We start from the raw sequence: 110,683 nt of genomic DNA, 5'->3' as shown, positions 1-110,683 counted from the left end.
CGAGCGCACCGCGCCGCAGGCCCTCGAGGCGCTGTCCGCCCGCGCCACGGCGCTGCGCGGCCGGCTGCCCGCCGAGGAGGAGCGCTTCGCCGCGCTGCAGCGCCGCTACGCCGCCGCCGCGCTGGCGCCGGTCGCCGACAACCTGGCGCAGGCCCGGGCGCGGCTGGACGCCGCCGAGCAGGAGATCACCGAGGCACGCGACGAGATCGCGGCCGGGCGCTCGGGCGCCGCTGTCGGGGACATCCGGGTCGCCGAGGACGCGCTCGCCCAGACCGGCACGCTGATGGACGCCGTCGCCCGCCTGGGCACCGACCTGCAGGCGGCCGAGGTCCGGGTGGCGCAGGTGCGGGCCGAGACCGAGGAGGACCTCGCCGAGGCCCGCGCGCTGGTCGCGGGGGGCACCGGCAGCGGGCTGCGGCCGCAGGTGGCCCGGGCCGAGGCGGCCCTGACCGCGGCCGACGCCGCGCTGCGCCCGGCCGACGGCGGCCTGCCCGACCCGATGGCGGCCCTCCGCCAGCTGGAGGAGGCCGACATCGCGCTGGAGCAGGCGCTCGCCGTGGCGCGGGACGCCGAGCAGCGGGCGCGGCGGGCCGCGGCGTCGCTGGACCAGGCGCTGCTCACGGCCCGCTCGGGCATCGCGGCGGCCGGCGACTTCATCAGCACCCGCCGCGGTGCCGTCGGCCCCGAGGCCCGCACCCGGCTGGCCGAGGCGCAGCGGCACCTGGACCTCGCGGTCGCGCAGGGCCGCACCGACCCGGTCGGCGCGCTGCGCGAGGCCCAGCTGGCCGACACGCTGGCCCAGGAGGCGCTGCAGCGGGCGCAGTCCGACGTGGCCGGCTGGGGCGGCGGTGGGTACGGGCCCGGCGGCTTCGGCGGTGGGTACGGGCCGGGCGGCTTCGGCGGCGGCTACGGCGGCGGCCGCGGCGGCGTGGACCTCGGCAGCCTGGTGCTCGGCGGGATCCTCTTCGGCGGCGGTCGCGGCGCGGGCGGCTACGGCGGCTCCTACGGAGGTGGCGTCGGCGGGGGCTCCTCCGGCGGGGGCGGGTCCCGCGGCGGCGGGCGCGGCCCGGGCAGCTTCGGCGGCTCGCGCAGCCGCGGCCGCTCCGGCGGCGGCGGGCGGTTCTGACCGGCGTCCCCGCACCCCTGAGAACTGTCGGTCCCCGGTGCCACGGTGTCCTCCCCCACCCGACGAGGAGGAGCGATGCCCACTCGGAACACCCCGTGGCCGGCCGGCACCCCCTGCTGGATCGACTACGGCGCCTCGGAGATCGACGCTGCGAAGGACTTCTACGGCCGCCTGTTCGGCTGGGAGTTCCAGGGCGGTGACCCCGAGTACGGCGGGTACCTCAACGCCACCCGCAACGGCGAGCCGGCCGCCGGTCTCGGCCCGCTGATGGACCCGGGTGACTCCCCGGGCTGGACGACGTACTTCGCGACCGACGACGCCGCGGCCACGGCCGCCCGCATCCGGCAGGCCGGCGGCGCCGTCGTCGTGGAGCCCATGGAGGTCGGGCCGATGGGCACGATGGTCATCGCCGCCGACCCGCAGGGCAACGCGTTCGGCCTGTGGCAGTCCGGCGAGCACACCGGGTACCGCGTCTTCAACGAGCACGGGTCGCTGGTGTGGAGCGAGGCCGCGGTCGACGACCCGGCCGCCGCGCGCGAGTTCTACACGGCGGTCTTCGGCTTCAGCTGGGCCGAGGTGCCCGGCGCGGAGGGCTACCAGACCTTCGCCACCGGGGACCGCATGCTCGGTGGCCTCGGCGGCCACCAGCCGGGCTCCCCGAAGGGCTGGACGGCGTGCTTCGCGGTCGACTCCACCGACGAGGCCGTCGCCACGGTGGAGTCCGGCGGCGGCAAGGTGACGATGGCGCCGATGGACACCGAGTACGGCCGCTTCGCCGTGGTGGAGGACCCGTGGGGTGCCCCGCTGTCGGTGATGCAGGTGCCCCAGGGCAGCTGACGGGTGCAGCCGCGAGCCGGTGCGGTGGACCGACCCCGACCACCCGCCGGCCGCGGCTCAGGGCATCAGCCGCGGACCTGCCCGTAGGTGTGCTCCGGGCGCAGCCGGATGACGAGCCGGCGGTCGGCGACCATGGCCGCGCGGTAGGCGTCCCAGTCCTCGTGCTCGCCGCTGAGCGCGCGGTAGTAGCCGACGAGCTCCTCGACCGTGGCGTCGTGCGGGTCGGCCGCGACCGGGCTGAGCTCGGCGGTGCCCTCGACGGCGACCCACGTCCAGAAGTCCGCCGAGGTCACGTGCAGGGTCGCCCGGGGGTCGGCCTGCAGGTTGCGGGTCTTCGCGCGGTCGGCGGTCACCGAGATGCGGGCCAGTTGCTGCTCGCCGTCCCACGCGTAGAAGAGGTTCGACAGCTGCGGCCGCCCGTCGCGCTTGATGGTGGCCAGCACGCCGGCGTGCTGGGTGGCGACGAAGGCGAGCATGCGGGGGTCCACGGCGGCACTCATGCCGGCAGCAACGCCGTCCCGCGCCGTCCTGTGCCCGCAGGCCGGCGCCGGGCGGGGCCGGGGTCAGCGTCCCGACGGGGCCACGGGCACGGTCCGCGGGCCGTCGAGCGCCGTTGGTGGCACGCAGATCCGGTCCCGGCCACTGTGCTTCGCGTGGTACACGGCCGCATCGGCCGTGGCCTGCAGCCCGACGGGGTCGCTCCACGTGACCGTCGCCGCGCCGACGCTCACGGTGGCCGCGAAGGGGGCGGCGGTGGTGCGCACGTGGGTGACGAGCCGCTCGGCGATCCCGGTCGCCTCCGGCAGGTCGGTGCCCGGCAGCAGGAGGGCGAACTCGTCACCGCCCAGGCGCCCGACGACGTCCTCGCTGCGGGTCAGTTCCTGCATCGACCCGGCGACCAGGCGGAGCACCGCGTCCCCGGCCAGGTGGCCCAGGGTGTCGTTCACGGTCTTGAACTCGTCGACGTCGACCAGGAGCAGGCTCAGCGGCCGGTCGGTCGCGGCGCGGGCCGCCTCGGCGCGGAGTCGCTGGTGGAAGGCGCGGTGGTTGAGCGCACCGGTCAGCCCGTCGCGCTCGGCGAGGAGGGCGAGCTGCTGGGCGTAGGCGGCGGTGCGCTGGTAGGCCCGCTGGTGGTTCGCGGACGCGAAGGCGCAGGTGGCGGTGGCGGCTGCCAGCGCGAGGGCACCCACCAGGACGTGGTCCGCGGGTACACCGCCGACCCCCAGGCCCATGCCCAGGTACCCGACCAGGATGGTGCCGCCGGCCAGCGCGACACCGGCCGGCGGGTAGGCCAGTGCCGCGTGCGCCAGCAGGACGAACAGGAACAGCACGTAGGGGCTGTCGGCCCCCGTGTCGAGCAGGCAGGCCGTGGTGACCAGGGCGATGCCCGCGGCCTCCCAGGCGTCGTAGAAGAGCCGGCCCCGGGGGTGGAGGACCAGCCGGTCGACCGGGACCAGCGCCAGCAGCGGTGCCGCTCCGGCCACTCCCGCGGCCAGGGCGAGGATGGCCCCGGCACGAGGCGGGTCGGTGGCCAGGGTGCGCACGGCGATGACCGCCGGCAGGACCCCGCACAGCACGATCCCGCTGACGGTGTGCCGCCGCCAGAAGGCGACCCGCTCCTCGTCCTGGGCCAGCGCTCTCATGCTCCTGTCATCGCACCGGCCGTCCGGGTTCCACAGAGACCCGGCGGTTCCTCTACCCCCTCGGGGGGAGGCCGCCCCGTCCCCTAGCGTTCCCGGCCGCGGGCCCTGAGCGGGACCGGGGGCAGTGGCGGGGCCTGGAGCCGGTCGCCGTCGTAGCCGACCACGGCGCCGAAGCGCCCGTCCTCGGCGTTCCACCGCTCGGCGTACTCGGCGATCTCCTCACCGGAGCGGCCGACGAAGTTCCACCACATGACGATCCGCTCCTCGAACGGCTCGCCGCCGAGCAGCAGCAGCCGGGTCGGCCCGGCAGCGCGCACCCGCACCGTGCGCCGTCCGGTGCCGAGGTAGAGCATGGCGCCGACCTCCAGCGGCGCCTCCTCCACCTCGGCCGACCCGGACGAGGCCAGCAGGGCGTACTCGAAGTCCGGCTCCAGCGGCAGCTCGACGTCCGTGCCGGCGGTCAGTTCCAGGTCGGCGCCGACCAGCGGGGTGTGCGCGGTGCCCGGCGAGGTGGCCCCGCCGAGGCTGCCCATGAGCACGGTGGCGGTCAGCCCGTCGGAGGTGAAGCCGGGCAGCGCGGTGTGGTGGGCGAAGGCCGGCGCGGTGTCGCGGGCGGTCTCGGGCAGCGCCACCCACAGCTGCGCGCCGTGCAGGTACCGCGGGTGCACCGCCGGGGACTGCTCGGAGTGCGCGATGCCGTGCCCGGCGGTCATCAGGGCCAGCTCGCCGGGGCGGATGCGCGCGTCGCTGCCGAGCGAGTCGCGGTGGTGCACCTCGCCGTCGAGCAGCCAGGACACCGTCTGCAGGCCCGTGTGCGGGTGCGGCGGCACCTGCATGCCGGGGGAGGAGGTGATGTCGTCGGGGCCGTAGTGGTCGACGAACGCCCACGCCCCGACCAGCCGGCGACCCAGGGTCGGCAGCAGGCGGCGCACGCGGGTGCTCTCGCCCAGCAGCACCTCCTTGCCCGGCAGCAGGTCCAGCACCGGGCCGGCGGGGGTGTCCTCGAGCCCGCCGAGCTCGCGGGCGGGCGGACGGCGGTCGAGGTTGCTCATGGCGCGGACCTCCGGGCGGTGGGGACGGTCGTGGTCATCGGGGCTCGGGTGCGGTCGGACAGCGCAGGGCGTCGAGGTCCCAGCCGGCGCGCCGGGCGCCGGCCACGTAGGCGCTCTCCAGGAAGTCCAGGACGACGCCGCGCGGGTCGGCCGTGGTGCGCACGTCCTCGTAGGGCAGCAGCGCCAGGTGCGCGCCGCGGCTGTCGATCCAGCGCGCCGCGGCCGGTCGCAGCGGCTCCTCGACCAGGCCCGGCGGCTCGGGGGCGGTGTAGGAGTAGAAGGCGGGCTCGGGCACCTGGTCGTCGCCGAACCAGAAGCCGGCGCTGATGACCTCGTGCGAGTAGGCCTCGCGGGTGACCGGGTCGACGGTGTCCGGCTGCTCCACCCGGCGGTCGGAGAAGCGGGTGACGGCGAGGTCGAAGGTGTGCCAGAAGTGGTGCACCGGGCTGGTCTTGGCGTAGCTGCGCCCGGCGAACTCCTCGAGCACCTGCGCCACCTGGCCCAGCACCACCCAGTAGCGGGTCACCCGGTCGCGGTCGTAGGAGGCGTGGTGCTCGTCCTCGGCGAACGGGGTGCGGTCGGCCAGGTCGAACGGGACCGGGATCTCCACGGTGGCGGGCAGGCCGAGCGTCGCGAGGGTGTCGAGCAGCTGCCGGTAGAACGCCGCCACGCTCAGCCCGGGCAGCGGGAACGACGCCCGCCGTCCGTCGGCGACGGCCACCTCCAGCCGGTGGTCGACCAGGTCGAGGTCGACGGCGAAGACCGGGTCGAAGCCCATCGGGCGGGTGGTCAGCCCCCGGCCGGTGAGGTGGAAGGGGATGTGCCACCAGTGGTTGCGCCGCGGGGCGTTGGCCAGCCGCAGCTTGCCGACGACCTGCAGGAACCGGTGCAGGGTCTCCTTGGTGTCGGCCCACTCGGCCAGCGGCATGGGTGGGAAGACGGGCACGGGCGGCTCCTCCGTCGCGGGACCGGTCGCGGCCAGCATGACGATCCCGGCGGCCGGGCGGTAGCCGCCGCCCGGGGACGCCGGTTTGGGCGGGGACCGGACGGGTCAGGCCCCGACCGTGGACGACGACCGCCGGCGGCCGGGCTGCCCCAAGCGGATGGTGTTCGGCCCGTGCGGTGGCGTCCGGGACGACGGCCGCTGCGAGGTGGCCGAGCACCGCTGCGTCTTCCTCGACGACCCCGCCCCCGCCTGGGACGCGCCGGCGGCGCCCCCGGTCGCGCCGCCACCGGGCAGCCTGCTCGACCGCGCCCGCACGGGGCCGGTCGTGCTCACCGACCTCACCGTGGCGCCGTTCGACCCGGCCTCCGTGCGCCGGGTGGTGGGCGTGCTGGCCCCGGTGTCCGACGGACTGCTGGTCGGCGAGCACGCCAACCGGCCCGACTTCCCGCCCACGCTGTTCGCCGCCGAGGTCCGGGACGCCGGCGGCCGGCCGTGGACGACGCTGGCCTGCCGTGACCGCAACCGCGTCGTCCTGGAGCAGGAGCTGGCCGGCCTGGCCGCGGTGGGCGTCGACGGCGTGCTGTGCGTGACCGGCGACGCCCGCGGCCCCGGCGTCCGGTCCGGCGCCACCCAGGTGTTCGACCTCGACGGCACCCGGCTGGCGGCGCTCGCCGGAGCGGCGGGGCTGCCGGTCGCCGTCCCCGAGGCGCCCGCGGCCCCGCCGGTCGACCGCCGGCCGGCCCGGGTCGCGGACAAGCAACGGGCCGGGGCGCAGGTGTGCGTCCTCAACCACGTCCGCACCCCGGCGGAGGTGGCGGCCTTCGTCGTCGCCGCGCGGAGCGCCGGGGCGACGTTGCCGTTCGTCGCCGCGGTCGCCGTCTACACCGACGAGCGCTCGGCGCGGGTGCTGCAGCGCTTCCCCGGCCTGCACGTGGACGACACCACGGTCGAGGAGGTGCTCGCCGCGCCGGACCCGCGGTCGGCCGGCATCGCGGCCGCCGTGGCCGAGGCCCGCGCGCTGTTGGGCGTCCCCGGGGTCGTGGGGGTCAACCTGTCCGGTCTGGCCTCGGGCGGCGGGGAGGACGACGGCGCCCGGGTCAAGGCCGAGGTCGCCGCCGCGATCAGGGAGGCAGCATGAGCGAGCTGGAGAGCGAGGCGATGGAGGCCGAGTTCGGCACCGTCGCCGGGTGGACCGAGGAGGCGGTGCGGGCACTGGGCCCCGAGCACGCCGTCCCGGCCGGGTGCCGGGGGAGCGGCAGCGAGGGAGCGCTGCGCTGGCTGGCCGACCGGCTGGAGCTGACGACCGGCAGCCGGGTGCTCGACGACGGCGCCGGCGTCGGCGGGCCGGCCGGGTGGCTGGCGGCCGACCGTGGCGTGCGGGCCGTCTGTGCCGAGCCGATGCTCGAGGCGGCGCGCGCCGCGCACCGGCTGTTCGGGCTGCCGTCGGTGACCGCGCTGGCGCAACGGCTGCCGTTCGCCGACGCCGCCTTCGACGCCGCCTGGTGCCTCGGCGTCCTCTGCACCACCTCCGACAAGGCGCCGGCGCTGGCCGAGCTGCGGCGGGTGCTGGCGGGCGGCGGCCGGCTGGGGCTGCTGGTCTTCGTGGCCGACCGCCCGTTGCCCCCGCCCCTGCCCGAGGGCAACGACTTCCCGACCGAGGGGGAGCTGCGGGGGCTGCTCGACGTGGCGGGTCTCCGACTGGGGGAGACCGCGACCGCGGACCTCGGCGACAGTCCGCCGCAGTGGAGCGAGCGCGCCGACGCGGTCGACGCCGAGGTCTCCCGGAGGCACGGGGACGACCCGCGCTGGCAGCAGGCGCAGGAGCAGTCCGGCCGGGTCGGCCGGCTGCTCGCCGACGGGGCGCTGCGGCCGTGGCTCGGGGTCGCGACCGCCGACTGACGGTCCCGACCGGCCGGGAGGGTGCTCAGGACGCGCGTCCGCGCAGGTCCTCCCCGCTCGCGTGCAGGGTCGTCAGTGCCGTGGCGGCGACCTCGGCGTCGTCCAGGTGGACCGCGTCCCGCGGGTCGGTGGTGTCCAGCAGCCGCGTCTCGTGGCCGCGGCCCACCACCAGGACGACGTCGGCCGGCCCGGCGGCGCCCACCGCGGCGGTGATCGCCGCCCGCCGGTCGGGCACCTCGCGCACCCGCGCCGACGAGCCGAGCAGGCCGACGCGCAGCTCGGCCCGGATCGCCGCCGGGTCCTCGCCGTGGCTGCCCTCGTTGGTCAGCCACACGCAGTCGGCGGCCCGGGCGGACTCACCCAGCCCCTGGCGCTTGTACCGGTCGCGCCGGCCGCGGGCGCCGAGCACCAGGTGCACCCGGCCGCCGCGGCCGGTGAGGTCGCGGGCGGTGCCGAGGGCAGCGGCCAGCGCGCGTGGCGTGTGCGCGTAGTCGACGACGACCAGCGGCCGGCCCGACCCGCCGAGGACGGTGTTGCGCCCCCGCGGCGGGGCCACCGCGGCCAGCCCGGCGGCGATCCGGTCCGGCGCCACGCCGAGCACCCGGCCGGTGGCCCAGGCGGCCGCCAGGTTCGTCACGTGCACCCGCCCGACCAGCGGGCTGTGCACCCGGTGGCCGCCGGTGTCGTCGCCCAGCAGCACCTCGGTGCCACCGCTCCCGGTGCGCCAGCCGAGCACCCGGACGCCGGCGTCCCCGTCGGACCCGACCCGGGTCACCGGCACCGCGGCCTGGTCGGCCAGCCGCCGTCCCCACGGGTCGTCGGTGACGACCACCCCGGCGGCGGTCCGCCCGGCCTCGAACAGCCGCGCCTTGCTGGCCCAGTACTGCTCGAGGGTGCCGTGGTGGTCGAGGTGGTCCTCCTCGAAGCCGGTGAAGACCGAGACCTGGAAGGTCAGCCCGTCCATGCGGCCCATGTCCAGCGCGATGGAGGAGGTCTCCACGACCGCCCGCCGGGCCCCGGCGTCGACCATCCAGCGCAGCAGCTCGTGCAGCTCGGGCGCCTCCGGCGTGGTCAGCGCCGTGCTCCGCGAGCGGCTCCCGACCTCGGCCCCGAGCGTGCCGACGACGCCGGTGCGGTCGCCGTCCGCGTCCAGCACCCCGCGCACGAGGGCGCTGGTCGTCGTCTTGCCGTTGCTGCCGGTCACCCCGACCAGCCGCAGCGCCCGCGCCGGGTCGCCGGCCAGCAGCGCGCCGAGCGGGCCGAGCTGGGCACGCACCGACGGCACGCACAGCGCGGGCAGGGCGGTGTCGACCGGCCGGTCGACCAGCAGGGCGGCGGCACCGCGGGCCGCGGCGGCGGAGGCGTGCCGGTGCCCGTCGCTCGTGGCCCCGCGGACGCAGGCGAACAACGCACCGGGGACGACGAGCCGCGAGTCGGTCACCAGGCCGTGCACGGTCAGGTCGTCGGCGCCGCCGGCCCGCGTGACCGGCCCACCGGACACGGACCGGGCGCGGCGCTCGACCTCCGACCAGGGGACCGGGGGGAGACGCACCGGCCCGACGGTAGGTGCGTCCCCGCGACCACGCAGATCGAGAGTGTAGGCACTCCACCGACCCGGCGCGCCGCTGACCTCACGGAACGGGCGGGACACACGCCGGAGCCGGGGCGGCCGCCGTGACCGACCGGCCGCTGGTCGCCGGCGAGTACGACGTCGCCCTCCCGCCGTCCCGCGCCGCCGAGTACGCCGACCTGTTCCGCGGCGGCCGGCTGGTCGTCCAACCGGGCGCGGGCCACCACCCCTGGCAGGACGACCCGGCGGCGTTCGTGCGCGCGGTGGTCGGCTCCTCGGCCGCTGGCGCCGCCGCGGATACTGGAGGGCGATGAGCGCGCCCCTCAACCTGGTCAACCTCGAGCGGGTGCACAAGGCACACGGCACCACCGTCCTGCTCGACGACGTCTCGCTGGGCATCGCCGCCGGCGAGCGGATCGGCGTGGTCGGGCGCAACGGCAGCGGCAAGTCCACGCTGCTCGGCGTCCTCACCGGGCGCGAGGAGCCCGACTCCGGCCGGGTGACCCGCCGCAGCGACCTCGCCGTCGGCGTCCTCGACCAGTCCGGCACGCTGCCGCCCGGCGCGACCGTGCGCGACGTCGTCCTGCCCGCGAGCCTCTTCGCCGCCGAGCACGAGTGGGCCGCCGACCCGGCCGTGCGCAGCGTGCTCACCGGCCTGGAGCTCGACCGGCTGGGGCTGGACTCCCCGGTCGCGCCGATGTCCGGCGGCGAGCGGCGGCGGGTGGCGCTGGCCGCGCAGCTGGTCCGCCCGCTGGACCTGCTGGTGCTCGACGAGCCGACCAACCACCTCGACGTCGAGGGCGTGGCCTGGCTGGCCGGCTACGTCAGGGACCGGGTCGGCGCGCTGGTGGTCGTCACCCACGACCGGTGGTTCCTCGACGAGGTCTGCAGCCAGACCTGGGAGGTCGCCGACGGCCGGGTGCACGCCTACGAGGGCGGCTACGCGGCCTACACCCTCGCCCGGGCCGAGCGCGCCCGGATCGCGGCGATCACCGAGGAACGCCGGCTCAACCTGGTCCGCAAGGAGCTGGCCTGGCTGCGCCGCGGGCCCCCCGCGCGCACCAGCAAGCCGCGCTTCCGCATCGAGGCGGCCCAGGCGCTGATCGAGGACGAGCCGCCGCCGCGCGACTCGATGGCGCTCAAGGGCTTCGCCAGCCGGCGGCTGGGCAAGACCGTCTACGACGTGGAGGACGTCGACTACGCGGTGCCCTCGGACGACGGCTCGCGGCCCCTCTTCAGGGACCTGACCTGGCACGTCGGCCCCGGTGACCGGATCGGCGTCGTGGGCGTCAACGGGGCGGGCAAGACGACGCTGCTGCGGCTGCTGGTCGGGGAGACCGAGCCCGACCGCGGCCGGGTGGTGCGCGGGCAGACGGTCGCCCCGGCCTACCTGTCCCAGCACGTCACCGAGCTGCCCGGCCGGCTGCGGGTGCTCGAGGCGGTGCAGGAGATCGCCCGGATCGCCCGGATCGGCAACCAGGAGATCTCCGCGTCGTCCCTGGCCGAGCGGTTCGGCTTCCCGGCGTCCCGCCAGTGGACGCCGGTCGGTGACCTCTCCGGTGGCGAGCGGCGCCGCCTGCAGCTGCTGCGGCTGCTCATGGCCGAGCCGAACGTGCTGCTGCTCGACGAGCCGACCAACGACCTCGACATCGACACGCTCACCGCGCTGGAGGACCTGCTCGACGGCTTCCCCGGCACCGTGCTGGTGGTCAGCCACGACCGGTACTTCGTCGACCGGGTCTGCGACTCGGTGGTCGCGCTCATGGGCGACGGCTCGCTGGCCGCCCTGCCCGGCGGGGTCGAGGAGTACCTGCAGCGCAGAGCGGCGGGGGAGGCGGCGCTGCCCTCGGCCGCCGCGGCCGCTCCCGCGCCGGCGATCCCCACCTCCCCGGCTCGCCCGGCAGGGGAGGTGCGGGCCGCCCGCAAGGAGGCCGCGCGGCTGGAGCGGCGCCTGGAGAAGCTCGCCGCCGAGGAGGAACGGCTGCACGGCGAGCTCGCCGCGGCGGCGACCGACCACGCGCGGGTGCTCGAGCTCGACGAGCGGCTGCGCGCCGTCCTCGCCGAGAAGGAGCAGGTCGAGACCGACTGGCTGGAGGCCGCCGAGGTCGCCGAGGGCTGATCGTCCGGTCGGCCGCCGGGGTCCCCTCCGCGACCTCCGCCCCTGCCCACGGTGCGGGGCAGGGGCGGAGGTCACGCGGGGCAGGGGCCCTGTCCGCGGGTCGGGTCCCGTCCCCGCGGGTAGAGCAGCATCGGGCCAGCCGGGCCCGTCCGCCTCCGAGGCGGCTCGATCGGCGCGCCCCGGTAGACTCGGGGTACCGCCGGCCGTCGTCGACCGACGTCTTGGTGTCCCCGAGCCGCCCCACGACTCCCGGAGACACGTGCTCGTACTACTGCTCCTCCACCTGCTCGCCGGCGTGCTGGCGCCCGTCCTCGTGCGGTGGTGGGGGCGGCAGGCCTTCCTCGCCCTGGCGCTCGTGCCCGCCGCCGGCTTCGTCTGGGTGCTGTCGCGCCTGGGCCCGGTGCTCGCCGGCGAGGAGCTGCGCGAGACGGTGCCGTGGATCCCCGCTCTGCAGCTGGACGTCGCGCTGCGGCTGGACGCCCTGGCGCTCGCCTTCGCCGCGCTGGTCACCGGCGTCGGGGCGCTGGTGCTCGTCTACTGCGCCCGCTACTTCGCCCCGGGCGAGGAGGGCACCGGCCGCTTCGCCGGCTGCCTCACCGCCTTCGCCGGCTCCATGCTCGGCCTCGTCGTCGCCGACGACCTCTTCCTGCTGTACGTGTTCTGGGAGCTCACCACCGTCTTCTCCTTCCTCCTGATCGGGGGCTCGGGACGGCGGCTGGCCGCGCGGCGGGCGGCGTCGCAGGCGCTCATCCTGACCACCGCCGGCGGGCTGGCGATGCTGGTCGGGCTGATCCTCATCGGCCAGGCCAGCGGCTCGTCCCTGCTGTCGGAGGTGGTCACCGACCCCGGCAGCGGCCCGGCCATGACCGCCGGCGCGGCGCTGGTGCTGGTCGGTGCGGTCACCAAGTCCGCCCTGGTGCCGTTCCACTTCTGGCTGCCCGCGGCCATGGAGGCGCCGACGCCGGTCAGCGCCTACCTGCACGCCGCGGCGATGGTGAAGGCCGGCGTCTACCTGGTCGCCCGGCTGGCCCCCGGGCTGGCCGACGTCCCCGGCTGGCGGCCGGTCGTGCTCGGCCTGGGCGTGGCCACGATGCTCCTCGGCGGCTACCGCGCGCTGCGCCAGAAGGACCTCAAGCTGCTGCTCGCCTTCGGCACCGTCAGCCAGCTCGGGTTCCTCGTGACGCTGGTCGGCGGCGGCAGCCGCGAGCTGGCCGCCGCAGGCCTGGTGATGACCCTGGCGCACGCGCTGTTCAAGTCCACGCTGTTCCTCACCGTCGGTGTCATCGACCACGCCACCGGCACCCGCGACCTGCGCCGGCTGTCCGGGCTCGGCCGGCGGCTGCCGCTGCTGGCCGCCATCGGCACCGCCGCGGCGGCGTCCATGGCCGGGCTGCCGCCGCTGCTGGGGTTCGTCGGCAAGGAGGCGGCCTTCGCCGCGCTGTGGGACGCTGGCCTGCCCGACCGGACCGCCGCGGCCGTCGTCCTGACCGGGCTGGTGGCGGGCTCGGTGCTCACCGCCGCCTACACCGCGCGCTTCGTGTGGGGAGCCTTCGCCCGCAAGCCCGGTGTCGAGGACACCGCGGTCGAGCACCCGCCGGAGCCGCTGTTCCTCGCCGCCCCCGCCGTCCTGGCGCTGACCGGGCTGGTCCTCGGGCCGGCCAGCCCGCTGCTGGAGCCGCTGGTCGCCGGCTACGCCGACACGCTGCCGCTACTGGCCCCCTACCCCGCGCACCTGGGCCTGTGGCACGGCTGGCAGCCGGCGCTGGCGCTGTCGGCCCTCTCGATCGCCGGCGGTGCCGCGCTGTTCGCCGTCCGCGGGCCGGTCACGCGCCTGCAGCGGCGGGTGGCCGTCGGCGCCTCGGCCGACGAGGGCTACTGGAACGTCGTCCAGGCGGTCGACCGGCTCTCGGTGCTGGTCACCGGCACCACCCAGCGCGGCTCGCTGCCGGCCTACCTCGGCACCATCCTGGTCGTGGTGCTCGCCCTGCCCGGGACGCTGCTGCTCACCCGCGCCCCGTGGCCGGGCGAGTGGCGGGCCTGGGACACCCCGGTGCAGGCGGTGGTCGGCGTCGTGGTCGTGACCGCCGCCGCGCTGACCCTGCGGATCCGCCAGCGGCTCTCGGCCGTGCTCGTCGTCGGCGTCACCGGCTACGGCATCGCCGTCGTCTTCGCCCTGCAGGGCGCCCCCGACCTCGCGCTCACCCAGTTCCTCGTCGAGACGCTCACGCTCGTCGCCTTCGTGCTGGTGCTGCGCAAGCTGCCCAAGGACATCTCCGAGCGGCACCGGCCGCGCGAGCGCGCCGTCCGCGGCGTGATCGCCGTCGCCGTGGGCGCCTTCATGGCCGCTGTGGGCGCGGTGGCGCTGTCGGCCCGCACCGCGACGCCGGTGTCCGAGGCCTGGCCCGGGCCGGCGTACGACTTCGGCGGCGGCAAGAACGTCGTCAACGTGACCCTGGTCGACATCCGCGCCTGGGACACCCTCGGCGAGATCTCGCTGCTGGTCGTCGCCGCCACCGGCGTGGCCAGCCTGGTCTTCCTCCGCGGGCGGACCGGTGGCGTCGACCGCGTGACCCGGGCGGACCTGGCGCAGCGGCGCGAGCGCAGCCGCCGGGCGCCGCGGGACCGCTGGCTGGCCGCGACCGCGACGCTCGACCCGGCGCGGCGCTCGGTCGTGCTGGAGGTGGTCACCCGGATCCTCTTCCACACGATCGTGGTCTTCTCGCTGTACCTGCTGTTCTCCGGGCACAACGAGCCCGGCGGCGGGTTCGCCGGCGGCCTGGTCGCCGGCCTGGCCCTGGTGCTGCGCTACCTGGCCGGCGGGCGCTACGAGCTGGGGGAGGCCGCACCGGTCGCGCCGGGCCTGCTGCTCGGCGGCGGGCTGCTCTTCGCCGGCGGCACCGGCGTGGCCGGCCTCCTGCTGGGCGCCGGGGTGCTGCAGACGGCGATCCTGCAGACCACGCTGCCGGTGCTCGGCGACGTCAAGCTCGTGACCTCGCTCTTCTTCGACATCGGCGTCTACCTGATCGTCGTGGGGCTGGTCCTCGACGTGCTGCGCAGCCTGGGCGCGGAGCTCGACCGCCAGGAGGACCAGGAGGACGAGATCGAACTGTCACCCGGGGAGGTGGTGCTGCGATGACCCCCACGATCGTGTTGCCGGTGATGATCGGCGGGCTCTACGCGGCGGGGGTGTACCTGCTGCTGGACCGCAGCCTCACCCGCGTGCTGCTGGGTTTCCTGCTGCTGGGCAACGCCACCAACCTGTTGGTGCTGTCGACCGGCGGCCCCTCGGGGCTGGCGCCCATCCTCGGCTACTCCGACCCGGAGGCGTTCAACGACCCGCTGCCGCAGGCGCTGATCCTGACCGCGATCGTGATCACCTTCGGCGTCTCGGCGTTCCTGCTGGCGATCATCCACCGCTCCTGGCGGCTGGCGCGCAACGAGGCGGTCGGCACCGACGAGGAGGACCGCCGGGTCGCCGCCCGGAGGGCGCTCGACGCCGACGAGCTCGACCCCGACGAGCTGGCCCCCGACGACCGCGCCGCCGGGCACGCCGACAGCCTGCACGTGGACGTCGAGGAGCTGGCGGACGACGTCGACCTGCCCGCCGGGAGCGGCACCCGGTGATCGAGGTCCTCGCCCCGCTGCCGGTACTGCTCCCGCTGCTGGGGGCGGCCGGTGCGCTGCTGGTCTCCGGGCACCCGACCTTCCAGCGCACCCTCAGCACCACCGTGCTCAGCACGGTGCTCGCCGTCTCCGTGGTGCTGCTGTTCGTGGCCGACGCCGAGGGCGCCAGCTCGGTCTCGGTCGGCGGCTGGCCGGTACCGCTGGGCATCGTGCTCGTCGTCGACCGGCTGTCGGCGCTGATGCTGGTCGTCGCCTCGACCGTGGCGCTCGGCGTCCTCGTGTTCGCCGTCGGCCAGGGCGCGGCCGACGGGTCGGAGGAGACGCCGCTGTCGATCTTCCACCCGACGTTCCTGGTGCTGGTGGCGGGCGTGGGCAACGCCTTCCTCGCCGGCGACCTGTTCAACCTCTACGTCGGCTTCGAGATCCTGCTGATGGCCTCGTACGTCCTGCTCACCCTCGGCGGGACGGCGGCGCGCATCCGCGGCGGCATCACCTACATCATCGTGAGCCTGACCAGCTCGCTGGTGTTCCTCGCCGCGATCGGGCTGGTCTACGCCGCGACCGGCACGGTGAACATGGCGCAGCTGGCGGTGCGGCTCGGCGAGCTGCCCGAGGGCACCCAGGTGCTGCTGCAGTCGATGCTGCTCATCGCGTTCGGCATCAAGGCCGCCGTCTTCCCGCTCTCGGCGTGGCTGCCCGACAGCTACCCGACCGCCCCCGCACCGGTGACCGCGGTCTTCGCCGGCCTGCTCACCAAGGTCGGCGTCTACGCGATCATCCGCACCCAGACGCTGCTGTTCCCCGGTGGCGCGCTCGACGACCTGCTGCTGTGGGCGGCGCTGGCCACGATGCTGGTGGGCATCCTCGGCGCGGTCGCCCAGAGCGACCTGCGCCGGATGCTGTCGTTCACCCTGGTCAGCCACATCGGCTACATGGTGTTCGGCATCGCGCTGGGGACGGCGGCCGGGCTGGCCGGCGCGGTCTTCTACGTGGCCCACCACATCGCCATCCAGACGACGCTGTTCCTGGTCGCGGGGCTGGTCGAGCGCCAGGGCGGCACCACCTCGATCGACAAGCTCGGCGGCCTGGCGCGGCGCTCACCGCTGCTGGCCGTGCTGTTCTTCGTGCCCGCGATGAACCTGGCCGGGATCCCGCCGCTGTCGGGGTTCATCGGCAAGCTCGGCCTGCTGCAGGCCGGGGTCGCCGAGGGCAGCGCCGCGGCGTTGACGCTGGTCGCCGGCGGGGTGGCCACCAGCCTGCTCACCCTGCTCGCGGTCGCCCGCGTCTGGACCCGCGCGTTCTGGCGGTCCCCGAACCAGTCGCCGGCCGAGGACACCGCCGCCGCCGCGGCCGCCGACTCCGTGCAGCGCCACCGGCCGGCGTCCGCCGACGGTGCGGGGGCGTCGGAGGGGACGGCGTCCCCCGACGGCCCGGCGCGGACCGCGCTGCAGGACGCGTGGCGACGGCACACGGCGGTGGCGACGGCGACCGAGCCGGACCTGCCGCCCGCCGCGGGCGCGGTCCGGGCGCTGCGCCCGCTGCCGCGCACGATGGTGGGTGCCACGGCGGCGCTGGTCGCGCTCACCGTGGCCCTCACCGGGCTGGCCGGACCGCTCTACGGGCTGGCCGACCGGGCGTCGGTGGACCTGCTCGAGCGCACGCCCTACACCGCGTCGGTGTTCGGGGAGGGTGAGGTCCCGTGAGCGTCGAGCCCGCGGCCACCCGGCTGCGCCACCAGGGCCCGCTGGTCGTCTGGCTGGTCCTGGTCTGGATGCTGCTGTGGGGCACCTGGTCCTGGGCGAACCTGCTCTCCGGCCTGCTCGTCGCGCTGGCCGTGCTGACGCTGCTGCCGCTCCCGCACGTGGTCGGCGGCACCCGGGTGCGGCCGGTGCCGCTGCTGGCCTTCCTCGGCCACTTCGTCCTCGACCTGTTCTCGTCCGGAGCCGAGGTCGCCTGGCAGGCCCTGCGTCCGGGCGGGGTGCACCGGACGGCGATCGTCCAGGTGCAGCTGCGTGCCGACTCCGACCTGCTCCTGACGATGGTCGCCGAGGCGACCTCGCTCGTGCCCGGCTCCCTGGTGCTCGACCTGGACCGCGAGCAGCGGGTCATGACCCTCCACCTGCTGCCCGTGCGCGACCTCGACGACGTGGAGCGGAAGAAGGCGCACGTCCTGGTGGTGGAGCGGCGTCTGGTGCACGCCTTCGGCTCGCCCGCGGACGTCGCGGCCCTGGACGGGGACCTGAGGAACGAGGTGCCGACGTCGTGACGTTCGTGCAGTTCGCGCTGTACGCGATGATCGGCGGGGGAGCGCTGCTGGCCCTCGTCCGCCTGGCCCGCGGACCCTCGCTGCTGGACCGGGTGGTCGCGACCGACACGCTGCTGGTGATCATCGCGGCCGGCCTGGCGGTGCACGTCGCGCTCACGCAGGACCCGACGGTGGTGCCGGTGCTGGTCGTGGTGGCGCTGCTGGCCTTCGTCGGCTCCGTGTCGGTGGCCCGCTACGTCGGCGGGATGCTGCTGCGCTCGGGTACCGGCGACGGCCGGGACCTGGGACTGCCGGTCGCCGCCGAGGAGCGGGAGGCCGGGTCGTGACGGGCTCGTCCGACGTCGTCGCCTTCGCCTGCCTGCTGGCCGGCGCCGCGCTGTGCCTGACCGCCGGGCTGGGGCTGGTGCGCTTCCCCGACGTGCTGTCCCGGATGCACGCCGGCACCAAGCCCCAGGTGCTCGGCGTGCTGCTGGTCATGGTCGGTGGCGCCATCCGGCTCGACGGCTGGGCCAACGTCTGGATGCTGCTGCTCGTGGCGGCCTTCCAGCTGCTCACCGCCCCGGTCAGCGCCCACCTGATCAGCCGGGTCGCCTACCGCCGCCGGCACGTGCGCCGCGACCTGCTGATGGTCGACGAGTACGGCGGGCCCGGCCGGCAGGACGCGCGGTACCACGGGGACGAGCCCGGCGACGCCCCGCCCGAGGACCCGGCCCCTCAGCCCAGCTGAGCCAGCCAGAAGGGCAGTCCCTGGTCGTCCCGGCACTCCGCCGTCCGGCCGTACGGCTGGTCGGTGACCTCGCCGGCCCGCCCACCCGCCGTCCGGACCGCGGCCACGGCCACCTCGATGTCGTCGACCGCGTACACCGGCACGGTGCCGACCTCGCCGTCCCCGCCGCCGATGCCGACCATCGGCACGGCGCCGTCCACCTGCCAGCCGTCGGGGACCCGCCCGGGCACCGACGTCCAGCCGAGCACCGACTCGTAGAAGTCGCGGGCACGGGCGCCGTCGGGCACGCGCAGCGTCAGGTACACCGCGTCGCCGGGGCGCACCGGGGGGCGCGGCTCCGGGTCGGCCGACGCCGGGGTCTGCAGCATCCAGCGGTGGCCGAAGGGGTCGACGACGACGCCGGTGCGCCCACCCGGCCCGTCGGCCGGCTGCCGCTCCACGGTGGCGCCGGCCGCGGCGGCCCGGTCGACCGCCGCGTCGGCGTCGGGCACCGCGAGGTGCAGCGTCACGCTGACCCGACCGGGGTCCGGCGCGGCCAGCCCCAGCTCGGGGTACTCGTCGGCGAGGTAGAGCCGCGCCCCGCCGAGGTCGAGCTCGGCGTGCCCGATGCGGTCGTCGTCCATCACGTACGGCTCGCCGACGACGTGGGCGCCCAGCGCCTCGGCGTACCAGGCCGCCGCCGACCGGGCGTCCCGCACGGTGAGGTAGGGGGTCAGCTGCGGCATCGCGGAGGGGCCCTCCTGCTACCGCTGAGCCCGGTTCACCGCCGAGACGACCGCGCGCAGCGACGCGGTGACGATGTTCGGGTCGATGCCCACGCCCCACAGCACGCGGTCGCCGACGGCGCACTCGACGTACGCCGCAGCGCGGGCGTCACCGCCGGCGGACATGGCGTGCTCGGCGTAGTCGAGCACCCGGACGTCGACGTCCACCGACCGCAGCGCGTCGACGAACGCGGCGATCGGCCCGTTGCCCCGGCCCTCGATCGTCGTGGGGACGCCGTCGTCGACCAGCTCGACCACCATCTCGTCGAGCTGGTCGCCGTGGGCGCGGTGCCGGTGGCCGGTCAGGGAGAAGCGACCCCACGGGGCGTCGGGGTCGGGCAGGTACTCGTTGGAGAAGGCCGCCCACATCTGCTGGGCGGTCACCTCGCCGCCCTCGTCGTCGGTGTGCCGCTGGATGACCGCGCTGAACTCGATCTGCAGCCGGCGCGGCAGGTCCAGCTGGTTCTCGGTCTTCATGATGTAGGCGACGCCGCCCTTGCCGGACTGGCTGTTCACCCGGATGACGGCCTCGTAGGTGCGGCCGACGTCCTTGGGGTCGATGGGCAGGTACGGCACCGCCCACGGCATCTCCGCGACCGGCCTGCCGGCGGCCTCCGCGTCGACCTCGAGCGCCTTGAGGCCCTTGTTGATCGCGTCCTGGTGGGAGCCGGAGAAGGCGGTGTAGACCAGGTCGCCGCCGTAGGGGTGCCGCTCGTGCACGCCCAGCTGGTTGCAGTACTCGACGGTGCGGCGGATCTCGTCGATGTCGGAGAAGTCGATCTGCGGGTCGATGCCCTGGCTGAACAGGTTCAGCCCCAGGGTGACCAGGTCGACGTTGCCGGTGCGCTCGCCGTTGCCGAACAGGCAGCCCTCGATGCGGTCGGCGCCGGCGCGGTAGCCCAGCTCGGCGGCGGCGACGGCGGTGCCGCGGTCGTTGTGCGGGTGCAGCGACAGGACGACGGCGTCGCGCCGGCCCAGGTTGCGGTGCATCCACTCGATCTGGTCGGCGTAGACGGTCGGCTCGGCCATCTCGACCGTCGCCGGCAGGTTGATGATCGTCGGCCGGTCCGGTGTGGGCTCCCACACGTCGGTGACCGCGTTGCAGACCTCGACGGCGAAGTCGAGCTCGGTGCCGGTGAAGGACTCGGGGGAGTACTCGAACCGCACGTCGGTCTCGGTCATCTGCTCGGCCAGCTTGCGCACCACCTGCGCGCCGTGGACGGCGATGTCGATGATGCCCGCGCGGTCGGAGCCGAACACCACCCGCCGCTGCAGCGTGGAGGTGGAGTTGTACAGGTGGACGATCGCCTGCTTCGCGCCGCGCAGGGACTCGAAGGTGCGCTCGATCAGCTCGTCGCGGGCCTGGGTCAGCACCTGGATGGTGACGTCATCGGGTACCAGGTCGTCCTCGATGAGCTGGCGGACGAAGTCGAAGTCGGTCTGGCTGGCGGCCGGGAACCCGACCTCGATCTCCTTGTAGCCCATCCGGACCAGCAGCTCGAACATCCGCCGCTTGCGATCGGGCGTCATCGGGTCGATCAGTGCCTGGTTGCCGTCGCGCAGGTCGACGGCGCACCAGCGCGGGGCCTCGGTGGTGACCTTCTCCGGCCATGTGCGGTCGGGCAGCACGATCGGCGTGAAGGGGGCGTAGCGGGAGATCGGCATCCCCGAGGGCTGCTGGGGGTGACGGACGTGCGGGTGGTTCTCGCTCAGGTTCCTGCTCACGGGTTCTCGCTCCTCTGGGCGCGGGCTGGACGCAGCTCCGGTGGGGCGGTCAGCGGGCGCCGGGGACGCACTCGGTCACGGCGAGGTCTCCGCGGCGAGGGGGCCGACCTAGGAGAGGGCCTCGCCGCGGCGGGTAAGCAGGAGGCTGCCGCGCACACGGCCACGGTAGCAGCGCGTCAGCCGAGGTCGCAGCGACAGGCGCAGGCCGCGGCGTGCCTCGGCGGGCCCGAGCCGTCGTCGACCTCGTCGCACTCCGGGGGACACGTGCAGGTCAGGCCCTCGTCGGCGGACCACCCGACGGTCGCGCGTCGGCGCTCCCGTTCCTCGGCGGCACGCCGGCGCGCCGCCTCCCGTCGCCGGGCGCGCCGCTCGGCCGGCGAGTCACCCGGCACGGGGACGTCGTGGTCCTCCGGCGTCCCGACCCGTGCCCGCTGACGGTCCCGCGCGGCTCGGTCCAGGCCGAAGGTGAACCACGGCTGCTGGCGGTCCGGGCGGTGCGCCCACCGGTCGGCGACCTCGTCGGTGTGCTGGGTGTCCAGGTGGGCGGGCAGCCGGCGTCGGGTCGAGTCCCGTGGACCGTCGGGGTCCATGCCGCGGACCTCCCGACCCTCCGCATCGAGCAGGACCAGCCGGAGACCGGCGACCTCGGCCAGGAGCGCCAGCCGGGTGACGCCGAGGTCCCGGCTGCCGGCCTCGGCGGCCGCGATCGTGGTCTTGGAGACGCCTGACCGCGCGGCGAGCTCCCGCTGCGACAGATCGGCGGTCCGACGGATGCGGCGGACGAGCCCGGCGAGGTCGGGGGACACGTCGCTCAGCCTGGGCCTGCACCGCGGACGGCCGGGGTGCGGACACCCATCTGTGGACAGTCACCCCCTGCCCACAGTGCGGGGCAGCGTCTGAAGTGCGGCGGGAGGACCGGTGGGCCGACTTCCACCCTTGCCCACGGTGCGGGGCAGCGTCCGAAGTGCGGCGGGAGGACCGGTGTGCCGGGTTTCCGCCCCTGCCCACGGTGCGGGGCAGCGTCTGAAGTGCGGGGGAGGACCGGTGTGCCGGGTTTCCGCCCCTGCCCACGGTGCGGGGCAGGGGTGGACGCGCCGGGAACTCCTGTCGGCAGCGAGACCCCGACAGGCGCAGGGATCAGAACGCCTTGCGCAGCCGCATGCTCAGCGGGCGGCCGTCGGGGTCGTCGACCAGGCGGTAGACCGGCGTCGCCCACAGCCGCGTCGGCAGCGACAGCCGCGGGGGGTGGTGCTCGCGCAACCGACCGCGCGGGCGCGGTCCGCGGCGGCCACCGGCGTGCCAGGCGTCGAGCTCGGCCGCCGAGGTCTCCAGCGTCCGCACGAACGCCTCGGGGTCGAGCAGGTCGTCGTCCTCGCTGCCGTCAGCGGCCCGGTCGAGGTGTTCGCGGGCCAGCTCCAGGCGCAGGTCGCGGGCGAAGGTGCGGGCGCCGTCGCCGGTGCCGGCCGGGTCGCGGGGCTCGCGGGGGTCCCGGGTCGTGTCCAGGACGACGGAGGACAGCTCGCTGTCGTGGGTCCAGGAACGCCGGTTGAAGTTGTCGCTGCCGACGCTGGCCCAGACGTCGTCCACCACGCAGACCTTGGCGTGCACGTAGACCGGCGTTCCCTCGTGGTTCTCCACGTCGAACGCGTGCACCCGCCCGCGCCCGGCCCGCCGGCACATCTCCAGCGCCTGCCAGCGTCCGACGTACTGCGACCGCTCCGCGACCGCGCCGTCCTGGTCGGGCACTCGCGGCACCACGACGACCAGGTGCAGCTCCGGGTTCTCGGCCAGCGCCCGGGCGAAGAGGCGGGCGACGTCGGCCGACCACATGTACTGGTCCTCCAGGTACACCAGCCGGCGGGCCCGCTCGATCGCCTTGGAGTAGCCGCGGGCCACCGACCGCTCGCCGCGCGGCGCGAAGTCGTACGGCGGGCGGATCGCCGGGTAGGTGCGCAGGTTCTGCACCACGTGCGGGCCGCAGGGAGGCGGGGGCGGCAGCTGCGGCGGCAGCGGGTCGGGCTCCAGGCGCGCGCCGCGCAGCCGGTCGAGCACCCAGGCGATCGGGTTGCCCGAGTCGGCGTTGGTCGGGTCGTCCCAGCGCTCGCGGAACACGGTGTCGAGGACGCCGACCGACGGCCCCCGCAGCATCAGCTGGACGTCGTGCCAGGGCGGCCGCTCCCCGTAGGCCGCCGACATCGCCAGCGGCTGCGGGTCGCCCCTGTGCTCGGCGTCGTCCCGACGGCTGTGGCACAGGTCGATCCCGCCGACGAAGGCGACGTCCCGGGTCGGGTCCTGGTCGTGCCGCAGGACGACGAGCTTCTGGTGGTGGCTGCCGCCGCGGCGCACCCGCTGGTCGAGGATCACCTCGCCGCCGCCGTGCTCGACCTCGTCGTCCAGCGCCCGGTTCTCCTCCGCGCTGAACGACATCCAGTCCACGTGGGAGCGCCACACCAGCCCGCGCACGCAGACCCCGCGGCGCACCGCGTCGGTGAACAGCTGGGCGACGGTCGGCCCGCCCGGGCGCAGCTGCTCGTCGGGGTCGCCCCGCCAGTCGGTGAAGAACAGGCGGTCGCCGGCGTCCAGGCGCTCGACGCACTCGACCAGCCGGTCGAAGTAGGTGGCACCGTGCACGAGCGGCTCGACGAGGTTGCCCTCGGTGTAGGCGGGCAGTGACGTCGACGGGTTGCCGCGCTCCTCGGCGGTCAGCAACCAGCGCTCGACGTCGTCCACCGGTTGATCACAGCGCCCTGCCCAGGGGGACGCAAGCACGGCCGTTCCCGCGGACGTCGGTAGCCTCTGGACCCGTGGCCCTCGTCGTCCAGAAGTACGGCGGCTCGTCCGTCGCCTCCGCAGCGCACATCAAGCGCGTCGCCGAGCGGATCGTGGCGGCCAAGGAAGCCGGCAACGACGTCGTCGTCGTGGTCTCCGCGATGGGCGACACCACCGACGAGCTGCTCGACCAGGCCGCGCAGATCACCGACGCCCCGGCCGGTCGTGAGCTGGACATGCTGCTCACCGCGGGCGAGCGCATCTCCATGGCCCTGCTGGCGATCGCGATCAACACCCACGGCTACGAGGCCCGGTCGTTCACCGGCTCGCAGGCCGGGGTGATCACGACCTCCAGCCACGGCAAGGCGCGGATCATCGACGTCACGCCCGGCCGGCTGCGGAACGCCCTCGACGAGGGCTCGATCGTCATCGTCGCCGGCTTCCAGGGCGTCAGCCAGGACACCAAGGACGTCACCACGCTCGGCCGGGGGGGCTCCGACACCACCGCCGTGGCCGTCGCCGCGGCGTTGCAGGCCGACGTCTGCGAGATCTACACCGACGTCGACGGCGTCTTCACCGCCGACCCGCGGATCGTGCCCAACGCCCGGCGGCTGGACACGGTGACGTACGAGGAGATGCTCGAGCTCGCCGCCTCCGGGGCGAAGGTGCTCATGCTCCGCTGCGTCGAGTACGCCCGCCGCTACGGCATCCCGGTGCACGTCCGCAGCTCCTACTCCCAGCTCCCCGGCACCACGGTGACCGGCTCGATGGAGGACCTCACGGTGGAACAGGCCATCATCACCGGCGTCGCGCACGACCGCTCCGAGGGCAAGATCACCGTCTACGGCGTGCCCGACCGCCCGGGCGAGGCCGCGCAGCTGTTCCGCGTGCTCGCCGAGGCCGAGGTCAACATCGACATGATCGTGCAGAACGTGTCGACGGCGGCCAGCAAGCTCGCCGACATCTCCTTCACGCTCCCCAAGAGCGACGGGCCGGCGGCGATCGCGGCGCTGGAGAAGGTCAAGCACACCGTCGGCTACACCGACGTCACCTTCGACCAGCACATCGGCAAGGTGTCGCTGGTCGGGGCGGGCATGCGTTCCCACCCGGGCGTGTCCGCGCGCTTCTTCGGCGCACTGGCCGACGCGGGGGTCAACCTGGAGCTGATCAGCACCTCGGAGATCCGCATCTCCGTGGTGTGCCGGGACACCGACGTGGACCTCGCCGTCCGCGCGGTGCACGACGCCTTCGACCTCGGCACCGACGAGGCGGAGGCGGTCGTCTACGGAGGGACGGGACGATGACGGGATCGACCGACAACGGTCTGCGGGTCGGCGTCGTCGGCGCCACCGGCCAGGTCGGCGGCGTGGTGCGACAGCTGCTCGCCGAGCGGGGCTTCCCCCTCAGCGAGCTGCGCTTCTTCGCCTCCGCGCGATCCGCGGGCAGCACCCTGCCGTGGGGGGACGGCGAGATCACCGTCGAGGACGCCGCGACCGCCGACCCCACCGGCCTGGACATCGCCATCTTCTCGGCCGGTGCCTCGACCTCGCGGGTGCAGGCGCCGCGGTTCGCCGAGGCCGGTGTGACCGTCATCGACAACAGCTCGGCCTGGCGCCGCGACCCCGACGTCCCGCTGGTCGTCAGCGAGGTCAACCCGCACGCCCTCGCCGACGTCCGCAAGGGCATCATCGCCAACCCGAACTGCACCACGATGGCCGCGATGCCGGTGCTCAAGCCGCTGCACGACGAGGCGCAGCTGGTCCGCATCGTGGCCAGCACCTACCAGGCGGTCTCCGGGAGCGGCCTGGCCGGCGTCGAGGAGCTCGACACCCAGGTCAAGGCGGTCGTGGACAAGGCCGCGGAGCTCACCCACGACGGCTCGGCGGTCTCCTTCCCGGAGCCGGCGAAGTACGTGAAGCCGATCGCCTACAACGTGCTGCCGCTGGCCGGGTCGCTGGTCGACGACGGGACGTCCGAGACCGACGAGGAGCAGAAGCTCCGCAACGAGAGCCGCAAGATCCTCGACATCCCCGACCTGCGGGTGTCGGGCACCTGCGTGCGCGTGCCGGTCTTCACCGGGCACTCGCTGTCGCTCAACGTCGAGTTCGCCCGGCCGCTGACTCCTCAGCGGGCCACCGAGCTGCTGTCCTCCGCGCCCGGCGTGGAGCTCACCGCCGTCCCCACGCCGCTGCAGGCGGCCGGCCGCGACCCGAGCTACGTCGGCCGCATCCGGCAGGACCCGGGTGTCGACGGCGACCGCGGGCTGGCGCTGTTCGTCAGCAACGACAACCTGCGCAAGGGCGCGGCGCTCAACACCGTCCAGATCGCCGAGCTGATCGCCGCTTCCCGCTGACCCGCGTTCTGCGGCGATCACGGCGCCGTGACCACTCCCGGACCGGGATGAGCGGTCACGACGCCACGATCGTCAGGGGGCTCAGGGCTTGACGTTCCTCAGCGCGAACGACAGGGCGACCTCGACCTGGCGGATGGTCTCCTCGATCACCAGCGAGCCGTGGCCGGCGTCGAAGCGGTACACCTCGTGCGGCTTGCCGAGCTCCTCCAGGCGCGCCAGGTAGTTGTCGATCTGCCGGATCGGGCAGCGCGGGTCGTTGGCGCCGGCGACGACGAGCACCGGTGCGGCCACGGCCTGCGCGTAGGTGATCGGCGAGGAGCGCACGTAGACGTCGTGCACCTCGTCCGGTGACCCGCCGAACAACGCCCGGTCGTAGGCCCGCAGGCCCTCCATCTCGTCCTCGTAGGCGGCCAGGTAGTCGGCCACCGGCACCTCGGCGATCCCGGCGGCCCAGCGCTCCGGCTGCGTCCCCAGGCCGAGCAGGGTGAGGAACCCGCCCCACGACCCGCCCGAGATCAGCGCCCGCGACGGGTCGAGGAAGTCCTCCTCGACCAGGGCGTCGTAGACGGCAGCGACGTCCTCGAGCTCGGTGAGCCCCGGCCGGCCGGTGAGCGCGTCGCGCCAGGCGCTGCCGTAGCCGGTCGACCCGCGGTAGTTCACGTGCACCACGGCGTACCCCGCGTCCACGTAGGCCGCGCGGCGGGCGCGGTAGGAGTCGTCGTCGGCCGACTCCGGCCCGCCGTGCACCAGGAACGCCGTCGCGTACGGTGCCGGGCCCGCCGGGCGCACCACCAGGGCGTGGATGTCGCCGCCCGGGCCGGTCACCCAGCGGTCCTCCACCGGGTAGGCCGCCGGCGGCTCCTCCCCGGGGGCGGCCAGCACGACCGGCCCGTCGGCCCGCCGGACCACCGGCGGGCGCTCGGAGTTCGACCAGGCCAGCTCCACCGCGCCGTCGGGGCGGGCGGTGGCCCCGCGGACGACGCCGCGCGGCGTGTCCAGCCGCTCCAGCGCGCCGCTGGCCAGGTCGTAGCGGTACAGCTCGCTGCGCGCGGCGTGGTCGTGGCCGACCAGCAGCGCCGAGCCGTCGGGGTACCAGCCGGCGGTCACGTCGCCGGGCAGGTCGAGCACGACCTCGGTCTCGGTGTCGGTGGCGACGTCCCAGACCAGGAGCTCCTCGCGGCCGCGCCGCTCGTGCCCGACCAGCAGCCGCCGGTCGCCGGGCAGGGGAGCGAACTCCAGCGCGTGCAGGCCGCGACCCTCGCCGTCCCACTTCTCGGCGACGACCGAGGGCGCCTCCTCGGTGGTGTCGGTGCGCAGCACCCGCAGCGCCGGGTAGCGCGGGTCGCCGTGCTCGGAGTGCGAGATGACCAGCAGGTCCTCGTCGTGGGTGAGCGCGTCGACCGACGCCGGGTCCTCGTGCCGGTAGACCACCCGCGGCGAGCCCCCGGACGGTGCCAGCCACAGCTCCGAGCCGTCGTCCGTCGAGCGGCCGATCGCCACCACCCGGCGGCCGACCTCCAGGCCCGCGGGGTAGGCCGGCCCCACCTCGGGGACGGCGACGCGGTCCTCCCCACCGGCGAAGGGCTGGGTCATCCAGACGCCGAACTCGTCGCCGTCGGTGTCGGCGAACCACCAGATCGTCTCGCCGTCCGGGCTCAGCGTGCCGATCAGCGTGCCGTTGGCCCGGTCGGTGGCCTGCCGGTGGGCGTCGGTGGTGCGGTCCCACGCGTACTGCTCGACGACACCGCTGACGTCGGAGGCGTACAGGTTGCGGTGCGGAGCCTCCAGCGCCCAGTCGGGCAGGCTCACCCGGGGCGCGCGGAAGCGGGCCTGCCAGCGGGCGGTGACCTCGGGGGAGAGGGCGGTCGGCTCGGAGCTCACCGGCTCATCTTCCCCCGGCTCCGGTCCCGCTCCGGGCGGGGTCCTCGAGCCGGCGGGAGGTCTCCGCGGCCGCGTCGCGGATGTCGCCGATGAGCCGCTCCAGCACGTCCTCCAGCGCGACCAGGCCGAGGGTGCGCCGGCCGTCCACCACCCGGCCCAGGTGCGCGCCGGAGTCCCGCATCGCCGTCAGCACGTCGGGCAGGGCCGCGCCGGGCTGCAGCGGGATGAAGCCGATGACGTGCTCGTCGGCGATCGGCAGGTCGCGGGCCGCGGGGTCCACCCCCAGCACGTCCTTGACGTGCACGAAGCCCAGCAGCGCGCCGTCGTCGTCCCGGACCGGGTAGCGGCTGAAGCCGTGCTCGGCGACGACCGCCTCCAGCTGCCGGGGCGTCGTCGAGCGCGGCACGGTGACCAGCCGGTCGAGGGGGAGCAGCACCGAGTCCAGCTCGTCCCTGTCGAAGGTGAGCGCCCCGGCGGCCAGCTCGCCGACCTCGCTGCCCAGCCGACCCTCCCGCCGCGACTGGTTGATCATCGAGCGGATCTCGGCCTCGTCGAAGCTGGCCCCCACCTCGTCGGTGGGCTGCACCCCGGCCAGCCGGACCAGCCCGTTCGCCGCGGCGTTGAACAGCCGGATCACCGGCCCCAGCAGCCGGACGAACGCCGCCAGCGGCGGGCCGAGCAGCAGCGCGGCACGGTCGGGCCCGGCGATGGTGATGTTCTTGGGCACCATCTCGCCGAGCACCATGTGCAGCACGGTCACCAGCGAGAGGGCGATGACCAGCGCGATCGGGTGCAACAGCCCCTCGGGGACGCCGGCTGCTGCCATCGGCGCCTCGATCAGGTGCGCCACGGCAGGCTCGCCGACCGCGCCGAGGCCCAGCGAGCACAGCGTGATGCCCAGCTGGGCGCCGGCCATCATCGACGACACGTTGCGCATCGCCCGGATGGTCGTGCGCGCCCGCGTCGAGCCGGCGGCCGCCTTCGGCTCCAGCTGGTCGGGCCGGGCGGTGACCAGCGCGAACTCCGCGGCCACGAAGAACGCGTTGCCCAGCAGCAGCGCCACCAGGACGAGCAGGCTGAGGACGTCGCTCACGAGTCCTCCTCGCTGGCGCTCGTCGGCCGCGTTCGCGGCGCTGCCGTGTTCTCGGGTGAGCTCGCGAGCTCGCTCACGCTACGGCCTCCGTCTCGCCCTCGACGAGCCGGACGGCGGTCGCCCCCGACGCGTACCCCTCGCGCATGCGGGCCCGCACGCGGGCCACCCGCCGTCCCTCGAGGGTCTCCACGGTCAGCTCGCCGCTCTCGACGGGCACCGTGTCCCCGACCTCGGGCAGCCGCTGCAGCTGCTCGGCGAGGTAACCGCCGAGCGTCTCGTAGCGGCCCTCGGGCACCGGGACGCCGGTGCGCTCGCGGACCTCGTCGGGGCGCAGCAGGCCCGACAGCAGCCAGGTCTGCCCGTCGACCCGTCGCAGCAGCCGCAGCGGGCGGTCGGTCTCGTCGGCGATCTCGCCGACGACCTCCTCCACGATGTCCTCCAGCGTCACGACGCCGTGCGTGGCGCCCCACTCGTCGACGACCAGGGCCATCTGCAGGCCCTCCTCGCGCAGCAGGTCCAGCAGCCGCTCGACCCGCAGCAGCGAGGGGACCGTGAGGATCGGCACGGCCAGCTCCTCGGCCGGGACGACGTCCCGCCGGTCCTCCGGGACGGCGACGGCGTGCTTGACGTGCACCAGCCCGGTGACCTCGTCGAGGCCGGCGCCGTAGAGCGGGAAGCGGGAGCTGCCCGAGGCGACCGCGGCGGCGATGACGTCGGCCGCGGTGGCGTCGGCGTGCAGCGCCCACATCTGCGTGCGCGGGGTCATCACGTCGGCGGCGACCTTGTCGCGCAGCGCCAGCGAGCGCTCCAGCAGCCGGGCCGCCCGCGGGGAGAGGTCGCCCTCCTCGGCCGACCGGCGGGCCACCGCGGCCAGCTCGTCGGCGCCGCGCGCGGACTCCAGCTCCTCGCGCGGCTCGAAGCCCAGCCGCCGGACGATGGCGTTGGCCAGGGCCTGCAGCGCGTGCACGACGACGCCGGTGACCCGGGTGAAGGCGCGCATCCCGGGGGCCACCGCGGCGGCGACGGGCAGCGGGCGGGCGATGGCCAGGTTCTTGGGCCCCAGCTCGCCGAGCAGCATCTGCAGCGTGGTGGCAAGGGCCAGCGCCAGGCCGTAGGAGACCCCGGTGACCCAGCCGGAGGGCAGGCCGGCCGCCTCCAGCGGGCCGCGCAGCAGCTGGCCCAGCGCGGGCTCGGCGAGGTAGCCGACGACCAGCGTGGTGATCGTGATGCCCAGCTGGGCGGCGGAGAGCTGGGTGGACAGGGTGCGCAGCGCGGCCAGGACGCCACGGGCCCCGCGGTCCCCGGACGCCGCGGCCTGCTCGGCCCGTCCGCGGTCCACGGTGGTGAGCGAGAACTCGGCGGCCACGAAGAAACCGGTCAGTGCCGTGAGCAGCACGGCGGCGAGGAGGAGCAACCACTCGGTCATCGGGGGGCACGGTGCCCGGATGGCGGCCCCGCCAACCCACGGGACCCGGACGCGCCGACCCCTGGGACGACTCAGGGGCCGCCTCGCGGCGGCCCCTGAGCATTGTCGGGGTGACAGGATTTGAACCTGCGACCTCGTCGTCCCGAACGACGCGCGCTACCAAGCTGCGCCACACCCCGAGGTACGTCGACGAGTCTAGCCGACGCCCGGATCAACCCTGGCGGGCGGTCAGGGTGAGCAGCGTCGCCTCCGGCGGGCAGGCGAACCGGGCCGGAGCGTAGGGACTGGTGCCCAGGCCCGCGGAGACGTGCAGCCAGGTGCCGTGCGGGTTGCCCGCCGACGGCTCGGCCCAGCGGTGCAGCCAGCGGACCCGGGCGCGGTCGATGCCGCAGTTGGTCACCAGCGCGCCGTAGAAGGGCACCCGGAGCTGCCCGCCGTGGGTGTGGCCGCACAGCAGCAGGTCGTGGCCGTCGGCGGCGAAGCGGTCGAGGACCCGCGGCTCGGGGGAGTGCGCCAGGCCGATGCGCAGGTCCGCGGTCGGGTCGGCGGGGCCGGCGACGAGGTCGTAGCGGTCCAGCCGGAGGTGCGAGTCGTCGACGCCGGCGAAGGCGATCCGCCGTCCGGCGACCGTGAGCTCGCCGCGGGCGTTGGTGAGGTCGATCCAGCCCCGGGCGGCGAGCGCGTCCCGCAGGTCCCGCCAGGGCAGCTCGTCGCCGTGCACCCGCACGTGGTCCCGCTTGAAGTACTTCAGCGGGTTCTTCGGCCGCGGCGCGTAGTAGTCGTTGCTCGCCATGACGAAGGCGCCGGGCAGGTCCAGCAGCGGCTCGAGCGCGCGCAGCGTCCCGGGCACCGCGTCGTGACCGGCCAGGTTGTCCCCGGTGTCGACCACCAGGTCCGGCCGCAGCTCCGCCAGCGACGCCACCCACTCCTGCTTGGACCGCTGCCCGGCGGTCATGTGCAGGTCGGACAGGTGCAGCACCCGCAGCGGCGCCGAACCGGGCGCCAGGACCGGGACGTCGAAGCGGCGCAGCGTCCAGCGGTTGCGCTCGTAGAGGGAGGCGTAGGCGATCCCCGCGGTCGCGGACCCGAGGACGGCGGCCGGGAGGGCTGTGGTCGCGCGCACGGCTGTCCACGTTACGCAGCGCGCCGTCCGCGAGCGCCGTGCGAGGCTGGGGCCCGTGTCCGATCTCAAGGAGCAGCTGCGCGCCGACCTGACCACCGCGATGAAGTCCCGCGACGAGCTGCGCACCGCCACGCTGCGGATGGTGCTCGCCGCGGTCAGCGCGGAGGAGGTGGCGGGCAAGGAGGCCCGCGAGCTCAGCGACGACGAGGTGCAGGCGGTGCTGCGCCGCGAGGCCAAGAAGCGCCGGGAGGCCGCCGACGCCTTCGCCACCGCCGGCCGCACCGAGCAGGCCGACCGGGAGCGGGCGGAGGGCGACGTGGTCGCCGCCTACCTGCCCGCGCAGCTGGAGGACGCCGACCTCGCCGCGCTGGTCGCCGACGTGGTCACCCGCACCGGCGCCAGCGGCATGAAGGACATGGGCCGGGTCATGGGCGCGGTGCAGGAGGAGGTCGCCGGCCGGGCCGAGGGCGGCCGGGTGGCCGCCGAGGTGCGCCGTCAGCTGGGCTGAACGCCTCCCCGGGGGAGCAGGGGCCGGGCCGGTCGGCGGACCGGGTCAGGGGTCCGCCGGCCGGGGTTCCCACCAGCCGCCCACTGCTGGGCGTACACCGGTGACGACGTCGCCTCCGGGTGCGGATGACGAGCGCTGCCGGACGGCTCCTCTCGGCTGCCGTCCCGGGTGTGCCGCTGCTCGGGCGGGGGTCGCGCGTCCCGGCGCGTCGTCGGAACCTCCCGAGACGACCTCGGGCTCCGCCGTCATGCGGGGGGAGTGGGCGCGTCCGGGCAGCGTGCGGCCCGTTCGGCGCGCCCGGGAGGGGCCCCCGGGCGTACCGTCTCGCGGGTGGCGGCCGTCGAGCCGGTGAGGAGCCGGGGAGGTGACTGCGGGTCCGCGGACGTCGCAGCGCTCATCCCGCTCGTCCGCCGGATCGTGGCGTCCCGCGTCCCCGACCCGGCGACCGCCGATGACCTGGTCCAGGAGACCCTGACCCGGGTCCTCGCCGCCGCCGGCCGGGTGGAGCCGGGGATGCTCGAGCCCTACGCGATCGTGACGGCGCGCAACGTCGTCACCTCGATGTGGCGGGACCAGGACCGGCAGCGGCGGCACCAGCACCGTGTCGTCGACCTGCGGCCGCCCGAGGCGCCCGACGAGGACGTCCTCGCCCGCGAGGACCGCGCCGCCGTCGCGGAGGCCCTGACCCGGCTGTCCGACCGCGAGCGGGCGACGCTGCTCGCCCACGAGGTCTCCGGTCAGGACACCCGGTCCCTGGCCGCCGAGCTGGGGTCCACCGCCGGTGCGGTGGCCGCCCAGCTCAACCGCACCCGTGCCCGGTTGCGGGTGGAGTACCTGCTCGTCTCGGAGCGGGTCGAGCCGCCGACGGAGCGCTGCCGTCCCGTGCTGCTGGCCATCTCCAGCGGCGACCGTCGTCGCCAGCGCGAGGTCGACGCCGCCCGCCACCTGCTGGAGTGCGACCTGTGCGCGCGGCTCTCCGAACCCCTGGTGGGACGGGGACGGTCCCGGGACGACGCCGTGCGGGTCGCCGTGCGCACCGACGCCGACGTCGTCGCCGCCCGGCAGGCCGCTCGCGAGGTCGCCACCCGGCTGGGCTTCTCCACCACCGACGTCACGCTGATCGCGACGGCGGTGTCGGAGATCACCCGCAACATCGTGCGGTTCGCGGACTCCGGCGAGGTCGTCGTGACGGAGCTGCAGGAGCCGCGGAGGGGCATCTCCATCGTCGCCCGCGACGCGGGCCCGGGGATCCCCGACGTCGAGCAGGCGCTGCAGGACGGCTACAGCACCTACCACGGGCTCGGCCTGGGGCTGCCGGGCGCCCGACGGCTGATGGACGAGTTCGCGGTGGTCTCCGAGACCGGCCGCGGCACCACGGTGACGATGACGAAGTGGCGGGGAGACGCATGACCAGGTACGAGGACCCGAGCGTGACCGTGGCCCCGACGGACGCCGCGCGCGACCTCGACCGGGACACCCTCCTCCCGCAGCTCGTGGCGCACCTGCGCGAGCACCGCACCCGCCTGCGTCAGGAGTGGGTCGGCCGCATCCAGGAGGCACACCTCCTGCAGGCGATGACCGCCCAGGAGATGTCCGCGGAGACCACGCTGGTCTACGACAACTACGTCGAGGTCCTGGAGACCGGCAGCGTGGAGGCGCTGCAGCACTACGCCCGTGACCTGTCCGAGCGGATCATCCCGCGCGGCGTGGAGACCCACGAGGTCGTCGGCATCGTGCTCCTGCTGCGCGACGTCCTGGCCAGGTCGCTGTTCGAGAAGTACCAGCGCGACTTCGCGTTGCTCAACCGGGTGCTCGACGCCTACGAGCCGGCCGCCAACCGGATCGCCAACACCGTGGCCGTCAGCTTCGTCGAGGAGCGCGAGCGGGTCATCCGACAGCAGCAGGACTCCATCCGCGAGCTGTCGACGCCGGTGCTGCCGGTCCGCGAGCGGCTGCTGATCCTGCCGATCATCGGGGTGCTCGACCGGGAGCGCGCGCGGCAGCTGACCGTGCAGCTGCTGGGTGGCATCCGCACGCACCGCGCGAAGGTGGTCGTCGTCGACATCACCGGCGTCCCGGACGTCGACGAGTCCGTCGCCAACCACCTGGTGCGGACGGTCGACGCCTCGCGGCTGATGGGCGCCAGCGTGATCATCACCGGGCTGTCCCCGGAGATCGCCCAGACGCTGGTCACCATCGGCGTCGACCTGTCGAAGATGAACACCATCGGCGACCTGCAGGGCGGCCTCGAGGAGGCCGAGCGGCTGCTGGGGTACGCGGTCTCCCGCGAGGACGGGAACGGTGGGCCGTGAACGGTGGCCCGCGGCTGTTCTCGATCCTGCGGCAGGGCCCGTACCTGATCGCGTCGATCCACACCGCCCTGGACGACTCGCAGCTGGTGCGGTTCCAGCAGGACCTGGTGGAACGGATCGGCTCCGACCGTGCGCGGGGGGTCGTCATCGACGTGGCCGCCCTCGACGTCCTGGACTCCTTCGCGTCCCGGACGCTGCGCGACATCGGGGAGATGGCGCGGCTGCGCGGGGCGGTGACCGTGATCGTCGGGATCCAGCCGGACGTCGCGTTCGCCATGGTGGAGCTCGGCATGGACACCGGCCGGGTGGTCACCGCACTCGACCTGGAGGAGGGCCTGGCCGAGCTGGACGGCTACGTCGCGGCACCGCCGGCGCCGCGCGCGTGACGGCACGCGAGACCCTGCTCCGCGACTACCGGGCCGCCTTCCTGCGGTACCTGTCGCGGCGCGAGGAGTCCGCGCTGCACAGCGGCTACCAGCTGGGGCGCGGTGCCCTGGCCGACGGCCGCAGCCTGCTCGAGGTCGTCCAGGTCCACCACGACGTCCTCGCCGAGGTGCTCCGGGACAGCCCGGCCGCCGAGGTGCCGCTCATCGCCCGGTCGGCGTCGGACTTCCTCGTCGAGGTGCTGGCCAGCTACGACATGGCGCGGCGCGGCCCCGGCTCCTGACCGACGCGGGCCCGCGTCATCCCCGGCCCCCGGGTGCGTCTCCTCCAGGACAGGCCATCGCCGATCGTGGGGAGGTGACGACCGTGACCGTGCGCGGCGCCGACGGCAGCAGTCCGTCCCGGGGTCCCGGAGCAGCCGGTGGGGGGTCGCCGCCGTCCCGGCTGCCGTTCGAGTGCCGCCGGGAGATGCTCGACCTGCTGCGCCGGTACGCCCTCCACGTCGAGACCGCCAACGTGCTGGAGGCCCGGGCCGGGCGGTGCACCAGCCCTCACATCGCTGCGGTGCTGCGGGAACGCGCCGACGCCCGCAGGCGGGTGGCAGAGGGGGTCCTGGCCGAGCTCCTCCGGCAGGGCGTCCCCGCCGTCCGGCGCCGTTCCCCGGACACGGGCAGGGAGCGTCGCGGGCGGTGACCCCGCCCGCCGGTGGCGTCCCCTCGTCCGGGCGCCGCCACCGGCGGGCTCGGCTCAGCCGTCGGCGCCGTCGTCCCCGCCGTCGCGGTCCGCGCCGGTGTCGCCGGCTCCGGCCGCCGGGTCGACCGGGGTGGCCGGCTGCGCGGCCGGGTCGGCCGGCGCGACGGCGGCGGCCTCGGCGGGAGGCTCGGCGTCCGGCGCCGTCCGGGTTGCTGCCGGAGCCGCGGGCGCCGGCTCCGGGGCCGGGGCCGGGGCGGTGAACGGCACAGCCGGCTGCCCGGCCAGGATCGGCGCCATCGCGTGGTAGAAGATCGTCGCCGGCATGCCACCGCCGAAGCCGCGGACCTGCTCGCGCTCCTTGGGGTTGTAGACCATCACGCTCGCCGTGTACTGCGGGGTGTAGCCCACGAAGGCCACCGAGAGGTTGTCCTGGCTGGTCCCCGTCTTGCCGGCGATCTGGTGCCCGGGGATGGCGGCGTTGCGACCGGTGCCGAACGGCGACTCGGTGTCCCCGACGAGCACCTGGTTGAGGGTCGTCGCGACCTCGGCCGGGACCGCATCGGGCGTGCACGCGTCGCCGTCGACGACCGGCCGGCCGTCCTCGCCGGTGAGCGGCTCGCCGTTGCGGTCGAGCACCGCCGTCACGGGCGTCGGGTCGCACTGGGTGCCGTTGGCCGCCAGCGTGGAGTAGGCGCTGGCCAGGGCCAGGGGGCTGGTCGACTCGGGCCCGAAGGTGAACGAGCCGCGGTTCTCGTCGATGATCTGCTGCGGCAGGCCGGGGTCGCTGAACTGGAACAGGCCCATCCGCTCGGCCGTGCGCACCGGACCCTCCACGCTGCCCAGCTGGTCCTCGAGTGCCAGGAAGTACGTGTTGGACGAGCGCACCAGGGCCTCGGACATCGACAGCGTCCGCGGGTAGCTGTTGCCGACGTTCTCGACGTCGTAGCGCCCGGCGCCGTCCTTGTACACGCGCGAGACGTAGGGCTCGCTCGCCGTGATGACGTGCGAGACCGGGAAGCCCTGCTCGAGCGCGGCGGCCGCCGTGAAGACCTTGTAGGTCGAGCCGGAGCCCTGCCCGGGGACGACGTTGAGGTTCACCGACTCGCACTCGGGGCCGTCGCAGCCGAAGCGGCGGTTGGCGCTCATCGCCAGCACGTGCCCGGTCCCCGGCTCGACGGCGGTGAACGTGCCGGCCAGCGAGTCACCCATGGCCAGCTCGCCCAGGACCGCCTGGTCACCGGAGCGCTGCAGGTCCGGCCGCAGCGTCGTCTGGATCGTCAGGCCGCCGTTGTCGATGAGCTCCTGGCTCAGGCCCAGCGTGCCGGTGAGGTAGTCGGCCACGTAGGCGCAGAAGAAGCCGCCGACGGTGGCGTCGATGCAGCCGTTGGGCGGGGCGGCGCCCTGGGCCACCTGCACCGGCTGGGCCGAGACCTCGGTGAACTGGGCCTGGTCGATCACACCGAGGTCCAGCATCCGCTGCAGCACCTGGTTGCGGCGGTTGAACGCGTTCTCCGGGTTGGTGACCGGGTCGTCGTTGGACGGGCTCTGCACCAGGCCGGCGAGCATGGCCGCCTGCGGCAGGGTCAGGTCGGCGGCGTCGACGCTGAAGTAGCGCTGCGCCGCGGCCTGCACGCCGTAGGCGCCCTGCCCGAAGTACACGAGGTTGAGGTAGCGGGTGAGGATCTCGTCCTTGGAGTACTCCTCCTCCAGGGCGAGGGCCATCCGCGCCTCCCGCAGCTTGCGGCCCACGCTCTCCTCGGTGGCCGCCTGACGCTCCTCCGCGGTGTCGGCGGTCTGCGCGAGGGTCTGCTTGACCAGCTGCTGGGTGAGCGTCGAGCCGCCCTCCCGCACCGAACCGGCCGCCACGTTGGTGGCCAGCGCCCGCAGCGTGCCCTGCACGTCGAGACCGTTGTGCTCGTCGAAACGGGAGTCCTCGATCGCGACCAGCGCCTGCTTCATCACCGGGGCGATCCGGTCGGAGGGAACCGGCACCCGGTTGTCCCGGTAGAACATCGTGATCAACGACCCGTCGGCCGCCAGCACGCGGGTGTTGCCCGCCGGCGTCTCGTCGGTCAGCTCGACCGGCAGGGCGTCGAGCAGCGAGGCGGAGTTGCGTGCGGCGAGACCTGTGCCGCCCACGAACGGCAGCAGCATCCCGGCGACCAGGGCACCGGCGAGGACGATCGTCGCGGCGAGCTTCGCCAGGACCCGGGCGCGATCGGGGGCGTCGGCAGACATCGGGCGCCAATGTACGTGGCTGCGGGCTCCCGGGCGTCCGCGCTCAGCGACGGCGCGCGGGCAGGATCCGTCGCCGCGGCACGCCCGTCGGCGTGTCGTCGTCCGGGCCGGTCAGCGCGTCGGCCATGCCGCGCAGCCCGTCGAGGTCGTGCACGTCGCCGGCGGCGGCCGGCACGGTGCGGACGGCGACCTCCGGGTGGGCGCTGGTGAAGCGGTCGGCCAGGTGCTGCTCACGGGTGGCCTGCGCCATCCGCTCGGCGTGCACCCGCAGTGCCCCGGCGGCCAGCTCGGCGTCCGCACCGCCGGCCTCGAGGACCTCCTCGGCGGCCCCCTCGGCGCGCGTGGCCGACAGCGTCGTCGTCGTCGGCGGGTGGGTGCGGTTGAGCACCAGCCCGGCCAGCGGCATCTGCTCGGCCGACAGCCGGTCGACGAAGTAGGAGGCCTCCCGCAGCGCGTCGGGCTCCGGCGTCGCGACGACGAGGAACCAGGTGCCGGGCCGGCGCAGCAGCTCGTAGGTGGCGGTCGCCCGTTCCCGGAAGCCGCCGAACATGGTGTCCAGCGCCGCGACGAACGAGGAGATGTCGCGCAGCAGCTGGCCGCCGAGGATCTTGGAGATGATCCGGCTGAAGAACATGAAGCTGGCGCTGGCGATCCGGAAGCCGGTCCGGCTCGGGGCGGTGAGCAGCCGGATCATCGTGCCGTCGAGGAAGCGGCTCATCCGGTTGGGCGCGTCCAGGAAGTCCAGCGCCGACCGCGACGGCGGGGTGTCGACGATGATCAGGTCCCAGTGGTCGCCGGCCCGCAGCTGGCCCAGCTTCTCCATCGCCATGTACTCCTGCGTCCCGGCGAAGGACGAGGACAGCGTCTGGTAGAAGGGGTTCTCGAGGATCTGCTGCGCCCGCTCGGGTGTGGAGTGCGCCACGACGATGTCGTCGAACGTGCGCTTCATGTCCAGCATCATCGCGTGCAGCTCGCCCCGGGCCCCCGGGACGTCGACCTGCCGCGGCTCGTTGTCCAGCTCCACCAGGCCCAGCGACTGGGCCAGCCGGCGCGCCGGGTCGATGGTGAGGACGACGACGGTGCGGCCGGCCTCCGCCGCGGCCAGTGCCAGCGCCGCCGACGTCGTCGTCTTGCCCACGCCGCCGGCGCCGCAGCAGACCACGATCCGGGTGTCGGGGTCGGTGATCAGCTCGGCCAGCTCGAGCGGCAGGGCCTCCGGCGCGGCCGGTGCGGGCGGGCGCGGGTGCCGGCGGGTGCGTTCGGTCGTCTGCGTCATGCCGCCACCTCGGTCCGCAGGTGCTGCTCGAGTCGTCCGGCGAGCTCGAACAGCGCACCGAGGTCGATGGGGCCGGGCAGCAGCGGCAGCTCGACGGTCGGGCGGCCGAGTGCCTCGACCTCGTCGCGCAGCTCGTCCTGGGCGGCCCAGCGCCGGGCGTGCTCGGTGGCCTCCGTGGCCAGCGCGTCGGCCAGCCCCGCGACGTCCTGCAGCCCCGCCGCGGCCAGCCCCGGCGCCAGGTCGGCGCCGGTCAGGCCGCTCCCGGCGGCGCGGGCGAGCGCGGGCTCCGGCAGCGCCGGCTCGGCGGCCATGTTCACCACGACCGAGCCCACGGGCAGGCCGGCGGCGGTGAGCTCGGCGATGGCGTCGGCGGTCTCCTGGACCGGCATGTCCTCGAGCAGCGTCACCAGGTGCACCGCCGTCTGCGGCGACTTGAGCACGGCCATCACGCCGTCGCTCTGCGTCTTGATCGGCCCCGAGCGGGCCAGTCCGGCCATCTCGCCGGTGACGTTGAGGAAACGGGTGATGCGGCCGGTCGGCGGTGCGTCGACGACGACGGCGTCGTAGACGGGGCGGCCGTCGTGGCGGCGGGTCACCGCCTCCTTGACCTTGCCGGTGAGCAGCACGTCGCGCAGGCCCGGGGCGATCGTCGTGGCGAAGTCGACGGCGCCCACCCGGCGCAGGGCCCGGCCCGCCCGGCGCAGGTTGTAGAACATCTCGAGGTACTCGAGGAGGGCCTCCTCGACGTCGATCGCCAGCGCCCTGACCTCGCCGCCGCCGCGGGCGACGGCGACCCGCCGCTCCTCGTAGGGCAGCGGCGGGGTGTCGAACAGCTGCGCGATGCCCTGGCGGCCCTCGGTCTCGACGAGCAGCACCTGGCGGCCGTCGGCCGCCAGGGCCAGCGCGAGGGCCGCGGCGACCGTGGTCTTCCCGGTCCCGCCCTTCCCGGTGACGACGTGGCAGCGCACGGAGGAGGGGACCGGACTCACGGACACGAGCCTAGGAGTCGAAGGACCCTCCTGCCCCCCACCGTCCGCAAGCTCACGCCAGGCCCCGTCCAGAGGCTCGCCGCGAGCTCGCGAGCGGTGAGGAGGACGGGGTCCTCGTACCTGCAGGAGGGCCGCCTCGGAGGCTCGGCAGGAGGACCCCGTCCTCCTCATCCCCCGCACGCTCGGCGTGGGCCTCGGGACAGGGCCGGACGAGGCCGATGGGCTGCGCTAGCGTCGCGCCCATGAGCGAACCGGCCCGCGTGAAGTGGGAGTACGCCACCATCCCGCTGCTGATCCACAACACCAAGGCGATCCTCGACTCGTGGGGCGTCGACGGCTGGGAGCTGGTCACCGTGCTCCCCGGCCCCGGCGGGGCCGACCAGCCCGTGGCCTACCTCAAGCGGCCCGTCGGCTGAGCCGGTCATGACCAGCCCGCAGACGTCCAGCTGGCACGCCCGGCTGGCCGAACTCGGCATCCGGCTGCCCGCGGTCGCCGCACCGGTCGCCGCCTACGTCCCGGCGGTGCGCAGCGGCCAGTTGGTCTTCACCTCCGGTCAGCTGCCGTTCGTGGACGGCGGGCTGCGGCGCACCGGCAAGGTCGGCGGCTCGGTCGACCCCGAGGACGCCGCCCACGACGCCAAGCTGTGCGCCCTCAACGCCCTGGCCGCGGTCGACGACCTGGTGGGGCTGGACGAGGTGGCCCGCGTCGTCCGGGTCGTCGGCTACGTGGCCAGCGCCGAGGGCTTCACCGGCCAGCCCCGGGTGGTCAACGGCGCCAGCGAGCTGCTCGGCCGGGTCTTCGGCGAGGCCGGTCGGCACGCGCGCAGCGCCATCGGTGTGGCCGAGCTCCCGCTGGGCGCGCCCGTCGAGGTCGAGCTCACGGTCGAGCTGAGATCGTGACACCGCTGCCCTTCGGGCAGCACCGCGACCAGGTGCCGTCCCCCCGCTGTGCCGAGCGTGCCCTCGCGATCCCGGCGGGGAGCCTCCGGCCCCCACACCGGGACCACGACCTCGCGGGGCGGCGACCGTGACCTCTGTTCCCCGTCAGGCGGCGACCGTGCTGCTGTTGCGGGACGGCACCCCGGGCCTGGAGGTCTACCTGCTCCGCCGCACCCGCGGCATGCCCTTCGCCGGCGGCATGACCGCCTACCCGGGTGGCGGCGTCGACCCGCGGGACGGCGACGTCGAGACCGCGTGGGCCGGGCCGTCGCCCGCCGAGTGGGCGCACGCCTTCGGCTGCGACGAGCGGACCGCGCGCGAGCTGGTCTGCGCGGCGGTCCGCGAGACGTTCGAGGAGGCCGGCGTCCTGCTCGCGGGCGCGGCCGACGGGGACGTCGTCCCGGACGTGTCGGGCGAGGAGTGGGAGGCGCAGCGCCAGGCCCTGCTGGCCAGGGAGCTGTCGCTGGCCGAGCTGCTCGCCACCCGCGGGCTCGTGCTGCGGTCGGACCTGCTGCGGCCGTTCGCGCACTGGATCACCCCGCCGGCCGAGCCGCGGCGCTACGACACCAAGTTCTTCGCCGCGGCGCTGCCGGTCGGCCAGGAGGCCCGGCACGTCACCGGTGAGGCCGACGAGGTGAGCTGGCTGACGCCGTCCGCGGCGCTGGCGGAGATGAGCGCCGGCACCCGGCCGATGCTGCCCCCGACGATCCACACCCTCGGGCAGCTCGAGCCCTTCGCCGACGTGGCCGCCGCCCTGGCCGGGTCGCCGCCGGAGCCGCTGCACCCGATCTGCCCGTCCTTCGACGACGAACCCGACGGCCGCTGGGCGGTACTGCCCGACGGCACCCGCATCAGGCTCGTGGTGCCACTGCCTTCGTGAAGCAGTGAACGCCGGAGGCCCAGGACCGGTCGGGTCCTGGGCCTCCGGCGTTCAACAGGGTGTCACCGCGCGCGGCGGCGCAGGCGCTCCTCGTCGAGGACGACGACCGACTTGCCCTGCAGCTGGATCCAGCCGCGGTGCACGAAGTCGGCCAGCGCCTTGTTCACGGTCTCGCGGGAGGCGCCGACCAGCTGGGCCAGCTCCTCCTGCGTCAGGTCGTGCTTGACGCGCAGGCCCTCGCCCTCGCGGCTGCCGAACCGGTCGGCCATCTGCAGCAGCGCCTTGGCGACCCGGCCCGGGACGTCGGTGAAGATCAGGTCGGCGACCGAGTCGTTGGTGCGGCGCAGCCGGCGGGCCAGCACGTGCAGCAGCCGCTCGCCGACCTCGGGGTGCGCCTCGATCCACGGGCGCAGCACCGACTGCGGCATGCGGGCCAGCTTGACGTCGGTGACCGCGGTGGCCGTCGCGGTGCGCGGGCCGGGGTCGAAGACCGACAACTCACCGAACTGGTCGGAGGGGCCCATCACGGCCAGCACGTTCTCGCGGCCGTCGGGCGACCGACGGGAGAGCTTGATCTTGCCCGAGATGACGATGTAGAGGCTGTCGCCCGGCTCGCCCTCGTTGAAGACCACGCGGCCGCGGGGGAGCGTCACGGTCTCCAGGCGGCTCACGACCGGGTCCACCGCTTCCTGCGGCAGCCCCTGGAAGAGCCCCGACTGGGCCAGCACCTCGTCCACTACGCGTCCTCTCGCACACACACCTGGGAGCACCGGCACGCGGCCGGCCCGGTCGGAGAGCCGCGTCGTCGCGGCGCCGTCCGGGGTGAGTCTAGGGGTCTGTGCGGATCGTCACCCGATCGGACGCCCACGCGGCCACCCCGAGGGGGGAGCCCGGCCGGCCTCCAGGGCACCGCCCCGGCCCCGTCCCGGGTCCCGCCCTGGGCTCGCGAGGGGTGGGGAGGACGGGGTCCTCCCTCAGACGACGGGCGGCTCGGCCTCGCGGCGCACCCGCGACCGCCGGCGCCGCCGCCAGCGGGCCATGGCGCGGCGGATGCCGGAGTTGGCCAGCGTGTCGACCTCGCCGGCGCTCGCGGTGGAGAGGAACTCGGCCACCTCGCGGGGGCCGGCCGGCCGGCGCAGCGGCTCCTCGACGCGCTCCATCACCAGCAGGAAGGCGATGACCAGGGGTGGGAACAGGATGACGCTGAGGGCGACCACCGGCTCCTCCTCTCTCCTCGTCGGGGACGCGGACCGGACGGGCCGGCCCACGCCGGCACTCCTGTGTACCCCGGCGCGTCGCGGGGGAAGCCCGGCGACGGCGGTCGCGATGATGGCACGGGCCCTGTCAGCCGACCCGCCTACCCTCGACCGCGTGTCCTCGCCCGCCTACGCCCGGCCCGTCCCGCCGCGCGCCCGCCGTGCCGCTGCCCGGGGCGGCTCCCCGTTCGACCCGCAGGAGACGCCGCTGGCGCGCACCCGGCGGGCCCGGCGGATGGCCCGTGAGCTGGCGCTGATCCACCCCGACGCGCACTGCGAGCTCGACTTCACCAACGCCTTCGAGCTGCTGGTGGCCACGGTGCTCTCGGCGCAGACGACCGACAAGACGGTCAACCGGGTCACCCCGGCGCTGTTCGCGGAGTACCCCGACCCCCAGGCGCTGGCCGGTGCCGACCGCGCGGAGCTCGAGGAGATCCTCAAGCCCACCGGCTTCTTCCGGGCCAAGGCCAACTCGGTGCTCGGCCTGGCCCGGGCGCTGCTGGAGCGGTTCGACGGCGAGGTCCCCGGGCGGATGGAGGACCTGGTCACCCTGCCCGGCGTGGGCCGCAAGACCGCCAACGTCGTCCTGGGCAACGCCTTCGACGTCCCCGGGCTGACCGTCGACACGCACTTCGGCCGGCTGGTCCGCCGGTTCGGCTGGACGGAGTCGACGGACCCGGTCGAGGTCGAGGCCGAGGTCGCCGAGCTGATCCCCAAGCGTGACTGGACGATGTTCAGCCACCGGGTGATCTTCCACGGCCGTCGGGTCTGCCACGCCAAGAAGGCGGCCTGCGGCGCGTGCGGCCTCGCCCGGTGGTGCCCGTCGTACGGCATCGGACCGACCGACCCGGAGGTCGCCACGAAGCTGGTCAAGACCCCGGCCGCCTCCGACACCGAATGAGCGCCCGCAGCACCAGGACGGCGGCCGGCGTGCTGGCGTTCGGGCTCGCGCTCGCCGGGTGCACCTCGGACGCCGCGGACGAGCCGGGCGGCACGGTGGCCTCCCCGACGCCCGACCCGCTCGCAGCGCTGGCGCCCTGCCCGGAGCGGCCCGACCGCCCGGCCGAGGGCACCGAGACGTTGCCGGCCCTCGACCTGCCCTGCCCGGGCGGCGGGTCGCTGGACCTCGGCCGCGCCCCCGGCGTCCCCACCGTGGTGAACCTCTGGGCCAGCTGGTGCGGTCCCTGCCGCGAGGAGCTGCCGCTGGTCCAGCAGCTGGCCGACGCAGGCGGCGACCGGCTGTCGGTGGTCGGCGTCATCAGCAGGGACGGCGCTCCGCAGGCCGGGTCCTTCGCCGCCGACGCCGGTGCCGGCTTCCCCAGCGCCTTCGACGGCGACGGCGAGCTGATGGCCGAGCTGGGCCTGGGCGCGCTGCCCTACACCTACCTCCTCGACGCCGACGGCGGGATCGCGCACGTCCAGGTGGGGCCGGTCGCCGACCTCGCCGAGCTGGAGGGCCTGGTCGCCGAGCACCTGGGGGTGACGCTGTGACCGACGCGCCCGCCGCCGACCCCGCGCTGCCGGAGTACCTGCGCCGGCTGCTCGCCGCGGGCGACGACCTGCCGCTGCGCCACCGGATGCCCCGGCCCACGGCGACCGCCCGGCGCTCGGCGGTGCTCATCCTTTTCGGCGAGGGCCCGCGCGGTGCCGACGTCCTGCTGATCGAGAAGTCCGCCCACCTGCGCACCCACGCCGGGCAGCCCGCCTTCCCCGGAGGCGGCGCCGACCCCGACGACGACTACCCGGTGGGCACGGCGTTGCGGGAGGCCGAGGAGGAGGCCGGCATCGACCCCGACGGCGTCCGCGTGCTCGCCACGCTGCCGGAGCTGTTCCTCGGGCCCTCGGACAACCTCGTGGTGCCGGTGGTGGGCTGGTGGGACGACCCGCGCGACGTCACCGTCGGCGACCCCCGCGAGGTGGCCCGGGTGGCCCGGGTGCCGCTGGCCGACCTCGCCGACCCGGCCAACCGCTTCCGCGTCGCCCATCCGTCGGGCTACGTCGGCCCCGCCTTCGGCGTCGCCGGCATGGTCGTCTGGGGCTTCACCGGTGGCCTGCTCGACGCGATCCTCGAGGCCGCCGGGCTGGCCCGGCCCTGGGACACCACCGACGTGCGGCAGCTGCCACCGCTCGGCGCCCGCCGCCCCCAGCTGCCCGGCACCCTGGACCCGGTGGACGACGAGGACGCCGCCGCGCCGACGGTGGCCGACCCCGCACCCGACGGCCCTCCGGCAAGTACCGTTCCCCCGCGATGAAGGGGCTGGGGATGTCGCGACGCAGCCGGGCGCTGCTCGCCGGGGGAGTGCTGGTCGCCGCCGTCCTCACCGGCTGCGGCGGAGGGACGGCGGAGCAGGCCGCCCCGTCCGGCCCGGCACCGGGCACCGTGACGACCGCGCCCGACGGCGTCCAGGAGGTCACCCTGCAGACGCAGGACGACTACGTCTTCACCCCCGACTCCTTCACCGTCGCGCCGGGTGAGGTGCGGCTGACCGTGGTGAACGTCGCCGAGCAGACGACCCACAACCTCCGCTTCACCCCGGGCGACGGGCCCGCGCCCATCCAGCCGGAGATCTCGCTGCTGGCGCCGGGGGAGAGCCGCACCATCGAGTTCGCCGTGACCGCGCCCGGTGACTACGGCTTCGAGTGCAGCTTCCACACCCAGCTGGGGCAGTTCGGCACCATGACGGTCAGCGGCTGAGCACCGCCATGTCGATCGTCGACCTCGTCCTCATCGGCCTGGCCCTGGTCTTCGCCTTCTCCGGATTCCGGCAGGGCGTGATCGTCTCGGCCACGTCGTTCTTCGGCTTCTTCGGCGGCGCGGTCCTCGGCGCGCAGCTGTCCCGCCCGGTGGCCGACCACCTCGACGGGACGGCGACCACGCGGGTGTTCGCGGCGCTGGTCGTCGTCCTCGCCGCGGCGCTGCTGGGGCAGGTGCTCGCCGGCGCGATCGGCCGGGCGGTGCGCCGCCGCGTGACCTGGCAGCCGGCCGAGATCGTCGACTCGGTGGCCGGCGCGCTGCTGTCGGCGGTCGCGGTGCTGCTGGTCGCCTGGATGGTGGCCACCCCGCTGGCCAACGCGCCGTTCCCCCAGGTCTCCAGCCAGGTGAAGCAGTCGGCGCTGGTCCAGGCGGTCGACCGCACCGTCCCGGACGGCGTCCGGGGGGTCTACGACTCGCTGCGGGAGGCGATCGACCGCAACGGGCTGCCCGACGTCCTGGACCCGCTGACCCCGACGCAGGTGCCCGACGTCGCGGCGCCGGACCCGGCCCTGGCCTCCAGCCCCGTCGTCCGGTCGGTGTCGGGCTCGGTGGTGCAGATCAGCGGGGTCGCGCCGTCGTGCTCCCGGCAGATCGACGGCTCCGGCTTCGTCTACGCGCGGGAGCGCGTGATGACCAACGCGCACGTGCTCGCCGGCGTCAGCGACCCGGTCGTCACCGCGGAGGGCGCGGAGTACGACGCCGTCCCGGTGTACGTCGACGAGGAGACCGACGTCGCGGTGCTCGCCGTCCCCGGGCTGCCGCAGATCCCGCTGACCTTCGCGGCGGAGCCGGCCGACACCGGCGACAGCGCGATCATCATGGGCTACCCCGGCGGCGGTGGGCTGTTCGTCGGGCCGGCGCGGGTGCGGGACCACACCGGCATCAGCGGGCCGGACTTCCGCAACGAGCGGACCGTGGTCCGCGACGTCTACGCGCTCTACGGCGAGGTGCGCGCCGGCAACTCCGGCGGCCCGCTGTTCGACCCGGAGGGCCAGGTGCTCGGCGTCGTCTTCGCCTCGGCCATCGACGACCCGCTCACCGGTTACGCGCTCACCCACGAGCAGGTCGAGGAGGCCGCCGTGACCGGCCAGGCCTCGTCCTCCGAGGTGCCCACGGGTGCCTGCGAGTAGCGGCCCCGTCCAGAGGCTCGCCGCGAGCTCGCGAGCGGTGAGGAGGACGGGGTCCTTGCTGTCACCGGGCCCAGGTGGTCAGCGCTGCGTTGACCTCCTCGGGCACCTCCTCGTGGGGGAAGTGCCCGACGCCGGGTAGTTCCCGCCACTCGTAGGCCCCGGCGACGTAGCGGCCCGATCCCCGGGCCGACGACGGCAGCACGCAGGGGTCGAGGACGCCGTGCAGCTGCAGGGTCGGCGCGGTGACCGGTGCGGCCATCCGGCGGGCGTAGCGCAGCCCGTCGGGGCGCAGCTGGGAGCGGCCGGCCCAGCGGAAGTACTCCATCGAGCCGTAGGCGGCCTGCGGGATGCGGGCGGCCGAGCGGTAGCGGGAGACCGCCTCGGCGAACCCGGCGGTCGCGGTCCAGTCGGGGCCGGCCCAGCGGCGCATGAGCTCGGCCACCGGGTCGTCGTCGGCGCGGGTCAGCCGGCGCTCGGGCAGCCGCGGCAGCTGGAAGCCCAGGACGTGGCGCAGCGCCCGCCGCTGCGCGCCGTCCTTCAGCGCCGCCCGCAGCTGCCGCGGGTGTGCCATGGAGAGCACCGCCAGCCGGCGGACGCTGCGCGGGTGCAGCGCGGCCATCGTCCAGGCCACCAGGCCGCCCCAGTCGTGGCCGACGACGACGGCGTCCTGCTCACCCAGCGCGCGGACCAGGGCGGCGACGTCGGCGGCGGCGGTCGGCAGGTCGTAGCCGCGCGGGGGCTTGTCGCTGCCGCCGTAGCCGCGCAGGTCGGGTGCGACCGCGCGGAAGCCGGCCGCGGCGAGTGCCGGCAGCTGCGCCCGCCAGGCCCACCAGAACTCGGGGAAGCCGTGCAGCAGCAGCACCAGCGGGCCCTCGCCGGCCTCGGCGACGTGCAGCCGGACGCCGTTGGCCGACAGATCGCGGTGGGTCCACGGACCGGGCAGCAGGACGCTGGTGGCGTCCGGCCGCTCCTCGTCGGGGGTGCTCACCGGTGCGGGCGCGGCGCGCCCGCTCAGACGGTGTAGTTCTCGCTGCCGCGCAGCTGTACGCGGCCGTTGCTGACGGTCGGGACCTCCCGCCGGCGCTGGCCCGGGGCCTCGCGGCGCACGACCTCGGGCAGGTCGCGCAGCGTCTCGATCGTGCGCTCCGGCTTCTCGATCTTCTTGATCATCCGGCGGCCCACCAGCGCGGCGATGCCGGCGAGGACCACCAGCAGCAGCCACACCAGCAGGTAGGAGACCCACCGGATCAGGCCGAGCCAGGTGAGGAGCTCCGCGATGGTGACGAACAGGAAGATGCCGGAGAAGAAGAGCAGGGCAGCCGCGGCACCGAAGGCGCCGGCCCCGACGCCCGCCTTCTTCGCCGACCTGCCGACCTCGGCCTTGGCCAGCTCGATCTCGCTGCGGATCAGCGTCGAGACGTCCGCCATGGCGCTCTGCACCAGGGCGCCGACGGAGGGCTCCTCCGCGCGGGTGGTGCTCCGTGCCCCGGACGGGCTCGACTGTGCGCTGTGGGCCACGAGGGCACCTCCTGGGGACGACGGGCGGCTTGCGGGCCGCCCGACGCGAGCGGTCCACCGTGGGGAATGGTGCCCCATGATCACCGGTCGCGCGCCCTGGCCTCCCGCGCTCGCGCGCGGGAGGCCGGGGGCGGCGACCCCGGTGACGTACTGGAACGGCCGCCCTTCAGGGCCCGCGCCTGAGCCTGCGAGGCGTGGGGGGAAGGGCGGTCCTCCTTCAGTCGTCGGACGACGAGCTGGCCGGCAGCTTGTCCTTGATCAGGTTCATCACCGACGAGTCGGTGAGCGTCGTGACGTCACCGAGCTCGCGGTTCTCGGCGATGTCCCTCAGCAGCCGGCGCATGATCTTGCCCGAGCGGGTCTTGGGCAGCTCCTGCACGACCATGATCTGGCGCGGCTTGGCGATCGGGCCGATGTCCTTGGCCACGTGGGTGCGCAGCTGCTGGACGAGCTCGTCGCCGGAGTCCTCGGCGTTCCCGCGCAGGATGACGAAGGCGACGATGCCCTGACCGGTGGTCGGGTCGCTGGCGCCGACGACCGCCGCCTCGGCGACGGTGGGGTGCGCGACCAGCGAGGACTCGACCTCGGTGGTGGAGATGCGGTGGCCCGACACGTTCATGACGTCGTCCACCCGGCCGAGCAGCCAGATGTCACCGTCGGCGTCCTTCTTGGCGCCGTCCCCGGCGAAGTAGACGTCCTTGCCGAACCGCGACCAGTACGTGTCGACGTAGCGGTTGTCGTCGCCCCAGATGGTGCGCAGCATCGCCGGCCACGGCTCGGTGAGCACCAGCAGCCCGGTGGTGTCGTCGCCGAGCTCGTTGCCCTCGTCGTCGACGACCTTCGCGGAGATGCCGGGGAACGGCGTCTGCGCCGACCCGGGCTTGAGGCTGGTGACGCCGGGCAGCGGAGTGATCATGTGTGCGCCGGTCTCGGTCTGCCACCAGGTGTCCATGATCGGGCAGCGGCCGCCGCCGATGTGCTCGTGGTACCAGAGCCAGGCCTCGGGGTTGATCGGCTCGCCGACCGAGCCGAGGACCCGCAGCGAGGACAGGTCGAACTTGGCCGGGATGTCCTCGCCCCACTTCATGAAGGTCCGGATCACCGTGGGCGCGGTGTAGAGGATCGTGACCTTGTACTTCTCGATCAGCTCGAACCAGCGGCCGCGGTGCGGGGTCTCCGGCGTCCCCTCGTACATGATCGAGGTGGCCCGGTTGGCCAGCGGCCCGTAGACGATGTAGCTGTGGCCGGTGACCCAGCCGATGTCGGCCGAGGTCCAGAAGACGTCGGTGTCGGGCTTGAGGTCGAAGGTCGCCCAGTGGGAGTAGGCGACCTGGGTGAGGTAGCCGCCGGAGGTGTGCAGGATGCCCTTCGGCGACGCCGTCGTCCCCGACGTGTACATGATGTAGAGGGGGTGCTCGGCGTCGAACGCCTCGGCCGTGTGCTCGGTCGACTGCCGGTCGACGACGTCGTGCCACCACAGGTCGCGGCCCTCGGTCCACTCGACGTCCTGCTCGGTCCGCCGGACGACGAGCACGTTGCGGACGCTCTCGGTGCGGCCGACCGCCTCGTCCACAGCCGGCTTGAGCGCGCTCGGGGCGCCGCGCCGGTAGCCGCCGTCGGCGGTGATCACCAGGACGGCTCCGGAGTCGGTGATCCGGCTGGCCAGCGCGTCGGAGGAGAACCCGCCGAAGACCACCATGTGGACGGCGCCGATGCGGGCGCAGGCCAGCATCGCGACGACCGCCTCCGGGATCATCGGCATGTAGATGGCCACCCGGTCGCCGGTCTGCACGCCCAGCTCCACCAGCGCGTTGGCGGCCTTGCAGACCTCGTCCTTGAGCTGGGCGTAGGTGATCGTGCGGGTGTCGCCCGGCTCGCCCTCCCAGTGGTAGGCGACCTGCTCCCCGTGGCCGGCCTCGACGTGCCGGTCGACGCAGTTGTAGGCGACGTTGAGCTTGCCGCCGACGAACCACTTGGCGAAGGGCGGGTTGCTCCAGTCCAGGACCTCGTCCCACCTCTGCGCCCAGGTCAGCCGGTCGGCCGCCTCGGCCCAGAAGCCCAGCCGGTCCTGCGCCGCCCGCTCGTAGACGTCGGGACCCACGTTGGCCTGTGCCGCCAGCTGCTCCGGCGCCGGGAACCGGCGGCCCTCCAGCTCGGTCGACTCGCTCATGCGGACTCCTCCTGCTCCGTGGCGTCGTCGTCGACGCCTGTCCTGTGTCCGGTCGTCGCGGTCGGCACCCGACGTCCCGGCAGCAGCGCGACGCGGAGTGCTCTCTGCCACACCGTATGGCCCACGGCGCTCCACGTCTGCCCGGCGCAACGTCGGCGCATCGGAGCGCGTGGTCCGGTTCGCGCGCGGCGGCCAGACTGGCCGGGTGACGGCAGGGGGACAGGCGGCGGTGGCCGCGCGGGTGCCGGGTGCGGCGGCGCTCGGGCTGCTCGCGCCGCCAGGCGCGTCCGCCGTCCCCGCCGCGCTCTTCGCCGACGCCGGCTGGACCGCCGAGCGGCTGGCCGCGCTCGGGGCGCGGTACGCCTCCGACGACCGTCGGGTGCTGGCCACCGTGTGGTGGTACTCGGCGTCCTCGGTGCTGCTGACGCCGGCGCTGGCCGGGCTGGCCACCGGGCTGCCGCTGTCGGCGCGGCTGGCCGACACCTCGGTGGCCCTGCTCGGGGGCGGGACGCCGATCGCCGCCACGTCGTCGGCACCGGGCACGGACACCGCCGCGGAGCTGCGGGAGAGCCTCTCCGCGGTGGTCGACGCCGTGGCCGCGGCCGGCCGGGTGCGGGCGCGGCCGCTGTGGGCGATCGCCACCGACTCGCTGGCCAACCGGCTGCTCGCCCTGGGCCGGGCGCTCGGGGACGAGCGGCGGGTCACCGCACTGGCCGCCCCGCTGGCGGCCGCCGTCGGTCCGCCGCTGCCGGCGCCCCGCTACGTCGACGTCGCCGGTGTGCGCTTCACCCGGCGGGTGTCGTGCTGCCTGCTCTACCGGCTGCCGCCCGAGCCGCTGTGCACCTCCTGTCCGCGCCGGCCCGCGGCCGAGCGCCAGGTGCTGCTGGAGGACACCGCCGCGCGGATGCGCTAGCCGTCCAGCCGCTCGGCGATCGCCTGCCGCAGCTCCTCGACCCCCTCGCCGGTGAGCGCGGACACCGGGACGGCGTCGGGGTAGGCAGCGCGCAGCGCCGACAGCCAGCCCGGCGGCGCGACGTCCACCTTGTTCAGCGCCAGCAGCTCGGGGTGGTCGCGGGCGCCGATCTCGTAGAGCACCCCGCGCACGGCGGTCACCTGGTCCATCGCGTCGGCCGCCGAGGCGTCGACGACGTGCAGCACGAGGTCGGCCTCGACCACCTCCTCGAGGGTCGAGCGGAAGGCGTCGACCAGCTGGTGCGGCAGGTGGCGGACGAACCCGACGGTGTCGGAGAGCGTGTACGGCCGGCCGTCGGGTGTCTGGGTGCGGCGGACCGTCGGGTCGAGCGTGGCGAACAGCGCGTCCTGCACCAGGACGTCGGCGCCGGCCAGTCGGTTCATCAGCGCCGACTTCCCCGCGTTGGTGTAGCCGGTGAGCGCCACCGACGGCACCCGGTTGCGCCGCCGCCGCGAGCGGGTGCGCTCCCGCCGCCGCGCGGTCTCCTGCACCTGCCGGCGCAGCGCCGTCATCCGCCGCCGCAGGTGCCGGCGCCGGGTCTCCAGCTGCTGCTCACCGGGGCCGCGGACCCCGGTGCCCGCGGCCCCCGCGCTGCGCCCGCCGCCGACACGCGACAGCTCCACGCCGTGCCCGGTCAGCCGCGGCAGCTGGTAGGCCAGCTGGGCCAGCTCCACCTGCGCCTTGCCCTCGGAGCTGCGGGCGTGCTGGGCGAAGATGTCGAGGATCAGGGCGGTGCGGTCGACCACCCGCGCGCCGAGCCGGTCCTCGAGGTTGCGCACCTGCGCGGGGGAGAGCTCGCCGTCGGCGATGACCAGGCCGGCGTCGCGGTCACGCACCAGGTCGGCGAGCTCGGCCACCTTGCCCGAGCCCAGGTAGGTCGCCGGGTCGGGCCGGTCGCGCGGCTGCACCAGCCTGCCGACGACGGCGACCCCGTCGGTCTCGGCCAACCGCTCCAGCTCGTCGAGCGGGTCGGTCGCGCCGGCGTCGCCGTCCCGCAGGCCCAGCAGCACCGCGCGGGCGCCGCCCGGCCCGCCGTCCCCGTCGGAGGTCACCTCGCTGCCCAGCAGCCACGTCCCTGGCACGTCCGCCTCCCGAGTCCGGAGGACGCCGTCTGCTCCGGCGTCCCCAGCCTCGTTCCCCGGCTGGTGGGCCGCCACCCGGGGAACGAGGCCGGGGCCGGGACGCCGCCTCCGGCTCATCCGGCCGCCGAGCGGCGGGCGAGCACCACCGCGTAGGTGAACTGGCGTCCGTCGCGGGTCACCGGCAGCAGCAGCTCCTCGGCGTCCGCCGTCGTGGGCAGCCGGGCCAGCGCCTCTCGCAGCCGCGGCGCCGGGGAGCTCGACCAGATCGCCAGGACGCCGCGGGGGCGCAGCGCCGCCACCGCGCCGGCCAGCCCGGCCGGGCGGTAGAGCGCGTCGTTCGACTGGTGCACGAGGAAGCCCGGCCCGTTGTCGACGTCGAGCAGGACGGCGTCCCACCGGCCGTGGTGCTCGGCCAGGACGTCGGCGACGTCCCCGGTGCGCACCCGCAGCCGGGGGTCGCCGGGGAGGAGCGCCGGGAGCCTGCCCTCCTCGGCCCACTGCACCAGGGGCGCGTGCAGCTCGGCCACCTCGACGGCGCCGACCCGCAGCTCGGCGAGGGCGGTGGCCGCCGTCCACCCGAGGCCGAGCCCGCCGACGAGCACCCGCAGGTCGCGGCCCGGGAGACGGCGCAGCGCCTCGGTGGCCAGGGCGCGCTCGGTCGTGGTGTCGACGTCGTCCATCGCGAAGACGCCGTCGACGACCAGCTCGAGGTGCGTGCCGCCGTCGTCCGTGGTGCGCCGGCGGAGGGCCACCTCGCCCCGCGGCCCCTCGGCCCGGCCCAGCGTCTCGATCACCGGCCCACCCCTCACGGCAGGAACAGCATCGTGTCGCCGAACTCGTGCCACAGGTAGCCGCCGGCGACGGCCCGCGCGTAGGCCCGGTCGACCAGCTCGCGGCCCGCCACCGCCTCGAGCAGCAGCAGGTGGCTGGCGTCGGGCGCGTGCAGCCCGGTGAGCAGGCCGGTGACGACCCGGGCGGGGCGGTCGGGGCCGAGCACCAGGTCGGTCCAGCCGGCGGCCGGACGGGTGACGCCGTCCTCGCCGGTCGCCGTCTCCAGCGCGCGGGTGACCGTCGTCCCCACGGCGACGACCCGGCTCCCGGCCGCGCGCGTCGCGTTCACCAGCCGGGCGGTGACCTCGGGCACCCGGTAGCGCTCCGGCGCCGGCGGTTCGTGCAGCTCGGGACTGGAGACGCCGGCGTGCAGCACCACCGGGACGACGGGGACGCCGCGGGCCATCAGCCGCACCAGCACCCGGTCGGTGAACGGCCGCCCGGCGCTGGCGTTCTCCGCGCTGCCGGGTTCGGTGGCGTAGACGTTCTGCGCGTCGGCCAGCGGGACGGCGGCACCGAGGTAGCCGTAGCGGATCGGCACGCCGTGCCGCTGCAGGTGCTCGGTGGCGGGGACGGCCGGGTCGGGGCGGGCCCGCCACAGCCGCGACGCCCGCGCCGGTGCCGGGAAGCCCTCGACCAGCCGCAGCCGGACGCCGCCGGGCAGGTCGAGCAGCGTCCCGGGCTCCACGCCGCGGTCGGGGCCGTCGTTGCCCGGACGGCGCAGCTCCACGACCCAGTCGCCGTCGTCCAGCGCGGTGGCCACGTGCAGCGGGGCGCGGACACCGTCGGCCCGCCGGACGTCGAGGCGCGCGGGCAGCGTCGCCGAGGTGTTGACGACGACGAGGTCGCCGGGCTCGAGCAGTTCGGGCAGGTCGCGGAAGGTCGTCTCGGTGGTCCCGTCGGGCCGGACCGCCATCAGCCGCACGCCGTCGCGGGCCAGGCCGCGGCGCTCCGGCGGCGCGGCGGCCTCGGCGCCCATGGTCCGCGCGGTCATCGCACGGCCCCGGCCGGGACGGCCAGGTCCGCGGCGCGGTAGCGGCCGCTCGGGAGGTCCTCGTCCACGAGGCGCAGCAGCGCCGGGACGACTGCCGCCGGCTCCGGCAGCCCGGTGGCGTCGGGGTCGGCCGCGCGGTGCATGTCGGTGGCCATGTCGCCGGGGTCGACGGCGTACACCCGCAGCGTCGGGTGCTCGGCGGCGAGCACGGCGGTCAGCTGGTCCAGCGCGGCCTTGCTCGCGCCGTACCCGCCCCAGCCCTCGTAGGCCTCGACCGCGGCGTCGCTGCTGATGTCGAGCACGACCCCGCCGGCCCGCTGGAGTGCCGGCAGCACCGCCTGGACCAGGGCGAGCGGGGCGACGGTGTTCACCGCCAGCACCCGCTCGAGGGCCGCGGGCGGCAGGTCGGCCAGCCCGGGGAGCGGGGTCGGGCCGAGCTCGCTGGCGTTGTTGACCAGCAGGTCGAGCCGGTCGCCCACGGCAGCGGCGAGCGCGGTGCGGTGGGCGGGGTCGGCGACGTCGCCGGGGACGGCGGTGACCAGGTCCGGGCGGGGCAGCGCGGCGACGGTGGCGGCCAGCCGCTCGGGGGTGCGGCCGTCGACGACGAGCCGCCAGCCGCGGTGGCTCAGGGCCTCGGCGAGGGCGGCGCCCAGGCCGCGGGAGGCCCCGGTGACGAGTGCGGTGGGAGGTGTCATGGCGCTACCGTCGGACCTGAAGTGCACTTGAGGTCAAGGGGGGCACGGTGGACGGGCTGCTGACCATCGGGCAGGTGGCCGAGCGGTCGGGGATGGCGGTCTCCGCGCTGCGCTACTACGAGGCGCAGGGTCTGGTCACGGCCACCCGGACGCCCGGCGGCGCACGGCGCTTCCCGCGCAGCGTGCTGCGCCGGCTGGCGTTCGTCCGGGCCGCGCAGAACGTCGGGCTGACGCTGCCGGAGATCCGCGAGGCGCTGGCCACGCTGCCCGACGGGCGCACGCCGTCGGCCCGCGACTGGGCCCGGCTCTCGGCGTCGTGGCGGGACCGGCTCGACGAGCGGATCCGGGCGCTGGAACAGCTGCGCGACGGGCTGTCGTCGTGCATCGGCTGCGGCTGCCTGTCGCTGACCCGGTGTGCGCTGTCCAACCCCGGCGACGTCCGGGGCGCCGAGGGGCCGGGGGCGCGGCTGCTGTCCCCGGCGCTGCGGCGGGTGCCGCCGGTCTCGAACGCGGGGTGACCGCCGGGTCCGGCGCGGGGGAGCGCTGCGCCGGACGCCGGGTGCCTCTCCGTGTCGCACGGCAGCCGGGTGCGGGAGAAGATCACCGCGTGGGGCTGATGCCGGCTGCGTTCCTCGGCCACGGCAACCCGGTGAACGCCATCGAGGACAACCGCTACACCCGGGCCTGGCGTGCGTTCGGGCAGGCCGTGCCGCGCCCGCGGGCGGTCCTGGTGGTCTCGGCGCACTGGTACGTGCACGCGACGGCACTGACCGCGATGCCGCGGCCGCGCACGATCCACGACTTCTTCGGCTTCCCGCGAGCGCTCTACGACGTCCGCTACGACGCGCCCGGGCTGCCCTCGCTGTACGAGGAGGTCGCCGACCTGGTGCACCCGACCTGGGTGGGTGCCGACCTCGACAGCTGGGGCTTCGACCACGGCGCCTGGTCGGTGCTGCGGCACGTCGTCCCCGACGCGGACGTGCCGGTCGTGCAGCTCTCGGTCAACGCGCTCGAGCCGGCCGAGCACCACCTGCGCCTGGGTGCCGCGCTCGCCCCGCTGCGGGAGGACGGCGTGCTGGTGATCGGCAGCGGCAACGTCGTCCACAACCTGCGCGCGGTCAGCCGCGCCATGCCCGACACCGGGTACGACTGGGCGCAGCGCTTCGACGAGGCGGTGCGCGAGGTCGTGCTCGAGCGGCCGACCGAGGTCGCCGCCCTGGACGGGCACCCGGACGCCGGCCTCGCCGTCCCCACCCCCGACCACTTCCTGCCGCTGCTCTACGTCGCCGGGATCGCGGGGGCGACCGGCACGACGGCGGAGCTGCTGGTCGACGGGTTCACCGACGGCTCGCTGTCGATGGCGTCCTACACCGTCGGCCTGACGCCGCTGCCGGACGACGACGGAGCCGCCGAGCCCCGGCCGTAGCGGGCCTGCCCACCCCGTCCGACGTCCTGCTCCGCCCGCCGCCGGGCTCAGCCCGTGGCGGCGGGCGGTTCGGCGCTCCCCACGTCGCTGATGCGTGGGAACGGCTTCGTGGAGAAGACGACCTCCACGGGCAGGCCGAAGAACTCGGCGATCCGCAGCGCCAGGTGGAGGCTGGGGTTGTACTCGCCGCGCTCCAGGTAGCCGATCGTCTGGTAGTGCACGCCGAGTGCGTCGGCCAGCTCGCGGCGGGTGACGCCCTGCTCGGCGCGCAGCAGCGCGATCCGGTTGTGGACGGCGTCCCCGCCGGCCTTGTCGCCGCTCACCGCACCCACTGGCCGGCCGTGTCGCGGGCGGCGGCGACCTGTGAGCCGGACTGCCGGCGGGCCATCCGGCGCAGCACCACGGGAGCCGCGAGCAGGCTCGCCACCGCCCAGGCGGTGAGCACGAGGACCGTCGTCCCGGTGCGCCACGAGCCGCCGAGCTCCAGGGCGGCCGCGGCGTCGGGGAGGAACGCCGAGCGCAGGCCGAGCCCGATCCAGTAGACGGGGAAGACCTGGGCGACCACCTGCACCCAGCCCCAGAGGGCCTGGACGGGGAAGAGGACGCCCGAGATGCCGGTGAGCCCGAGGACCGGCAGCACCCCCCAGGAGCCCACCTTCTGCGGACCCGGCAGGAGCGAACCCAGGACGATGCCCAGGGGTAGGGTGGCCAGCAGGCCCAGGGCGACCACCCACCCGACGGTGAGCCAGCCGGCGGCGTCCCGGGGCGCCGCGCCGTCGAAGAGCAGCGCGCTGGGCACGAGGACCACCAGCAGGGCGGGGAGCAGGTTCAGCGAGTGGTACGTGACCTGGCCGACCACGTAGCCCTGCACCCCGTGCGGCAGGGCGCGGTGCCGCAGCAGGGTGCCGTCCTCCCGCTCCATGGCCAGCGTGAACGCTGCGTTGACCACCGAGCTCCACGCGGTCAGGGCGGCGAGGATGCCCGGCAGCGCGACGGTCGGGTAGAGCACCGACGTCCCCTCGACCCGGTCGCCGCGGTTGACCCACAGGTACACCACCGCGACCACGGCCATGACGAGGTAGCCGGCCTGGTCCTGCGGGCTGCGCAGGCTCTGGGTGAACTCGGTCCAACCCCGCCGGAGGCCCAGCCGGACGGCGTGTCCCGTGCCCGCGCTCACCGGGTCACCGCCGTGAGCGCGGCCCGGGTGCCGGTCTGCTGTGCGGTGACCATGGCGAGGTAGGTGTCCTCCAGGGTGGCGCGGCGGACCTCGAGGTCGGTGATCTCGTCGCCGTGCTGCTCGAACAGCTGCCGCACGAAGGGGGTGGGGTCGTCGGTGGCGTGCACGAAACGCTCCCCGTGCCGGGACCAGCGGACCTCGCTGGTCGCCGCCACCTGCCGGTTCAGGGCCTCCGCGCTGCCGTCGGCGACGATCCGCCCGCCCGCGAGGACGAGGATCCGGTCGGCCAGCCGCTCGGCCTCGGCCAGGTCGTGGGTGGTGAGCAGGATGCTGGTGCCCTCCAGGTCGGAGAGCCGGTGCACCAGGTCGTGGAAGTCGCGGCGCGCCTCGGGGTCGAAGCCGGCGGTCGGCTCGTCGAGGAAGAGGAGTTCGGGGCGGCCGACGATCCCGACAGCGACGTCCAGCCGCCGCCGTCGTCCGCCGGAGAGGGCAGCGATCTTGCGGTCGGCGTCGTCGGTGAGGCCGACGGTGTCGAGCAGCCAGTCGACGTCGTAGGGGCGCGGTCGCCCGGGGGTGGCGTGGGGACGGTAGTGGTCGCCGAGTTGGGTGAGCAGCCGGCGCGGCGTCCAGCGCGGGTGGTCGCGCCACGACTGCAGGACCACGCCGACCCTGGCTCGCCAGGCGTCGTCGGCCCGGGCCGGGTCGGCGCCGAGCACGGTGACCTCGCCGGCCGACGGGAGCCGGAAGCCCTCCAGGACCTCGATGGTCGTGGTCTTGCCGGCGCCGTTGGGCCCGAGCAGGCAGACCACCTCGCCGGGGTGGACGTCGAGGTCGACGCCGGTGAGGACCTCGTGGGCGCCGTAGCTCATCCGCAGGCCGCGCACCCGGACGACGGGATCACCGTCCATGTCCACCTCTTGTCATGGTCTTGATAGTAGGTGTACTACATCCGCAGTACAACTGCTCAGGCGTCGAGTGACGGGGGTCCGGGATGACGGTGCGGACGCAGCTCCTGGTGGCGGCCCGGTGGCTCGCGCTGGTGGTCCCGCTGGTCGACGCCGCGCTGGTGCTCACCGGGGTCCTGTCGCTGCGGACCGGCATCGTGGTGGCACTGGTCCTGGAGGTGCTGCTCGCCGTCGTCCTGGTCGTCGAGGCGGCCGCCTTCCGCCGGGCGTACCGGGTCGCGCGGCGGGACGGCGGCAGCCGTCGTGCGGGGCTCGTGGCGGGAGCGGAGGCCGTCTGGCCACCGGTGGTGCTCCGTCTGGCCCGCGCCGAGGCCGGCGTCGTCCGGACGCTGTGGTGGGCGGTGCGGCGCCGCTCGGACGTGGCACCCGGTGACGTGCCGCTGCCCTACGCCGGCCGCTTCCGCCTGGTGCTCGGCGCGCTGACCGTCCTCGGCGCGCTCGAGACCGTCGTCGTCCACGTGCTGCTGCCGTGGGAGACCGCGCGGTGGGTGCTGCTCGCGGTGTCGCTCTACGCGCTGGTCTGGGTGCTCGGGTCCGGCCTGTCGCTGTTCCAGCACCCGCACCTGCTGCGGGACGACGAGCTCGTGCTGCGGTTCGGGCACCTGCGCTCGGTCGCCGTCCCGCTGGCCGGCCCGGTCGCGGTCCGGCGCAGTGTGGAGTCCGAGCACGCGAAGGTCCTGGTCCGCGACGGCGACCGGCTGGTGCTGTCGGTCATGGGGGACACCGACGTCGAGCTGCGCTTCGACCCGCCGGTGCGCGTGGCGGGGCAGGACGAGCCGGTGGCCCGCGTCGCGTTCTGGGTCGACGACCCGCAGGCGGTGGTCCGGCTGCTCCGCGACCGCGCCGTCCCGGCCGGTCGCTGACCTCCCCGCGGGTACGCCGAGCACGGACCTCGCCGACCCCGCGGACGTCCCCGCGGGAGCGCCGGCCACGGGACCGCCCCCGGGCGTGCCCGCTAGGTTCCGGCACGTGGCCGGGGGACTGCCCGCACGGGATCGAGGCGCCCGGGAGGTCGAGATCGCGCTGCCGTTCACGGGGCGGTGGCTGGTCCAGAACAGCCCCGCGCGGCGGGTCCCGAGTCACGGGACCGACCTGTTCGGCGAGCGCTACGCCATCGACTTCGTCGGCGTGGACGACCGCCACCGGACGGCCGGCACCCGGGACTGGCGGACCCTCGTCGCCACCGAGCCGCCGGAGCGCTTCGCCGCCTTCGGGCGGCCCGTCCTGGCCCCGGGCGACGGCACCGTCGTCCACGTGCACGACGCCGAGCCCGACCACGAGGCGCGGCGCTCGCAGCTGGCGCTGATCCCGTACGCGCTGGGTCAGGCCGGCCGACTCCGCCGGGGTGCGGGCGCCGTCGCGGGGAACCACGTCGTCCTCCACCTGCTCGAGAGCGGCACCTTCGTCCTCCTGGCGCACCTGCAGCGGGGCTCGGTGCGCGTCTCGCCCGGCCAGGAGGTCGTGACCGGGCAGGAGGTCGCGCGGTGCGGCAACTCCGGCAACTCGACCCAGCCGCACGTGCACCTGCAGGTCATGGACAGCGCGGACCCGCTCGTCGCCCGCGGCGTGCCCATGACCTTCCGGCACTTCCGCGAGTGGCCGCCCCGCGCCCGGCAGCCCGCCATCCGGCAGCCCCGGGTCAGGGAACGGGGGATGCCGGGCGAGGGAGCGGTGGTGGAGCCGGTGCCGGCCGCCGGCCCCTGACGACGCGGCCCGCAGCCGGCCGACGAGGCGTTCGGCGGGGGGACGCCGGCGGGACCGGTCGTCAGCGCTGCTGGAGGAGGTCCGCGGAGAGCCGCACGACCTCGCCGACCACCCAGACGGCCGGCGGGCGGATGTCCTGGTCGGCCAGGGTCTGCGCCAGTCCGGCCAGGGTGGTGCGCACCGTGCGCTGGGTCGGTGTCGACCCGTCGGCGACGACGGCCACCGGCGTCTCCGGCGCCCGGCCGTGCTCGACCAGCGCCGCCGCGATCGCCGGGGCGGTGTCCACGCCCATGAGGACGACGACCGTGCCGCGCAGCCGCCCCAGCGCCTCCCAGTCGACCAGCGACTGCGGGTGACCCGGCGGCACGTGCCCGGAGACGACGACGAACTCGTGGGTCAGCCCGCGGTGGGTGACCGGGATGCCGGCCAGTCCGGGGACGCCGATCGCCGACGTCACCCCGGGCACCACCTCGACCGGCACACCCGCGGTGACACACGCCTCGAGCTCCTCCATGCCGCGGCCGAAGACGAACGGGTCGCCGCCCTTGAGCCGCACCACCCGCCTGCCCGCCCGGGCGTGCTCGACCAGCAGCGTGTTGATCTGCTCCTGCGCCATGTACCGGCCGCGCGGCAGCTTCGAAGCGTCGATGACCTCCACCTCCGCGGGCAGCGACGCCAGCAGCGACTGCGGCGCGAGGTGGTCGGCGACGACGACGTCGGCCTGCGACACCGCCTGCTGGCCGCGCACGGTGATCAGCCCGGGGTCGCCCGGCCCGCCCCCGACGAGCACGACCGAGCCGGGCCGCCCGCCCGGGACCTCGCGCGCCGCCCGGTCGCGGATCGAGCCGTCGGCCAGCCCGGCCAGGACGGCGTCCCGCACGCCCACCGCGCGCTGCGGGTCGCCGCCGCCGTGCACCCCCACGACGAGGTCGCCCTGCCGGCCGACCGCCGGGGTCCACACGCTGGACGCCGACCGGTCGTCGGCGCGGGCGCAGAACACCCGCGTCCGCTCGGCCTCCTCGGCGACCGCCTCGTTGACCGCCGGGTCGTCGGTCGCGGCCACCGCGTACCAGGCGCCGTCCAGGTCACCGGGCTCGTAGCGGCGACGCAGCCAGGTGACCGCGCCCGGGCCGACCAGTGCCTCCAGCGCCGGTGTCACCTCGGGGCTGACCACCGTGACCCGTGCGCGGGCCTCCAGCAGCCCGGCGACGCGGCGGTGCGCCACCTGCCCGCCGCCCACGACGACGACCTCCCGGTCGAGCAGCCGCAGCCCGACCGGGTAGACCACCCCGCTCGCGGGGTCGACCGGGGTGGCGCTCACGCCTTCTCCGTCACACCGGCCGAGTCGAACGTCGCCACGTCGCGCAGCGCCCGCGCCGCGCTGGCCACCAGCGGCAGCGCCAGCAGGGCGCCGGTGCCCTCGCCCAGGCGCAGGTCCAGGCCGAGCAGCGGGCGCAGGCCCAGTGCCCGCAGCGCCAGGGTGTGCCCCGGCTCGGCCGAGGTGTGGCCGGCCAGCGCGTGCTCCAGCGCCGCCGGGCACAGCGCGGCCGCGACCAGCGCCGCGGACCCCGCGATCACGCCGTCCAGCAGCACCGGCACCCGCGCCGCGGCGGCACCCAGCACGAACCCGGCGAGCGCGGCGTGCTCCAGGCCGCCGACCTCCGCCAGCGCGGCCAGCGCGGCCTCTGGCGTCGACGGCCGCTCGGGCACGCGGGCCACCGCACGGCCGACCACGCCGACCTTGCGGGCCAGCGTCGGGTCGTCGACCCCGGTGCCGCGCCCGGTCGCCGCGGCCGGCGTCGCGCCGGTGAACGCGCAGACCAGCGCCGCCGACGCCGTGGTGTTGGTGATGCCCATGTCACCGGTGACCAGGCAGGCGTGGTCCGCGGCCAGCTCGGTGGCCACCTCGATGCCGACCTCGACCGCCCGCCGCGCCTCCTCGAGCGTCATGGCCGGGCCGACGGCGAGGTCGGCGGTGCCGGACCTGACCTTGCGGGACAGCAGCGCGGGGCTGACCTCGACCGCGTACGGCGTTGCGACCCCGACGTCCACCACGACGACGTCGGCCCCGAGCTGGGCGGCGAACGCGTTGACGACCGCACCGCCGCGGGCGAAGTTGGCCACCATCTGCGCGGTGACCTCCTGCGGCCAGGGGGTGACGCCCTGCGCGTGGACGCCGTGGTCGCCGGCGAAGACCGCGACCGCGGCCGGTGTGGGCAGCGGCGGCGGGCAGGCGCCCGCGGTGCCGGCCAGCTGCGCGGCGACGTCCTCGAGCACGCCCAGCGAGCCCGGTGGCTTGGTCATCCGGTCCAGGCGGTCGCGGGCGGCGCGCTCGGCGGCGGCGTCCCTCGGCGCGACCGCGGCGATCGTCTCGCCCAGCAGGGTGCCGGGGAAGGGAGCGGGGGTGGTGGGGCGGCTCAGCGGATCTCCTGGGGGAGGTGGGGCAGGTCCTGGAACGCCGGTGTCCCGGGGTCCAGGATGGCAGCGAGGTCGGCGGCGAGGGCCACCGAGGTCACGGGGTCACGCACGGCGGTGGGTCGGGGTACGCAGCGGCGTCGTCGAGCGCCGCGTGCAGGACGGCGCGCAGCCACGGCGGCGGCGTCCCCGCGCGGACGTCCACCGCGAGGTCGACCGGGCCGGCGCGAGGTCGGCGTCCCCGTGGTGGTGCGACGACCCCGCCGCCCTCCGGGCTCCCACCGCGTCCGGGTGCCATCCCCCCGTGGCGCTGAGCTCGTCCGTCCTCGCGTGTTCACCGCGCCACCGCCACCGTGACCCGGCCGACCACCGTGCGGCCCACCAGCAGCGTCCCGCCGTCCAGCAGCGCCGCGGCCTCGGCGACCGACGGCGTCCCCACGGCGGCGGCCACCCGCGCCGACGGCGACGGCACCGGGACGGCGGCCAGCGCGGCGGCGGGGTGCCCGGTCAGCGGCCAGCCGCGGGCGGCCGCCGCCTCGACCAGGCCGGGCTCGGCGGCGCGGGCGTCGAGGGTGGCCAGCCGCACGCCGTCCGCGCCGGCGGGCAGGACGGCGTCGACGGCGGCCAGCACCTCCGCGACGCTCACCCCCGGTCGCGCGCCGACGCCGACGATCACGTCGCCTCCCCGCTGGCGCTCGTCGGCTCCGTGCTCGGCGTTGCCGTGCCCGTGCGTGACCTCGCGAGCCCGGTCACGGGGTCACCCCCTCGGGCAGCGCGGCGAGCAGCGACTCCGCGTCGCGGGGGAGGGCGCCGTCGGGCAGCAGGCCCAGCGCGCGCAGCCGGGCCCCGACGGTCAGCGCCCACGGCCGGTCCAGGCGGGCGCGGGCGAGCAGTGCGTCGTCGGCCAGGAGGTCGGCCGGGGCGCCCTGCACCACCGTCCGGTCGACCACGACGGCGACGTCGTCGGCCCAGCGCAGCGCCAGGTCGACGTCGTGGGTGCTCATGACGACGGTCGACCCCGACGCCCGCAGCCGCTCGAGCGCGGCCAGCGCCTCGGCCACCGCCGACGGGTCGAGCCCGGCGGTGGGCTCGTCGAGCAGCAGCACGCACGGCCGCATGGCCACCGCGCCGGCGATGGCGACCCGCTTGCGCTCGCCGTAGGAGAGCTGGTGGGTGGGCCGGCCGGCCAGGTGCGCCACCCCCAGCAGGTCGAGGGCCTCGGCGACGCGCTCGCGGACGGCGTCCTCGGGCAGGCCCAGGTTGAGCGGGCCGAAGGAGACGTCCTGCGCGACCGAGGCGCTGAACAGCTGGTCGTCGGGGTCCTGCAGCACCAGCTGGACCTCCTGCCGGTGCGCGCGCAGGCCGCGGCGGGTGTGCTGCAGCCGCTTCCCGTCGACGGCGACCGTGCCCGCCGCCGGCTCCAGCGCGCCGGAGAGGCAGCGCAGCAGGGTCGTCTTGCCCGAGCCGTTGGCCCCGAGCAGCGCCAGCCGGCGCCCGGCCGGCACGGTGAGCGAGGCGCCGTCGAGCACCCGGCGGCCGCGCTCGTAACCGGCGACCAGCCCCTCGGCGGTCAGCGTCCGGTGGCTCATGCGCCGGCCACCCCGACGGCCACGATCGCCGCCAGCCCGGCGGCGCTCGCGGCGAGGAACGCGCGGGACGACGGCAGCACCTCGGGCAGCACCCGCAGGCCGGTCTCCATGCCGCGGCCGGCCAGCCCCTCCTGCATGCGGCGGGCACGGTCCCAGGAGCGGGTGAGCACCGCCGCGGCCAGCGCGCCCGACGAGCGGTAGCCCCGACCGATGCTCGTGTAGCCCATCCGCGCCGTCTGCGCCTCGCGGATGGTGTGCAGGCTGGCGAGCAGCACGAACAGCAGCCGGTAGGTGACCGCGGCCACCTCGACCACCGCCGCGGGCACCCGCAGGCCGCGCAGCGCCGGCAGCAGGTCCGACATCGGCGTGGTGGTGGCCAGCAGCAGCACCGCGGCGCTGCCGGCGAGCGCGTGCCCGGCCAGCGAGCCGGCGCGGGCGGCGGCGTCCGGCGCCCAGCCCAGGCCGTCGGTGCCGACGGTGACCACCGAGGTCAGCGCGCCGACGGCGATGAACGCCAGCGGCCAGCGCACCGCCCGGCCGAAGGTGCGGGCGGGCACCCGGGCCGGGCCGAGGGCGAGGACGACCGCGGTGAGACCGACCAGCACGCTGCCCGGCCAGGCCGGCAGCGCCAGCGCGCACACGACCAGGCCGCCGCACAGCAGCAGCTTGTCGGCGGGGGAGCGGCGGCGCCAGGCGCTGGCCCAGGCGGCGTCGTCGACGGCGAGCCCGGTCACGCCGGGGCCTCCGTGATCGTCGGCGCGTGGCTGCCGACGCGCCGACGACCGGTGACCACCCGCCGATGGTCACGGTGGAGGTGCGTGCTCACGAGCCGCCGTCCTCCCGGGGCCGTTCGGACTCCGGGCGCTCGGCCGGCCGGCGGCCGCGCAGCCGGCCCAGCACGTAGCCGAGCACCCCGCCGCCGAGCGCCGCCTGCAGCGCGAACAGCCCGGACTCCACCTCGGCCGACGACGGCGAGAACACCGAGTCGAACCACGGCTGCGCGCCCTGCTGCTCGGCGAGCTCGGTGGCCGTGGCGTCGGTGCCGGCGAACTCCGCCGTCCCGCCGTCCAGCACGAGCGGCAGCGCGACGAGCGCGACGACGCCGAGGACCAGCAGCGCGGTGACCAGCCGGGAGCGGGTCACCGGGTCGGCTCCGGCGCAGGTGCCAGCAGGCCGAGGCGCTCGAGCTCGGGGCGGGCGTTGACGGTGAGCACCCGGAACAGCAGCACGCCGAGCAGCCCCTCGGCGACCGCCAGCGGCACCTGGGTGAGCGCGAAGACGGAGAGGAACTTGACGAACGCGCCGGCGATCCCCGTCCCGGCGTCGGGCAGCGCGAGGGCGAGCTGTCCGGCCGTCGTCACGTAGGTGGCCAGGTCGGCGACGGCCATCGCGGTGAACACCCCCGGCAGCAGGCCGCCACCCAGGCGCCGGGTGAGCCGGTAGGCGCCGTACCCGGCCCACGGCCCGACCACCGCCATGGCGAAGGCGTTGGCGCCCAGCGTGGTCAGCCCGCCGTGCGCCAGCAGCAGTGCCTGGAACAGCAGCACGATCGTGCCGAGCAGCGCCATCACCGGGGGCCGGAACAGCACCGCGCCGGCGCCGGTGCCCGTCGGGTGGCTGGAGCTGCCGGTGAACGACGGCAGCTTCACCGCGCTGAGCACGAAGGTGAACGCGCCGGCCGCGCCGAGCAGCAGCGTGTTCTCCGGGCGCTCGCGCACCTCCGTGACCACCTGGCGCGCCCCGTGGACGACGAAGGGTGCTGCGGCCAGCGTCCAGCCGACCGCGTGCGTCGCCGGCAGGAACCCCTCAGCGATGTGCATGCCGTACCCCTCCCGGGAGGGCCGCCGCCGCGCAGGCGGACACGAACCGCTCGGCCAGGGCCGGCGATCCGGCCCAGTTCAGGTGCAGGTAGGAGGCGTGCACGCCCCCCGAGACGAAGCCCTCGGGGTGGGCGGGCCCCTGGCGATCAGCCCACCGCCAGGCCGGGTCCGGACCGGCGGCCGGGGTGGCGACGGTGCGGTGGAACTCGTGGCCGCGCACCCGCGTGCCGGCCGGCGCGAGCACCGAGTCGCTGAGCGCGACGGCCTCCCGGTAGCCGAGGGTCAGCCGCGGCGACATGACCGCGTCGGTGGGCAGGACCCCGCACATCGGGACGCCGTCCAGGCTGCGGGCCAGGTACAGCAGGCCGGCGCACTCGGCGGCGACCGGACCACCCCGGGCGGCGAGCTCGGCGATGTCCGCCCGCAGCGTCTCGTTCGCCGAGAGGTCCGCGGCGTGCACCTCGGGGAACCCGCCGCCGACCACCAGGCCGGCGGTGCCCTCGGGCAGCGCCTCGTCGCGCAGCGGGTCGACGGTCACCACCTCGGCGCCGGCGGCCTCGAGCAGCTCGGTGTTCTCCGCGTAGCCGAAGGTGAAGGCCGCACCGCCGGCGACGGCGATCCGCGGCCGGCCCGCCGCCGGGGAGACCTCGGCGGCGGGGTCCCACGGGACGGCGTCCAGGGGCGGGGCGGTGCGGGCCAGCCGCAGGACGGCGTCCAGGTCGACCGCGCCGGCCACCACCTCGCCGAGCCGGCCGACGGTCGCCAGCGCCTCGGCGGACCGCTCGGCGGCGGGCACCAGCCCGAGGTGGCGGGACGGCGTGCCCAGCTCGGCGAGCCGTCGGACCGCACCGAGCACGGGCACCCCGGACCCGCCGAGCGCGTCGCGGAGGATCTCCTCGTGCCGGTCGCTGCCGACCCGGTTGAGCACCACGCCGCCGAGCCGCACGGTCGGGTCGTAGGTGGCGAAGCCGTGCACGAGCGCGGCGACGCTCTGCGCCTGCGCGCTCGCGTCGACCACCAGCACCACCGGGGCGCGCACCAGCCGGGCCACGTGCGCGGTGGAGGCGAACCCCGGTTCCAGGCCCGGCCGCGTGGCGCCGTCGAACAGGCCCATGACCCCCTCGACGACGGCGACGTCCGCGCCGCGGGCCCCGTGCAGGAACAGCGGGACGACGCGCTCCTCGCCGACCAGCACCGGGTCGAGGTTGCGCCCCGGGCGCCCGGCGGCCAGGCCGGTGTAGCCCGGGTCGATGTAGTCGGGGCCGACCTTGTGCGGCGAGACGGCCAGCCCGCGGGCGGTCAAGGCGGCGACCAGCCCGGTGGCGACCGACGTCTTGCCCGCGTTGCTCGACGGGGCGGCGACGACCACGCGCGGGACCGTGCCGGTCACCCGCCCCACCCCGCCGCTCACCACTCGATCCCCCGCTGGCCCTTCTGGCCGGCGTCCATCGGGTGCTTGACCTTGGTCATCTCGACGACCAGGTCGGCGGCGGCGACCAGCGCCGGCGGGGCGTCCCGGCCGGTCACGACGACGTGCTGGGTGCCCGGCCGGTGCGTCAGCGTCTCGACCACGTCGTCGACGTCGACCCAGCCCCACTTCAGCGGGTAGGTGAACTCGTCGAGCACGTAGAAGCGGTGTGCCTCGGCGGCCAGGTCGCGCTTGATCTGCGCCCAGCCCTCGGCGGCGTCGGCGGCGTGGTCGACCTCGGTGCCCTGCCGGCGCGACCAGCTCCAGCCCGAGCCCATCTTGTGCCAGACCACGGGGCCGCCCTCGCCGGTCTGCTCGTGCAGCCGGCCCAGCGCCGTCAGGGCGTTCTCCTCGCCGACCCGCCACTTGGCGCTCTTGACGAACTGGTAGACCGCGATCGACCAGCCCTGGTTCCACGCGCGCATCGCCATGCCGAACGCGGCGGTGGACTTGCCCTTCATCTCCCCGGTGTGGACGGCGAGCAGCGGCCGGTTGCGGCGCTGCCTCGTCGTCAGGCCGTCCTGCGGGACGACGGAGACCTGTCCCTGGGGCATCAGGCCGCCTCCCGCACGGAGCGCACCGTGGCGGCCAGCGACTCGGCGGCCAGCTCCTCCAGGCGGAGGGTCTGCGCGCCGAGCGCCGTCCCCAGCGCGCCGGCCAGGCCGAGGCGCACCGGACCGGACTCGCAGTCGACGACGACGGCCGCCGTCCCCTCCGCCGCCAGCAGCCCGGCCGCGGCGTGCGCGTCGGCGACCGCGGTGGACCCGCGCGCGCCGGTGGCCCTCCCGTCGGTGACCACCACCAGCAGCGGACGGCGCCGGGGGTCGCGGACCCGCTCCACCCGCAGCGTCTCGTGCGCCCGCAGCAGCCCGGCGGCCAGCGGGGTGCGCCCGCCGGTGGGCAGCGCGGTGAGCCGGGCCGCGGCGGCCTCCACCGACCAGGTCGGCGGCAGCGCCAGCTCGGCCTCGGCACCGCGGAAGGTGACCAGGCCGACCTTGTCCCGCCGCTGGTAGGCGTCGAGCAGCAGGGAGAGGACGGCGCCCTTCACCGCGGCCATCCGCGAGCGGGCGCCCATCGAGCCGCTGGCGTCGACGACGAAGAGCACGAGGTTGCCCTCGCGGCCCTCGAGCACGGCCTGGCGGAGGTCCTCGCGGGCGATCCGCAGGCCCGGGCCGGTGCGGCCGCGAGCGACCTGGTGCGGCGCGGCGGCGAGCACGGTCCCGGTCAGGTGCAGCCGGGTGACCGTGCCGCCCGGGCGGGTCGCGCCGACGACGCGGCCCCGGTCGCCGCGCGCCCGCGAGCGCCGCCCGGACGCGCCCGCGCCGACGCCGGGCACCTCGAGGCGGCGGGTGCGGAACGGATCGGCGGGTGCGACCGCGGCGCGGTCGGGGGCCGGGGCGGCCCCGGTGGAGCCGCCCTCGCCGCGGGGCGCCGAGGAGGGAGGGGACGACCCGGTGCCGGCGTCGGCGCCCGGGGCCTCCCGCGCACCGCCGTCCCCGGAGGGTCCGGGCGGCGGGGGAGGCGGGGCGCCGCCGTCGCCGGGCCCCTCGGGGGGGTCCTCGTCGGGGCGGGAGTCCTCCAGGGCCTGCTCGAGGGTCTCGTCGTCCAGGCCGGGCGCGTCGAACGGGTTGCGCCGGCGGCGGTGCGGCAGGGCGAGCCGGGCGGCCACGCGGACGTCGTCCTCGCTGACCTCGTCGCGGCCGCACCAGGCGGCGTGCGCGATCGCGGCACGGGCGGTGACCAGGTCCGCGCGCAGCCCGTCGACGTCGAAGGCGGCGCAGACGGCGGTCACCTGGCGCAGCGCGTCGTCGGAGAGGACGACGTGCGGCAGCCGGGCGCGGGCGTCGGCGATGCGGCGCGCCAGCCCGGCCTCCTCGTCGGCCCAGGACGCCGCGAACCCGGCCGGGTCGGCGTCGTGGGCGAACCGGCGGCGCACCACCTCGGCGCGCTCGGCCGGGTCGCGGGGCGCGGCGACCTCGACGGTGAGCCCGAACCGGTCGAGCAGCTGGGGGCGCAGCTCCCCCTCCTCGGGGTTCATCGTCCCGACCAGCAGGAACCGCGCCGCGTGCCGCACCGAGACGCCCTCGCGCTCGACGTAGGCGGTGCCCAGCGCGGCGGCGTCCAGCAGCAGGTCGACCAGGTGGTCGTGCAGCAGGTTGACCTCGTCGACGTAGAGGACGCCGCGGTGCGCGGCGGCGAGCAGTCCGGGCTCGAACGCCTTGACGCCCTCGGTGAGCGCCCGCTCGAGGTCCAGCGAGCCGACGACGCGGTCCTCCGAGGCGCCCACCGGCAGCTCGACCAGCCGCGCCGGGCGCGTGGAGCCCCGGGCACCGGAGTCGTGCGGGCCGTCGGGGCAGGCCGGGTCCGGAGCGGCGGGGTCGCAGGCGAACCGGCAGCCGGCGACGACGTCCACGGGCGGCAGGACGGCGGCCAGCGCGCGCACCGTCGTCGACTTCGCCGTCCCCTTCTCACCGCGCACGAGCACGCCGCCGACGGCGGGGGAGACGGCGTTGAGCAGCAGCGCCAGGCGCATGTCGTCCATGCCGACGACGGCACCGAAGGGATAGGTCATGCGGGTCGACCGCGCACGGCACGCGTCCTCTCCCCGGGTGTCCACGCCCGGAGGTGGCAGGAGGCGACGGCGGGAGTTCCTGGCTCGCCGGCGGGAACCGGCTCACAGTGGCGGGACCGCGCCGGAGTTCCACCGGGCTTCCTCCACTGCCGTCGCTGTGGCCGCGTCATCAGACCACGACCGCCCCGCCGGGGGACACCCCGCCCTGGTCTCTTGACGGAGTGGAAAGCGACCGGCACTCTTTCCGCCATGGAAAGCCATGAGGTGTACGACCCCTCCCGCGCGGGGGCCGAGCTGGCCGTCCTGCGCTCCCAGCGCGCCGCGCTGGCCGACCGCGCCATGCAGCCCTGGTGGTACGACGCGCTGCTCGGCCTGCTGCTGTTCGGCTTCGTCAGCTCCTACTCCCTGCACAGCACCTGGGTCACCCTCGCCGCGCTGGTCGTCTTCCTCCTGTGTCTGCGTGGGATGGTGGCGCTGTACCGACGGCGCACCGGCTTCTGGGTGGACGGCTTCCGGCGGGGCCCGACGCGACGGGCGATCGTCGTCTGGGTCGTCGTCGTCCTGGCCGTGCTGGGGACCGGCTTCGCCGCCGAGGAGCGCTGGCGCGGCGCGATGGTGGTCGCGGGAGCCGTGCTCGGCGTCGGCGTGGCCGTGGTCAGCCGGTGGTGGACCCGCATCTACGTCACCGAGCTGCGCGAGGGGCTGTGACCGCGGTCGCGCCGCGCTTCGACGCGGTCATCCACCCGCCGCCCCGGCTCCAGGTCTGCGGCCTGCTCGCCGCCGTCGACACGATGGACTTCGCCGCGGTCCGCGACACGGTCGGGGTCAGCGACTCGGTGCTGTCCAAGCACGTCAAGCAGCTCGAGGAGGCCGGCTACGTGCGGGTGCACAAGGCCACCCGCGCCTCCCGGCTGCGCACCAGCCTGTCCCTGACCAGGGAGGGGCGCGCGGCCTTCGACGCGCACGTCGCCGAGCTGCGCCGCATCACCGGCGGCTGAAGGAGGGCGGGAGCCGGTCCGGGACGGGTCGGCCGTGCCGGGAGACTGGCGCCGTGGCGGAGCGGGGGCGGAGGGCGCGGGCGGTCGACCTGGCGCTCGTGGTCGCCGCCGCCCTCGCCGTCACGCTGGCCCTCGACGTCCTCGACCTGCCCTCGCCGTCGCTGTTCGGCGGCCTGGTGGCCGGGCTCGTCCGCGGCCTGGCCGGACACCGCCGGCTCGCCGTCCCGCGGCCGGCCACGACGGCGGCCCAGGGGCTGATCGGCGTCTCGATCGGCGCGCTCGTCGACCCGGACACCCTCGAGGCCATCGCCCGCGACTGGCTGCCGGTCCTGCTGGTCACCGTCGGCACCCTGCTGCTCAGCGTGCTGGCGGGGCTGCTCATGCGCCTGCAGCCCGGCGTCAGCCCCGTGACCGGGGCGTTCGCCATGGTCGCCGGGGGCGCGTCGGGCATCACGGCGATGGCCCGCGAGCTGGGTGCCGACGACCGGATGGTCGCCGTCCTGCAGTACCTCCGGGTGCTGCTCATCGTCGTCCTCATGCCGGTCGCGGCGGCCGCCCTGTTCGGCGCCGAGCCCGGTTCCGGGGGGCCGACGGTGGCCGACGCCGGGCCCGGGTGGCCGGCCGGGCTGCTGTTCGCCGCGGTCTGCCTGGCGACCGGTGCGCCGCTGGCCCGGCTGCTGCGGATCCCCGTCCCGACGCTGCTGGGGCCGCTGCTGGTCGCCGCCGGGCTCGACCTCGGCGGGCTCTCGGCCGGCGCGGACGTCCCGGCACCGCTGGAGATCGCCGCCTTCCTGGTCATCGGGCTCGTGGTCGGGCTGAACTTCGACCGGGACAGCCTGCGCACCGTCGGCCGGGCCCTGCCGCTCGCGCTCGCCGTGATCCTCGCCCTGGTGGCCGCCTGCGCCGGGCTGGGCGCGGCGCTCGCCGCCACCACCGGGGCCAGCGCGCTGGACGCCTACCTCGCCACCACCCCCGGCGGGCTCTACGCCGTGCTGGCCACCGCCCAGGACGGCGGTGCCGACGCCACCTTCGTGCTCGCCGTCCAGGTGCTGCGGCTGTTCGTGATGCTGCTCTCGGCGCCGCTGCTGGCGCGCTGGCTGCGGCACACCGGGGAGTGACCGAGACCGCCGGTTCGGTGCCGCGGGCGCCGAGCGCGCCTACCCTCGACCGGGTGTCGGAGGAGGTGAGGGAGCTGTCCGAGGGCCAGACCGGCGCGGACGCCGGCACGCAGGACGCGGTGCTGCTGTTCGTCGGTGGCCCGCTCGACGGGCGGGTGGAGATCCGCGAGGCGCGGCACGGGGAGCCCCTGCCCACCATCACGCACGTGCACCTGCACGGCGGCCCCAAGGTCGTGCACCGCTACGACCTGACCCCGCTGGGCCCGCAGGCCGGGGTCTACCACCTGCGCCCGCGGCAGGCGGTCCGCGACCAGGTGCGCGACGAGTCCGTCGCCGACTGAAGAAGGACCCTCTATGCCCCCCACCGCTCGGAAGCTCGCGGCGGGGCCCTGCAGGGGGCCTGCTGGCACCGTCGGGACATGGCCGGGGACCCGCTGCTCCTGCTCCACGTGACCGGGCTGCTGGTGGCCTCCACGGGGGACCCGGTGTGGTGGGTGCTGCCCGCGCTGATCGGTCAGGCGCCCATCGCCGTCGCCGAGCGCCGGTTGCACGGCGCGGCCCACGCCCCGGCCGCGACCTGAGCGGTCGGCTCGGAGGTCCGCGCCGCCTACGGCTGTATTGACTTCCTAATGGCGTTAGGGAAACATCGCGGGTGTGACGGGGACCACGGCACCGGACCGCCGGCAGCGGCGCCGCCAGGAGACGATCGAGCAGGTGCTCGCCGTCGCCGTCGAGGTCATGGCCGAGCAGGGCGTGGTCGGGTTGACGCTCGGCGAGGTGGCCCGGCGCATGGGCATCCGGCCCCCGTCGCTCTACGTCTACTTCGACGGCAAGAACGCCCTGTACGACGCGCTGTTCGAGCGGGGGTGGCGCGAGCTGCTGGCCGCCGTGCGCTCGGCCGACGCCGGGGGCCCGCGCCCGAACGCGGCCGCGGACCTGCTCGCCCACGAGGTGGCCTTCGTGCGGTGGGCCGTCGAGCACCCGGCCTACACCCCGCTGATGTTCTGGCGCCCCGTGCCGGGCTTCGTCCCGACGGCGCGGGGCTACGCGCCGGCCGTCGAGATGGCGCAGTACAGCCGCCAGTTCCTGGGGCAGCTGCGCGACCGCGGCCTCCTCCCGCCCGACGTCGACCTCGACCACGCGTTCCGGACCCTCACGGTGGTGGTGAACGGCGTGATCACGCAGCAGCTGGCGAACGCGCCCGGTGAGCCGTTCGAGACCGGCACCTTCACCTCGACCCTGCCCGACGTGGTGGCGATGTGGCTGGCCCACCACGGCGGTCGGGCCGTCCCCGACCTCCGGGCGGCCCCGCCCGGCTGATCCCACCCACCTGCCGAGAGGCACCGTCATGACCGCACCGACCACCCATCGCAGCGCCGCCCGCGCCACCGCCCGCCGGCCCCGGATCGACCGGGACACCGCACTCCGGCTGGCCGCCACCGAGTACGACCGCTTCCTCGTGCAGCTGCGTGCCCTCGGGCCCGAGGAGTGGAGCCGGCCGACCGACTGCTCCGCCTGGGACGTCCGCGCCATGGCCGGCCACGTGCTCGGCATGGCCGAGATGGTCGCCACGGTGCGCCAGTTCGTCGCGCAGAACGCGGCCGCCGCGCGGGCCGGCGGCGGCGTCGACGCCTTGACTGCGCACCAGGTGCGCCGGGAGGCGCAGCTGTCCTCGGAGGGGCTCGTGGACCGAGTCGCCTCCGTCGCTCCCCGGGCGGTGCGCGGGCGGCGGCGCCTGTCCCGCGCGATCGGACGGGTGACGATGCCCGAGGAGGAGGTCGTCGGCGACCGGACCGAGCGCTGGTCCTTCGCCTACCTCTTCGACGTGATCCTGACCCGGGACACCTGGATGCACCGGATCGACATCGCCCGCGCCACCGGCCGCGACCTGCTGCTCACCCCGGACCACGACGGCGTCCTGGTCGCGGACGTGGTGGCCGAGTGGGCGGAGCGGCACGGGTCGCCCCACCGGCTGCGGCTGACCGGTCCGGCCGGCGGCACGTGGACGACGGGCAGGGGCGGCCCCGAGGTGGAGCTGGACGCGGTGGAGTTCTGCCGCATCCTCTCGGGCCGCGGCACCGGTGAGGGGCTGTTGGCCCAGCAGGTCCCGTTCTGAGTCCCCGACACCCCGAGGAGGAGAGCCCCGTGCACGTCTCCCGTCCTGTTCCCGGCGTCACCGTCCTGGCCGATCGGCACGAGGTGCCCGGGATCGGGCACCTGCCGGTGAACGCCTTCGTGCTGCACGCCGCCGAGCCCGTGGTCGTGGACACGGGCCTGAGCCTGGCCGACCGGCGCTTCGTCGAGGACCTCGCCGCCGTCGTCGACCCGGCCGACGTCCGCTGGATCTGGCTGACCCACCCCGACCGGGACCACACCGGCGGCCTGTTCGACCTGCTGGTGGCCGCTCCCGGGGCGAAGGTGGTGACCACCTTCCTCGGCATGGGCATCCTCTCGACCGAGCGGCCGCTGCCGCTGGACCGGGTGCACCTGCTCAACCCGGGCCAGTCGCTCGACGTGGGCGACCGCGAGCTGCGGGCCTTCCGGCCACCGCTGTTCGACAGCCCCTGCACCACGGGGTTCCAGGAGACGGCCACCGGCGCGGTCTTCACCTCCGACTGCTTCGGGGCCCCGCTGCCGACCGCGGAGCTCGCCGTGGCCGACGACGTGCGGGCCGTGCCGGCCGACGACCTGGGGGCCGGTCAGCTGCTCTGGGCGACCGTCGACAGCCCGTGGGTGCACGTCGTCGACCGCACGGCCTTCGAGCGGACGATCGAACCGCTGCGGGCCATGGCGCCGCCGGCGGTGTTCAGCACGCACCTGCCACCGGCGCTCGGCTGCACCGACGCCCTCCTCGACGTGCTGCGGCAGACGCCGGGCGCGGACCCGTTCACCGGACCCGACCAGCGTGCGCTGGAGGAGTTGCTGGCCGGCTTCGCGCCGGCCGGTGCCACCTGACGGGGTCACCCGCCCTGCACGCGGCGCAGTGCTGCGACCACGTCGTCGAAGACCGCGCGATCGATGGACGCGCCCTCGCGGCGGGCCGAGCCGGGCGGCAGGAGCAGCAGGCGGTCCAGGCGCACCTCGCTGGGCCGCCCGCGCGGGTCCCAGCCGCCGCGGCCGACGTCCATCCACCTGCGGCCGTGGCGGGCCTCGTCGGCGGCGTCCCGGTCGTGGTCCCGGCTGGAGAGCATGAGCCCGACCAGGTCCGCGCCGCGGCGGCCGACGACGAGCACCGGACGGTCCTTGCCTCGGCCGTCGCCCTCGTCGTAGGGCACCCACGCCCAGACGACCTCGCCGGGGTCCGGCTCGCCGTCGGCCTCCGGGCGGTGGACGAGCTCGACGCCGTCGAGCCCCCCGGGGAGGTCGCGCACGCCCCGCCCGGCCGGCGCCTCCCGTCGGGGGCCGGCCGACGCGGGAGGGGTGGGCCGCAGCACCGTGCGCAGCAGCGACCTGAGCACCCGGGGCAGGGAGGGTCCGGCCATGCCGGGCACGGTACGGGTGGGGTGGGTGGTGCGTGCGGGGTGTTCCGTGTGACACACAGGTGTCGATCGGACACGAGCACGGTTGGAACTGCCGAGGTCAGGGCACGATGTGCGCACGGGGGCTGTGCGAGGCGTCCCCGGGAGAGGGGGCCGCCATGACCTCGGCCGAGCCGATTCCCCCCGCCCAGCCGCGGGGTCGCGAGGTGAAGGCGAGCGTGCTCGCCGCCTTCCAGCTCGTGGAGGACGCCCGCTACCTGGGTACCGACCGGCGCAGCCGGCACGGGCGCCGGCGGGCGCTCGCCGAACGCGCCGTCGCCTACCGGAGGCTCGCCCGCGACCTGCGCGTCGGCTGAGGGAGGACCCCGCGGCGGAACGGGGTAGGTGGACCGCGTGGCCCCGTCGCCCCCGCCGGTCTACTACGCCGACCTGCACGTGCACTCCCGCTTCGCCTACGCGACGTCCCGGAACCTCACGCTGCCGGTGCTCGACACGACCGCGCGGGAGAAGGGCGTGCGCGTCATGGGCACCGGCGACTTCACCCACCCGGCGTGGTTCGAGGAGCTGAGCAGCCAGCTCGTGCCGGCCGCGGAGGAGGGCCTGTACGTCCGCCACGAGGCCGCCCGGGACGACGCCACCCGGTTCCTCCTGAGCGTCGAGGTCTCCTGCGTCTACCGCCAGGCAGGTCGGGCGCGACGGATCCACGTCCTCGTGGTGCTGCCGAGCCTGCAGGCCGCGGCGGCCGTCAACGGCGCCCTGGCGCAGCGGGGTGCCGACCTCGGCACCGACGGGCGCCCGACGCTGCAGCTGAGCGCGGAGGCCGTCGCCGAGCTGGTCCTCGCGGTGGAGCCGACCGCGCTCGTCGTGCCCGCCCACGTGTGGACGCCGTGGTTCGGCGCGCTGGGGTCGAGGTCCGGCTTCGACTCCCTCGCCGAGTGCTTCGGGGACCTGACCCCGCAGGTCCTCGCGGCCGAGACGGGCCTGTCCGCCGATCCGGCCATGTGCTGGCGGGTGAGCTCGCTGGATGCCGTGGCGCTGCTGTCCAGCTCCGACGCCCACGGGCCACGCACGATCGCCCGCGAGGCCACCCGCCTGGAGGGGGAGCTGTCCTACCCCGGCATCCGCGAGGCCTTCCGCACCGGTGCCCCCGACCGCGCCGGGGAACGCGCGGCCGCGGTGACCCGGCTGGCCGACACCGTCGAGTTCCACCCGGCCGAGGGCAAGTACCACCTCGACGGCCACCGCGAGCACGGCGTCCGGATGACACCGGCGCAGCGGGCGGCCGCCGGTGGGCGCTGTCCCGTGTGCGGCAAGCCGGTCACGGTCGGGGTCCTGTCGCGCGTCGAGGAGCTCGCCGACCGCCCGGTCGGTGCGCGGCCGGACGGGGCGCCGGGGTTCCGGTCGCTGGTGCCGCTGGACGAGGTGCTGGCCGCGGCACTGGGCGTGCGGCCGGCTGCCAAGCGGGTGACCGCGGCGCGCGCCCGGCTGCTCGAGGCCTTCGGCGACGAGCTCGCGGTGCTCACCGAGGCACCCCTCGCCGACGTCGAGGCCTCCGCCGGGCCGCGCGTGGCCGAGGGGATCGGCCGGGTGCGCGCCGGCGAGGTGGACGTCGAGCCCGGCTACGACGGCCAGTTCGGCACCGTGCGGGTCTTCCCGCCGGGGTGACGCCCCGACGACGGTGGACTCGGAGCAGCAGGCCTCGGACCGGTAGCCGCCCGTGGCGGTCCTCCCGTGCGCAGGACCTCGATCGACCGGCGGTCAGGTCACGTCCGCCCTGAGGTCGGCTCGACGCCGGGGCTGTGGGTCACCGCCGTCACCAAGCGTCGTCGCACCTCGTCAGGTGCTGGGGCCATGGACGCGCAGGAGCTCGCCGACGTGGGCCGGACGGCGATCAGGGACGTCGACCGACCCGCTCCGTGCACCGGGTCCTGGGTCCGCGCCGGTCGGCTTCGAGCGGGACCGGTCACCGACGATCGTCGACCTTCCTGGCCGCTTGGAAGCGGTGTTTGATCGCTACCGGGTCGACCATGGCTCTCGAGGATGGAGGGGTGCTCATGAGCGCCACCACGACCTCGACGGCGGCGGGTCCACAACCCACCCCGCCGGACGTCACCGAGGTCTCGCCCGAATCGATCCTGCAGGTCGGGGCCGGGTTCTGGGCGTCGAAGACGCTGCTGTCCGCGGTGGAGCTGGAAGTGTTCACCCACCTCGCAGGCCATCCGCAGGACCTGGAGACGCTGCGTGCGCGGCTCGGGCTGCACCCGCGGTCGGCCCGGGACTTCCTGGACGCCCTGGTGGCCCTCGGCTTCCTGCACCGCACCAACGGGGTCTACCGCAACACGGCCGCCACCGACGCGTTCCTCGACAAGCACAAGCCGTCCTACATCGGCGGCATCCTGGAGATGGCGAACGCACGCCTGTACCGCTTCTGGGGCGACCTGACCGAGGCGCTGCGCACCGGCGAGCCGCAGAACGAGACCAAGCACGGCGGCACACCCCTCTTCGAGGAACTGTATGCCGACCCCGAGCGCCTGGAGCAGTTCGCCGCTGCGATGACCGGGACCAGCCGCGGGGCCAACCTGGAGATCGCCAAGCGGTTCCCCTGGGCCGACGTGGCGACGTTCGCCGACATCGGTACCGCGCAGGGCGACACCGCCGTCCAGATCGCCCTGGCTCATCCGCACCTGACCGGATACGGCTTCGACCTGCCCCCGCTCGCGCCCGTCTTCGAGGACTACGTGCACCGGAACCAGGTGCACGAGCGGCTCACCTTCGTGCCCGGCGACTTCTTCACCGACGCCCTGCCGTCCGTGGACGTGCTGGTGATGGGGCACATCCTCCACGACTGGAACCTGGAGGAGAAACGGTCACTGCTCGCGAAGGCGTACGACGCCCTGCCGGACGGCGGCTCGCTCATCGTGTACGAGATGATGATCGACGACGACAGGTCATCGAACGCCCTCGGCCTGTTGATGAGCCTCAACATGCTCATCGAGTCGCCGGGCGGTTTCGACTTCACCCCCTCCGATTGCATGGGGTGGATGCGGGACGCAGGCTTCCGCCATGCACGCGCCGAGCACCTGACCGGCCCCTATTCGATGGTCGTCGCGGTCAAGTAGCGGTTCCTGGCGCAGCGGTGCAGCCACCTGCGTCCTGGGGCTGTCCCGCCCCGGTGGCGCGACCAGGCGATGCTCCCGGCCGTTGTCCGCCCCCAGGTGAGCTGCCGCTGGCTGAGCCGCTCAGGGCGGATGTCGCCGGTCGCCGCATCAGGCGACGCAGAACTCGTTGCCCTCGGGGTCGGCCAGGGTGGCCCACTCGAACGGGCCCTGCGAGGCCCGGTACAGCTCGGTCGCACCCAGCGCCAGCAGGCGGGCGACCTCGTCCTCCCGCCGATCCGCGCCCACGTGCACGTCCAGGTGCACGCGGTTCTTGACGGTCTTGGCCTCGGGGACCTGCTGGAAGAGCACCCGCGGCCGGCCGGGGTCGGGGGAGTTGAGCGCCGCGCCCGAGCGCCAGACCAGCGCGCCGCGGTGCGTGGTGGTGTCCGCCTCGGTCGCCGCGCCCGAGGCGACCATGCGGCGGATGAACGCCTCGTCCTGCGGTTCGACCCGCCACCCGAGGACCTCGGCCCACCAGTCGGCCAGCCCGTGCGGGTCGGCGCAGTCGATCACGATCTGGACGTCGGTGGCCATGGGCGGACGGTAGGCCCGGCCACCGACAGGTCCTCCCTCAGAGCTCCTGGGCCAGCTCGGCGCGCATCTCCGCCTGCCCGGGCAGCGGCGTGCTCAGCCCGCAGTGGTCGCGCAGCACCTCGCCCAGAGACGGGAAGGTCGAGCGCTCGACCTGCCGGTCGGCGTCCCACAGCCCCGAGCGCATGACCGCCTTGCCGCACTGGAAGTACGCCCGCTCGACGGTCAGCACGAGCACCGACCGCGGCGGGCGGCCGAACTCCGTCAGGTCCACGCCGAGGTCGTCCGGGCCGACGAGGGTCGTCGTCCCGAAGACCTTGAGGGTCTCCTCGAAGCCGGGCACGAAGAACAGCAGGGCGGCGCGCGGGTTGCCCACGGTGTTGCGGAGGCTGTCCACCCGGTTGTTGCCCTGCCGGTCCGGGAGGGCGAGGGTCCGCTCGTCGAGGACCCTCGCGAACCCCGGGTCACCGCCGCGCGGGGAGACGTCCGGCCAGCCGTCGGGAGCGGCCGTGGCCAGCGTGGCGAACGGCGAGAGGGCGATGAACGCCCGGCAGTGCCGGTCCAGGTGGTCGACGACCTTGTCCTGAACCAGCTTCGAGGGCGGGCGGTACCCCGCCAGGACGTCGGGAGCGGTGTCCACGGGTGCACGGTAGCCCGGCTAGCGTGCCCCTCCGTGCCCGCACAGTGGAGTTCCCCGGTCCGGTACGTCGAGTGCGACCAGCAGGGTGTCGTCTTCAACGCCCACTACCTGACCTGGGCCGACGAGGCCTCCAACCACTGGTGGACGGCGCGCGGCCTGCCCTGGGAGGACCTGGTCGCCCGCGGCATCGACCCGCTGGTCAAGGCCAGCTCCCTGGAGTGGACGTCGTCGGCCCGGTGGGGCGACACCGTGACGGTGGACGCAGAGACGGAGGCGGTCGGTCGCACCAGCGTGACGGTCCGGTTCACCGTCCGCGTCGGGGAGCGGGTCTGCTGCGTCGTCCGCAACACCTACGTCGCCATCGCCGGCGGGCGCTCGACGCCCTGGCCGGACGACGTGCGGGCCCGGCTCGCCGAGGGCTGAGCACGGCCGAGGAGGGGGGACCGGTCAGGAGCCCATGGGCTCCATCTCCTCCATCGGGCCGCTGTCCGGGACGGTGAGGCCCGGGACGGCGCCGGGCGCGGCGAGCAGGAGCACGCCGAGGGTGAGCAGCAGTGCCGCCGTCCCGTAGGTGGCCACCCGGCGCCACGGGACGGTCTTCTCGACGGCGATCAGACCGGCGACGAAGGCCATCCAGGCGACGCTCATCACGCCCAGCGCGAACAGCGACGCCATCAGCGCCCAGCAGCAGCCGACGCACCAGGCACCGTGCCCCGCGCCCATCCGCACCGCGCCCGACGGGCCGTCGCGCCAGGAACCGAGCAGGAAGCCCAGCGGGCTGCGGCACCTGCCGAGGCAGACGTCCTTGAGCGGGGTCAGCTCGTAGACGGCCGCGACCAGGAGCGTCACGCCCGCGACCCACCGGCCTGCCCGGTCCCACGCGAGCACGTCCCCGGAGACCCGGGCCACGGCGGACCCGATCAGGTACGCGACCACGCCCGCGCCGGTCCACACGAGCAGGTAGCCCGCCACGAACAGCAGGGGCAGGAGCGGAGCGCGCTTCCTGGTCATGCGGGAGTACAGGGCGACCGTCGGTGCGACCGACGGGAACATCATCGCGGCCATCATCACGACCCAGACGCCGAGGAACCAGCCCAGTGCGCCGAGGCCGGTCCACGGTCCGTCGTCCATGCCGCGCATCCGGTCGGCGCTCCACCACCAGCCGACGGCGGCGAGGGCGAACAGGACGAGGACCAGTCCCAGCCGGACCCGCACCGCGGCGAAGGCGGGCCCGAGGTCCCCGGCACGAGCGTGTCCCCGCGCCGGGGCCCGCGACGCGTCAGGCGGCCCAGGAGAACTCGGCGGTCGAGACACCGGTCTTGCCCTCGTACTCGATGCCGAAGGCGTTGATCCGCGAGCGCCGTGCCTCGGCCATCGTCAGGTCGGGCGCGACGGGGTGGAACGCGCCGTCGAACCGGACGGGCCGACCGGTCTCCGACCCGAAGGGCACGATGTCCTCGACCTCGAAGTCGATCACGTCCCCGACGCGGACGCTGTGCCGCAGCCCGTCCTCGCTGATCTCGATCGCGGCCCGTTCGGCCCCGAGCACCTCCCCCACGAGCGGGGCCAGGGCAGCCATCGGACCGCCCAGTTGCCCGCCGAACACCTGGACCAGCTTGTCGAACTGCTCGTCGGTCGCCTGGTCGTCGACGAACACCCCCAGCCGCCAGTTCCCGTCGGTCATGACCTTCGGCGTGTCGATGATCGCCACCACCCTGCGGCCCCGGATGTCGACGCCGTCAACCTCCCCCTCACGGATGGCGAACACCAGGGTCGCTCGACAGAAGTCGTAGGTCGCACCGTGGTCGAAGGAGAGGTTGCACGGGCACATCAGCTCGCACGAGCAGGTCTCGAAGTAGCTGCCCCTGAGGTTCCACGACATCGCCGGGCTCCCTCCACGAGGAGGGGAGTCTCCATCCGGTGGGAGAGGCGGGTCAACCGCCTCCGGCACCCTGTCGGCCGGCCTCACCTCGGGCCGAGCGCGTCCCCGGGCGGGAGCACCGGCAGGCCGTCGGGGACGCCGTCCTCGAGCAGCCGCCAGAGCGCGTCGGTGTCGGCGTGCTCGGCGACCAGGTCGCCCAGGGCGTCCAGCCGCCGCTCGCGGACGGCCGCGAACTCGGTGTCCGGCGCGGCCACGAACCGCCGTCCGGCCACCCGCGCGACCTCGGCGAGGAACGCGCGCCGGAAGCCGTCGCCCTCCAGGGCCCCGTGCCAGGTGGTGCCGAAGACCGACCCGGCCCGGGCGCCGTCGAGGAAGGGCTCGGCAGGCAGGTCGGAGGAGACCCAGTCCACGGTGACCACCCCGTGGTGGATCTCGTAGCCGCGCACCGGCTGTCCCAGCGCCGTCCCCACCGGCCGGCCGAGGGTCTTCTCCGGCGCGAAGCGGACGTCGGCCGGCAGGAGCCCGAGCCCGGGCACCGTGCCGGCCCGGGACTCGACGTCGTCGGTGATCGTCCGGGCCAGCATCTGGTGGCCGCCGCAGACGCCGAGCACCGGCCGGCCGGAGGCGGCGTGCCGGACGACGGCGTCGGCCAGGCCGGTGGCGCGCAGCCAGCCCAGGTCGGCGACGGTGGCGCGGGTGCCGGGCAGCACGACCAGGTCGGCGTCGGCCAGCTCCTCGGGGGTGGTCGCGTAGCGGACCAGCACCCCCGGCTCGGCGGCCAGCGCGTCGAGGTCGGTGAAGTTGGACAGCCGCGGCAGCCGGGCGACGGCGACCCGCAGCACCTCCTCGCCGTGCGGCGGGCCGGCGGAGGAGACGCCGGTCGGGACGCCGAGGGAGTCCTCCACGTCGACCGCTGCGCCGGCCAGCCAGGGCAGCACGCCGAGGGTCGGGCGGCCGGTGAGCGCGGTGAGCCGGTCCAGCCCGGGCGCGAGCAGGCGGACGTCGCCGCGGAACTTGTTCACCAGGAAGCCGGCGACCAGCCGCTGGTCGGCCGGCGGCATGAGCGCGACCGTGCCGTAGAGCGCCGGGAAGACGCCGCCCCGGTCGATGTCGCCGACGACGACCACGGGCAGCCCGGCGGCGGTGGCCAGGCCCATGTTGGCGATGTCGTCGGCGCGCAGGTTGATCTCGGTGGGGGAGCCGGCGCCCTCGCAGACGACGACGTCGAACCGGGCGCGCAGGTCCTCGAGGCTGGCCAGCACCTGCTCCAGCAGTGCGGCCTTCATCGGCCGGTAGGACAGCGCGGTCACGTCGGCCACGGCCCGGCCGAGGACGACGACCTGGCTGGAGTCCTCGCCCCCGGGCTTGAGCAGCACCGGGTTCATCGCCGCCTCGGGCTCGACGCGGGCCGCGGCGGCCTGCATCACCTGAGCCCGGCCGATCTCCGCGCCGTCGGGGGTGACCATCGAGTTGTTGCTCATGTTCTGCGCCTTGAACGGGGCGACCGACACCCCCTGGCGCACCAGCCAGCGGCAGATGCCGGCGGTCACCACCGACTTGCCGGCGTCGGACGTCGTCCCGGCGACGAGCAGGGCGCCGCCGGAGGCCGGGCGCCGGGGAACGGTGCCGCTCATGCCTGCGGCTGCCCCCAGTCGGCCTTCTCCTGGCCGGACAGCTCGGCGATGGCCTCCATGATCCGGTCGGTCACCACGCGGCGGGCCCGGCCGTTGCGGGCCATCCCGCGCTGCTCGGGGAACGTCAGCGGCTCGCCGAAGGTGACCGACACCTTGTGCGGCCGCGGCCAGCGGGAGTCGACCGGCTGCACCCGGTCCGTGCCGCGCACGGCCACGGGGACGACGGGGCAGTCGGCGGTCAGCGCCAGCCAGGCGACGCCGGTCTTGCCGCGGGCCAGCCGGCCGTCGCGCGAGCGGGTGCCCTCCGGGTAGATGCCGAAGCCCTCACCGCGGCGCAGCACGCCCAGCGCGGTGTCCAGCGCCTCCTGCGCGGCCCGCGACTCCTGCCGCTGCACCGGCATGGCGCCGAGCGCGGTGAACAGCGTGCGGGTCAGCCACCCGCCGACGCCCGTGCCGGTGAAGTACTCCGCCTTGGCCAGGTAGTGCACGCGGCGCGGCGCCGACAGGGGGATCACCATGCTGTCGATGAAGGACAGGTGGTTGCTGGCCAGGATCACCGGGCCGGTGGCCGGCACGTTCTCCCGCCCCGTCACGTGCATGCGCAGCACGACGTGGAACAACGGGCGCAGCAGGAACCGGACGACCAGGTAGAGCACGCCGCGTATCCCTCTCGGCTCGGGGACCGCCGGCGAGCACCGGCGTCAGCGGCATCATCCCGTGCGCCCCCGGGACGGTGGCCTCCCGGGGGCGCACGGGGCGCCCTAGTGGTGCGGCCGGGGCGGGCAGACGTCCCGGATGAGGACCTGGATGTCCTCGGGCAGCCCGGCGTGTCCGGCGGCGGACTCGACGATGGCCACCGCGACGTCGCGCACCTTGCGGTGGGAGTTGCTCGAGATGTGGGCGAGCAGGTCGAAGGCCACCTGCTCGCCGCAGCTGGTGAGCAGCATGAGGATGCCCTTGGCCTGCTCGATCGCCGCCCGGCTGCTCATCGCGGTGCGCAGCTGGGCGACCTCGGTCTCCAGGGCCTGCACCCGGTCGTCCGCGGTCCCGGCCGCTCCCGACCGGGACGCCGGCGGGCGCGGCTCCGGGGGGACCTCGACGAGCACCCCCTCGAGCGCGTCCACCGCCCCGGCCGGGTCGACGACCGGTTCGCCGACGAGGAGGGCGGGGCGCTCCACCCCGCCCCGGCTGCCCAGCCGCACCCGCAGGGCGAAGGGCGTGCCGGTGGTGCAGGCGGCGGCGATGGCGTCGAGGGCCCGGGGCCGGTCGCCGGGGTGCAGCGAGTGGACCAGCAGCTCGGTGCACGGGTGCGCGGCGTTGCGGGCCAGGTTGAGCAGCGCGGCCATCTCCGGGGACCAGGTCCACGTGCCGGCGCGCCGGTCGTAGCGGTACCGGCCGGCCAGCCGCCGTGCGGCGGAGACGGTGCGTGCCGGCTGCGCTGCCGGACGGGCGGGGGACGCGGTGCTGAGGGCCAGGATGGGGGAAGGGGTCGCTGTCATCTCGACTCCACGGGAGTGCCACCGGGTCCAGGCCCGGCCGGGGCGCCGCCGGCCGTGGGTTCGACCTCCGCGGTACGCCGGTGACATGTGGTCGCCGGCCGCTCCGTGTCACCGGACCGTACGACCTCGGAGAGCGACACGCCCGTCCGTCTTCGCCGGTCCCCTGCGCGGCCCCGCGTGTCCCCGTGCGCCGTGCCGTGGAGGTCGCAGAGCGCAGTCGTCTCCTGTCGCTCCGTCAGCGGCGGGGCAGCGCCCGGCCCGCGGCGGCGAGCGCGGCGGCCGTCGTCCACACCGCGCGGGAGAGCCGCACGGCGCGCGGGACGTCGGCGGCCGTGGGCGTCCGGCCGTCGCCGAGCGCCGGACGGTCCTCCACCCGGCTGCCGTAGACGTTGCGGCCGCCCAGCCGCAGGCCCAGGGCACCGGCCAGCGCCGCCTCGCACCGGCCGGCGTTGGGAGAGGGGTGGGCCGCGCCGTCGCGCCGCCACACCGTCCACGCGCCGCGCGACGAGCCGCCGGCCAGCGGCGCGGTCGCCACGGTGAGCGCGGCGGTCAGCCGGGCGGGGGGCCAGTTGGCGACGTCGTCGGTGCGCGCGGCCGCCCAGCCGAAGCGGGCGTACCGCGGCGAGCGGTGCCCCACCATCGCGTCGAGGGTGTTGACCGCGCGGTACCCCAGCAGGCCGGGCAGCCCGGCGAGCGCGCCCCACACCAGCGGGGCGACGGCGGCGTCGGAGGTGTTCTCGGCGACCGACTCCACCGAGGCGCGAGCGAGCTCCGGGACGTCGAGCGCGGCGGGGTCCCGGCCGGCCAGGGTGGGCAGCAGGGCACGGGCGGCGGGCAGGTCCCCGGCGTCGAGCGTGCGCGCCATCGCGGTCCCGGCCCGGCCCAGGGAGGTGCCGCCCAGCACCGCCCAGGTGGCGGCCGCGGTGACCAGCGTGCGGACGGCGGGCCGGCCGCGGGTGGCCCGGTCGAGGAGGACGCCCAGACCGGTCGCCGCGCCGGTCAGCAGCCCGGCGTACGCCGCCCCGGCGGCGCGGGAGTCCCGCCAGAGCGGGCGCTCCAGGGCCGCGGCGGCCCGGCCGAACCCGGCCACCGGGTGCCACCGGCGCGGATCGGCCAGCAGCAGGTCGGCGGCGGCACCGAGGGCCAGCCCCGCGGCGGTGGGCAGGTCGCGCGGGAGCAGCACGCGGCACATCGTGCCAAGCGGCGCCGTCCCTAGGATCGACGGTCATGCGCCTGCCCGGCCGTTACAGCGGCGTCGCCCGGCCGATCGTCACCTACGGCAGCAACCCGGTCCTGCACCGACCGTGCGCGCCGGTGACCGAGTTCGGCAAGGACCTCCGCCGGCTGGTCCTCGACATGTTCGCCTCGATGGAGGCCGCCGACGGCGTGGGCCTGGCGGCCAACCAGATCGGCGTCGACGCGCGCGTCTTCGTCATCGACTGCCCGGACGCCGACGGCGAGGACGTCGTCGGCTACGTGGTGAACCCGGAGCTGACCGTCCTGGAGCCGCACGAGGGGGAGCAGGCCGAGGAGGTCACCGAGGAGGGCTGCCTGTCGGTGCCCGGCCCCTACGCCGAGCTGCAGCGCGCCTTCCGTGCCCGGGTGGACGGCGTCGACGCCGACGGCGCGCCGGTGTCGATCGAGGCGACCGGGATGGCCGCCCGCTGCCTGCAGCACGAGGTCGACCACCTGGACGGGGTGGTCTACGTCGACCGGTTGCCGGAGGACCTGCGGGAGCGGCTGCTGGCGGAGGCATCGGGGCCGACGGGGGGACTGCCGGCGTGACGGAGGTGGTCGTCGTCGGCATCGGTGCCGACGGCTGGGACGGCCTCTCGCCGCGGGCCCGCCGGGCGGTCGAGGACGCCGACGTGCTGCGCGGCAGCGCCCGCCAGCTGGCCCTCGTGCCGGACGACGTCCCCGCCGAGCGGGTGCCCTGGCCCTCCCCGATGGCCCCGGCCCTGGCCGGGCTGCTCGACGAGCGCCCGGGCCGGCGGGTCGTGGTGCTGGCCAGCGGCGACCCGATGCTCTCCGGCGTCGGCGCCTCGTTGGTCCGGTTGCACGGCGCGGGCGCGGTCGACGTGCTGCCGCACCCCTCGTCGGTCACGCTGGCCTGCGCCCGGCTGGGCTGGGCGGTCGAGGAGACGCAGGTCGTGACCGTGGTCGGCCGGCCGGTCGAGCTGCTCGTGCCGCACGCCACCCCCGGCCGGCGGCTGCTGGTCCTCGGCTCGGACGGCGGCACCCCAGCGGAGGTCGCCCGGCTGCTGACCGGGCACGGCTACGGCGCCAGCCGGGTGGTCGCGCTGGCGCAGCTGGGCGGGCCGGCCGAGCGGCGGTACGCCGGCACCGCTGCGCAGTGGCCGTACCCGGAGACCGACCCGCTCGTCGTCACCGCCGTCGAGGTGGTCGCCGACCCCGGCACCGTGCCGCTGGCGCCCGTGCCGGGCCTCCCCGACGACGCGTACGCGCACGACGGCCAGCTGACCAAGCGCGACGTCCGCGCGGTCACCCTCGCCCGGCTCGCGCCGCTGCCCGGCCGGCTGCTGTGGGACGTCGGCGCCGGTGCCGGCTCCATCGGCATCGAGTGGATGCGCGTGCACCCCTCCTGCCGGGCGGTCGCGGTGGAGTCCGACGTCGCTCGCGCCCGGCGGGTCGCGGAGAACGCCGCGCGGCTCGGCGTCCCCGGGCTGCAGGTGGTCGAGGGCCGCGCGCCGGCCGCGCTCGACGGGCTGCCCGAGCCGGACGCGGTCTTCGTCGGCGGCGGGCTCACCAGCGAGGGGCTGCTGGAGACCTGCTGGGCCGCGCTGCGCCCGGGCGGCCGGCTGGTGGCCAACGCGGTGACCGTCGAGGGCGAGGCGGTGCTCGCCGCGTGGCGGTCGCGGGTCGGCGGCGAGCTGACCCGGCTCTCGGTCGCGTACGCGGCACCGGTCGGCGGCTACACCGGCTGGAGGCCCGCCATGCCCGTGACGATCTGGAGCGTGGTGAGGTGACGGTGTTCGTGGCCGCGAGGAGCGGGGCCCAGGCCCCCTGCAGGGACCCGCTGCGAGCTCGCGAGCGCTGGGGGGCAGGGGGTCCTTCTACCGACGAGGGGCCGGACGCGCTCAGCGCAACGGGGGGACGGCACCTGGCCGCGGTGTCGTCCGGGAGGACGACGGTGTCATCGTGACCGTGTACTTCATCGGCGCCGGGCCCGGGGCGGCGGACCTGGTCACGCTGCGGGCGGCGCGGCTGATCGCGTCGGCGCCGGTCTGCCTGTACGCCGGTGCGCTGGTGCCGCGCGAGCTGCTGGACACCGCCCCGGCCGGCGCCCGGCTGGTCGACACCGCCGACCTCGACCTCGACCAGATCACCGCCGAGCTGGTGGCCGCCCACGGGGCCGGCCTCGACGTGGCCCGGCTGCACTCCGGCGACCCGTCGATCTACAGCGCCGTGGCCGAGCAGATGCGCCGGCTCGACGCCGCCGGGGTGCCCTACGAGGTCGTGCCCGGCGTCCCGGCGTTCGCCGCGGCGGCCGCGTCGCTCAAGCGGGAGCTGACCGTGCCGGGGGTGGGGCAGACCGTCGTCCTCACCCGGACCAGCGCCCGCTCCACCCCGATGCCGCCCGGCGAGGAGCTCGCCGCCTACGCGGCCACCGGTGCGACGCTGGTGCTGCACCTCGCCGTCCAGCGGATCGCCGAGCTCGCCCCCGAGCTGGCCGAGCACTACGGGGACGACGGCCCGGTCGCCGTGGTCGCCCGCGCCAGCCGGGACGACGAGCTGGTGCTGCGCGGCACGCTGGCCGACATCGCCGGGCAGGTCGAGGCGGCGGGCGTGCGGCGGACGGCGGTGGTGGTCGTGGGCCCGGTGCTCGCGGCGGCGGAGTTCCCCGACAGCCACCTGTACTCGACCACGCGATGCCGGGGTTAGGCCCGCCCGACCACGGTGCCGGCCCGGTCGATCACCACCACGTCGACCTCGACCGGCGCCCCGCGGAGCACGCCGAGCGCCGTCCTGCGGGCGCCGGCGGCCACCAGGTCGCCCAGCGGCAGCCCGGCCGCCCGGCACCGCTGCAGCGCGTCGAGCGCGGTGTTCGCGCCGCGCACCCCCTCGACCAGGTCGGGCGCCCCGCCTGCGCCGCGCACCATCGCGGCCAGCGACTCCGTCGAGACCTGCGAGCGGCCCGAGTGCAGGTCGAGGTGGCCGTCGGCGAGCTTGGCCAGCTTGCCGATCCCGCCGGCGACCGTCAGCCGGGGCACCGGGTGGCGGCGCAGGTACTTCAGCACCGCGCCGGCGAAGTCGCCCATGTCGAGCAGCGCGTCCTCCGGCAGCCCGTACAGCTCGGTGACCACCCGCTCGCTGGTCGAGCCGGTGCACCCGGCGACGTGCTGGTGACCCGCAGCCCGCGCGACGTCGATGCCGCGGCGGATCGAGTCGATCCACGACGAGCACGAGTAGGGGACGACGACACCCGTCGTCCCCAGGATCGACAGCCCGCCGAGGATGCCCAGCCGCGGGTTCCAGGTCCTGCGGGCCAGCTCCGCCCCGTTCTCCACCGACACCTCGACGACGACGTCGCCGGTGCCGCCGTGCCGCGCGGCGACCGCGGCCACGTGCGCGCGGATGAACTGCCGGGGCATCGGGTTGATCGCCGGCTCGCCCACCGGGAGCGGCAGCCCGGGTTTGGTCACCGTCCCGACGCCCTCGCCGGCCCGGAAGACGACCCCGCTACCCGGCTCGCCGTGGCTGACCCGCGCCGAGACCAGCGCACCGTGGGTGACGTCGGGGTCGTCGCCGGCGTCCTTGACCACGCCCGCGGTCGCGGCGTCGTCCTCGAGCCGTTCGGTGGCCAGCGCGAACGACGGGTGCTTGTCGTGGGGCAGGTCGATCTGCACCGGGTCGGGGAACCCACCGGTCAGCAGCGCGGTGTAGGCGGCGGTGGTGGCCGCGGTCGCGCAGGCGCCCGTCGTCCAGCCGTAGCGCAGCCCCGTGCTGCCCTCGCGCCCCGCCTCGGTCACCTGACCAGCATGCACGGGGCGGCTGCGTGACCGGCCGGGTGCTGGTCCTGGGCGGGACGTCGGAGGCCCGGCGGCTCGCGGAGCGGCTCGTGGCCGAGGGCGTCGACGTGCTCAGCTCGCTGGCCGGCCGCGTCGCCGACCCGGTGCTGCCGCCCGGCGAGGTGCGGGTCGGCGGCTTCGGCGGGACGGCGGGCCTGGCGGCGGCGCTCGACGGCGTGGCCGCTCTGGTCGACGCCACCCACCCGTTCGCCGCCACCATGACCGCGCACGCGGCGGCCGCGGCCGCGGCGACCGGCACCCCGCTGCTGCGGCTGCAGCGCCCCGGCTGGACGGCGCAGCCCGGTGACGACTGGGCTTTCGTGGACTCCCTGGCCGACGCGGCGACGGCGGTGGCCGGCGCCCGCGTGGTGCTGCTGACCACCGGCCGTCAGGGCCTCGCCGCCTTCGCCGGGCTGAGCGGGCACTGCGTCGTCCGCTCGGTGGACCCGCCGGAGCCGCCGCTGCCGGCCCGGACCACGGTGGTCCTCGCCCGCGGCCCGTTCACCGTCGAGGACGAGCGGGCGCTGATGACCGCGCACGGCGTCGACGTCCTCGTCACCAAGGACAGCGGCGGGCCGATGACCGCGGCCAAGCTCACCGCGGCCCGGGAGCTCGGCGTCCCCGTGGTGCTGGTCCGCCGGCCGCCGCTGCCCGAGGGCGTGCCGGTGGCCGCGACCGTCGAGGAGGCCGCGGCCTGGGTGCTCAGGGTGCGCGGAACGACCAGGCCGCCAGCCACACCACGCCTCCGGTGACCACCAGGGCCAGCGGCACGTGCGTCGTGATCGAGCCCGAGCTGCCCAGCGCCGCCTGGACGAAGGTCAGCACGAAGACCGCCGCGGCCAGCGCGGCCGGCCACCACACCCGCGTGCGCCGCCCGTGCAGCACCGTGGCGACCAGCAGCAGCCCGGTGGTCACGTGCAGGGCGATGGCCCCGGTGCCGTGACCGCCGACGGCGTCCTCGCCGACGAGCATCCGGCCGGCCGAGAGGAACTGCCAGAACAGCACCAGCACCGACAGCACCGCGGCTGCCTGCACCGGCCGGAGCGTCGAGACGGGGGCTGCCACGGTGGTGTCGCGGGTCCGGGTCATGCGGGCCTCCGGGGTCGGACGACGGCAGGGGTGCTTGAAGATCGAAGCAGCTGACCGCGATCCGCACCAGGGGCTCGCCTGCCGCCTGGCCCTGGTCGACCTCGACGGCACGCTCGTGAACTCAACGCCCGGCACCCGGTCCTCGGTGCGGGCCGCGGCCGCCGCGCTGGGGCTGCCCGAGCCGACGGCGGAGCAGCGCGCGGGATGGTCGGCCCACCGCTGCAGGACGGGTCCGCCCTCGTCCTCGGCGTCCCGGCCGACGACGTCCGGCGGGCCGTCGCCGCCTACCGCGCGCACCACACCGCGGGCGCGCTGCTCGACGCGACCGCGTACCCCGGCGTCCCCGAGCTGCTCGCCGACCTGACCGACGCCGGCGCCACCCTCGCCGTCGCGACCAGCGAGCCGGCGGCCGCGGGCGCCGCGGTGGTGGTGGCGACACCCGCGGAGGTCCGGGCGGCTCTCCGGGAAATCGGCTGACGTTCCGTACGGTGCCGTGCAGGATCTCCGCCGGCGGTCCGACGACGACGAGGAGGAACAGCACGGTGCGCGCGCTGACGGAGAAGCAGGTGCGGCGGTCCTTCGTGAACTGCTCGCGCGGCGAGGCCGAGGCCATGACGCTGCCGCGCACCTTCGCGGAGACGCCGTGGGAGGAGCTCGTCGTCCTCGGCTGGCGCGACCCGAAGGCACCGCTGCGCGGCTACCTGGTGGTCGAGCGGGACGGCGGGCCGGTCGGCGTCGCCGTCCGCGCGGCCGACACCCGGATGTCCTCGGCGACGCCGGCGATGTGCCTGCTGTGCCAGACGGCGCAGTCGGGCAGCGACGTCTCGCTGTTCACCGCGCGCCGGGCGGGCGAGGCCGGCCGCAACGGCAACACGGTGGGCACCTACGTCTGCGCGGACCTGGCGTGTGCCGTCCGCGCGCGTGAGGAGATCCCGCCGTGGTTGCGGGAGCGCGACCCCGAGGAGGTCGCCGCCGAGCGCACCGCGGAGCTCGAGCAGCGGGTGCACGGGTTCCTGGACGCCGTCCTGCGCTGACCTGGCACCGCTTCAGGTTCCGGCGACGACCGGTTCGGGACGGCGCTCGGCCGCGCGCCGGTGCCGCAGCAGCCCGGCCACCGCGGCCAGGGCCAGGCCGATCACGGCCACCCCGTACACCGCGGTGGTCGGCCCCAGCCCCACCGCGCCCGAGGCCAGCCCCGCGGCGACGGCCGGGATGCTGAAGGCCAGGTAGCCGACGACGAAGACGCTGGAGAGCAGCCCGCCGCGCTCGCCGGGCACGACGCCGGCGGTCACCGTGGCCACCGCGCCGAGGAAGGCCGCACCGAAGCCGAACCCGGACACCGCTGCGGCGGCGAAGAACAGCGCGCCGCTGCCGGCGGCCAGCGAGACGATCGTGCCGCCGACGCCCGCGGCGAACACCAGGCAGCCGGCGGTCATCGCGGTGTGCGGGGCCGCGTTCCGCATGGTGATGCCGCCGACGGCGCCCATGCCCTGCATGGCCACGATGACCAGGCTGCCGACGAGGTGGTCCTCGAGGCCGAACACGCCGGCGACCACGGACGGTCCCAGCGAGAGGTAGAGGCCGCCCAGCGCCCACATCGCCACCAGGCACGGCGCCGCGACCAGGAACGCCGCCCGCTGGGCGGCGGGCACGTGCACCCGCGGCCACAGCGAGGCCAGTGCGCCCGGGATCCGCGGCGAGGACTCCGGCAGCACGAGGGCCACCCCTGCGGCGACGGCGAACAGCACGGTCAGCGTGCCGAAGACCCAGTCGGTGGGGGCGGGGACGAGGTCGACCGCCAGCCCGGCGCTGACGGCGCCGAGGGCGAGGGCGAACCCGGGGGAGGCGCTGTTGACCAGGGCGCCGAGGGGACGGTCGCTGCGCTGGTGGTCCAGCAGGGTCGCGCCCAGGGCGCCGGTCAGGCTGCCGACCGACAGGCCCTGCACCACCCGCGCGGCCAGCAGCCAGCCCACCGAGTCGGCGGCCCAGAACAGCGCCATGGCGACGACCTGCAGCAGCATCCCGGCCACGATGACCGGCCGCCGTCCCACGTGGTCCGACAGCGCGCCGACCACCAGCAGCGTGGCGAGCAGCGCGAGGGCGTAGATGCCGAAGACCGTCGTCAGCACACCGGCGGAGAAACCGAAGCGCTCCTGGTAGACGCGGTAGAGCGGCGACGGGACGCCGGACGCGGCGAGGACCAGGACGAGCAGCGCGGCCGCCGTCCAGAACGAGACGGCGCGGGACGCGCGGCGGGCGGGCACGCAACAGCGCAAGGCCGCCCGCCGCGTCCGCATTCCCGACGGTGGGCGCGCGGGCCGCTCAGTCGCGGGTGAAGCCCGGCGGCAGGACGACGTCCTCGCGGGTCAGGTCGTGCACCGAGGCCCTGCCCAGCCCCAGCAGCGCCTCGTCGATGCCCTGCCGGATGATCGCGAGGACGTTCTGGACGCCGCGCTCGCCGTTCGCGGCCATGCCCCACAGGTAGGCGCGGCCGATCATCACCGCCCTGGCGCCCAGGGCCATCGCCTTGACGACGTCGGCGCCGCGGCGCACCCCGCCGTCCATGAGCACCTCGACCTGGTCGCCGACCGCGTCGACCACCCCGGGCAGCGAGCGGATCGCCCCCGGCGTGCTGTCGAGGTTGTTGCCGCCGTGGGTGGAGACGGAGATGGCGCTGACGCCGGCGTCGACCGCGCGGCGGGCGTCGTCGGGGCGGGTGATCCCCTTGAGCATGAACGGCCCGCCCCACTGCTCGCGCAGCCAGGCGACGTCCTCCCAGGTGGGCAGCGGGGTGCCCATCCACTGGCCGTAGGCGCCGAAGAAGTTCGGCGGCTCCTCACCGCCGAGCGCCAGGTTCGGGACCGTGAGCTCGGGGATGGAGCCCGACCGCAGGTAGGTCGCCAGCCAGCGCGGCTTGCGCACCACCTCGGGGGCGAACTTCAGCGCGTTCCTGACGTCGATCTTCTCGGGGATGGGCGGGCTGCCCCAGTCGCGGCGGGAGGCGAACGACCAGTCCAGCGTCATCATCAGGCCCTTGGCGCCCGCGGCCCGCGCCCGCTCCGCGCGGGCGAGGATCGTCTCGCGCGAGCCGACCCAGTACATCTGGAAGAACAGCTTCTGCTGGGCCGCGCCGACCTCCTCGACCGACTTGCTGGCGAAGGAGGACAGGCCCATCGCGACGTCCTGGGCCGCGGCCGCGCGGGCCACCGCCACCTCGCCGTCGGGGTGCACCGCCTGCACGCCGGTGGGGGAGACCAGCACCGGCATGCTGACCTCCTGGCCCATCACCGTGGTCGCCGTGTCCCGCTTGGCGGGCAGGTCGGCGACGTGCGGGCGCCAGGTGATCTCGTCGAAGGCGGCGACGTTGTCGTTCGCCGTCAGCCCCTTCTCGGTCCCGGCCACCAGCGCCAGGTAGACCGACCGCGGCAGCCGCTTCCTCGCGCGGTGCTGGGCCTCCTCGACGGTCTCGAACCAGTCCTTGGTGCTCGCCATGGGAGCCCCTCCCGCGGTCGGCCGGTCATCAGCGCCGTCCCGCCCACGGTGACGTGCGCCACGTCGCGGGCCATCGTGCCAGGCGTGGCACTGAGTGTCACGACTCCGGGGAGGGGGAGTGCGGCCCCGCCCTGAGCCTGCGGAGGGTGGGGAGGACGGGGTCCTCGCTCAGGAGGGGCGTGCGTCCGGGTGCGTGCGGGGGCTGTAGACCGCGCCGGTGGCGCTGACCCGGGTCTGCGACGAGCCGACGATCACGCAGCAGCGCATGTCGACGGTCTGCGGGTCCAGCTCGCCGAGGGTGGTGACCCGGATGCTCTCCTCGGGGCCACCGACGTCCCTGCCGACGACGACCACCGTGCCGGGCTTGCGGCCCTCCAGCAGCACCTGCTGGGCCTCGGCGAGCTGGTGCGGGCGGGCCTTCGACCGCGGGTTGTAGAGCGCGAGCACCAGGTCGGCGGCCGAGGCGTGCCGCAGCCGCTCGACGACGACGTCCCAGGGCTTGCGGACGTCGGAGAGGCTGACCACGCAGAAGTCGTGGCCCAGCGGCGCGCCGACCCGGGCGGCGACGGCCTGCGCGGCGGTGAGGCCGGGCAGCACCCGCACCGGGACGTCGGCGTACCCGGGCCGCTCGGCGACCTCGAGCACCGCGGCGGCCATCGCGAAGACGCCGGGGTCGCCGCTGGAGACGACCGCGACCCGCCGTCCCGACCGCGCCAGGTCGAGGGCGTGCGCGGCGCGCTCGGCCTCGACCCGGTTGTCGCTGGGGTGGCGGGTCTGCCGCGGGTTGGCCGGCACCCGGTCCAGGTAGGGGCCGTAGCCGACCAGGTCGTCGGCGGTGGCCAGCGCCTCGGCGGCCTCCGGGGTGGTCCAGCAGCGGGCGCCCGGGCCGAGGCCCACGACGACGACCTCGCCGGTGCGGGGCGCGGCGTCCTCGGACCGCCCGGGTCCGGGGGGCGGGTCGGTCAGCGGGCTGGGCAGCAGGGCGAGGGAGAAGTAGGGGACGGTCGCCGGGTCGACGTCAGCCAGCGGCATCGTGCGCTGCCGGTCGGTGCTGGCCCGCTCGACGTAGAGGGCGCGGTCGAGCACCCCGGCGGCGTCGAACGCCTCGCGCACGTTGCCGAACGTGCGGCCCAGCTTCATCACGGCAGCGGCGTCCGTGGTGGCCAGCCACTCGGTGAGCTCCTCGGCGGGCAGCGTGCCGGGCAGCACGGTGAGCACCTCGTCGCGCTCGACCAGCGGCCGGCCGACCGCCGCGGCGGCGCCGCTGACGCTGGTCACGCCGGGCACCACCTCGGTCGGGTACCGGTGGGCCAGCCGCTTGTGCATGTGCATGTAGGAGCCGTAGAAGAACGGGTCGCCCTCGGCGAGGACGACGACGTCGCGGCCGGCGTCCAGGTGCGCGGCCAGCCGAGCCGCGGCCGCCTCGTAGAACTCGTCGATCGCGCCCTGGTAGCCGCCGGGGTGGTCGGTCGTCTCGGTGGTCACCGGGTAGACCAGCAGCTCCTCGACCTGACCCTCCCGCAGGTAGGGCGCGGCCACCGCGCGGGCGACCGAGCGGCCGTGCTGGGCGGCGTGGAAGGCGACGACGTCGGCGGCGGCGATGAGCCGGGCGGCCTTGACGGTCACCAGCTCGGGGTCGCCGGGGCCGAGGCCGACCCCGTACAGGCGTCCGGTGCGGGGGCCGCTCACTCGATGCCCCCCGCTCCCGCGGGACGCTCCGCTCCTCGCTCGTTCCTCGCTGCGATGCTCACGTCCCCGTCCGCTCATTCGACGTCGCTCGCGATCGCGTTGACGGCAGCCGCCGTGATGGCGCTGCCGCCGCGCCGCCCGCGGACCACCAGGTGCTCGAGGTCGGAGGCGGCCAGGGCGTCCTTGGACTCCGCCGCCCCGATGAAGCCGACCGGGATGCCGAGGACGGCGGCCGGGCGCGGCGCCCCGGCGGCGACCATCTCCAGCAGGTGGAACAGCGCGGTCGGCGCGTTGCCGATGGCGACCACCGCGCCGTCCAGCCGGTCGCGCCACAGCTCGAGCGCCGCGGCAGTGCGGGTGGTGCCGAGGTCGGCGGCCAGACCCGGGGTACGCGGGTCGTTGAGCGTGCAGACGACGTCGTTGTCCTTCGGCAGCCGCCGCCGGGTGACGCCCGAGGCGACCATCTCCGCGTCGCACAGCACCGGGGCGCCGGCGTCCAGCGCCTCGCGGGCCCGGACGACGACGTCGGGGGAGAAGGCGAGGTCCTCGACCAGGTCCACCTGCCCGCAGGCGTGCACCATCCGCACCGCGACGCGGGCGACGTCCTCGGGCAGGCCGGCCAGGTCGGTCTCGGCGCGGATCGTGGCGAACGAGCGCCGGTAGATCTCCGCGCCGTCCTTCTCGTACTCGTACTCGTACATCAGCTCCACCCGACTCGGTATCCGGTCCCGGTCGCCACCACGTCGACGACCTCGCCGCGGGGACGGCCACAGCGGCGCTCGCACCCGGCCCAGTGCTGGCGGGCACCGCCCGCCGGCAGTGTGCCGGTTGCCACGGCCCGGGCGGCGTCGGCGCGGACGTCGGCCAGCGACTTCGCGCACCCCGGCCGGCCCGCGCAGGCGGTCACCCTGGTCCAGGCGTCGTCCGCGTCGAACACCATGCCGGTCCGGTGCAGGGCGACGGCCGCGTCGTCGACGGCGTCCTCGGCCAGGCCGGGGACGACGACGCTGCGCCACGGCGTCAGCTGCACCTCGTCGGCGAGGCGGGCCAGCAGGTCGGCCTGCTCCGCGGAGAGCCGGCCGAGCGGGACGACGGCGGCGAGGGCGGTCCGTCCGTCGTGCTGCGCCACTGCACCGACCGGCCCCAGCGCCGGTGCCGGAGGGACGTCCACCGTTCCGCCCCGGCGGCCGGTCAGGCGGGCCCCGACGCGGATCGCGCCGTCGTCCAGTTCCGCCAGTCGCCAGGCGGTGCCGCCCTGGGCGGCGCGCTCGTCGAGGAACGCGCGGGTGGCGGCGAGGGCGAGCGCGACCGCCTCGTCCGGGTGGGCGCGCCACCCGGAGTCGGTGCCGGCGAGGGTCAGGGCGACCTCGGCGGGGGAGAGGGCGAGCAGGCCGACGTCCCCACCGAGGCCGGCCACGTCGCCGCGGCCGTCGTCGAGCGTGGCGAGGTACCGGCCCGGCAGCGCGGCGAGCGCGGGGTCGGCACAGATCCCGGCGTCCAGCGCACGCACCCACGGCCGGACGTCGACGTGCCCGCCGGCCCGGCCGGTCAGTGCGCTGGCCAGCACGTTGCGCACCCGCTCGTGCGACGCGCTGGGCAGCAGGCCGACGGCGGCGAGCCGGTCGCCGAGCTCGGCCTCCGCGCCGTCGGCCAGGCCGCGCACCTGCACGTTGCCCCGGCTGGTGAGCTCCAGTGCCCCGTCGCCGAGGTCGCGCGCGGCAGCCGCGAGCGCCCGCAGCTGGCCGCCGGTCAGCAGCCCGCCGGGGACCCGCACCCGGGCCAGCGCACCGTCGGCGGCGGCGTGGGTCTGCAGCGCACCGGGGCACGCGTCGGCCCGGAGGCGGGCGGCGGTGGGGGTGCGGGCGGTCATGGCGGTGGCGAGGGTACGTCCCGCCGTCCCGCCCGGTGGCCGGCGGCGGCCCGGTCAGCCGAGCCGGCGTGTCTGGTCGAAGGACATCCACACCCGGCGGCGGTCGCCGCGGCTGTGCACCTGCGCCATGGCCGCCACCCGGCGCCGCTGGTCGTCGGTGCCGGCGTGCAGGGCGACGGCGCGCTCGGCCTCGCGCATCGCCTGCTCCGCGGCGACCTCCTCCGGCGTCGACGGCAGGTCGTCGTCCTCCTCCTCCGCCAGCGCGTGCGGGTGGGCGTACGGGCTGTCCTCCGGCAGGTGGCCGCTGATCCGGCCGTAGGCGCCGAGCGTGAGCAGGAGCAGGCCGACGACGACGGAGAACACGACGTTCTCGAACTCGAACGCCAGGATGTTGAAGGAGGTCCGCAGCACCGCCAGGTTGACCAGGGCGGAGAGCAGGAACAAGGAGCCGGCGACGATCATGATCGTCGAGGTGATCCGCGGGCTGCGCGCAGCGGCGATCAGCAGGACGACCGCCATGACCACCGAGATGGTCGACAGCAGGCCGTTGGAGGACAGGCCGAGGATGCGCTCGCCCTCGGTGGAGAAGTAGTCCAGGCCGCCGGCGAAGCCGAGGAGGCCGAAGACCAGGAGCACGAGCGCCACCAGGACGGCGCCGGTGCGTTGGACGGCGTACACGCGGGCGCCGGGGCCTGGGCGCTCCTCGCTGGTGTCGGCCGTGCGGTGCGAGAGGTGCGGTCGTAGTGCCATGAGATCTCCCCGGGGGAGTGGGACGGTGCCCATTCTTCTCCCTCTCCCGCTCGTTGGATGCACTACAACGATGCGGGTTTCGACGTCTTTCCGTGGGAAGCCGCGGCGGGGGCGGTGGGTTGTCCCGGCATGACCCAGCGCGACCTGCACTCGGAGTTCCTCCGCGCGGACCTCTTCCTCGCGATGGGGCAGCCGATCGAGGCGGCGCGCCTGCTCGAGCCGCTCGTCGAGGCCGAGCCGGCCAACGAGGCCGCCCTCGAGCTCCTGGCCCGCGCCTACTTCGGCTCCGCCCAGCTGACGAGGGCGGAGGACGCGCTGACCCGGCTGGTGGGGATGGCCCCGGCCAACGGCTGGGCGCGCCGGGCGCTGGCCCGCACGCTGGAGCGGCAGAGCCGGCCGGGCGAGGCGGTGGCGCACCACCGGGTGGCCGACGCCCTCGGCGCCGCCTGAGCGAGGACCCCGTCCCGGGCCCCACCCTCCGCGGACCCGGCTGGTCCGGCTACCGGCCGGCGGCCAGTCGCCGGACCAGCCGGACCGACGCGTCGGGGTCCAGCGCCATCTCGGTGAGCAGCTCGAACGCGCGGCCGTACCGGTGCACCTCGGCCTCCCCGTCGACGAACGCGATCCGCGTCTTGTTCTCCAAGTAGACGACGTCCGGCGTCCCGGTGGCGCGCGACTCGAGGGCGGAGAACGAGCCCGCGGTCACCGGCGGCAGCCCGGCGTCGAACGGCAGCACCTGCAGGGTGACGTTCGGCCGGCCGGCCACCTCGGCGAGCCACTCCAGCTGACCGCGCAGCACCGCCGCACCGTCGGGCGCCCCGGGCGCGCCCGCGGTGCGGTGGAGCACCGACTCGTCGAGCACCGCCCACAGCTGCATCGGGTCGGCCGCGTCGAGGACCTCCTGCCGCCGCCGGCAGACCTGCACCCGGCGTTCGACCTCGGGGGGTGCGGGCCGCTCCCAGGTGGAGAGCACCACCTGGCGCACGTAGTCCGGGGTCTGCAGCAGCGCGTGCGGCACCAGCGCGCCGAAGCAGCGCAGCGCCCGGGACCCCGCCTCCAGCCGGATGAGGTTGGCGTACCCGGGGGACAGGGTGTCGGCGTAGGCGTCCCACCAGCCGCGCGGCCGGGCCGACGGTGCCAGCCGGCGCAGCAGGTCGGCCCTCGCGTCGGGGACCCGGTACAGCTCGAGCAGCCGGTCGAGGTCGTCGGCGGCGATGCCGATCCGCGCCGTCTCGATCCGCGACACCTTCGACGGCGACCACCCGAGGCGCGCGGCGACGTCCTTGGCGTGCAGCTGCGTGTCCGTGCGCAGCTGGCGCAGCTCGCGCGCCAGCCGCCGCCCCCGCACCGACGGGGTGTCCCGGTCCACCACGGCCGGACGATAGCCACCCCGTGCAATCGTGCAAGCACGCTCGCGGACGGCGGGTGGGACGTGCGACCGTCGGCGTGCGGCCGCAGCCCCTCTCGATCCTCGACGCGAAGGACGACGGACATGACCGGAACGCACGTCCCCCTCCTCGGCTCCGACCTGTACGAGGTCGCCTACCTGGCCGGTGGCCCGCGCCGGGCCGTCGAGGCCGCGGTGGTGGCCCTCGTCGAGGACGGCCGCCTGGGGGTCACCCCCGCCACCGCGGAGCTGCACGTGGTCGACCCCCGCCGCCGGCACCCCGTCGAGGCCGCCGTGCTCGACGCCGCGGGTCCGCGCGCTCGCCGGTCGATCGACGGGATCGCCTGGCGGGTGCGCACCGACGCCCGGCTGGCCGCGCTCGCCGGCGGGCTGCAGCAGGCCGGGCTGGTGTCCCGGCGCGGTGGCGTGCACGCCACCGCCGAGCGGGCCTGGACGGCGCTCGGGCTGACCCGCGCGGGCCGGCGGGAGCTGCGCCGGCTGCGGTCCGCCCCGGCGGTCGTCGGCCGCGCCGAGGCGCTCGCGGTGGCGCTCGACGGTCCCCGGGCGTGGGCCGACACCGAGCGGCGCGCAGCCGTCTTCGCCCCGCCCCGGCCCTACGTGCCGACGACCCCGGGCCCCAGCGTGCGCGAGGTCCGCCGCAGCCACTCCGGGGTGTACGCCCACGGCGGCTCCGTGGGCTGGGTCGGCGGTGGCCTCGGCGGTGACTGCGGTGGTGGCGGCGGCGACGGCGGGGGCTGCTGACCCGGCGCAGCCGACCGACTCCGCCGCGGCCCGCACCGCCTCTTGCCCGGGGAACACCCAGCGGTTCCCGGCCGGGTCCTGGCCGCGAGGTGCCAGCTCCGCCCGGTAGCGTGCCGTCGGTGTTCACGCTGCTGTCGACCAGCGACACCGACCTCCTCTCCGCCCGCGCCAGCGGCGCCGACTGGCGGCTGGGCAACCCCGCCCGCCTGGACGACGCGGGCGTCGCCGCGCTCGCCGCCGGCACGGACCTCGTCGTCGTCCGCATCCTCGGCGTGCGGCGGCAGTACGAGGAGCTGCTCGCGCCGCTGCTGGCCGGGCCCGCGCCGGTCGTCGTCCTCGGCGGGGAGGCGCTGCCCGACGCCGAGCTGATGGAGCTGTCCACCGTCCCGATGGGGGTGGCGACCGAGGCGCACGGCTACCTGGCGCAGGGCGGCCCGGACAACCTGGTGCAGCTGCACCGCTTCCTGTCCGACACCGTGCTGCTCACCGGCGAGGGTTTCGAGCCGCCGGTCGTCGCGCCGGACTGGGGCGTGCTGGAGCGGCCGTCCACGGGCACCGGTCCCACCGTCGCCGTCCTCTACTACCGGGCGCACCACCTGGCCGGGAACACCGCGTTCGTCGAGGCGCTGTGCGGTGCCATCGAGGACGCCGGGGGCACCGCGCTGCCGGTCTTCACCTCGTCGCTGCGCAGCGTCTCCGACGAGCTGCTCGACGTCCTGCGCACCGCCGACGCCCTGGTGGTCACCGTGCTCGCCGCGGGCGGCTCCCGGCCGGCCACCGCGCAGGCCGGCGGGGACGACGGCGCGTGGGACGTCGGACAGCTGGCCGCGCTCGACGTGCCGGTCGTCCAGGGGCTGTGCCTGACCCGTTCCCGCGAGGAGTGGGTGGCCGACGACGACGGGCTCTCCCCGCTCGACGTCGGCAACCAGGTCGCGATCCCGGAGTTCGACGGCCGGCTGATCAGCGTGCCGTTCTCCTTCAAGGAGACCGACGCCGACGGGCTGACCAGCTACGTCGCCGACCCCGAGCGGGCCGCCCGCGTGGCCGGCACCGCCGTCGCGCACGCCCGGCTGCGGCACACCCCGCCCGCGGAGCGCCGCGTCGTCGTGATGCTGAGCGCCTACCCGACCAAGCACGCCCGCATCGGCAACGCGGTCGGCCTGGACACCCCGGCGTCCGTCGTCCGGCTGCTGGCCGCGATGCACGGCGCCGGGTACGACGTCGGGCCGTTCGACGGGCCCGACGCGCTGCCCGGCGTGGCCGACCTGGACGGCGACGCGCTGGTGCACGCGCTCATCGCCGCGGGTGGCCAGGACGCCGACTGGCTGACCGAGGAGCAGCTGTCGGGCAACCCGGTGCGCATCCCGGCAGCGCAGTACCGCGCCTTCTTCGACACGCTGCCGGCCGACCTGCGCGAGGCGATGGTGTCGCACTGGGGCGAGGCGCCCGGGTCGCTGTTCGTGGACGGGGACGACATCGTCTTCGCCGCGCTGCGGGCGGGCAACGTCGTGGTGATGGTCCAGCCGCCGCGCGGCTTCGGGGAGAACCCGATCGCGATCTACCACGACCCGGACCTGCCGCCGTCCCACCACTACCTGGCCGCCTACTGGTGGCTGCGGTCGGTGTTCGGCGCGCACGCGCTGGTGCACGTCGGCAAGCACGGCAACCTGGAGTGGCTGCCGGGCAAGACGGTGGGCCTGTCGGCGTCCTGCGCCCCGGACGCCGCCCTCGGCGACCTGCCGCTGGTCTACCCGTTCCTGGTCAACGACCCGGGTGAGGGCTCGCAGGCCAAGCGTCGTGCGCACGCCACGCTGGTCGACCACATGGTGCCGCCGATGGCCCGCGCCGACTCCTACGGCGACATCGCCCGGCTCGAGCAGCTGCTCGACGAGCACGCCAACGTCGCGGCGATGGACCCGGCGAAGCTGCCCGCCGTCCGGGCGCAGATCTGGACGCTGCTGCAGGCGGCCAAGCTCGACCACGACCTGGGGCTCGACGAGCGGCCCGAGGACGACCACTTCGACGAGATGATCCTGCACGTCGACGGCTGGCTCTGCGAGATCAAGGACTCGCAGATCCGCGACGGGCTGCACGTGCTCGGCACCCCGCCGTCCGGCCAGGACCGCGTCGACCTGGTGCTGGCGGTGCTGCGCGCCCGGCAGATCTGGGGCGGCACGGTGGCGCTGCCCGGGCTGCGGGAGGCGCTCGGCCTGACCGAGGACGGCTCCGCCGGCCGGGTCGAGACCGACGCGGTGGAGGCCTCCGCTGCCGCCCTGGTGACGGCCATGGAGGCCCGCGGCTGGGCACCCGACGCCGTGCCGTCGGTGGTCGCCGAGGTCCTGGGGCGTCCCGACGAGCGCGTCGAGGCGGTGCTGCGCTTCGCCGTCGACGAGGTGGTGCCCCGGCTGGAGCGCACCACCGACGAGATGGACGCGACGCTGCACGCCCTGGAGGGCGGCTACGTGCCGGCCGGGCCGTCGGGCTCGCCGCTGCGCGGCCTGGTCAACGTGCTGCCGACCGGCCGCAACTTCTACTCGGTCGACCCCCGCGCGATCCCGTCGCGGCTGGCCTGGGAGACCGGCCAGGCGATGGCCGACTCCCTCGTCGAGCGCTACCTCGCCGACACCGGGGAGTACCCGGCCTCGGTGGGGCTGTCCGTGTGGGGCACCTCGGCGATGCGCACCTCGGGGGATGACGTCGGCGAGGTGCTCGCGCTGCTCGGCGTCCGCCCGGTGTGGGACGACGCCTCGCGGCGGGTGACCGGCCTGGAGCCGATCCCGCTCGACGAGCTCGGGCGCCCGCGCATCGACGTGACCGTGCGGATCTCCGGGTTCTTCCGGGACGCCTTCCCGCACGTGGTGACCATGCTGGACGACGCGGTGACCCTGGTGGCGGGGCTGGACGAGCCCGCCGAGCAGAACCTCGTCCGCGCCCACGTGGACGCCGACGTCGCCGGCCACGGCGACCGCCGGCGGGCCACCACCCGCGTGTTCGGCTCCAAGCCCGGCGCCTACGGGGCCGGGCTGCTGCCGCTGATCGACTCCCGCGACTGGCGGGGGGACGCCGACCTGGCCGAGGTCTACGCCGTCTGGGGCGGCTACGCCTACGGCCGCGGGCTGGACGGCGTGCAGGCCCGCCCGGACATGGAGGCGGCCTACCGGCGGATCGCGGTCGCGGCGAAGAACGTCGACACCCGCGAGCACGACATCGCCGACTCCGACGACTACTTCCAGTACCACGGCGGGATGGTGGCGACGGTCCGCGCGCTGACCGGGCGCGCGCCGGCCGCCTACATCGGCGACTCGACCCGGCCGGAGTCGGTGCGCACTCGGTCGCTGACCGAGGAGACCGCCCGGGTGTTCCGCGCCCGCGTGGTCAACCCGAAGTGGCTGGCGGCGATGCGCCGGCACGGCTACAAGGGCGCCTTCGAGCTGGCCGCGACGGTCGACTACCTGTTCGGCTACGACGCCACCACCGGCGTGGTCGCCGACTGGATGTACGAGAAGCTGGCGCAGACCTACGTGCTCGACCCGGAGAACCGCGCCTTCCTCGAGCAGTCCAACCCGTGGGCGCTGCACGGCATCGCCGAGCGGCTGCTGGAGGCCGTCGACCGGCGGATGTGGGCCGAGCCGGACCCGCAGCTGCTGGCCGAGCTGCAGCAGGCCTACCTCGACACCGAGGGCGACCTGGAGGGCGGGGAGACCCCGGCGTCGACCCGGTCCTGACGATCGTGCATCGCCGCCGCGACCTGGGGTACGTCCCTGCCATGAGCATCCTCGGACGACTGATGGGCACGGCAGAGAACACTGCGCGCAGCGCCTCCCGCGGCGGCCGTGCCACCGCACGGGGGACGGCGGGCGTGACGGGCGGCCGCCGCACGGGCCGCGGGATGGGCGGACTGGGCACCGCCGGCCGCGGCTACGGCCGCGCGACCACCGGCCGCGCCGGGCGGGGCCGGGCGACCCCCGCGTCCTCCGGCCTGGGCGGACTGCTCGGCGGCCTCCTGCGCCGCCGCTGAAGAAGGACCCCCTCGCCCCCCACGCCTCGCTTCGCTCGGCGCGGGGCCCTGCGAGGGGGCCGTTCCAGGACGTCACCAGGGGAGGACGGCCGCGGTCACCAGCAGGGTGACCGCGGCCGCCGTCTCGCCCATCGCCCCCATCACGTCGCCGGTGACGCCGCCCAGCCGGGCGCGCGCCCGGCGCAGGAGCAGCTCGGCCGCGAGCAGACCGGCGGCGGCGCCCGCCACCAGCGCCCGGTCGGCGACGGTCAGCAGCGCCCCGGTGAGGAGCACCCAGCCGGCCAGCCAGCGCGCCGAGACCGTGCCGGCGACCGACTGCCCGAGCGCGGAGCCCGCGGCCACCGGGACGCCGGTCAGCCCGGTGCGCGCCATCGCGAGCCGGGCGACCAGCGGTGCCGCCGCGAGCGCGGTCCAGCCCCGTTCGGCCTCGAGCAGGGTGGCCGCGGCGGCGACCTGCAGCAGCACGGTGAGCAGCACCGCCACCACGCCGAAGGGGCCGACGTCCCCCTGCCGCATCACCTCGAGGGCCCGCTCGCGGCCGCGCAGCGGGCCCAGCCCGTCGGCGGTGTCGGCCAGGCCGTCCAGGTGCAGGCCGCGGGTCAGCGCCGCCAGCACCGCAACGGCCAGCACCGCGCCGGTGAGCGGCGAGACGAGGTGCGCGCCTGCCACGCCAACCCCGGCCGACAGGGCGCCGAGCACGAGCCCGACCAGCGGCGCCCACGGCAGCACGCCGCGGGTCGACGCCGCCGCCCGCGCCGGTACCCGCAGGACGGTCAGCAGCGCCGCGGACTCCAGGGGACCGGTCCACCTCATCGCAGCCGCTGCGGCAGCCCGGCCACCACGAACCACACCTCGTCGGCGGTGCCGGCCAACCGCTGGTTGACCGAGCCGAGGGTGTCGCGGAACAGCCGTCCGGCGCGGGTCTCGGGCACCACCCCCAGCCCCACCTCGTCCGACACCGCGACCACGTGCGCGGGCGTCATCGTCCAGGCCTCGACCAGCGCGTCGCAGCGGCGGGCCAGGCGGTCCGACGCGCCGGGCTCGTCGGTCCAAACGCCGGTCTGGTCCATCAGCGCGGCCACCCAGGTGGTGATGCTGTCGACGAGCACGGTGCCGCGGCGCAGCAGGTCGCTGGGCGCGGTCGTCTCCAGCGTCGTCCACCCCGGGGGACGGCGGGCCCGGTGCGCGGCGACCCGCTCGGCCCACTCGGCGTCGCCCGGGACCGGGGGCGAGGTCGCCAGGTAGGTGACGTCGCCGGCGTCGGCCACCAGCGACTCGGCGTGCGCGGACTTGCCCGACCGCGACCCGCCCAGCACGAGGACCCTGCTCATCGCCCGCCCGGCGCCGTCGTGCCGCTCACAGCAGGAGCTCCAGCGGGGTCACCGTGCCGTTGTGCGGGGTCACCGCGGGCATCGCGTCCGGCCCCAACCCGGCGGCGACCGCCTGGGCGGCCCGGATCGTGTCGCCGTGGGTCACCAGCGCCACCACCTCGGCCGGCGGGTCGGCGCACAGGGCCTTCAGGTACGCGCCGACGCGGGCGTGCAGCTCGGCCAGGCTCTCCCCGCCCGGCGCCGCCCAGTGCGGGTCGGTCCAGTCGACGAGGTCCCACAGCTCCCGCGAGGGCCGGCCCTCGAGCACCCCGTAGCCCTGCTCGCGCAGCGCCGGCGTGGTCGTCAGCGGCAGGCCCGTGGCGCGGGCGCAGTGCTCGGCGGTCTGCACCGCGCGCCGCAGGTCGCTGGAGACGAGCGCCGCCGGACGCAGCGCCACCAGCTCCCGTGCCGCCGCGGCCGCCTGGGCGTGCCCGAGCTCGGTCAGCGGCACGTGCGCGGTCTGGCCCTGCATGAGCCCCGCGGCGTTCCACTCGCTCTGCCCGTGGCGGACGAGCAGGAGGGTCAGGGGCCGGGCCATGGTGGCAGGCAGCGTAACCAGGGTGCCGCCGGTTCCCGCGGCCCGCCTCGTACCGTCGGTGCGTGACGATCCCCGTGCGTCCCGGCGCCGGCCGCCCCGCGGCCCGCCCCGCCGCCGACCCGCTGGCCCCGCTGCTCGACCTGCCCGGCGTGCGGGACGCCGCCGAGGCCGCCCGCAGCGGGATCGACCGCCTGCTGCGGCACCGGCTGATGCGCAACCGTTCGGCCGAGGTCAGCACGGAGTCGGCGCTGCGCGGCGCCCGGGCCTCCGCGGCCCTGGAGGGGGTCGACGTCCCGCTGGCCGACCTGCGGGCGGGTCAGGTCGACGACCCCGTCGTGCAGGGTGCGCTGCGCGCCTCGGTCGCGCTCGGCTCGATGCAGGAGACCTGGACCCGGGCGCCGGGCCAGGTGCTGGCCCGGCTGCACGTGCTGGCCGCGGCGGACCTCGCCGACCGTGCCGACCTCGGTCGTCCGGGCGCGCACGCCGGACCGCGGCTCGGCGGGTTGTTCTCCCTGGTCACGGGGGAGAGCTCGGTGCCGGCCGTCGTCCTGGCCGCGGTCGTGCACGGTGAGCTGGCCGCGATCGCCCCGTTCGGCACCGCCGACGGCGTGGTCGCGCGCGCCGCGGCGCGGCTGACCGGCATCACCCGCGGGCTGGACCCGAAGGCGGTGTCGGTGCCCGAGGTCGGCTTCGCCGAGTTCGGCCGCGAGGAGTACGCCCGCGCGCTGGCCGGCTACGCCTCGGGGCAGCCCGACGGTGTGGCGGGGTGGCTGGTGCACTGCTGCCGCGCCACCGAGCACGGGGCGCTGGAGGGACTGGCGATCGCCGAGGCCCTGCTCCGCGGCTGACCAGCGGGCAGACTGGCGCCCGTGCGACACCTCGACGTCGACGGGCTCGGTGCGGTCAGCCGCGTGGGCCTGGGCACCTGGCAGTTCGGCTCCCGCGAGTGGGGCTACGGCGACGCCTACGCCTCCGGTGAGGCCAGGGCGATCGTCCGGCGGGCCCGCGAGCTGGGCGTCACCCTGTTCGACACCGCGGAGGTCTACGGCTTCGGCCGCAGCGAGCGGATCCTCGGGGAGGCGCTGGGCGAGGAACGGGCGGACGTCGTCGTCGCCACCAAGCTCTTCCCGGTGGCCCCGTTCCCGCCGGTCGTCCGCAGCCGGCTGGCCGGCAGCGCGCGCCGCCTCGGGCTGGACCGCGTGCCGCTCTACCAGGTGCACCAGCCCAACCCGGTGGTGCCCGACTCGGTGACCATGCCCGGGATGCGCGAGCTGCTCGACGCGGGCCGCATCGGGACCGTCGGCGTCTCCAACTACTCGCTGGAGCGCTGGCAGGCGGCCGACGCCGCCCTCGGCCGGCCGGTGGTCAGCAACCAGGTGCACTTCTCGCTGGCCGCGCCGTCGGCCCTCGACGACCTGGTGCCCTTCGCCGAGCGCGAGGGCCGGATGGTCATGGCCTACAGCCCGCTGGCCCAGGGGTTGCTCGGCGGGCGGTACGGCGTGGACAACCGGCCCGGTGGCGTCCGCGCGGCCAACCCGCTCTTCGGCACCGAGAACCTGCGCCGCGCCGAGCCGCTGCTCGACGTCCTCCGCGAGGTCGCCGCGGCCCACGACGTCGCGCCCGCGCAGATCGCGCTGGCGTGGCTGGTCTCCCTGCCGCGGGTGGTCGTGATCCCCGGGGCCTCCAGCGTCGCCCAGGTCGAGGCCAACGCGGCGGCGGCCGACATAGACCTGCGGCCGGACGAGCAGGCCGCGCTGACCGCGGCGGCGCGGGCGTTCCGGCCGGTGTCCGTGGTGCGCACGCTCGTGGAGCGGGTGCGCGAGCGCCTGCCGCTGTGAGGTGCTGGAACGGCCCCGCTGCAGCGGGAGGACCCCGCCCTCCTCGTGGAGGACCCCCCTGCCCCCCACCACTCGCAGGCTCGCGGCGGGACCCTGCAAGGGGGCCGTCAGGGCTCGGGGCGAGCCTCGGGACGGGCCCCGGTCGGGGCGGGTCCTCCTTCAGGCGCCGCGGCGCCACCAGCGGCCGGGCGCCGGCGGCGTCTCGGCGACCACCCGGAGGGCCCGCCTGCGGGCGTACCAGGCCAGACCGGCCACGGCGGCGCCCACGCTCATCGCCGCACCGGTGACCACCGGGGCCGACGGGACCGGGAAGCGCGAGCGCATGGTCACCGGCCAGGTGAACTCCAGCACCGGCCAGCCGTGCTCGGTCGCCGCCTTCCGCAGCGCCCGGTCGGGGTTGACCGCGGTCGGGTGCCCGACCGCCGAGAGCATCGGCAGGTCGGTGACCGAGTCGCTGTAGGCGTAGCAGTCGGCCAGGTCGTAGCCGCTCTCGGCGGCCACCTGCCGGAGGGCGACGGCCTTGTTCTCCCCGTAGGCGTAGAAGTCGATCTCGCCGGTGTAGCGGCCGTCGACGGTCACCATGCGGGTGGCCACCACGCGGTCGACGCCGAGCATCTCGCCGATCGGCTCGACCATCTCCGCGCCGCTGCTGGAGACGATGACGATCTCCCGGCCGGCCGCCCGGTGCTCCTCGATGAGGTCGGCGGCCTCGGCGTAGACCATCGGCTCGACGATGTCGTGCAGCGTCTCTCGCACGATCTCGTGCACGGTGGTGACGTCCCACCCGGTGCACATCTCGGTGATCTGCGCCCGCATGCGCTCCATCTGCTGCGCGTCGGCGCCGGAGAGGGAGAAGACCAACTGTGCGTAGGCGCCCTTGAGGACGGCGCGCCGGTTGATCAGCCCGCCCTGGAAGAACGGGCGGCCGAAGGCCAGGGTGCTGGACTTGGCGATGACCGTCTTGTCCAGGTCGAAGAACGCCGCTGCGCGGGTCACGGTTCACGACTGTAAGTGGGCGACACCGTTGTGACGCGGCGCACTGCGCCGTCCACACCCGCACGGGTCATCCACAGATCGCGGCCGCCCCTCGCGGCACGTCCGCCCCGGCGGTGGGCTGGTCGGCGTGTCCGCGTTCCGGTCCCCGCCGCCCCGCCCGCTCGTCGCCAGCGCCGACGAGGACCTGCTCGACGACCTGCTGCGGCTGCTCGCCGCGGCCGGCGCCGAGCCGGAGGTCGCCACGGGCGGCCCGGCGCTGCGCCGCGCCCACCGGGAGGCGCCCCTGGTGCTGCTCGGCGCCGACGTCCTGGCGTCCGCGCCGGTGCGGGGGCTGCCCCGTCGTCCCGGCGTGGTCGTCGTCGCGGTGGAGGAGCCCCCGGCGCCGGTCTGGGCGGCCGCGGTCGAGCAGGGCGCCGAGCGGGTGGCGGTGCTGCCGGCCGACGAGGGCTGGCTGGTCTCCCGGGTGGCCTCGGCGCTGCGCCGTCCGGTCGACCGCGGCCGGCTCGTCGTGGTGGGCGGGAGCTGCGGCGGGGCGGGGGTGAGCACGGTGGCGGCGGCGCTGGCACTCACCGCCGCGCCGGGTGGCGACGGCGTCCTGCTGGTCGACACCGACGGCTGGGGCGGCGGCCTGGACCTGTTGCTCGGTGCCGAGCGCGACGAGGGCCTGCGCTGGCCGGACCTCGCGGGGCTGCGCGGCCGGGTGGCCGGCGACGCGCTCATGGCGGCGCTCCCGGAGGTCGGGGGCGTGTCGGTGCTCGCCGCCTCGCGTTCGGCGCCCGGCGAGGTCCCGGCCGAGGCGCTGGCCGCGGTCGTCGAGGCGGCGCGGGCGGGCGGCTGGCCGGTGGTCGTCGACCTGCCCCGCACCGCGGGCCCCGAGGTCACCGGCACCGTGCTGGCCGAGGCCGACCTCGCGGTGCTCGTCGTCCCGGCCCGGCTTCGGGCGGCGTCGGCGGCCCGGCTGCTCGTCGAGCCGGGCGGGGACGGCCGGCCGGCGGCGTGGTCCGCAGCGCAGCTGGTGGTCCGGCCGGTGGCCGGCGGGCTGTCCGCCGACGAGGTCGCCGACGTGGTCGGCCGTCCGGTGCTGTGCGAGCTGGGCACCGACCGCAGCGCGCTGCCCCGCGGGGAGCAGGGCCGGCCGCCGCAGGTGGGGGCGCGCTCGCCCCTGGGGGCGCTGTCCCGCCGGCTGCTGGCCGAGCTGGCCACGGTGGACGGG

General features: G+C 75.8%; 118 protein-coding genes, 1 tRNA gene and 1 riboswitch (2 of these 120 cut by a window edge). Of the genes, 58 read left to right on the top strand and 61 right to left on the bottom strand.

Annotated features, from left to right (window positions below):
• Positions 1-1,126, top strand: the 3' portion of a protein-coding gene (locus ACI79G_RS05665; RefSeq protein WP_456880169.1) for a TPM domain-containing protein. Its footprint begins 929 nt before the window's first position; only the last 1,126 of its 2,055 coding nucleotides appear in the window; its start codon lies beyond the left edge, outside the window; it ends in the stop codon at positions 1,124-1,126.
• A 75-nt stretch (positions 1,127-1,201) separates the two neighbouring features.
• Positions 1,202-1,963 carry a VOC family protein gene (locus tag ACI79G_RS05660; RefSeq protein ID WP_456880168.1) on the top strand — a complete coding sequence of 254 codons (762 nt, stop codon included), beginning with the start codon at positions 1,202-1,204 and terminating at the stop codon, positions 1,961-1,963.
• Between the two features lie 65 nt (positions 1,964-2,028).
• On the opposite strand, the gene ACI79G_RS05655 is transcribed toward ACI79G_RS05660, so the two are convergent.
• The 4 genes from ACI79G_RS05655 to ACI79G_RS05640 all read right to left on the bottom strand — a co-directional run bounded on the left by ACI79G_RS05655 (position 2,029) and on the right by ACI79G_RS05640 (position 5,604).
• Positions 2,029-2,463 (bottom strand): PPOX class F420-dependent oxidoreductase, encoded by a 435-nt coding sequence (locus tag ACI79G_RS05655; RefSeq protein WP_456880167.1) that lies wholly within the window; start codon positions 2,461-2,463, stop codon positions 2,029-2,031.
• 63 nt (positions 2,464-2,526) lie between these two features.
• A complete protein-coding gene (locus tag ACI79G_RS05650) occupies positions 2,527-3,606 on the bottom strand; it encodes a GGDEF domain-containing protein (protein ID WP_456880166.1) in 1,080 nt (359 codons plus the stop codon).
• 83 nt (positions 3,607-3,689) lie between these two features.
• Positions 3,690-4,658: a pirin family protein gene (locus tag ACI79G_RS05645; RefSeq protein WP_456880165.1), complete on the bottom strand. Its 969-nt coding sequence runs from the start codon at positions 4,656-4,658 to the stop codon at positions 3,690-3,692.
• A 34-nt stretch (positions 4,659-4,692) separates the two neighbouring features.
• Entirely contained in the window at positions 4,693-5,604 is a 912-nt protein-coding gene (locus ACI79G_RS05640) for a DUF5996 family protein (RefSeq protein ID WP_456880164.1), read from the bottom strand.
• A gap of 118 nt (positions 5,605-5,722) precedes the next feature.
• Here ACI79G_RS05640 and ACI79G_RS05635 point away from each other — a divergent pair, with 118 nt between their 5' ends.
• Both ACI79G_RS05635 and ACI79G_RS05630 read left to right on the top strand, forming a co-directional pair.
• Positions 5,723-6,742: a methylenetetrahydrofolate reductase C-terminal domain-containing protein gene (locus tag ACI79G_RS05635; protein ID WP_456880163.1), complete on the top strand. Its 1,020-nt coding sequence runs from the start codon at positions 5,723-5,725 to the stop codon at positions 6,740-6,742.
• Positions 6,739-7,503, top strand: a complete 765-nt coding sequence (locus ACI79G_RS05630) for a class I SAM-dependent methyltransferase (protein WP_456880162.1) — start codon at positions 6,739-6,741, stop codon at positions 7,501-7,503. Before ACI79G_RS05635 ends, ACI79G_RS05630 begins: the two co-directional genes overlap by 4 nt.
• 25 nt (positions 7,504-7,528) lie before the next feature.
• Here the strand turns inward: ACI79G_RS05630 and ACI79G_RS05625 are convergent, their stop codons facing one another.
• Positions 7,529-9,055 carry a Mur ligase family protein gene (locus ACI79G_RS05625; RefSeq protein ID WP_456880161.1) on the bottom strand — a complete coding sequence of 509 codons (1,527 nt, stop codon included), beginning with the start codon at positions 9,053-9,055 and terminating at the stop codon, positions 7,529-7,531.
• 122 nt (positions 9,056-9,177) lie between these two features.
• Here ACI79G_RS05625 and ACI79G_RS05620 point away from each other — a divergent pair, with 122 nt between their 5' ends.
• The 8 genes from ACI79G_RS05620 (at position 9,178) to mnhG (ending at position 17,809) form a co-directional block, all read left to right on the top strand.
• Positions 9,178-9,387 carry an alpha/beta fold hydrolase gene (locus ACI79G_RS05620; RefSeq protein ID WP_456880160.1) on the top strand — a complete coding sequence of 70 codons (210 nt, stop codon included), beginning with the start codon at positions 9,178-9,180 and terminating at the stop codon, positions 9,385-9,387.
• Positions 9,384-11,192 carry an ABC-F family ATP-binding cassette domain-containing protein gene (locus tag ACI79G_RS05615; RefSeq protein WP_456880159.1) on the top strand — a complete coding sequence of 603 codons (1,809 nt, stop codon included), beginning with the start codon at positions 9,384-9,386 and terminating at the stop codon, positions 11,190-11,192. The genes ACI79G_RS05620 and ACI79G_RS05615 overlap by 4 nt, the downstream gene beginning before the upstream one ends.
• A gap of 259 nt (positions 11,193-11,451) precedes the next feature.
• Entirely contained in the window at positions 11,452-14,328 is a 2,877-nt protein-coding gene (locus ACI79G_RS05610; RefSeq protein WP_456880158.1) for a Na+/H+ antiporter subunit A, read from the top strand.
• Positions 14,325-14,816: a Na(+)/H(+) antiporter subunit C gene (locus ACI79G_RS05605; RefSeq protein ID WP_456880157.1), complete on the top strand. Its 492-nt coding sequence runs from the start codon at positions 14,325-14,327 to the stop codon at positions 14,814-14,816. Before ACI79G_RS05610 ends, ACI79G_RS05605 begins: the two co-directional genes overlap by 4 nt.
• Positions 14,813-16,519, top strand: a complete 1,707-nt coding sequence (locus tag ACI79G_RS05600; protein ID WP_456880156.1) for a Na+/H+ antiporter subunit D — start codon at positions 14,813-14,815, stop codon at positions 16,517-16,519. The genes ACI79G_RS05605 and ACI79G_RS05600 overlap by 4 nt, the downstream gene beginning before the upstream one ends.
• Positions 16,516-17,082, top strand: coding sequence for a Na+/H+ antiporter subunit E (locus tag ACI79G_RS05595; protein ID WP_456880155.1), 567 nt, complete (start codon positions 16,516-16,518; stop codon positions 17,080-17,082). The genes ACI79G_RS05600 and ACI79G_RS05595 overlap by 4 nt, the downstream gene beginning before the upstream one ends.
• Positions 17,079-17,408, top strand: a complete 330-nt coding sequence (locus ACI79G_RS05590) for a monovalent cation/H+ antiporter complex subunit F (RefSeq protein ID WP_456880154.1) — start codon at positions 17,079-17,081, stop codon at positions 17,406-17,408. The genes ACI79G_RS05595 and ACI79G_RS05590 overlap by 4 nt, the downstream gene beginning before the upstream one ends.
• The gene (gene mnhG, locus ACI79G_RS05585) at positions 17,405-17,809 is read left to right on the top strand and encodes a monovalent cation/H(+) antiporter subunit G (RefSeq protein ID WP_456880153.1); all 405 of its coding nucleotides are present in this window, start codon (positions 17,405-17,407) and stop codon (positions 17,807-17,809) included. Before ACI79G_RS05590 ends, mnhG begins: the two co-directional genes overlap by 4 nt.
• Here the strand turns inward: mnhG and ACI79G_RS05580 are convergent.
• The 4 genes from ACI79G_RS05580 to ACI79G_RS05565 form a co-directional block, all read right to left on the bottom strand.
• Positions 17,797-18,534, bottom strand: a complete 738-nt coding sequence (locus ACI79G_RS05580; protein ID WP_456880152.1) for a VOC family protein — start codon at positions 18,532-18,534, stop codon at positions 17,797-17,799. The two genes, mnhG and ACI79G_RS05580, sit on opposite strands and share 13 nt — an antisense overlap.
• A gap of 18 nt (positions 18,535-18,552) precedes the next feature.
• Entirely contained in the window at positions 18,553-20,298 is a 1,746-nt protein-coding gene (gene leuA, locus ACI79G_RS05575; RefSeq protein WP_456880151.1) for a 2-isopropylmalate synthase, read from the bottom strand.
• 176 nt (positions 20,299-20,474) lie between these two features.
• On the bottom strand, positions 20,475-21,104 hold the full coding sequence (locus ACI79G_RS05570; RefSeq protein WP_456880150.1) for a helix-turn-helix domain-containing protein: 630 nt from the start codon (positions 21,102-21,104) through the stop codon (positions 20,475-20,477).
• A 331-nt stretch (positions 21,105-21,435) separates the two neighbouring features.
• Positions 21,436-23,028, bottom strand: coding sequence for a phospholipase D family protein (locus ACI79G_RS05565; RefSeq protein WP_456880149.1), 1,593 nt, complete (start codon positions 23,026-23,028; stop codon positions 21,436-21,438).
• 74 nt (positions 23,029-23,102) lie between these two features.
• On the opposite strand from ACI79G_RS05565, the gene ACI79G_RS05560 reads away from it, so the two are divergent.
• Together ACI79G_RS05560 and ACI79G_RS05555 are read left to right on the top strand one after the other, a co-directional pair.
• Positions 23,103-24,371, top strand: coding sequence for an aspartate kinase (locus tag ACI79G_RS05560; RefSeq protein ID WP_456880148.1), 1,269 nt, complete (start codon positions 23,103-23,105; stop codon positions 24,369-24,371).
• Positions 24,368-25,420: an aspartate-semialdehyde dehydrogenase gene (locus ACI79G_RS05555; protein ID WP_456880147.1), complete on the top strand. Its 1,053-nt coding sequence runs from the start codon at positions 24,368-24,370 to the stop codon at positions 25,418-25,420. Before ACI79G_RS05560 ends, ACI79G_RS05555 begins: the two co-directional genes overlap by 4 nt.
• Before the next feature lie 81 nt (positions 25,421-25,501).
• Here ACI79G_RS05555 and ACI79G_RS05550 read toward each other — a convergent pair whose 3' ends face one another.
• From ACI79G_RS05550 to ACI79G_RS05530, 5 genes are all read right to left on the bottom strand, one after another.
• Positions 25,502-27,301 carry a prolyl oligopeptidase family serine peptidase gene (locus ACI79G_RS05550; RefSeq protein WP_456880146.1) on the bottom strand — a complete coding sequence of 600 codons (1,800 nt, stop codon included), beginning with the start codon at positions 27,299-27,301 and terminating at the stop codon, positions 25,502-25,504.
• Between the two features lie 4 nt (positions 27,302-27,305).
• The gene (locus ACI79G_RS05545; protein WP_456880145.1) at positions 27,306-28,394 is read right to left on the bottom strand and encodes a hemolysin family protein; all 1,089 of its coding nucleotides are present in this window, start codon (positions 28,392-28,394) and stop codon (positions 27,306-27,308) included.
• Positions 28,395-28,467: 73 nt separating this feature from the next.
• Positions 28,468-29,820: a hemolysin family protein gene (locus tag ACI79G_RS05540; RefSeq protein ID WP_456880144.1), complete on the bottom strand. Its 1,353-nt coding sequence runs from the start codon at positions 29,818-29,820 to the stop codon at positions 28,468-28,470.
• A 105-nt stretch (positions 29,821-29,925) separates the two neighbouring features.
• Positions 29,926-29,999 (bottom strand) — tRNA-Pro (locus ACI79G_RS05535).
• A 32-nt stretch (positions 30,000-30,031) separates the two neighbouring features.
• Positions 30,032-30,943 carry a metallophosphoesterase gene (locus ACI79G_RS05530; RefSeq protein ID WP_456880143.1) on the bottom strand — a complete coding sequence of 304 codons (912 nt, stop codon included), beginning with the start codon at positions 30,941-30,943 and terminating at the stop codon, positions 30,032-30,034.
• Between the two features lie 55 nt (positions 30,944-30,998).
• Here ACI79G_RS05530 and ACI79G_RS05525 point away from each other — a divergent pair, with 55 nt between their 5' ends.
• From ACI79G_RS05525 to ACI79G_RS05500, 6 genes are all read left to right on the top strand, one after another.
• The gene (locus ACI79G_RS05525) at positions 30,999-31,451 is read left to right on the top strand and encodes a GatB/YqeY domain-containing protein (RefSeq protein ID WP_091218964.1); all 453 of its coding nucleotides are present in this window, start codon (positions 30,999-31,001) and stop codon (positions 31,449-31,451) included.
• Between the two features lie 330 nt (positions 31,452-31,781).
• The gene (locus ACI79G_RS05520) at positions 31,782-32,861 is read left to right on the top strand and encodes a sigma-70 family RNA polymerase sigma factor (protein WP_456880142.1); all 1,080 of its coding nucleotides are present in this window, start codon (positions 31,782-31,784) and stop codon (positions 32,859-32,861) included.
• Positions 32,858-33,763, top strand: coding sequence for an STAS domain-containing protein (locus ACI79G_RS05515; protein WP_456880141.1), 906 nt, complete (start codon positions 32,858-32,860; stop codon positions 33,761-33,763). Before ACI79G_RS05520 ends, ACI79G_RS05515 begins: the two co-directional genes overlap by 4 nt.
• Positions 33,760-34,149, top strand: a complete 390-nt coding sequence (locus tag ACI79G_RS05510; protein WP_456880140.1) for an STAS domain-containing protein — start codon at positions 33,760-33,762, stop codon at positions 34,147-34,149. The genes ACI79G_RS05515 and ACI79G_RS05510 overlap by 4 nt, the downstream gene beginning before the upstream one ends.
• Positions 34,146-34,430 (top strand): phosphatase RsbU N-terminal domain-containing protein, encoded by a 285-nt coding sequence (locus ACI79G_RS05505; RefSeq protein WP_456880139.1) that lies wholly within the window; start codon positions 34,146-34,148, stop codon positions 34,428-34,430. Before ACI79G_RS05510 ends, ACI79G_RS05505 begins: the two co-directional genes overlap by 4 nt.
• 74 nt (positions 34,431-34,504) lie before the next feature.
• Positions 34,505-34,840, top strand: a complete 336-nt coding sequence (locus ACI79G_RS05500) for a hypothetical protein (RefSeq protein ID WP_456880138.1) — start codon at positions 34,505-34,507, stop codon at positions 34,838-34,840.
• 54 nt (positions 34,841-34,894) lie between these two features.
• Here the strand turns inward: ACI79G_RS05500 and ACI79G_RS05495 are convergent, their stop codons facing one another.
• From ACI79G_RS05495 to ACI79G_RS05485, 3 genes are read right to left on the bottom strand one after another with little or no spacing between them, the layout of a single operon-like run.
• Positions 34,895-37,078: a transglycosylase domain-containing protein gene (locus ACI79G_RS05495; protein WP_456880137.1), complete on the bottom strand. Its 2,184-nt coding sequence runs from the start codon at positions 37,076-37,078 to the stop codon at positions 34,895-34,897.
• Between the two features lie 43 nt (positions 37,079-37,121).
• The gene (locus ACI79G_RS05490; RefSeq protein ID WP_456880136.1) at positions 37,122-38,354 is read right to left on the bottom strand and encodes an ArsA family ATPase; all 1,233 of its coding nucleotides are present in this window, start codon (positions 38,352-38,354) and stop codon (positions 37,122-37,124) included.
• A complete protein-coding gene (locus ACI79G_RS05485; RefSeq protein WP_456880135.1) occupies positions 38,351-39,343 on the bottom strand; it encodes an ArsA-related P-loop ATPase in 993 nt (330 codons plus the stop codon). The genes ACI79G_RS05490 and ACI79G_RS05485 overlap by 4 nt, the downstream gene beginning before the upstream one ends.
• Before the next feature lie 242 nt (positions 39,344-39,585).
• Here ACI79G_RS05485 and ACI79G_RS05480 point away from each other — a divergent pair, with 242 nt between their 5' ends.
• The 3 genes from ACI79G_RS05480 (at position 39,586) to ACI79G_RS05470 (ending at position 41,162) form a co-directional block, all read left to right on the top strand.
• Positions 39,586-39,759 (top strand): hypothetical protein, encoded by a 174-nt coding sequence (locus ACI79G_RS05480; RefSeq protein WP_198588161.1) that lies wholly within the window; start codon positions 39,586-39,588, stop codon positions 39,757-39,759.
• Positions 39,760-39,766: 7 nt separating this feature from the next.
• Complete coding sequence (locus ACI79G_RS05475; protein WP_456880134.1) at positions 39,767-40,243, top strand: RidA family protein; 477 nt, start codon at positions 39,767-39,769, stop codon at positions 40,241-40,243.
• A 127-nt stretch (positions 40,244-40,370) separates the two neighbouring features.
• Complete coding sequence (locus ACI79G_RS05470; RefSeq protein WP_456880133.1) at positions 40,371-41,162, top strand: NUDIX hydrolase; 792 nt, start codon at positions 40,371-40,373, stop codon at positions 41,160-41,162.
• 62 nt (positions 41,163-41,224) lie between these two features.
• On the opposite strand, the gene ACI79G_RS05465 is transcribed toward ACI79G_RS05470, so the two are convergent.
• Both ACI79G_RS05465 and ACI79G_RS05460 read right to left on the bottom strand, forming a co-directional pair.
• Entirely contained in the window at positions 41,225-41,899 is a 675-nt protein-coding gene (locus tag ACI79G_RS05465) for a Crp/Fnr family transcriptional regulator (protein WP_456880132.1), read from the bottom strand.
• A gap of 237 nt (positions 41,900-42,136) precedes the next feature.
• A complete protein-coding gene (locus ACI79G_RS05460; RefSeq protein ID WP_448621442.1) occupies positions 42,137-42,379 on the bottom strand; it encodes a hypothetical protein in 243 nt (80 codons plus the stop codon).
• 154 nt (positions 42,380-42,533) lie between these two features.
• On the opposite strand from ACI79G_RS05460, the gene nth reads away from it, so the two are divergent.
• From nth to ACI79G_RS05435, 5 genes are read left to right on the top strand one after another with little or no spacing between them, the layout of a single operon-like run.
• Entirely contained in the window at positions 42,534-43,319 is a 786-nt protein-coding gene (gene nth / locus ACI79G_RS05455) for an endonuclease III (RefSeq protein WP_456880131.1), read from the top strand.
• A complete protein-coding gene (locus ACI79G_RS05450) occupies positions 43,316-43,909 on the top strand; it encodes a TlpA family protein disulfide reductase (RefSeq protein WP_456880130.1) in 594 nt (197 codons plus the stop codon). The genes nth and ACI79G_RS05450 overlap by 4 nt, the downstream gene beginning before the upstream one ends.
• Entirely contained in the window at positions 43,906-44,670 is a 765-nt protein-coding gene (locus ACI79G_RS05445; protein WP_456880129.1) for an NUDIX hydrolase, read from the top strand. The genes ACI79G_RS05450 and ACI79G_RS05445 overlap by 4 nt, the downstream gene beginning before the upstream one ends.
• Before the next feature lie 11 nt (positions 44,671-44,681).
• Complete coding sequence (locus ACI79G_RS05440) at positions 44,682-45,113, top strand: plastocyanin/azurin family copper-binding protein (protein ID WP_456880128.1); 432 nt, start codon at positions 44,682-44,684, stop codon at positions 45,111-45,113.
• An 8-nt stretch (positions 45,114-45,121) separates the two neighbouring features.
• Positions 45,122-46,303 (top strand): MarP family serine protease, encoded by a 1,182-nt coding sequence (locus ACI79G_RS05435; protein WP_456880127.1) that lies wholly within the window; start codon positions 45,122-45,124, stop codon positions 46,301-46,303.
• Between the two features lie 61 nt (positions 46,304-46,364).
• Here the strand turns inward: ACI79G_RS05435 and ACI79G_RS05430 are convergent, their stop codons facing one another.
• From ACI79G_RS05430 to acs, 3 genes are all read right to left on the bottom strand, one after another.
• Positions 46,365-47,291, bottom strand: coding sequence for an alpha/beta fold hydrolase (locus ACI79G_RS05430; protein ID WP_456880126.1), 927 nt, complete (start codon positions 47,289-47,291; stop codon positions 46,365-46,367).
• Positions 47,292-47,314: 23 nt separating this feature from the next.
• On the bottom strand, positions 47,315-47,821 hold the full coding sequence (locus ACI79G_RS05425) for a phage holin family protein (protein WP_091218917.1): 507 nt from the start codon (positions 47,819-47,821) through the stop codon (positions 47,315-47,317).
• 217 nt (positions 47,822-48,038) lie between these two features.
• On the bottom strand, positions 48,039-49,991 hold the full coding sequence (gene acs, locus ACI79G_RS05420) for an acetate--CoA ligase (protein ID WP_456880125.1): 1,953 nt from the start codon (positions 49,989-49,991) through the stop codon (positions 48,039-48,041).
• A gap of 205 nt (positions 49,992-50,196) precedes the next feature.
• On the opposite strand from acs, the gene ACI79G_RS05415 reads away from it, so the two are divergent.
• Positions 50,197-50,904 carry a (2Fe-2S)-binding protein gene (locus tag ACI79G_RS05415; RefSeq protein WP_456880124.1) on the top strand — a complete coding sequence of 236 codons (708 nt, stop codon included), beginning with the start codon at positions 50,197-50,199 and terminating at the stop codon, positions 50,902-50,904.
• Here the strand turns inward: ACI79G_RS05415 and hflX are convergent.
• The 4 genes from hflX to ACI79G_RS05395 form a co-directional block, all read right to left on the bottom strand.
• Positions 50,901-52,046 (bottom strand): GTPase HflX, encoded by a 1,146-nt coding sequence (gene hflX, locus ACI79G_RS05410; protein WP_456880123.1) that lies wholly within the window; start codon positions 52,044-52,046, stop codon positions 50,901-50,903. The genes ACI79G_RS05415 and hflX overlap by 4 nt on opposite strands.
• Before the next feature lie 113 nt (positions 52,047-52,159).
• On the bottom strand, positions 52,160-52,840 hold the full coding sequence (locus ACI79G_RS05405) for a hypothetical protein (RefSeq protein ID WP_456880122.1): 681 nt from the start codon (positions 52,838-52,840) through the stop codon (positions 52,160-52,162).
• 11 nt (positions 52,841-52,851) lie between these two features.
• The gene (locus ACI79G_RS05400) at positions 52,852-53,871 is read right to left on the bottom strand and encodes an S-adenosylmethionine:tRNA ribosyltransferase-isomerase (protein ID WP_456880121.1); all 1,020 of its coding nucleotides are present in this window, start codon (positions 53,869-53,871) and stop codon (positions 52,852-52,854) included.
• Positions 53,868-54,566 (bottom strand): SDR family NAD(P)-dependent oxidoreductase, encoded by a 699-nt coding sequence (locus ACI79G_RS05395; protein WP_456880120.1) that lies wholly within the window; start codon positions 54,564-54,566, stop codon positions 53,868-53,870. Before ACI79G_RS05395 ends, ACI79G_RS05400 begins: the two co-directional genes overlap by 4 nt.
• Before the next feature lie 47 nt (positions 54,567-54,613).
• Between ACI79G_RS05395 and soxR the strand changes: the two genes are divergently transcribed.
• Together soxR and ygiD are read left to right on the top strand one after the other, a co-directional pair.
• A complete protein-coding gene (soxR, locus tag ACI79G_RS05390) occupies positions 54,614-55,084 on the top strand; it encodes a redox-sensitive transcriptional activator SoxR (RefSeq protein WP_456880119.1) in 471 nt (156 codons plus the stop codon).
• Between the two features lie 98 nt (positions 55,085-55,182).
• The gene (gene ygiD / locus ACI79G_RS05385) at positions 55,183-55,992 is read left to right on the top strand and encodes a 4,5-DOPA-extradiol-dioxygenase (protein WP_456880118.1); all 810 of its coding nucleotides are present in this window, start codon (positions 55,183-55,185) and stop codon (positions 55,990-55,992) included.
• A 47-nt stretch (positions 55,993-56,039) separates the two neighbouring features.
• Here the strand turns inward: ygiD and ACI79G_RS05380 are convergent, their stop codons facing one another.
• Genes ACI79G_RS05380 through ACI79G_RS05370 form a run of 3 tightly spaced genes read right to left on the bottom strand, consistent with a single transcriptional unit; the run spans position 56,040 to position 58,077 of the window.
• A complete protein-coding gene (locus ACI79G_RS05380; RefSeq protein WP_456880117.1) occupies positions 56,040-56,315 on the bottom strand; it encodes a helix-turn-helix transcriptional regulator in 276 nt (91 codons plus the stop codon).
• Complete coding sequence (locus ACI79G_RS05375; protein WP_456880116.1) at positions 56,312-57,169, bottom strand: ABC transporter permease; 858 nt, start codon at positions 57,167-57,169, stop codon at positions 56,312-56,314. The genes ACI79G_RS05380 and ACI79G_RS05375 overlap by 4 nt, the downstream gene beginning before the upstream one ends.
• Positions 57,166-58,077 carry an ABC transporter ATP-binding protein gene (locus tag ACI79G_RS05370; protein WP_456880115.1) on the bottom strand — a complete coding sequence of 304 codons (912 nt, stop codon included), beginning with the start codon at positions 58,075-58,077 and terminating at the stop codon, positions 57,166-57,168. The genes ACI79G_RS05375 and ACI79G_RS05370 overlap by 4 nt, the downstream gene beginning before the upstream one ends.
• Positions 58,078-58,166: 89 nt before the next feature.
• Between ACI79G_RS05370 and ACI79G_RS05365 the strand changes: the two genes are divergently transcribed.
• Both ACI79G_RS05365 and ACI79G_RS05360 read left to right on the top strand, forming a co-directional pair.
• Complete coding sequence (locus tag ACI79G_RS05365) at positions 58,167-58,997, top strand: hypothetical protein (RefSeq protein ID WP_456880114.1); 831 nt, start codon at positions 58,167-58,169, stop codon at positions 58,995-58,997.
• 106 nt (positions 58,998-59,103) lie between these two features.
• A complete protein-coding gene (locus ACI79G_RS05360; protein ID WP_456880113.1) occupies positions 59,104-59,838 on the top strand; it encodes a M23 family metallopeptidase in 735 nt (244 codons plus the stop codon).
• 61 nt (positions 59,839-59,899) lie between these two features.
• On the opposite strand, the gene cobA is transcribed toward ACI79G_RS05360, so the two are convergent.
• From cobA to ACI79G_RS05310, 10 genes are all read right to left on the bottom strand, one after another.
• On the bottom strand, positions 59,900-61,159 hold the full coding sequence (cobA, locus tag ACI79G_RS05355; RefSeq protein ID WP_456880112.1) for a uroporphyrinogen-III C-methyltransferase: 1,260 nt from the start codon (positions 61,157-61,159) through the stop codon (positions 59,900-59,902).
• The gene (cobT, locus tag ACI79G_RS05350) at positions 61,156-62,205 is read right to left on the bottom strand and encodes a nicotinate-nucleotide--dimethylbenzimidazole phosphoribosyltransferase (RefSeq protein WP_456880218.1); all 1,050 of its coding nucleotides are present in this window, start codon (positions 62,203-62,205) and stop codon (positions 61,156-61,158) included. The genes cobA and cobT overlap by 4 nt, the downstream gene beginning before the upstream one ends.
• A 382-nt stretch (positions 62,206-62,587) precedes the next feature.
• Positions 62,588-62,929: a cobalamin biosynthesis protein gene (locus ACI79G_RS05345; RefSeq protein WP_456880111.1), complete on the bottom strand. Its 342-nt coding sequence runs from the start codon at positions 62,927-62,929 to the stop codon at positions 62,588-62,590.
• 73 nt (positions 62,930-63,002) lie between these two features.
• A complete protein-coding gene (locus tag ACI79G_RS05340) occupies positions 63,003-63,842 on the bottom strand; it encodes an energy-coupling factor ABC transporter ATP-binding protein (RefSeq protein ID WP_456880110.1) in 840 nt (279 codons plus the stop codon).
• Positions 63,839-64,576 carry a cobalt ECF transporter T component CbiQ gene (gene cbiQ / locus ACI79G_RS05335; protein ID WP_456880109.1) on the bottom strand — a complete coding sequence of 246 codons (738 nt, stop codon included), beginning with the start codon at positions 64,574-64,576 and terminating at the stop codon, positions 63,839-63,841. The genes ACI79G_RS05340 and cbiQ overlap by 4 nt, the downstream gene beginning before the upstream one ends.
• Before the next feature lie 88 nt (positions 64,577-64,664).
• Positions 64,665-64,985, bottom strand: coding sequence for an energy-coupling factor ABC transporter substrate-binding protein (locus ACI79G_RS05330; protein WP_456880108.1), 321 nt, complete (start codon positions 64,983-64,985; stop codon positions 64,665-64,667).
• Complete coding sequence (locus ACI79G_RS05325) at positions 64,982-65,662, bottom strand: energy-coupling factor ABC transporter permease (RefSeq protein WP_456880107.1); 681 nt, start codon at positions 65,660-65,662, stop codon at positions 64,982-64,984. The genes ACI79G_RS05330 and ACI79G_RS05325 overlap by 4 nt, the downstream gene beginning before the upstream one ends.
• Complete coding sequence (locus ACI79G_RS05320) at positions 65,649-67,052, bottom strand: cobyrinate a,c-diamide synthase (protein WP_456880106.1); 1,404 nt, start codon at positions 67,050-67,052, stop codon at positions 65,649-65,651. The genes ACI79G_RS05325 and ACI79G_RS05320 overlap by 14 nt, the downstream gene beginning before the upstream one ends.
• 17 nt (positions 67,053-67,069) lie before the next feature.
• Complete coding sequence (gene cobO, locus ACI79G_RS05315) at positions 67,070-67,684, bottom strand: cob(I)yrinic acid a,c-diamide adenosyltransferase (protein WP_456880105.1); 615 nt, start codon at positions 67,682-67,684, stop codon at positions 67,070-67,072.
• Positions 67,684-69,702 (bottom strand): putative cobaltochelatase, encoded by a 2,019-nt coding sequence (locus tag ACI79G_RS05310; RefSeq protein WP_456880104.1) that lies wholly within the window; start codon positions 69,700-69,702, stop codon positions 67,684-67,686. The genes cobO and ACI79G_RS05310 overlap by 1 nt, the downstream gene beginning before the upstream one ends.
• 73 nt (positions 69,703-69,775) lie before the next feature.
• A riboswitch (cobalamin riboswitch) is annotated at positions 69,776-69,846 on the bottom strand.
• 105 nt (positions 69,847-69,951) lie between these two features.
• Between ACI79G_RS05310 and ACI79G_RS05305 the strand changes: the two genes are divergently transcribed.
• The 8 genes from ACI79G_RS05305 (at position 69,952) to ACI79G_RS05270 (ending at position 74,773) form a co-directional block, all read left to right on the top strand.
• On the top strand, positions 69,952-70,410 hold the full coding sequence (locus tag ACI79G_RS05305; protein ID WP_456880103.1) for a hypothetical protein: 459 nt from the start codon (positions 69,952-69,954) through the stop codon (positions 70,408-70,410).
• Entirely contained in the window at positions 70,407-70,700 is a 294-nt protein-coding gene (locus ACI79G_RS05300) for a transcriptional regulator (RefSeq protein WP_456880102.1), read from the top strand. The genes ACI79G_RS05305 and ACI79G_RS05300 overlap by 4 nt, the downstream gene beginning before the upstream one ends.
• A gap of 53 nt (positions 70,701-70,753) precedes the next feature.
• The gene (locus ACI79G_RS05295) at positions 70,754-71,818 is read left to right on the top strand and encodes an AbrB family transcriptional regulator (protein WP_456880101.1); all 1,065 of its coding nucleotides are present in this window, start codon (positions 70,754-70,756) and stop codon (positions 71,816-71,818) included.
• A 53-nt stretch (positions 71,819-71,871) separates the two neighbouring features.
• A complete protein-coding gene (locus tag ACI79G_RS05290; RefSeq protein WP_456880100.1) occupies positions 71,872-72,159 on the top strand; it encodes a hypothetical protein in 288 nt (95 codons plus the stop codon).
• Between the two features lie 78 nt (positions 72,160-72,237).
• Positions 72,238-72,399, top strand: coding sequence for a hypothetical protein (locus ACI79G_RS05285; protein WP_456880099.1), 162 nt, complete (start codon positions 72,238-72,240; stop codon positions 72,397-72,399).
• A gap of 73 nt (positions 72,400-72,472) precedes the next feature.
• Positions 72,473-73,138 carry a TetR/AcrR family transcriptional regulator gene (locus tag ACI79G_RS05280; protein WP_456880098.1) on the top strand — a complete coding sequence of 222 codons (666 nt, stop codon included), beginning with the start codon at positions 72,473-72,475 and terminating at the stop codon, positions 73,136-73,138.
• Positions 73,139-73,166: 28 nt separating this feature from the next.
• Positions 73,167-73,934 (top strand): maleylpyruvate isomerase family mycothiol-dependent enzyme, encoded by a 768-nt coding sequence (locus ACI79G_RS05275; protein WP_456880097.1) that lies wholly within the window; start codon positions 73,167-73,169, stop codon positions 73,932-73,934.
• Between the two features lie 29 nt (positions 73,935-73,963).
• On the top strand, positions 73,964-74,773 hold the full coding sequence (locus tag ACI79G_RS05270; protein ID WP_456880096.1) for an MBL fold metallo-hydrolase: 810 nt from the start codon (positions 73,964-73,966) through the stop codon (positions 74,771-74,773).
• 5 nt (positions 74,774-74,778) lie between these two features.
• On the opposite strand, the gene ACI79G_RS05265 is transcribed toward ACI79G_RS05270, so the two are convergent.
• Entirely contained in the window at positions 74,779-75,300 is a 522-nt protein-coding gene (locus tag ACI79G_RS05265) for a type II toxin-antitoxin system PemK/MazF family toxin (RefSeq protein WP_456880095.1), read from the bottom strand.
• Between the two features lie 155 nt (positions 75,301-75,455).
• On the opposite strand from ACI79G_RS05265, the gene ACI79G_RS05260 reads away from it, so the two are divergent.
• The 3 genes from ACI79G_RS05260 (at position 75,456) to ACI79G_RS05250 (ending at position 78,416) form a co-directional block, all read left to right on the top strand.
• Positions 75,456-75,653 carry a hypothetical protein gene (locus ACI79G_RS05260; RefSeq protein ID WP_448621406.1) on the top strand — a complete coding sequence of 66 codons (198 nt, stop codon included), beginning with the start codon at positions 75,456-75,458 and terminating at the stop codon, positions 75,651-75,653.
• Between the two features lie 37 nt (positions 75,654-75,690).
• Positions 75,691-76,962: an endonuclease Q family protein gene (locus ACI79G_RS05255; protein ID WP_456880094.1), complete on the top strand. Its 1,272-nt coding sequence runs from the start codon at positions 75,691-75,693 to the stop codon at positions 76,960-76,962.
• A 389-nt stretch (positions 76,963-77,351) separates the two neighbouring features.
• Entirely contained in the window at positions 77,352-78,416 is a 1,065-nt protein-coding gene (locus tag ACI79G_RS05250) for a methyltransferase (protein ID WP_456880093.1), read from the top strand.
• Positions 78,417-78,563: 147 nt separating this feature from the next.
• Here ACI79G_RS05250 and ACI79G_RS05245 read toward each other — a convergent pair whose 3' ends face one another.
• Positions 78,564-78,989: a VOC family protein gene (locus ACI79G_RS05245; RefSeq protein ID WP_456880092.1), complete on the bottom strand. Its 426-nt coding sequence runs from the start codon at positions 78,987-78,989 to the stop codon at positions 78,564-78,566.
• A 37-nt stretch (positions 78,990-79,026) separates the two neighbouring features.
• A complete protein-coding gene (locus ACI79G_RS05240) occupies positions 79,027-79,626 on the bottom strand; it encodes an MSMEG_1061 family FMN-dependent PPOX-type flavoprotein (protein WP_456880091.1) in 600 nt (199 codons plus the stop codon).
• Between the two features lie 33 nt (positions 79,627-79,659).
• On the opposite strand from ACI79G_RS05240, the gene ACI79G_RS05235 reads away from it, so the two are divergent.
• A complete protein-coding gene (locus ACI79G_RS05235; protein ID WP_456880090.1) occupies positions 79,660-80,049 on the top strand; it encodes an acyl-CoA thioesterase in 390 nt (129 codons plus the stop codon).
• Positions 80,050-80,073: 24 nt separating this feature from the next.
• On the opposite strand, the gene ACI79G_RS05230 is transcribed toward ACI79G_RS05235, so the two are convergent.
• From ACI79G_RS05230 to ACI79G_RS05205, 6 genes are all read right to left on the bottom strand, one after another.
• Entirely contained in the window at positions 80,074-80,841 is a 768-nt protein-coding gene (locus tag ACI79G_RS05230; RefSeq protein ID WP_456880089.1) for a DUF2182 domain-containing protein, read from the bottom strand.
• Positions 80,842-80,905: 64 nt separating this feature from the next.
• Positions 80,906-81,508: a DUF1326 domain-containing protein gene (locus tag ACI79G_RS05225; RefSeq protein WP_456880088.1), complete on the bottom strand. Its 603-nt coding sequence runs from the start codon at positions 81,506-81,508 to the stop codon at positions 80,906-80,908.
• Positions 81,509-81,591: 83 nt separating this feature from the next.
• A complete protein-coding gene (locus ACI79G_RS05220) occupies positions 81,592-83,142 on the bottom strand; it encodes a cobyric acid synthase (protein ID WP_456880087.1) in 1,551 nt (516 codons plus the stop codon).
• A complete protein-coding gene (locus ACI79G_RS05215; protein WP_456880086.1) occupies positions 83,139-83,798 on the bottom strand; it encodes a lysophospholipid acyltransferase family protein in 660 nt (219 codons plus the stop codon). The genes ACI79G_RS05220 and ACI79G_RS05215 overlap by 4 nt, the downstream gene beginning before the upstream one ends.
• A gap of 105 nt (positions 83,799-83,903) precedes the next feature.
• Positions 83,904-84,641 carry an ANTAR domain-containing protein gene (locus ACI79G_RS05210; RefSeq protein ID WP_456880085.1) on the bottom strand — a complete coding sequence of 246 codons (738 nt, stop codon included), beginning with the start codon at positions 84,639-84,641 and terminating at the stop codon, positions 83,904-83,906.
• A gap of 235 nt (positions 84,642-84,876) precedes the next feature.
• Complete coding sequence (locus tag ACI79G_RS05205) at positions 84,877-85,833, bottom strand: cobalamin biosynthesis protein (RefSeq protein WP_456880084.1); 957 nt, start codon at positions 85,831-85,833, stop codon at positions 84,877-84,879.
• Positions 85,834-85,868: 35 nt separating this feature from the next.
• Between ACI79G_RS05205 and def the strand changes: the two genes are divergently transcribed.
• The 3 genes from def (at position 85,869) to cobM (ending at position 88,544) form a co-directional block, all read left to right on the top strand.
• Positions 85,869-86,426: a peptide deformylase gene (gene def / locus ACI79G_RS05200; RefSeq protein WP_456880083.1), complete on the top strand. Its 558-nt coding sequence runs from the start codon at positions 85,869-85,871 to the stop codon at positions 86,424-86,426.
• A complete protein-coding gene (cbiE, locus tag ACI79G_RS05195) occupies positions 86,423-87,628 on the top strand; it encodes a precorrin-6y C5,15-methyltransferase (decarboxylating) subunit CbiE (protein ID WP_456880082.1) in 1,206 nt (401 codons plus the stop codon). The genes def and cbiE overlap by 4 nt, the downstream gene beginning before the upstream one ends.
• A gap of 172 nt (positions 87,629-87,800) precedes the next feature.
• Positions 87,801-88,544, top strand: coding sequence for a precorrin-4 C(11)-methyltransferase (gene cobM / locus ACI79G_RS05190; RefSeq protein ID WP_456880081.1), 744 nt, complete (start codon positions 87,801-87,803; stop codon positions 88,542-88,544).
• Here cobM and ACI79G_RS05185 read toward each other — a convergent pair.
• Positions 88,541-89,632 (bottom strand): cobalt-precorrin-5B (C(1))-methyltransferase, encoded by a 1,092-nt coding sequence (locus ACI79G_RS05185; protein ID WP_456880080.1) that lies wholly within the window; start codon positions 89,630-89,632, stop codon positions 88,541-88,543. The two genes, cobM and ACI79G_RS05185, sit on opposite strands and share 4 nt — an antisense overlap.
• A gap of 26 nt (positions 89,633-89,658) precedes the next feature.
• On the opposite strand from ACI79G_RS05185, the gene ACI79G_RS05180 reads away from it, so the two are divergent.
• Positions 89,659-90,423, top strand: a complete 765-nt coding sequence (locus tag ACI79G_RS05180; RefSeq protein ID WP_456880079.1) for a cobalt-precorrin-6A reductase — start codon at positions 89,659-89,661, stop codon at positions 90,421-90,423.
• Here ACI79G_RS05180 and ACI79G_RS05175 read toward each other — a convergent pair.
• Complete coding sequence (locus tag ACI79G_RS05175; RefSeq protein WP_456880078.1) at positions 90,374-90,760, bottom strand: hypothetical protein; 387 nt, start codon at positions 90,758-90,760, stop codon at positions 90,374-90,376. The two genes, ACI79G_RS05180 and ACI79G_RS05175, sit on opposite strands and share 50 nt — an antisense overlap.
• 204 nt (positions 90,761-90,964) lie before the next feature.
• Here ACI79G_RS05175 and ACI79G_RS05170 point away from each other — a divergent pair, with 204 nt between their 5' ends.
• Together ACI79G_RS05170 and ACI79G_RS05165 are read left to right on the top strand one after the other, a co-directional pair.
• Positions 90,965-91,237 carry a hypothetical protein gene (locus ACI79G_RS05170; RefSeq protein WP_456880077.1) on the top strand — a complete coding sequence of 91 codons (273 nt, stop codon included), beginning with the start codon at positions 90,965-90,967 and terminating at the stop codon, positions 91,235-91,237.
• Between the two features lie 65 nt (positions 91,238-91,302).
• Complete coding sequence (locus tag ACI79G_RS05165; RefSeq protein ID WP_456880076.1) at positions 91,303-91,794, top strand: FBP domain-containing protein; 492 nt, start codon at positions 91,303-91,305, stop codon at positions 91,792-91,794.
• Positions 91,795-91,806: 12 nt separating this feature from the next.
• Here the strand turns inward: ACI79G_RS05165 and ACI79G_RS05160 are convergent, their stop codons facing one another.
• From ACI79G_RS05160 to ACI79G_RS05135, 6 genes are all read right to left on the bottom strand, one after another.
• Entirely contained in the window at positions 91,807-93,024 is a 1,218-nt protein-coding gene (locus ACI79G_RS05160; protein ID WP_456880075.1) for an MFS transporter, read from the bottom strand.
• Between the two features lie 58 nt (positions 93,025-93,082).
• Positions 93,083-94,252 (bottom strand): pre-mycofactocin synthase MftD, encoded by a 1,170-nt coding sequence (gene mftD, locus ACI79G_RS05155; protein ID WP_456880074.1) that lies wholly within the window; start codon positions 94,250-94,252, stop codon positions 93,083-93,085.
• Between the two features lie 168 nt (positions 94,253-94,420).
• Positions 94,421-95,941, bottom strand: a complete 1,521-nt coding sequence (locus tag ACI79G_RS05150; RefSeq protein WP_456880073.1) for a precorrin-2 C(20)-methyltransferase — start codon at positions 95,939-95,941, stop codon at positions 94,421-94,423.
• A 74-nt stretch (positions 95,942-96,015) separates the two neighbouring features.
• A complete protein-coding gene (locus ACI79G_RS05145; protein WP_456880072.1) occupies positions 96,016-96,642 on the bottom strand; it encodes a precorrin-8X methylmutase in 627 nt (208 codons plus the stop codon).
• Positions 96,642-97,811, bottom strand: a complete 1,170-nt coding sequence (gene cobG, locus ACI79G_RS05140; protein ID WP_456880071.1) for a precorrin-3B synthase — start codon at positions 97,809-97,811, stop codon at positions 96,642-96,644. The genes ACI79G_RS05145 and cobG overlap by 1 nt, the downstream gene beginning before the upstream one ends.
• A 54-nt stretch (positions 97,812-97,865) precedes the next feature.
• Complete coding sequence (locus ACI79G_RS05135) at positions 97,866-98,561, bottom strand: DUF4383 domain-containing protein (protein ID WP_456880070.1); 696 nt, start codon at positions 98,559-98,561, stop codon at positions 97,866-97,868.
• 129 nt (positions 98,562-98,690) lie between these two features.
• Here ACI79G_RS05135 and ACI79G_RS05130 point away from each other — a divergent pair, with 129 nt between their 5' ends.
• Positions 98,691-99,011, top strand: coding sequence for a tetratricopeptide repeat protein (locus tag ACI79G_RS05130; RefSeq protein WP_456880069.1), 321 nt, complete (start codon positions 98,691-98,693; stop codon positions 99,009-99,011).
• Between the two features lie 49 nt (positions 99,012-99,060).
• Here ACI79G_RS05130 and ACI79G_RS05125 read toward each other — a convergent pair whose 3' ends face one another.
• Positions 99,061-99,933 (bottom strand): helix-turn-helix domain-containing protein, encoded by an 873-nt coding sequence (locus ACI79G_RS05125; protein WP_456880068.1) that lies wholly within the window; start codon positions 99,931-99,933, stop codon positions 99,061-99,063.
• Here ACI79G_RS05125 and ACI79G_RS05120 point away from each other — a divergent pair.
• The 3 genes from ACI79G_RS05120 to ACI79G_RS05110 all read left to right on the top strand — a co-directional run bounded on the left by ACI79G_RS05120 (position 99,850) and on the right by ACI79G_RS05110 (position 104,728).
• Positions 99,850-100,710, top strand: coding sequence for a TIGR04222 domain-containing membrane protein (locus tag ACI79G_RS05120; RefSeq protein WP_456880067.1), 861 nt, complete (start codon positions 99,850-99,852; stop codon positions 100,708-100,710). The two genes, ACI79G_RS05125 and ACI79G_RS05120, sit on opposite strands and share 84 nt — an antisense overlap.
• Before the next feature lie 119 nt (positions 100,711-100,829).
• The gene (cobN, locus tag ACI79G_RS05115; RefSeq protein WP_456880066.1) at positions 100,830-104,435 is read left to right on the top strand and encodes a cobaltochelatase subunit CobN; all 3,606 of its coding nucleotides are present in this window, start codon (positions 100,830-100,832) and stop codon (positions 104,433-104,435) included.
• 62 nt (positions 104,436-104,497) lie between these two features.
• Positions 104,498-104,728 (top strand): hypothetical protein, encoded by a 231-nt coding sequence (locus ACI79G_RS05110; protein ID WP_456880065.1) that lies wholly within the window; start codon positions 104,498-104,500, stop codon positions 104,726-104,728.
• 72 nt (positions 104,729-104,800) lie between these two features.
• On the opposite strand, the gene ACI79G_RS05105 is transcribed toward ACI79G_RS05110, so the two are convergent.
• From ACI79G_RS05105 to ACI79G_RS05095, 3 genes are read right to left on the bottom strand one after another with little or no spacing between them, the layout of a single operon-like run.
• Complete coding sequence (locus ACI79G_RS05105) at positions 104,801-105,541, bottom strand: adenosylcobinamide-GDP ribazoletransferase (protein ID WP_456880064.1); 741 nt, start codon at positions 105,539-105,541, stop codon at positions 104,801-104,803.
• On the bottom strand, positions 105,538-106,059 hold the full coding sequence (gene cobU, locus ACI79G_RS05100) for a bifunctional adenosylcobinamide kinase/adenosylcobinamide-phosphate guanylyltransferase (protein ID WP_456880063.1): 522 nt from the start codon (positions 106,057-106,059) through the stop codon (positions 105,538-105,540). The genes ACI79G_RS05105 and cobU overlap by 4 nt, the downstream gene beginning before the upstream one ends.
• Positions 106,060-106,084: 25 nt before the next feature.
• The gene (locus ACI79G_RS05095) at positions 106,085-106,636 is read right to left on the bottom strand and encodes a histidine phosphatase family protein (RefSeq protein WP_456880062.1); all 552 of its coding nucleotides are present in this window, start codon (positions 106,634-106,636) and stop codon (positions 106,085-106,087) included.
• 62 nt (positions 106,637-106,698) lie between these two features.
• On the opposite strand from ACI79G_RS05095, the gene ACI79G_RS05090 reads away from it, so the two are divergent.
• A complete protein-coding gene (locus ACI79G_RS05090; RefSeq protein ID WP_456880061.1) occupies positions 106,699-107,484 on the top strand; it encodes an oxidoreductase in 786 nt (261 codons plus the stop codon).
• A gap of 21 nt (positions 107,485-107,505) precedes the next feature.
• On the top strand, positions 107,506-108,474 hold the full coding sequence (locus ACI79G_RS05085; protein WP_456880060.1) for an aldo/keto reductase: 969 nt from the start codon (positions 107,506-107,508) through the stop codon (positions 108,472-108,474).
• Between the two features lie 159 nt (positions 108,475-108,633).
• Here the strand turns inward: ACI79G_RS05085 and ACI79G_RS05080 are convergent, their stop codons facing one another.
• Positions 108,634-109,470: an HAD family hydrolase gene (locus ACI79G_RS05080; RefSeq protein WP_456880059.1), complete on the bottom strand. Its 837-nt coding sequence runs from the start codon at positions 109,468-109,470 to the stop codon at positions 108,634-108,636.
• A gap of 127 nt (positions 109,471-109,597) precedes the next feature.
• On the opposite strand from ACI79G_RS05080, the gene ssd reads away from it, so the two are divergent.
• Positions 109,598-110,683 carry the 5' portion of a septum site-determining protein Ssd gene (gene ssd, locus ACI79G_RS05075; protein WP_456880058.1) on the top strand. It continues 12 nt past the right edge of the window, so 1,086 of the gene's 1,098 nt are visible here — the first part of the coding sequence; its start codon is at positions 109,598-109,600; its stop codon lies beyond the right edge, outside the window.

It is taken from the genome of Geodermatophilus sp. SYSU D00779 (assembly GCF_054050595.1).
Note: the sequence above shows the minus strand (reverse complement) of the source record. Positions and strands in the feature narration are given on the sequence as shown.

What these genes read in the sequence shown, in the direction of transcription:
- ACI79G_RS05660 (WP_456880168.1), top strand. Translation starts at nt 1,202, where the DNA reads ATGCCCACTCGGAACACCCCGTGGCCGGCCGGCACCCCCTGCTGGATC.
- ACI79G_RS05655 (WP_456880167.1), bottom strand. Translation starts at nt 2,463, where the DNA reads ATGAGTGCCGCCGTGGACCCCCGCATGCTCGCCTTCGTCGCCACCCAG.
- ACI79G_RS05650 (WP_456880166.1), bottom strand. Translation starts at nt 3,606, where the DNA reads ATGAGAGCGCTGGCCCAGGACGAGGAGCGGGTCGCCTTCTGGCGGCGG.
- ACI79G_RS05645 (WP_456880165.1), bottom strand. Translation starts at nt 4,658, where the DNA reads ATGAGCAACCTCGACCGCCGTCCGCCCGCCCGCGAGCTCGGCGGGCTC.
- ACI79G_RS05630 (WP_456880162.1), top strand. Translation starts at nt 6,739, where the DNA reads ATGAGCGAGCTGGAGAGCGAGGCGATGGAGGCCGAGTTCGGCACCGTC.
- ACI79G_RS05615 (WP_456880159.1), top strand. Translation starts at nt 9,384, where the DNA reads ATGAGCGCGCCCCTCAACCTGGTCAACCTCGAGCGGGTGCACAAGGCA.
- ACI79G_RS05605 (WP_456880157.1), top strand. Translation starts at nt 14,325, where the DNA reads ATGACCCCCACGATCGTGTTGCCGGTGATGATCGGCGGGCTCTACGCG.
- ACI79G_RS05580 (WP_456880152.1), bottom strand. Translation starts at nt 18,534, where the DNA reads ATGCCGCAGCTGACCCCCTACCTCACCGTGCGGGACGCCCGGTCGGCG.
- ACI79G_RS05555 (WP_456880147.1), top strand. Translation starts at nt 24,368, where the DNA reads ATGACGGGATCGACCGACAACGGTCTGCGGGTCGGCGTCGTCGGCGCC.
- ACI79G_RS05540 (WP_456880144.1), bottom strand. Translation starts at nt 29,820, where the DNA reads ATGACCGAGTGGTTGCTCCTCCTCGCCGCCGTGCTGCTCACGGCACTG.
- ACI79G_RS05515 (WP_456880141.1), top strand. Translation starts at nt 32,858, where the DNA reads ATGACCAGGTACGAGGACCCGAGCGTGACCGTGGCCCCGACGGACGCC.
- ACI79G_RS05495 (WP_456880137.1), bottom strand. Translation starts at nt 37,078, where the DNA reads ATGTCTGCCGACGCCCCCGATCGCGCCCGGGTCCTGGCGAAGCTCGCC.
- ACI79G_RS05490 (WP_456880136.1), bottom strand. Translation starts at nt 38,354, where the DNA reads ATGACGCAGACGACCGAACGCACCCGCCGGCACCCGCGCCCGCCCGCA.
- ACI79G_RS05480 (WP_198588161.1), top strand. Translation starts at nt 39,586, where the DNA reads ATGAGCGAACCGGCCCGCGTGAAGTGGGAGTACGCCACCATCCCGCTG.
- ACI79G_RS05475 (WP_456880134.1), top strand. Translation starts at nt 39,767, where the DNA reads ATGACCAGCCCGCAGACGTCCAGCTGGCACGCCCGGCTGGCCGAACTC.
- ACI79G_RS05450 (WP_456880130.1), top strand. Translation starts at nt 43,316, where the DNA reads ATGAGCGCCCGCAGCACCAGGACGGCGGCCGGCGTGCTGGCGTTCGGG.
- ACI79G_RS05440 (WP_456880128.1), top strand. Translation starts at nt 44,682, where the DNA reads ATGTCGCGACGCAGCCGGGCGCTGCTCGCCGGGGGAGTGCTGGTCGCC.
- ACI79G_RS05435 (WP_456880127.1), top strand. Translation starts at nt 45,122, where the DNA reads ATGTCGATCGTCGACCTCGTCCTCATCGGCCTGGCCCTGGTCTTCGCC.
- acs (WP_456880125.1), bottom strand. Translation starts at nt 49,991, where the DNA reads ATGAGCGAGTCGACCGAGCTGGAGGGCCGCCGGTTCCCGGCGCCGGAG.
- ACI79G_RS05400 (WP_456880121.1), bottom strand. Translation starts at nt 53,871, where the DNA reads ATGACCGCGCGGACCATGGGCGCCGAGGCCGCCGCGCCGCCGGAGCGC.
- ACI79G_RS05395 (WP_456880120.1), bottom strand. Translation starts at nt 54,566, where the DNA reads ATGACACCTCCCACCGCACTCGTCACCGGGGCCTCCCGCGGCCTGGGC.
- ygiD (WP_456880118.1), top strand. Translation starts at nt 55,183, where the DNA reads ATGCCGGCTGCGTTCCTCGGCCACGGCAACCCGGTGAACGCCATCGAG.
- ACI79G_RS05370 (WP_456880115.1), bottom strand. Translation starts at nt 58,077, where the DNA reads ATGGACGGTGATCCCGTCGTCCGGGTGCGCGGCCTGCGGATGAGCTAC.
- ACI79G_RS05340 (WP_456880110.1), bottom strand. Translation starts at nt 63,842, where the DNA reads ATGAGCCACCGGACGCTGACCGCCGAGGGGCTGGTCGCCGGTTACGAG.
- ACI79G_RS05325 (WP_456880107.1), bottom strand. Translation starts at nt 65,662, where the DNA reads ATGCACATCGCTGAGGGGTTCCTGCCGGCGACGCACGCGGTCGGCTGG.
- cobO (WP_456880105.1), bottom strand. Translation starts at nt 67,684, where the DNA reads ATGCCCCAGGGACAGGTCTCCGTCGTCCCGCAGGACGGCCTGACGACG.
- ACI79G_RS05310 (WP_456880104.1), bottom strand. Translation starts at nt 69,702, where the DNA reads ATGACCTATCCCTTCGGTGCCGTCGTCGGCATGGACGACATGCGCCTG.
- ACI79G_RS05305 (WP_456880103.1), top strand. Translation starts at nt 69,952, where the DNA reads ATGGAAAGCCATGAGGTGTACGACCCCTCCCGCGCGGGGGCCGAGCTG.
- ACI79G_RS05285 (WP_456880099.1), top strand. Translation starts at nt 72,238, where the DNA reads ATGGCCGGGGACCCGCTGCTCCTGCTCCACGTGACCGGGCTGCTGGTG.
- ACI79G_RS05275 (WP_456880097.1), top strand. Translation starts at nt 73,167, where the DNA reads ATGACCGCACCGACCACCCATCGCAGCGCCGCCCGCGCCACCGCCCGC.
- ACI79G_RS05265 (WP_456880095.1), bottom strand. Translation starts at nt 75,300, where the DNA reads ATGGCCGGACCCTCCCTGCCCCGGGTGCTCAGGTCGCTGCTGCGCACG.
- ACI79G_RS05260 (WP_448621406.1), top strand. Translation starts at nt 75,456, where the DNA reads ATGACCTCGGCCGAGCCGATTCCCCCCGCCCAGCCGCGGGGTCGCGAG.
- ACI79G_RS05250 (WP_456880093.1), top strand. Translation starts at nt 77,352, where the DNA reads ATGAGCGCCACCACGACCTCGACGGCGGCGGGTCCACAACCCACCCCG.
- ACI79G_RS05245 (WP_456880092.1), bottom strand. Translation starts at nt 78,989, where the DNA reads ATGGCCACCGACGTCCAGATCGTGATCGACTGCGCCGACCCGCACGGG.
- ACI79G_RS05225 (WP_456880088.1), bottom strand. Translation starts at nt 81,508, where the DNA reads ATGTCGTGGAACCTCAGGGGCAGCTACTTCGAGACCTGCTCGTGCGAG.
- ACI79G_RS05220 (WP_456880087.1), bottom strand. Translation starts at nt 83,142, where the DNA reads ATGAGCGGCACCGTTCCCCGGCGCCCGGCCTCCGGCGGCGCCCTGCTC.
- ACI79G_RS05210 (WP_456880085.1), bottom strand. Translation starts at nt 84,641, where the DNA reads ATGACAGCGACCCCTTCCCCCATCCTGGCCCTCAGCACCGCGTCCCCC.
- ACI79G_RS05205 (WP_456880084.1), bottom strand. Translation starts at nt 85,833, where the DNA reads ATGTGCCGCGTGCTGCTCCCGCGCGACCTGCCCACCGCCGCGGGGCTG.
- def (WP_456880083.1), top strand. Translation starts at nt 85,869, where the DNA reads ATGCGCCTGCCCGGCCGTTACAGCGGCGTCGCCCGGCCGATCGTCACC.
- ACI79G_RS05175 (WP_456880078.1), bottom strand. Translation starts at nt 90,760, where the DNA reads ATGACCCGGACCCGCGACACCACCGTGGCAGCCCCCGTCTCGACGCTC.
- ACI79G_RS05170 (WP_456880077.1), top strand. Translation starts at nt 90,965, where the DNA reads ATGGTCGGCCCACCGCTGCAGGACGGGTCCGCCCTCGTCCTCGGCGTC.
- mftD (WP_456880074.1), bottom strand. Translation starts at nt 94,252, where the DNA reads ATGGCGAGCACCAAGGACTGGTTCGAGACCGTCGAGGAGGCCCAGCAC.
- ACI79G_RS05145 (WP_456880072.1), bottom strand. Translation starts at nt 96,642, where the DNA reads ATGTACGAGTACGAGTACGAGAAGGACGGCGCGGAGATCTACCGGCGC.
- cobG (WP_456880071.1), bottom strand. Translation starts at nt 97,811, where the DNA reads ATGACCGCCCGCACCCCCACCGCCGCCCGCCTCCGGGCCGACGCGTGC.
- ACI79G_RS05135 (WP_456880070.1), bottom strand. Translation starts at nt 98,561, where the DNA reads ATGGCACTACGACCGCACCTCTCGCACCGCACGGCCGACACCAGCGAG.
- ACI79G_RS05130 (WP_456880069.1), top strand. Translation starts at nt 98,691, where the DNA reads ATGACCCAGCGCGACCTGCACTCGGAGTTCCTCCGCGCGGACCTCTTC.
- ACI79G_RS05110 (WP_456880065.1), top strand. Translation starts at nt 104,498, where the DNA reads ATGGGCACGGCAGAGAACACTGCGCGCAGCGCCTCCCGCGGCGGCCGT.
- ACI79G_RS05105 (WP_456880064.1), bottom strand. Translation starts at nt 105,541, where the DNA reads ATGAGGTGGACCGGTCCCCTGGAGTCCGCGGCGCTGCTGACCGTCCTG.
- cobU (WP_456880063.1), bottom strand. Translation starts at nt 106,059, where the DNA reads ATGAGCAGGGTCCTCGTGCTGGGCGGGTCGCGGTCGGGCAAGTCCGCG.
- ACI79G_RS05095 (WP_456880062.1), bottom strand. Translation starts at nt 106,636, where the DNA reads ATGGCCCGGCCCCTGACCCTCCTGCTCGTCCGCCACGGGCAGAGCGAG.